General features: G+C 64.0%; 105 protein-coding genes, 1 tRNA gene and 10 pseudogenes (2 of these 116 only partly in view). 54 read left to right on the top strand and 62 right to left on the bottom strand.

Annotated features, from left to right (window positions below):
* The 11 genes and pseudogenes from HAP54_RS20290 to aceE form a co-directional block, all read right to left on the bottom strand.
* Positions 1–738: the 5' portion of a sigma-54-dependent transcriptional regulator gene (locus HAP54_RS20290; RefSeq protein WP_166303163.1), read on the bottom strand. Its footprint begins 636 nt before the window's first position; 738 of the gene's 1,374 nt are visible here — the first part of the coding sequence; its start codon is at positions 736–738; the stop codon falls past the left edge of the window.
* Positions 728–2,626, bottom strand: coding sequence for a sensor histidine kinase (locus tag HAP54_RS20285; RefSeq protein ID WP_224741857.1), 1,899 nt, complete (start codon positions 2,624–2,626; stop codon positions 728–730). Before HAP54_RS20285 ends, HAP54_RS20290 begins: the two co-directional genes overlap by 11 nt.
* On the bottom strand, positions 2,619–2,774 hold the full coding sequence (locus tag HAP54_RS20280) for a hypothetical protein (protein ID WP_175619463.1): 156 nt from the start codon (positions 2,772–2,774) through the stop codon (positions 2,619–2,621). Before HAP54_RS20280 ends, HAP54_RS20285 begins: the two co-directional genes overlap by 8 nt.
* A gap of 29 nt (positions 2,775–2,803) precedes the next feature.
* Positions 2,804–4,126: an NAD(P)/FAD-dependent oxidoreductase gene (locus HAP54_RS20275; protein ID WP_166303160.1), complete on the bottom strand. Its 1,323-nt coding sequence runs from the start codon at positions 4,124–4,126 to the stop codon at positions 2,804–2,806.
* A gap of 49 nt (positions 4,127–4,175) precedes the next feature.
* Complete coding sequence (locus HAP54_RS20270) at positions 4,176–6,452, bottom strand: NADP-dependent malic enzyme (RefSeq protein WP_166303158.1); 2,277 nt, start codon at positions 6,450–6,452, stop codon at positions 4,176–4,178.
* Positions 6,453–6,592: 140 nt separating this feature from the next.
* Positions 6,593–7,318: pseudogene (gene phbB, locus HAP54_RS20265) on the bottom strand (acetoacetyl-CoA reductase).
* Between the two features lie 64 nt (positions 7,319–7,382).
* The gene (locus tag HAP54_RS20260; RefSeq protein WP_166308103.1) at positions 7,383–8,555 is read right to left on the bottom strand and encodes an acetyl-CoA C-acetyltransferase; all 1,173 of its coding nucleotides are present in this window, start codon (positions 8,553–8,555) and stop codon (positions 7,383–7,385) included.
* Positions 8,556–8,622: 67 nt separating this feature from the next.
* Positions 8,623–9,957, bottom strand: a complete 1,335-nt coding sequence (locus tag HAP54_RS20255) for a dicarboxylate/amino acid:cation symporter (protein WP_166303155.1) — start codon at positions 9,955–9,957, stop codon at positions 8,623–8,625.
* A 48-nt stretch (positions 9,958–10,005) separates the two neighbouring features.
* Positions 10,006–11,751, bottom strand: coding sequence for a dihydrolipoyl dehydrogenase (gene lpdA / locus HAP54_RS20250; RefSeq protein ID WP_166303152.1), 1,746 nt, complete (start codon positions 11,749–11,751; stop codon positions 10,006–10,008).
* Positions 11,752–11,768: 17 nt separating this feature from the next.
* Entirely contained in the window at positions 11,769–13,334 is a 1,566-nt protein-coding gene (locus tag HAP54_RS20245; RefSeq protein WP_166303149.1) for a dihydrolipoyllysine-residue acetyltransferase, read from the bottom strand.
* A 24-nt stretch (positions 13,335–13,358) separates the two neighbouring features.
* Positions 13,359–16,039, bottom strand: a pseudogene (gene aceE / locus HAP54_RS20240) (pyruvate dehydrogenase (acetyl-transferring), homodimeric type).
* A gap of 642 nt (positions 16,040–16,681) precedes the next feature.
* Between aceE and lipA the strand changes: the two are divergent.
* The 3 pseudogenes from lipA to HAP54_RS20225 all read left to right on the top strand — a co-directional run.
* A pseudogene (lipA, locus tag HAP54_RS20235) lies at positions 16,682–17,649 on the top strand (lipoyl synthase).
* 450 nt (positions 17,650–18,099) lie between these two features.
* Positions 18,100–18,693: pseudogene (locus tag HAP54_RS20230) on the top strand (GAF domain-containing protein); the annotation flags it as partial.
* 531 nt (positions 18,694–19,224) lie between these two features.
* Positions 19,225–20,082 (top strand): annotated as a pseudogene (locus tag HAP54_RS20225) (sigma 54-interacting transcriptional regulator); the annotation flags it as partial.
* Positions 20,083–20,178: 96 nt separating this feature from the next.
* Here the strand turns inward: HAP54_RS20225 and HAP54_RS20220 are convergent.
* The 10 genes from HAP54_RS20220 to HAP54_RS20175 form a co-directional block, all read right to left on the bottom strand.
* Complete coding sequence (locus HAP54_RS20220) at positions 20,179–21,807, bottom strand: molecular chaperone GroEL (RefSeq protein ID WP_166303143.1); 1,629 nt, start codon at positions 21,805–21,807, stop codon at positions 20,179–20,181.
* Between the two features lie 77 nt (positions 21,808–21,884).
* Positions 21,885–22,673 carry an iron-sulfur cluster assembly protein gene (locus HAP54_RS20215; protein WP_224742056.1) on the bottom strand — a complete coding sequence of 263 codons (789 nt, stop codon included), beginning with the start codon at positions 22,671–22,673 and terminating at the stop codon, positions 21,885–21,887.
* 5 nt (positions 22,674–22,678) lie between these two features.
* Positions 22,679–23,722, bottom strand: a complete 1,044-nt coding sequence (locus HAP54_RS20210; protein ID WP_166303137.1) for an amidohydrolase family protein — start codon at positions 23,720–23,722, stop codon at positions 22,679–22,681.
* 112 nt (positions 23,723–23,834) lie between these two features.
* On the bottom strand, positions 23,835–24,191 hold the full coding sequence (locus HAP54_RS20205) for an MmoB/DmpM family protein (protein ID WP_166303134.1): 357 nt from the start codon (positions 24,189–24,191) through the stop codon (positions 23,835–23,837).
* A gap of 44 nt (positions 24,192–24,235) precedes the next feature.
* Positions 24,236–25,339 (bottom strand): aromatic/alkene monooxygenase hydroxylase subunit beta, encoded by a 1,104-nt coding sequence (locus HAP54_RS20200; RefSeq protein WP_166303131.1) that lies wholly within the window; start codon positions 25,337–25,339, stop codon positions 24,236–24,238.
* A 49-nt stretch (positions 25,340–25,388) separates the two neighbouring features.
* Positions 25,389–26,432 carry an NADH:ubiquinone reductase (Na(+)-transporting) subunit F gene (locus HAP54_RS20195; RefSeq protein WP_414646225.1) on the bottom strand — a complete coding sequence of 348 codons (1,044 nt, stop codon included), beginning with the start codon at positions 26,430–26,432 and terminating at the stop codon, positions 25,389–25,391.
* A 96-nt stretch (positions 26,433–26,528) separates the two neighbouring features.
* Positions 26,529–28,199: an aromatic/alkene/methane monooxygenase hydroxylase/oxygenase subunit alpha gene (locus HAP54_RS20190; RefSeq protein ID WP_166303128.1), complete on the bottom strand. Its 1,671-nt coding sequence runs from the start codon at positions 28,197–28,199 to the stop codon at positions 26,529–26,531.
* 183 nt (positions 28,200–28,382) lie between these two features.
* Complete coding sequence (locus HAP54_RS20185) at positions 28,383–28,550, bottom strand: hypothetical protein (protein ID WP_166214175.1); 168 nt, start codon at positions 28,548–28,550, stop codon at positions 28,383–28,385.
* Between the two features lie 68 nt (positions 28,551–28,618).
* A complete protein-coding gene (locus tag HAP54_RS20180) occupies positions 28,619–28,990 on the bottom strand; it encodes a hypothetical protein (protein ID WP_166303125.1) in 372 nt (123 codons plus the stop codon).
* Between the two features lie 57 nt (positions 28,991–29,047).
* Positions 29,048–30,091: an NAD(P)-dependent alcohol dehydrogenase gene (locus HAP54_RS20175; RefSeq protein ID WP_166303122.1), complete on the bottom strand. Its 1,044-nt coding sequence runs from the start codon at positions 30,089–30,091 to the stop codon at positions 29,048–29,050.
* A gap of 338 nt (positions 30,092–30,429) precedes the next feature.
* Here HAP54_RS20175 and HAP54_RS20165 point away from each other — a divergent pair, with 338 nt between their 5' ends.
* Positions 30,430–32,307, top strand: a complete 1,878-nt coding sequence (locus HAP54_RS20165) for a sigma-54-dependent Fis family transcriptional regulator (protein ID WP_166303119.1) — start codon at positions 30,430–30,432, stop codon at positions 32,305–32,307.
* Between the two features lie 95 nt (positions 32,308–32,402).
* On the top strand, positions 32,403–32,825 hold the full coding sequence (locus HAP54_RS20160; RefSeq protein WP_166303116.1) for an SseB family protein: 423 nt from the start codon (positions 32,403–32,405) through the stop codon (positions 32,823–32,825).
* A gap of 65 nt (positions 32,826–32,890) precedes the next feature.
* On the opposite strand, the gene HAP54_RS20155 is transcribed toward HAP54_RS20160, so the two are convergent.
* Genes HAP54_RS20155 through madL form a run of 3 tightly spaced genes read right to left on the bottom strand, consistent with a single transcriptional unit; the run spans position 32,891 to position 34,812 of the window.
* Positions 32,891–33,607, bottom strand: coding sequence for a GntR family transcriptional regulator (locus HAP54_RS20155; RefSeq protein ID WP_166303114.1), 717 nt, complete (start codon positions 33,605–33,607; stop codon positions 32,891–32,893).
* A 6-nt stretch (positions 33,608–33,613) separates the two neighbouring features.
* Positions 33,614–34,375, bottom strand: a complete 762-nt coding sequence (madM, locus tag HAP54_RS20150) for a malonate transporter subunit MadM (RefSeq protein WP_166303111.1) — start codon at positions 34,373–34,375, stop codon at positions 33,614–33,616.
* The gene (gene madL / locus HAP54_RS20145; protein WP_166303109.1) at positions 34,372–34,812 is read right to left on the bottom strand and encodes a malonate transporter subunit MadL; all 441 of its coding nucleotides are present in this window, start codon (positions 34,810–34,812) and stop codon (positions 34,372–34,374) included. The genes madM and madL overlap by 4 nt, the downstream gene beginning before the upstream one ends.
* 193 nt (positions 34,813–35,005) lie before the next feature.
* Here madL and mdcA point away from each other — a divergent pair, with 193 nt between their 5' ends.
* Genes mdcA through HAP54_RS20110 form a run of 7 tightly spaced genes read left to right on the top strand, consistent with a single transcriptional unit; the run spans position 35,006 to position 41,020 of the window.
* Positions 35,006–36,652: a malonate decarboxylase subunit alpha gene (gene mdcA / locus HAP54_RS20140; RefSeq protein WP_166303107.1), complete on the top strand. Its 1,647-nt coding sequence runs from the start codon at positions 35,006–35,008 to the stop codon at positions 36,650–36,652.
* A 10-nt stretch (positions 36,653–36,662) separates the two neighbouring features.
* Positions 36,663–36,980 carry a malonate decarboxylase acyl carrier protein gene (gene mdcC, locus HAP54_RS20135; RefSeq protein WP_166303104.1) on the top strand — a complete coding sequence of 106 codons (318 nt, stop codon included), beginning with the start codon at positions 36,663–36,665 and terminating at the stop codon, positions 36,978–36,980.
* Positions 36,977–37,891, top strand: coding sequence for a biotin-independent malonate decarboxylase subunit beta (locus HAP54_RS20130; protein ID WP_166303102.1), 915 nt, complete (start codon positions 36,977–36,979; stop codon positions 37,889–37,891). The genes mdcC and HAP54_RS20130 overlap by 4 nt, the downstream gene beginning before the upstream one ends.
* Entirely contained in the window at positions 37,878–38,615 is a 738-nt protein-coding gene (mdcE, locus tag HAP54_RS20125) for a biotin-independent malonate decarboxylase subunit gamma (RefSeq protein WP_166303099.1), read from the top strand. The genes HAP54_RS20130 and mdcE overlap by 14 nt, the downstream gene beginning before the upstream one ends.
* Positions 38,608–39,255: a malonate decarboxylase holo-[acyl-carrier-protein] synthase gene (mdcG, locus tag HAP54_RS20120; protein WP_166303096.1), complete on the top strand. Its 648-nt coding sequence runs from the start codon at positions 38,608–38,610 to the stop codon at positions 39,253–39,255. Before mdcE ends, mdcG begins: the two co-directional genes overlap by 8 nt.
* Positions 39,252–40,100, top strand: a complete 849-nt coding sequence (gene mdcB / locus HAP54_RS20115; RefSeq protein ID WP_166303093.1) for a triphosphoribosyl-dephospho-CoA synthase MdcB — start codon at positions 39,252–39,254, stop codon at positions 40,098–40,100. The genes mdcG and mdcB overlap by 4 nt, the downstream gene beginning before the upstream one ends.
* Positions 40,100–41,020: an acyltransferase domain-containing protein gene (locus HAP54_RS20110; RefSeq protein WP_166303090.1), complete on the top strand. Its 921-nt coding sequence runs from the start codon at positions 40,100–40,102 to the stop codon at positions 41,018–41,020. Before mdcB ends, HAP54_RS20110 begins: the two co-directional genes overlap by 1 nt.
* Before the next feature lie 128 nt (positions 41,021–41,148).
* Here HAP54_RS20110 and HAP54_RS20105 read toward each other — a convergent pair.
* The 4 genes from HAP54_RS20105 to mnmA form a co-directional block, all read right to left on the bottom strand.
* Positions 41,149–41,225, bottom strand: a tRNA-Met gene (locus HAP54_RS20105).
* A 115-nt stretch (positions 41,226–41,340) separates the two neighbouring features.
* Entirely contained in the window at positions 41,341–41,658 is a 318-nt protein-coding gene (locus HAP54_RS20100) for a hypothetical protein (RefSeq protein ID WP_414646207.1), read from the bottom strand.
* An 89-nt stretch (positions 41,659–41,747) separates the two neighbouring features.
* Positions 41,748–42,386, bottom strand: a complete 639-nt coding sequence (locus tag HAP54_RS20095; RefSeq protein WP_166303084.1) for a class I SAM-dependent methyltransferase — start codon at positions 42,384–42,386, stop codon at positions 41,748–41,750.
* 24 nt (positions 42,387–42,410) lie between these two features.
* A complete protein-coding gene (gene mnmA, locus HAP54_RS20090) occupies positions 42,411–43,607 on the bottom strand; it encodes a tRNA 2-thiouridine(34) synthase MnmA (protein WP_166308097.1) in 1,197 nt (398 codons plus the stop codon).
* A 359-nt stretch (positions 43,608–43,966) separates the two neighbouring features.
* On the opposite strand from mnmA, the gene HAP54_RS20085 reads away from it, so the two are divergent.
* The 3 genes from HAP54_RS20085 to HAP54_RS20075 all read left to right on the top strand — a co-directional run bounded on the left by HAP54_RS20085 (position 43,967) and on the right by HAP54_RS20075 (position 46,281).
* On the top strand, positions 43,967–44,299 hold the full coding sequence (locus HAP54_RS20085; protein ID WP_166303081.1) for a hypothetical protein: 333 nt from the start codon (positions 43,967–43,969) through the stop codon (positions 44,297–44,299).
* Between the two features lie 136 nt (positions 44,300–44,435).
* Positions 44,436–45,548, top strand: a complete 1,113-nt coding sequence (locus HAP54_RS20080; RefSeq protein WP_339156847.1) for a flagellar hook-length control protein FliK — start codon at positions 44,436–44,438, stop codon at positions 45,546–45,548.
* A gap of 10 nt (positions 45,549–45,558) precedes the next feature.
* A complete protein-coding gene (locus tag HAP54_RS20075; protein WP_166303078.1) occupies positions 45,559–46,281 on the top strand; it encodes a flagellar hook assembly protein FlgD in 723 nt (240 codons plus the stop codon).
* A gap of 482 nt (positions 46,282–46,763) precedes the next feature.
* Here HAP54_RS20075 and HAP54_RS20070 read toward each other — a convergent pair.
* A pseudogene (locus HAP54_RS20070) lies at positions 46,764–47,530 on the bottom strand (IS5 family transposase).
* 880 nt (positions 47,531–48,410) lie between these two features.
* Here HAP54_RS20070 and HAP54_RS20065 point away from each other — a divergent pair.
* Positions 48,411–48,692 carry a hypothetical protein gene (locus HAP54_RS20065; protein WP_166303075.1) on the top strand — a complete coding sequence of 94 codons (282 nt, stop codon included), beginning with the start codon at positions 48,411–48,413 and terminating at the stop codon, positions 48,690–48,692.
* The gene (locus HAP54_RS20060) at positions 48,673–49,176 is read left to right on the top strand and encodes a T6SS effector amidase Tae4 family protein (protein WP_166303072.1); all 504 of its coding nucleotides are present in this window, start codon (positions 48,673–48,675) and stop codon (positions 49,174–49,176) included. The genes HAP54_RS20065 and HAP54_RS20060 overlap by 20 nt, the downstream gene beginning before the upstream one ends.
* 34 nt (positions 49,177–49,210) lie before the next feature.
* Here the strand turns inward: HAP54_RS20060 and HAP54_RS20055 are convergent, their stop codons facing one another.
* Positions 49,211–50,188, bottom strand: a complete 978-nt coding sequence (locus HAP54_RS20055) for a helix-turn-helix transcriptional regulator (protein WP_166303070.1) — start codon at positions 50,186–50,188, stop codon at positions 49,211–49,213.
* Between the two features lie 544 nt (positions 50,189–50,732).
* On the opposite strand from HAP54_RS20055, the gene HAP54_RS20050 reads away from it, so the two are divergent.
* Complete coding sequence (locus HAP54_RS20050) at positions 50,733–50,912, top strand: hypothetical protein (protein WP_166202918.1); 180 nt, start codon at positions 50,733–50,735, stop codon at positions 50,910–50,912.
* 124 nt (positions 50,913–51,036) lie between these two features.
* Positions 51,037–52,251: an OpgC family protein gene (locus tag HAP54_RS20045; protein WP_166303067.1), complete on the top strand. Its 1,215-nt coding sequence runs from the start codon at positions 51,037–51,039 to the stop codon at positions 52,249–52,251.
* Between the two features lie 111 nt (positions 52,252–52,362).
* Here HAP54_RS20045 and HAP54_RS20040 read toward each other — a convergent pair whose 3' ends face one another.
* Entirely contained in the window at positions 52,363–53,142 is a 780-nt protein-coding gene (locus HAP54_RS20040; RefSeq protein ID WP_166303064.1) for an alpha/beta fold hydrolase, read from the bottom strand.
* A gap of 561 nt (positions 53,143–53,703) precedes the next feature.
* On the opposite strand from HAP54_RS20040, the gene HAP54_RS20035 reads away from it, so the two are divergent.
* The 6 genes and pseudogenes from HAP54_RS20035 to HAP54_RS20010 all read left to right on the top strand — a co-directional run bounded on the left by HAP54_RS20035 (position 53,704) and on the right by HAP54_RS20010 (position 59,266).
* Complete coding sequence (locus tag HAP54_RS20035) at positions 53,704–53,979, top strand: DUF1153 domain-containing protein (RefSeq protein WP_002714638.1); 276 nt, start codon at positions 53,704–53,706, stop codon at positions 53,977–53,979.
* 173 nt (positions 53,980–54,152) lie between these two features.
* Positions 54,153–55,781, top strand: a complete 1,629-nt coding sequence (fliF, locus tag HAP54_RS20030; RefSeq protein WP_166303061.1) for a flagellar basal-body MS-ring/collar protein FliF — start codon at positions 54,153–54,155, stop codon at positions 55,779–55,781.
* Between the two features lies 1 nt (position 55,782).
* Positions 55,783–56,868 (top strand): flagellar motor switch protein FliG, encoded by a 1,086-nt coding sequence (gene fliG / locus HAP54_RS20025; RefSeq protein ID WP_166303058.1) that lies wholly within the window; start codon positions 55,783–55,785, stop codon positions 56,866–56,868.
* Positions 56,868–57,491 carry a FliH/SctL family protein gene (locus HAP54_RS20020; RefSeq protein ID WP_166303055.1) on the top strand — a complete coding sequence of 208 codons (624 nt, stop codon included), beginning with the start codon at positions 56,868–56,870 and terminating at the stop codon, positions 57,489–57,491. The genes fliG and HAP54_RS20020 overlap by 1 nt, the downstream gene beginning before the upstream one ends.
* Before the next feature lie 20 nt (positions 57,492–57,511).
* Positions 57,512–57,862 carry a flagellar motor switch protein FliN gene (gene fliN, locus HAP54_RS20015; RefSeq protein ID WP_166303052.1) on the top strand — a complete coding sequence of 117 codons (351 nt, stop codon included), beginning with the start codon at positions 57,512–57,514 and terminating at the stop codon, positions 57,860–57,862.
* Positions 57,863–57,917: 55 nt separating this feature from the next.
* A pseudogene (locus tag HAP54_RS20010) lies at positions 57,918–59,266 on the top strand (sigma-54 interaction domain-containing protein).
* A gap of 42 nt (positions 59,267–59,308) precedes the next feature.
* On the opposite strand, the gene HAP54_RS20005 reads toward HAP54_RS20010, so the two are convergent.
* Positions 59,309–59,464, bottom strand: coding sequence for a hypothetical protein (locus HAP54_RS20005; protein ID WP_029079140.1), 156 nt, complete (start codon positions 59,462–59,464; stop codon positions 59,309–59,311).
* Between the two features lie 171 nt (positions 59,465–59,635).
* Between HAP54_RS20005 and HAP54_RS20000 the strand changes: the two genes are divergently transcribed.
* Positions 59,636–60,016: a hypothetical protein gene (locus HAP54_RS20000; RefSeq protein WP_166303049.1), complete on the top strand. Its 381-nt coding sequence runs from the start codon at positions 59,636–59,638 to the stop codon at positions 60,014–60,016.
* Positions 60,017–60,033: 17 nt separating this feature from the next.
* On the opposite strand, the gene HAP54_RS19995 is transcribed toward HAP54_RS20000, so the two are convergent.
* The 7 genes and pseudogenes from HAP54_RS19995 to HAP54_RS19965 form a co-directional block, all read right to left on the bottom strand.
* Complete coding sequence (locus tag HAP54_RS19995; RefSeq protein WP_166303046.1) at positions 60,034–60,624, bottom strand: flavin reductase family protein; 591 nt, start codon at positions 60,622–60,624, stop codon at positions 60,034–60,036.
* 7 nt (positions 60,625–60,631) lie between these two features.
* Complete coding sequence (locus HAP54_RS19990) at positions 60,632–61,471, bottom strand: ATP-binding cassette domain-containing protein (protein WP_166308091.1); 840 nt, start codon at positions 61,469–61,471, stop codon at positions 60,632–60,634.
* A gap of 8 nt (positions 61,472–61,479) precedes the next feature.
* Positions 61,480–62,286, bottom strand: a complete 807-nt coding sequence (gene ssuC, locus HAP54_RS19985; RefSeq protein WP_166303043.1) for an aliphatic sulfonate ABC transporter permease SsuC — start codon at positions 62,284–62,286, stop codon at positions 61,480–61,482.
* Positions 62,283–63,464, bottom strand: coding sequence for an FMNH2-dependent alkanesulfonate monooxygenase (ssuD, locus tag HAP54_RS19980; RefSeq protein WP_166303040.1), 1,182 nt, complete (start codon positions 63,462–63,464; stop codon positions 62,283–62,285). The genes ssuC and ssuD overlap by 4 nt, the downstream gene beginning before the upstream one ends.
* Positions 63,446–64,399, bottom strand: a complete 954-nt coding sequence (locus HAP54_RS19975) for a sulfonate ABC transporter substrate-binding protein (RefSeq protein WP_166303037.1) — start codon at positions 64,397–64,399, stop codon at positions 63,446–63,448. Before HAP54_RS19975 ends, ssuD begins: the two co-directional genes overlap by 19 nt.
* A gap of 48 nt (positions 64,400–64,447) precedes the next feature.
* Positions 64,448–65,397: pseudogene (locus tag HAP54_RS19970) on the bottom strand (sulfonate ABC transporter substrate-binding protein).
* 216 nt (positions 65,398–65,613) lie between these two features.
* On the bottom strand, positions 65,614–66,819 hold the full coding sequence (locus tag HAP54_RS19965) for an LLM class flavin-dependent oxidoreductase (protein ID WP_166303034.1): 1,206 nt from the start codon (positions 66,817–66,819) through the stop codon (positions 65,614–65,616).
* 219 nt (positions 66,820–67,038) lie between these two features.
* Between HAP54_RS19965 and HAP54_RS19960 the strand changes: the two genes are divergently transcribed.
* From HAP54_RS19960 to HAP54_RS19930, 7 genes are all read left to right on the top strand, one after another.
* Complete coding sequence (locus tag HAP54_RS19960) at positions 67,039–68,148, top strand: ATP-dependent DNA helicase (RefSeq protein ID WP_166303031.1); 1,110 nt, start codon at positions 67,039–67,041, stop codon at positions 68,146–68,148.
* Between the two features lie 246 nt (positions 68,149–68,394).
* A complete protein-coding gene (gene msrA / locus HAP54_RS19955; protein WP_166303028.1) occupies positions 68,395–69,111 on the top strand; it encodes a peptide-methionine (S)-S-oxide reductase MsrA in 717 nt (238 codons plus the stop codon).
* A 57-nt stretch (positions 69,112–69,168) separates the two neighbouring features.
* Positions 69,169–70,503: an IS1182 family transposase gene (locus tag HAP54_RS19950; protein ID WP_166202952.1), complete on the top strand. Its 1,335-nt coding sequence runs from the start codon at positions 69,169–69,171 to the stop codon at positions 70,501–70,503.
* A 77-nt stretch (positions 70,504–70,580) separates the two neighbouring features.
* The gene (msrB, locus tag HAP54_RS19945; RefSeq protein WP_166214137.1) at positions 70,581–70,994 is read left to right on the top strand and encodes a peptide-methionine (R)-S-oxide reductase MsrB; all 414 of its coding nucleotides are present in this window, start codon (positions 70,581–70,583) and stop codon (positions 70,992–70,994) included.
* Between the two features lie 283 nt (positions 70,995–71,277).
* Positions 71,278–71,583 (top strand): hypothetical protein, encoded by a 306-nt coding sequence (locus tag HAP54_RS19940; RefSeq protein ID WP_166303025.1) that lies wholly within the window; start codon positions 71,278–71,280, stop codon positions 71,581–71,583.
* 236 nt (positions 71,584–71,819) lie between these two features.
* The gene (locus tag HAP54_RS19935) at positions 71,820–71,984 is read left to right on the top strand and encodes a DUF3309 family protein (RefSeq protein ID WP_016844323.1); all 165 of its coding nucleotides are present in this window, start codon (positions 71,820–71,822) and stop codon (positions 71,982–71,984) included.
* 221 nt (positions 71,985–72,205) lie between these two features.
* Positions 72,206–72,496 (top strand): hypothetical protein, encoded by a 291-nt coding sequence (locus HAP54_RS19930; protein WP_029079152.1) that lies wholly within the window; start codon positions 72,206–72,208, stop codon positions 72,494–72,496.
* Between the two features lie 67 nt (positions 72,497–72,563).
* On the opposite strand, the gene HAP54_RS19925 is transcribed toward HAP54_RS19930, so the two are convergent.
* The 6 genes from HAP54_RS19925 to HAP54_RS19900 form a co-directional block, all read right to left on the bottom strand.
* Positions 72,564–73,100, bottom strand: a complete 537-nt coding sequence (locus HAP54_RS19925; protein ID WP_166303022.1) for a DUF4112 domain-containing protein — start codon at positions 73,098–73,100, stop codon at positions 72,564–72,566.
* Between the two features lie 138 nt (positions 73,101–73,238).
* Entirely contained in the window at positions 73,239–73,499 is a 261-nt protein-coding gene (locus HAP54_RS19920; protein ID WP_224741859.1) for a Crp/Fnr family transcriptional regulator, read from the bottom strand.
* A 558-nt stretch (positions 73,500–74,057) separates the two neighbouring features.
* Positions 74,058–74,492 (bottom strand): DUF5413 family protein, encoded by a 435-nt coding sequence (locus HAP54_RS19915; protein ID WP_166303019.1) that lies wholly within the window; start codon positions 74,490–74,492, stop codon positions 74,058–74,060.
* 203 nt (positions 74,493–74,695) lie between these two features.
* The gene (locus HAP54_RS19910; RefSeq protein ID WP_166303018.1) at positions 74,696–76,279 is read right to left on the bottom strand and encodes a hypothetical protein; all 1,584 of its coding nucleotides are present in this window, start codon (positions 76,277–76,279) and stop codon (positions 74,696–74,698) included.
* 35 nt (positions 76,280–76,314) lie between these two features.
* Complete coding sequence (locus HAP54_RS19905) at positions 76,315–77,607, bottom strand: adenylosuccinate synthase (protein WP_166303015.1); 1,293 nt, start codon at positions 77,605–77,607, stop codon at positions 76,315–76,317.
* 181 nt (positions 77,608–77,788) lie between these two features.
* Positions 77,789–77,929, bottom strand: coding sequence for a hypothetical protein (locus tag HAP54_RS19900; RefSeq protein ID WP_166303012.1), 141 nt, complete (start codon positions 77,927–77,929; stop codon positions 77,789–77,791).
* A gap of 25 nt (positions 77,930–77,954) precedes the next feature.
* Here HAP54_RS19900 and ybaK point away from each other — a divergent pair, with 25 nt between their 5' ends.
* Positions 77,955–78,437 (top strand): Cys-tRNA(Pro) deacylase, encoded by a 483-nt coding sequence (gene ybaK / locus HAP54_RS19895; protein WP_166303009.1) that lies wholly within the window; start codon positions 77,955–77,957, stop codon positions 78,435–78,437.
* A gap of 12 nt (positions 78,438–78,449) precedes the next feature.
* On the opposite strand, the pseudogene HAP54_RS19890 reads toward ybaK, so the two are convergent.
* The 4 genes and pseudogenes from HAP54_RS19890 to HAP54_RS19875 all read right to left on the bottom strand — a co-directional run bounded on the left by HAP54_RS19890 (position 78,450) and on the right by HAP54_RS19875 (position 81,620).
* Positions 78,450–79,216: pseudogene (locus HAP54_RS19890) on the bottom strand (IS5 family transposase).
* 169 nt (positions 79,217–79,385) lie between these two features.
* Complete coding sequence (locus HAP54_RS19885) at positions 79,386–79,604, bottom strand: hypothetical protein (RefSeq protein WP_166214129.1); 219 nt, start codon at positions 79,602–79,604, stop codon at positions 79,386–79,388.
* A gap of 41 nt (positions 79,605–79,645) precedes the next feature.
* On the bottom strand, positions 79,646–81,004 hold the full coding sequence (locus tag HAP54_RS19880) for a cytochrome P450 (protein WP_224741860.1): 1,359 nt from the start codon (positions 81,002–81,004) through the stop codon (positions 79,646–79,648).
* A complete protein-coding gene (locus HAP54_RS19875) occupies positions 80,964–81,620 on the bottom strand; it encodes an acyl-homoserine-lactone synthase (RefSeq protein WP_166303006.1) in 657 nt (218 codons plus the stop codon). Before HAP54_RS19875 ends, HAP54_RS19880 begins: the two co-directional genes overlap by 41 nt.
* A 79-nt stretch (positions 81,621–81,699) precedes the next feature.
* On the opposite strand from HAP54_RS19875, the gene HAP54_RS19870 reads away from it, so the two are divergent.
* The 5 genes from HAP54_RS19870 (at position 81,700) to HAP54_RS19850 (ending at position 86,546) form a co-directional block, all read left to right on the top strand.
* Entirely contained in the window at positions 81,700–82,473 is a 774-nt protein-coding gene (locus tag HAP54_RS19870; protein WP_166303003.1) for a LuxR family transcriptional regulator, read from the top strand.
* Between the two features lie 398 nt (positions 82,474–82,871).
* Positions 82,872–83,261 carry a hypothetical protein gene (locus HAP54_RS19865; protein WP_166303000.1) on the top strand — a complete coding sequence of 130 codons (390 nt, stop codon included), beginning with the start codon at positions 82,872–82,874 and terminating at the stop codon, positions 83,259–83,261.
* Positions 83,262–83,461: 200 nt separating this feature from the next.
* Positions 83,462–84,388 carry a DMT family transporter gene (locus HAP54_RS19860; RefSeq protein ID WP_166302997.1) on the top strand — a complete coding sequence of 309 codons (927 nt, stop codon included), beginning with the start codon at positions 83,462–83,464 and terminating at the stop codon, positions 84,386–84,388.
* Positions 84,389–84,473: 85 nt separating this feature from the next.
* A complete protein-coding gene (locus HAP54_RS19855) occupies positions 84,474–85,283 on the top strand; it encodes an MlaD family protein (RefSeq protein WP_166302995.1) in 810 nt (269 codons plus the stop codon).
* Between the two features lie 108 nt (positions 85,284–85,391).
* Positions 85,392–86,546: an alpha-hydroxy acid oxidase gene (locus HAP54_RS19850; RefSeq protein ID WP_166302992.1), complete on the top strand. Its 1,155-nt coding sequence runs from the start codon at positions 85,392–85,394 to the stop codon at positions 86,544–86,546.
* Between the two features lie 2 nt (positions 86,547–86,548).
* Here HAP54_RS19850 and HAP54_RS19845 read toward each other — a convergent pair whose 3' ends face one another.
* Positions 86,549–86,953: a hypothetical protein gene (locus HAP54_RS19845; RefSeq protein WP_166302989.1), complete on the bottom strand. Its 405-nt coding sequence runs from the start codon at positions 86,951–86,953 to the stop codon at positions 86,549–86,551.
* A 74-nt stretch (positions 86,954–87,027) separates the two neighbouring features.
* Between HAP54_RS19845 and HAP54_RS19840 the strand changes: the two genes are divergently transcribed.
* Positions 87,028–87,645, top strand: coding sequence for a TetR/AcrR family transcriptional regulator (locus HAP54_RS19840; RefSeq protein WP_166302986.1), 618 nt, complete (start codon positions 87,028–87,030; stop codon positions 87,643–87,645).
* A 125-nt stretch (positions 87,646–87,770) separates the two neighbouring features.
* Here HAP54_RS19840 and HAP54_RS19835 read toward each other — a convergent pair whose 3' ends face one another.
* Positions 87,771–88,172 carry a DUF1330 domain-containing protein gene (locus tag HAP54_RS19835; RefSeq protein WP_166308085.1) on the bottom strand — a complete coding sequence of 134 codons (402 nt, stop codon included), beginning with the start codon at positions 88,170–88,172 and terminating at the stop codon, positions 87,771–87,773.
* 129 nt (positions 88,173–88,301) lie between these two features.
* Between HAP54_RS19835 and HAP54_RS19830 the strand changes: the two genes are divergently transcribed.
* A complete protein-coding gene (locus HAP54_RS19830; protein WP_166308082.1) occupies positions 88,302–89,147 on the top strand; it encodes a metal-dependent phosphohydrolase in 846 nt (281 codons plus the stop codon).
* 248 nt (positions 89,148–89,395) lie between these two features.
* A complete protein-coding gene (locus HAP54_RS19825) occupies positions 89,396–90,337 on the top strand; it encodes a DMT family transporter (RefSeq protein WP_166302983.1) in 942 nt (313 codons plus the stop codon).
* 120 nt (positions 90,338–90,457) lie between these two features.
* On the opposite strand, the gene HAP54_RS19820 is transcribed toward HAP54_RS19825, so the two are convergent.
* Positions 90,458–91,414, bottom strand: coding sequence for a LysR family transcriptional regulator (locus HAP54_RS19820; RefSeq protein WP_166302980.1), 957 nt, complete (start codon positions 91,412–91,414; stop codon positions 90,458–90,460).
* Positions 91,415–91,551: 137 nt separating this feature from the next.
* Between HAP54_RS19820 and HAP54_RS19815 the strand changes: the two genes are divergently transcribed.
* The gene (locus HAP54_RS19815) at positions 91,552–91,935 is read left to right on the top strand and encodes a nuclear transport factor 2 family protein (protein ID WP_166302977.1); all 384 of its coding nucleotides are present in this window, start codon (positions 91,552–91,554) and stop codon (positions 91,933–91,935) included.
* A gap of 130 nt (positions 91,936–92,065) precedes the next feature.
* Complete coding sequence (locus HAP54_RS19810) at positions 92,066–93,043, top strand: Bug family tripartite tricarboxylate transporter substrate binding protein (protein ID WP_414646206.1); 978 nt, start codon at positions 92,066–92,068, stop codon at positions 93,041–93,043.
* Between the two features lie 317 nt (positions 93,044–93,360).
* Here HAP54_RS19810 and HAP54_RS19805 read toward each other — a convergent pair whose 3' ends face one another.
* Entirely contained in the window at positions 93,361–95,046 is a 1,686-nt protein-coding gene (locus HAP54_RS19805; protein ID WP_166302971.1) for a methyl-accepting chemotaxis protein, read from the bottom strand.
* Between the two features lie 282 nt (positions 95,047–95,328).
* On the opposite strand from HAP54_RS19805, the gene HAP54_RS19800 reads away from it, so the two are divergent.
* The 4 genes from HAP54_RS19800 to HAP54_RS19785 all read left to right on the top strand — a co-directional run bounded on the left by HAP54_RS19800 (position 95,329) and on the right by HAP54_RS19785 (position 99,869).
* On the top strand, positions 95,329–96,372 hold the full coding sequence (locus HAP54_RS19800) for a C-terminal binding protein (protein ID WP_166302968.1): 1,044 nt from the start codon (positions 95,329–95,331) through the stop codon (positions 96,370–96,372).
* Positions 96,373–96,509: 137 nt separating this feature from the next.
* The gene (locus HAP54_RS19795) at positions 96,510–97,856 is read left to right on the top strand and encodes an ABC transporter substrate-binding protein (RefSeq protein WP_029079177.1); all 1,347 of its coding nucleotides are present in this window, start codon (positions 96,510–96,512) and stop codon (positions 97,854–97,856) included.
* 167 nt (positions 97,857–98,023) lie between these two features.
* A complete protein-coding gene (locus HAP54_RS19790) occupies positions 98,024–98,980 on the top strand; it encodes a carbohydrate ABC transporter permease (RefSeq protein WP_166302965.1) in 957 nt (318 codons plus the stop codon).
* Positions 98,973–99,869 (top strand): carbohydrate ABC transporter permease, encoded by an 897-nt coding sequence (locus HAP54_RS19785; RefSeq protein ID WP_166302962.1) that lies wholly within the window; start codon positions 98,973–98,975, stop codon positions 99,867–99,869. The genes HAP54_RS19790 and HAP54_RS19785 overlap by 8 nt, the downstream gene beginning before the upstream one ends.
* Positions 99,870–100,027: 158 nt before the next feature.
* On the opposite strand, the gene HAP54_RS19780 is transcribed toward HAP54_RS19785, so the two are convergent.
* Positions 100,028–100,849 carry a TonB family protein gene (locus HAP54_RS19780; protein WP_166302959.1) on the bottom strand — a complete coding sequence of 274 codons (822 nt, stop codon included), beginning with the start codon at positions 100,847–100,849 and terminating at the stop codon, positions 100,028–100,030.
* Between the two features lie 144 nt (positions 100,850–100,993).
* Between HAP54_RS19780 and HAP54_RS19775 the strand changes: the two genes are divergently transcribed.
* Positions 100,994–102,157, top strand: a complete 1,164-nt coding sequence (locus HAP54_RS19775) for an IS4 family transposase (protein WP_166298459.1) — start codon at positions 100,994–100,996, stop codon at positions 102,155–102,157.
* 183 nt (positions 102,158–102,340) lie between these two features.
* Here HAP54_RS19775 and exbD read toward each other — a convergent pair whose 3' ends face one another.
* The 6 genes and pseudogenes from exbD to HAP54_RS19745 form a co-directional block, all read right to left on the bottom strand.
* Entirely contained in the window at positions 102,341–102,787 is a 447-nt protein-coding gene (exbD, locus tag HAP54_RS19770) for a TonB system transport protein ExbD (protein WP_166302956.1), read from the bottom strand.
* A 3-nt stretch (positions 102,788–102,790) separates the two neighbouring features.
* Positions 102,791–103,518: pseudogene (gene exbB / locus HAP54_RS19765) on the bottom strand (tonB-system energizer ExbB).
* Between the two features lie 82 nt (positions 103,519–103,600).
* On the bottom strand, positions 103,601–104,074 hold the full coding sequence (hutX, locus tag HAP54_RS19760; RefSeq protein ID WP_175619817.1) for a heme utilization cystosolic carrier protein HutX: 474 nt from the start codon (positions 104,072–104,074) through the stop codon (positions 103,601–103,603).
* Between the two features lie 47 nt (positions 104,075–104,121).
* Positions 104,122–104,454, bottom strand: coding sequence for an antibiotic biosynthesis monooxygenase family protein (locus tag HAP54_RS19755; RefSeq protein ID WP_166302953.1), 333 nt, complete (start codon positions 104,452–104,454; stop codon positions 104,122–104,124).
* Between the two features lie 148 nt (positions 104,455–104,602).
* Positions 104,603–106,951: a TonB-dependent hemoglobin/transferrin/lactoferrin family receptor gene (locus HAP54_RS19750; protein WP_175619460.1), complete on the bottom strand. Its 2,349-nt coding sequence runs from the start codon at positions 106,949–106,951 to the stop codon at positions 104,603–104,605.
* 112 nt (positions 106,952–107,063) lie between these two features.
* Positions 107,064–107,285: a hypothetical protein gene (locus HAP54_RS19745; protein ID WP_166293487.1), complete on the bottom strand. Its 222-nt coding sequence runs from the start codon at positions 107,283–107,285 to the stop codon at positions 107,064–107,066.
* Here HAP54_RS19745 and hemP point away from each other — a divergent pair.
* From hemP to HAP54_RS19720, 5 genes are all read left to right on the top strand, one after another.
* Positions 107,203–107,409 carry a hemin uptake protein HemP gene (gene hemP, locus HAP54_RS19740; RefSeq protein WP_166302950.1) on the top strand — a complete coding sequence of 69 codons (207 nt, stop codon included), beginning with the start codon at positions 107,203–107,205 and terminating at the stop codon, positions 107,407–107,409. The two genes, HAP54_RS19745 and hemP, sit on opposite strands and share 83 nt — an antisense overlap.
* A gap of 8 nt (positions 107,410–107,417) precedes the next feature.
* Positions 107,418–108,368 (top strand): heme/hemin ABC transporter substrate-binding protein, encoded by a 951-nt coding sequence (locus tag HAP54_RS19735; RefSeq protein ID WP_166302947.1) that lies wholly within the window; start codon positions 107,418–107,420, stop codon positions 108,366–108,368.
* Positions 108,369–108,413: 45 nt separating this feature from the next.
* Positions 108,414–109,463: a FecCD family ABC transporter permease gene (locus HAP54_RS19730; RefSeq protein ID WP_166302944.1), complete on the top strand. Its 1,050-nt coding sequence runs from the start codon at positions 108,414–108,416 to the stop codon at positions 109,461–109,463.
* Entirely contained in the window at positions 109,460–110,260 is an 801-nt protein-coding gene (locus HAP54_RS19725; RefSeq protein WP_166302941.1) for a heme ABC transporter ATP-binding protein, read from the top strand. The genes HAP54_RS19730 and HAP54_RS19725 overlap by 4 nt, the downstream gene beginning before the upstream one ends.
* Before the next feature lie 121 nt (positions 110,261–110,381).
* The gene (locus tag HAP54_RS19720; protein WP_166302938.1) at positions 110,382–111,734 is read left to right on the top strand and encodes an esterase-like activity of phytase family protein; all 1,353 of its coding nucleotides are present in this window, start codon (positions 110,382–110,384) and stop codon (positions 111,732–111,734) included.
* Positions 111,735–112,199: 465 nt separating this feature from the next.
* Here HAP54_RS19720 and HAP54_RS19715 read toward each other — a convergent pair whose 3' ends face one another.
* Positions 112,200–113,036 (bottom strand): enoyl-CoA hydratase-related protein, encoded by an 837-nt coding sequence (locus HAP54_RS19715; protein WP_166302935.1) that lies wholly within the window; start codon positions 113,034–113,036, stop codon positions 112,200–112,202.
* Positions 113,037–113,119: 83 nt separating this feature from the next.
* A protein-coding gene (locus tag HAP54_RS19710) for a mucoidy inhibitor MuiA family protein (protein ID WP_166302932.1) crosses the window boundary here: on the bottom strand, positions 113,120–113,746 show its 3' portion. It continues 1,053 nt past the right edge of the window; only the last 627 of its 1,680 coding nucleotides appear in the window; its start codon lies off the right edge, out of view; its stop codon occupies positions 113,120–113,122.

Here is a 113,746-nt window from a genome sequence, read left to right as displayed (position 1 = left end):
GAGAAACAACGTCCCGCCATTGGCATATTCGATCTTTCCGATCCGTTGCCGGGTGGCACCGGTGAACGCGCCCACCTCGTGGCCGAACAGCTCGCTCTCGACCAGCGATTCCGGAAGGCCGCCGCAGTTCACCGCGACATAGTTGCCGCCGCGGCGACCGCTGTGATTGTGCAGACAGCGCGCGACCACGTCTTTGCCGGTTCCGGTTTCACCATAGATCGTGACGTCGACATTGGTCGTGGCCAGGGTAGAGACGAGCCGGCGCACTTCCTGGATCTGCGGCGATCGGCCTTGCAGGCTCGCCTCGATTCCCTGGCGATCCGCCAGGGCCGATCGCAGCGAACGAACCTCCAGGGTCAGCCGCCGCTTTTCCGCCGCCCGGCGCACCACCGAGATCAGCTGCTCCGAGGAGCACGGGTTCTCGATGAAGTCATAGGCGCCGCTCCGCATCGCCTGCACGGCCATTGAAATATCGCCGTGACCGGTGATCAGGATCACCGGGAGATCCTGGTCCAGCCGACGCAGATCGGACAGCCAGTCAAGGCCGCTCCGCCCGCGCAGGCGCACGTCGCAGACCACGACGAAGGGCATGTCGGCACGAACGGATCCGTTGGCGGTCTCGACCGAGGCAAATCCGGAGACGGAAAATCCTGCGAGCTCGAGCGCCTGGACGCCGCCGATCCGTACGTCGTCGTCGTCCTCGACATAGATCACGCCGATCGATTGGTCATCGCCCATGCGAAGCCGCCTCTGCTATCTCAGCCAATGGAAGGATCACGACAAACTCGGCACCATCAGGCATCAGGTTTCGCGCACGCAGTTCGCCGCCGAAGGAGCGCGCGATGTGATTAGAGAGCATCAGGCCGAGGCCTAACCCCTTGCCGGCGGGCTTGGTCGTCACGAATGGTTCGAACATGCGCTGCAGAACACCGGACGCGATCGCGGGCCCGCTGTTGCTGATCGCGATGCGGCAGCGCGCGGTCTGCGCCTCTTCCCTGCTCGCCCGGATCAGGATCGACTTCTGTTCGACGCTCTCCACCGCATCCAGAGCATTCGCCACGATGTTGCACAACAGCTGCTCCAACCGTGTCTGATCGGCAACGACGGCCAGCTTCGCGTCGATATCGGTCGCGACGGCGACCCCGCCGTCCTTGACGCGCCCGGCGAGTATCTTGAGCGCCTCGGCGACGGCCTGTTCGACGGAGACCGCATCAAGCGGGCTGCTCGACTTGTATGCGAAAACCCGCAATTGGCTGGTCAGGCGTCCGAGCCGGCGTACCAACTCGCCAATTCGGGTAAGGTTTCCACGGGCATCGCCGATCGACCCGCGGTCGACCAGCAGGACCGCATTGTCGGCAGCAGTCTGCAGCGCAGCCAGCGGCTGGTTCAGTTCGTGCACGATGCCGGCCGACATCTGGCCGAGCGCGGCCAGCTTGCCGGCGTGAACGAGTTCGTCTTGCGCTGCCCGCAATTCGGCAGTGCGCTCCTGCACCCTCGTTTCGAGCATGTCGTTGGCCGTCTGCAACGCGGCCTGGCTGGCCAGCCGGTGCTTGATCTCTCTCCGGCGTTGCTCGACAAGGCCGAGCGCCAGCAGCGCAACGACGGCGACGAGCCCGGATATGCCCCCGATGATGAGTGCGATCTGCCGTGTGGGCGCCTCGTCATCGAGAAGGACTAGGTTCCACAAGCCGCGGTTGATCGGAAGCTCGCTGACCGTGTAGGCGGTTCCGTTCTGCGTGGTGATCCGGGCGGCGTCGCTCTCGGACTGGGCGGCGAAGGTCCATCCGAGTGGCGCCAGGTCGTGGTTTCCGTAGGGTTTGGACCGTGCAATGTCATCGCGCGTCTGGACCGACAGCGGCGCCAGCGGGCGATAGCGCCACTCGTCGCGCGACGCAAGGATCGTCACCTTGCGCTCGTCGACCAGAAGGATGTCGTTTTCGGTGTTGCGCCACGCACGCTCGAACGAATCCAGATTGACCTTGACCGTGGCGACCCCTTTCGTCGTGCCGCCCACCTTCAGCGCATAAGACAGATAGTAGCCGGCGCGCGCCGTCGTGATGCCGATGCCGAAGAACGCTCCGCGGCCGCTCGCGAGTGCTTCGCTCACATAGGGGCGATACGACAGGTTTTCGCCGAAGGGTGTCCCGGGCTGGTCGAAATCGGCCGCGGCCAGCGTCGCGCCGGAGACGCCCAGGACATAGAGGTTGTCGGCGCCCGCAAGCAGGTTGATCGACTTCAGATAAAGGCTGACGGTTTGCTGCAGTGCAGGATCGCTGGGGGCCTCGAGCAGCCGGAACACACTGGGCGACGTCTCCAGCAGGGACGGCAGATATTCGAATCTCGAAAGATAACCGTCGAGCCTGGCGGCCTCGACCGCCAGCCGCTGCTGCGCCGCGGCGTGCAAATGGTCGAGCCCGCGGCGAAACGTGATCGCATATCCAAGCCACGATGCCGCGGCGACCAGCGCAAGGGCAAGCGCGCCGCGAACCAGCCACCGCGTGGAAATGGGCATCACCAAACCGACTTTGGGAGGCCCCTTGATGTTCACCAGGGATGGAAGCTCCGTCATCTTGTGAACCAGCACAAAGCGGGGCGCGCCGGCCACTGCGGACGACCACTCACGCATGGGCCAACTCTATGGTCTTGCCTGGGAATACGCGACAGGAAAATCCGGTGTGGGCGATGATGCCCGGCAGCGTCATGCACACCCCGATCAGGATGACCTTGAGCGTGGCAGGACTCTTGGCGGCCTGCCAGACGGTGAGCTGGTCCATCACGACATCGATCTCCTCCGCGACCGCAATCAATGCAGCTTGACGTGCGGCTCGGTCCGCCGGGTGATCAGGCGGGCCAGCGTGTCGAGCGCGACCTTCGCCGGACCGTGCAGGGCGTATTCGTGCATCTTGTACAGCGACAGGTACATCATCCGGGCGAACAGCCCCTCGAAGACAAGGCTGCCACCCACCAGCGCGCCCATCATCGAGCCGACCGTGCTGAATTCGCCGAGCGACACCAGCGATCCGAAGTCCCGGTAACGATAATCCTTGAGCGCCTCGCCCTGCAGAAGCCGCGGGATCTGGGAATAGAGGTGGGAGGCCTGCTGATGCGCCGCCTGGGCGCGGGGCGGCACATTGCCCCGTTCGCCCCATGAGCAGGCCGAACAGTCGCCGATCGCGAAGATGTTGTCGTCGCGCGTGGTCTGCAGGGTCGGCCGCACCACCAGCTGATTGATGCGGTTGGTTTCGAGGCCGGCAATATCCTTCAGGAAATCCGGTGCCTTGACTCCGGCGGCCCAGACGATCAGCTCGGCAGGAATCGTCCGGCCGTCGGTCAGGCTGACATGGTCGCAACCGACCTCGGAAACCTTGGCGCCGACCAAGAGATCGACGCCAAGCCTGACGAGGAGTTTCTCCGTCTCTTGCGAAACCCGTTCCGGCAGCGCGGGAAGCACCCGGTCCGCGGCTTCAATCAGCGTGATCCTGATGTCCTTGTGCGGATCGACCTGATCGAGGCCATAGGCCACCACCTCCCGCGTCGTCCGGTGCAGCTCCGCCGCAAGCTCGACTCCGGTCGCGCCGGCGCCGATGATTGCGACCTTCAACTGGTGCTCCCCAAGAGGTGACGAATGGGCGTGGGCGCGGATGCACGCATTGACCATGCGTTCGTGGAAGCGCTTCGCATCGACCTGCGATTCGAGCTTGATCGCGTGATCCACGACACCAGGCGTGCCAAAGTCGTTGTTCTGGCTGCCGACGGCGATGACAAGGACGTCATAGTCGAAGCTGCGCTTCGGCGTCACCTCGCGACCTTCGGCATCGAGATACGGCGCCACCTGCACCTGGCGCTGCTCCCGGTCGATCCCGATCATCTCGCCGATCCGGTAGCGAAAGCCGTGCCAATAGGATTGCGCGAGATAGTCGACCTCATGGGCGGCGATATCCATGCTGCCGGCCGCGATCTCGTGCAGCTTCGGCTTCCAGACATGGGTGCGGTTGCGCTCGATCAGCGTAACGTCGAGCTTTCCCTTGCGGCCGTATTTGTCGCCGAGCCGGGTCGCGAGCTCCAGTCCGCCCGCGCCGCCGCCGACGATCACGACCCGCCGCTTTCCCGATTGCACCTCACTCATGATGGCCTCGACCGATCGCGTTCACGTCCGCCCAATCATGTCCTTCCGGTCAGGCGCGCTCGGAAACCGCATCCGCGACGGCGACTGCAGCCATGTTCACGATGCGGCGGACAGTGGATGATGGCGTGAGAATATGCGCCGGCTTTGCCGCGCCGAGCAAAATCCCGCCGACCGTCAGCCCCTGCCCCGCGGCCATCCGCAACAGATTGTAGGAGATGTTGGCGGCATCCAAATTGGGCATCACCAGCACGTTGGCCGGACCGACGAAGCCGGAATCGGGGAATTCATGATCGAGCACGGACTGCGAGAGCGCCGCGTCGCCGCGCATCTCGCCCTCCACGGCCAGATCGGGCGATCGCCCGCGAATGATCGCACGCGCCTCCCGCATCTTGTGCGCTTCCGGCACCGCCGAGCTCCCAAAACTCGAATGCGACAGCAGCGCCACCCTCGGCGTGATACCGAAGCGCTTGACCTCCTCGGCTGCCAGCAAGGCGATGTCGGCAACCTGCTCGGCAGACGGGTTGAGATTGCAGTGGGTATCGCAAATGAAAAGCTGATGCTGCGGGAGAATGAGCATCTGCATCACGGCTAGTGTCCGCACGTTCTCCCGCGTTCCGATCACGTTGCGGATCGCAGCCAGGTGATCCGCGGTCCGTCCGATCACGCCGCACAGCATAGCGTCGCCGATGCCCCGTTCGAGCAGGATCGACGCAAGCACGGTCGCGTTGCTCCGCGTCTCCGAAAGCGCCAGCGCGGCCGACACGCCATCGCGCTTCCTCCGCGCGTGGTAGACTTCGGCGCATTTGGAATAGACCTCGGCATCGTGCGGATCGATGATCTCGCAGTCGGTGCCAGGCTTGAGCCGGAGCCCGAACGCCGCGATCCGATCGTCGATCGTCGCCGGCCGGCCAAGCAGCAGCGGCCTGGCGATCCCCTCGTCGACGATGACCTGCGCCGCGCGCAGCACGCGCTCATCCTCGCCCTCGGCCAGAACGAGGGATTTCCCGCTTCCCTTGGCCACGGAAAAGACCGGCTGCATCGCGTTGCCGGATTGATAGACGAACCGACCCAGCTGCTGGCGATAGGCATCCATATCGGCAATCGGACGTCGGGCGACGCCGCTGTCAACCGCGGCCCTGGCTACCGCCGGCGCGATCATGTCGATCAGGCGCGGGTCGAACGGTTTTGGAATGAGGTAGTCGCGGCCAAAGCGAAGTCCTTCGTCCTTGTAGGCGGCGGCGACGACTTCCGGAACCTCCGCCATGGCGAGGTCCGCGAGCGCGCGGACCGTCGCAAGCTTCATCTCCTCATTGATGGTGGTCGCGCCGCAGTCGAGCGCGCCGCGGAAGATGAACGGGAAGCAAAGCACATTGTTGATCTGGTTGGGGTAGTCCGAACGCCCGGTGCCGATGATCGCATCGGGACGCACCGCCAGCGCATCCTCCGGCATGATCTCAGGAATCGGATTGGCCATCGCGAAAATCAACGGATCGCGGCCCATCTTCTTGACCATATCAGGCGTCAGCACCTTGCCGGCCGACAGGCCGAGGAAGATGTCCGCGTCCGCAATGATGTCGTCCAGGCTTCGCGCATCCGTCTTCACGGCATAGCGCGCCTTGCTGTCGTCCATGCTTTCCAAGCGGCCGGCATAAACGACACCCTTGGCGTCGGTCACGATGATCCGCTCGCGCCGCAGTCCAAGGCTCACGATCAGATCAAGACAAGCGAGCGCAGCGGCGCCGGCGCCGGAGCAAACCAGCTTGACGTCCGCGATGTCCTTCTTGACCAGCTTCAGTCCATTGAGGATCGCCGCGGCCGCAATGATCGCGGTGCCGTGCTGATCGTCGTGGAACACCGGTATCTTCATCCGCTCGCGGAGCTTCTTCTCGATGTAGAAGCATTCCGGCGCCTTGATGTCCTCCAGGTTGATGCCGCCGAAGGTCGGCTCCATCCTGGCGATCGTCTCGATCAGCGCGTCGGGGTCTTCCTCGGCGAGTTCGATGTCGAAAACGTCGATTCCGGCGAACTTCTTGAACAGGCACGCCTTGCCTTCCATGACCGGCTTTCCGGCCAACGCGCCGATATTGCCGAGGCCGAGCACAGCGGTGCCGTTGGTGATGACGGCGACGAGATTGCTGCGTGCCGTCAGCACATCGGCCTGTAGCGGGTCCTTGGCGATGACCAGGCAAGGCTCCGCCACACCCGGTGAATACGCCAGCGCCAGATCGCGCTGGGTGGCCATCGCCTTGGTCGGCACCACGGAAATCTTTCCCGGCGTCGGCAAGCGATGATATTCGAGTGCGGCTTCCTTCAGATCCTGGTCCATCATGTTCCCCGGCTTGATGTCTTCGTCCGAGGGGCCGCAATGGGCTTGTCCCTCGCTTTCATTTTCGCCCTCGGCTGACGCCAGGCGGGCCCGCGTCGAGCGCACGCGCCGTCACCCTTGCGGCGCGTTGCCGGAACAGCTCAGACCACGTGCTGACCGCCATTCGCCGAGATCGTCGAGCCCGTGACGAAGCCGGCATCGTCGGACGCCAGGAACAGCACCGCGCGCGCGATCTCGTGCGGTTCACCCAAGCGGCCGACCGGAATCTGAGGCAGGATGTTCTTGGCCACGATCTCCGGGTTGATCGCCTTGACCATCTCGGTGGCGATATAGCCGGGACAGATCGCGTTCACCGTGATCCCGGCGCGCGCGCCTTCCTGGGCCAGCGCCTTCACGAAGCCGATGTCGCCTGCCTTGGCGGCGGAGTAGTTGACCTGGCCCATCTGGCCCTTCTGGCCGTTGATCGAGGAGATGCAAATCACCCGGCCGAACTTCCGCTCGCGCATGCCGTCCCACACCGGCCGCGTCATGTTGAACAGCGAGTTCAGGTTGGTGTTGATGACCGCGTACCATTGCTCCGCCGTCATCTTGTGGAACATGCCGTCCTTGGTGATGCCGGCATTGTTGACCAGCACCTCCACCGGCCCGAGATCGGCCTCGACCTGCTTCAGGCCGGCGACGCACGCCTCTTAGTTCGAGACATCCCATTTGTAGACATTGATGCCGGTCTCGGTCTTGAACTTCGCGGCCGCTTCATCATTGCCGGCATAGCTTGCCGCCACCTTGTATCCGGCTGCCTTGAGGGCGATCGAGATCGCCTCGCCGATACCGCGCGTTCCACCGGTCACCACTGCAACTCTGGACATGATTGCCTCCCGATCTTGATTGATTTGCACCCGCCGGCCCTTGTTGAGGTGAGCCCGGCCTCGCTCAGCGCTCGACCGTCAGGGCGACGCCCATGCCGCCGCCGATACACAGCGTGGCGAGACCCTTCTTCGCGCCACGCTTCTGCATTTCGAACAAGAGCGTCGTCAGAACCCGCGCGCCGGACGCGCCGATCGGATGGCCGATGGCAATGGCGCCACCGTTCACGTTCACGATCGACGGATCCCAGCCCATGTCCTTGTTGACGGCGATCGCCTGCGCCGCAAAGGCCTCATTGGCTTCGACAAGATCGAGGTCTTTGACTTTCCAGCCGGCCTTTTCCAGCGCCTTGCGCGATGCCGGAATTGGCCCCGAGCCCATCACCGCCGGATCGACGCCGGCGGTGGCCCACGAGACGATCTTCGCAAGCGGCGCCAGGCCGCGCTTGCTGGCTTCGTCGGCGCTCATCAACACCAGCGCGGCCGCACCGTCGTTGAGACCCGAAGCGTTTCCGGCGGTCACCGTGCCCTCCTTGTTGAAGGCAGGCTTCAGCTTGGCAAGCGCGTCCAGCGTCGTGCCCGGGCGGATGTATTCGTCCTGATCGACGACGATTTCTCCCTTTCGGGTCTTGACCGTGACTGGAACGATCTCGTCCTTGAACCGGCCGCCCTTCTGCGCATCCTCGGCCTTGTTCTGCGAGCCGGTCGCGAACGCATCCTGCTCCTCGCGGGTGATCTGCCATCTGGCGGCGATGTTCTCCGCCGTGACTCCCATGTGGTAGCCGTGGAAGGCATCGAGCAGGCCGTCCTTCAACATGGAGTCGATGAATTTGACGTCGCCCATCTTGGTGCCGCCGCGCATATGTGACAGATGCGGCGCCATCGACATCGACTCCATGCCGCCGGCGACGATGATCCTGGCGTCGCCATTGGCGATCTGCTGCAGGCCGAGCGCCACCGACCGCAGGCCCGAGCCGCACAGCTGGTTCATGCCCCACGCCGTCTTCTCCTGCGGAATGCCGGCTGCCATCGCGGCCTGCCACGCCGGGTTCTGGCCCTCGCCGCCGGACAAGACTTGGCCCAGGATGACCTCGTCGACGTCTTCAGGCGACACTTTGGCGCGTTCGAGGGCGCCCTTGATCGCGATCGCCCCGAGTTCGTGAGCGGGTATCGCCCCGAACGCTCCGTTGAAGGAGCCCACCGGTGTCCGCGCCGCGGAAACCACAACCACGTCCGTCATGACCAACTCCCTTGATACATTTCTGATGAACTGGCGGTGATCGTCGGCGACCACCTTCCGTATTCGCCTAGCCCGTCGTTACAGCGACTTCGATGTCGCTCGGATCGATGTCGCGATCGAGTCCGGCGCGCAGCTTCTCGCGGTCGAGTTCGCCTTCCCACCACGCCACGACGACGCAAGCGACGCCGTTGCCGCACAGATTGGTCAACGCCCGGCATTCGCTCATGAACTTGTCGATGCCGAGTACGATCGCCATGCCGGGAAGCAGCTCCGGCCTGACTGCCGCAAGCGTGCCAGCGAGCGTGATGAAGCCGGCGCCCGTGATTCCCGAGGCGCCCTTCGACGTCAGCATGGCGACGATGAGGATCGTCATCTGCTCGCCGAAGCTGAGCTCAACATTCATCGCCTGGGCGATGAACAGCGTCGCCAAGGTCATGTAGATGTTGGTGCCGTCGAGGTTGAAGGAGTAGCCGGTGGGCACGACAAGGCCAACGACCGACTTGGAGCAGCCGAGACGCTCCAGCTTTTCCATCAGCTGCGGCAGCGCGCTTTCCGAGGATGACGTGCCGAGCACGATCAGCAGCTCGTCCTTGATGTATTTGAGGAACTTGAAGATGGAGAAGCCGGCGATGCGGGCGATGATGCCGAGCCCGACGACCACGAACAGCAGCGCGGTGAGATAGAAGGTCGCGATCAGACCGGCGAGATTGCCGAGCGCCTGGGGACCGTAGCGGCCGATCGTGTAGGCCATGGCGCCAAAAGCGCCGATCGGCGCGACCTTGACGACGATCGAGATGACGCCGAACATCGCATGCGCGACGTCGTCGATCATCGAACGGACCGTGTGAGCCCGTTCGCCGAGCCCCATCAGCGCGAAGCCGAACAGGATGGCGAACAGCAGCACCTGCAGGATTTCGCCTTGGGCGAACGCTCCGACCACGGTGTCCGGAATGATGTGCAGGACGAAGTCCACCGACTTCATCTCGCTCGCCTGCTTGGCATAGCCGGCGACCGCGGCGGCGTTCGACTGGCCCTGGAAGCCCGCGCCCGGCCGCAGCACGTTGGCGACGATCAGGCCCAGCGCAAGCGCAAAGGTCGAGACGACCTCGAAATAGACCAGCGACTTGATCGCGACGCGACCCACTTTCTTCACTTCGGAAATGTGGGCGATCCCCGAAACCACCGTGCAGAAGATGATCGGCGCAATCGCCATCTTGATGAGCTTGACGAAGCCGTCGCCCATCGCCTTGATCCAGTCGTTCTTGGCGAGATCAGGCCAGAGCCAGCCGACAATCACGCCGAGCACGATCGCCGCGAGCACCTGAACGTACAGAATCCGGTAAAACGGCTTCTTCTGCGTGACAGGCAACGTTCCGGACGTCGCAGTGGTCGCTGCAGACATTGTGTCTTCTCCCTGATCTCTCTGTGCCTGCGTATCGGCAGGCAAACGTCATTTCTTCTTCTGTGGCGGCAGATCGGTGCAATGGCCCTCAAAGACCTCCGCCGCCATGCCGATGGACTCGCCGAGCGTCGGGTGCGGATGAATGGTCTTGCCGATATCCGCAGGCTCGCATCCCATCTCGATCGCAAGGCAGACCTCGCTGATCAGATCGCCCGCGTGCGTGCCGACGATCCCGCCGCCGATCACCCGATGGGTCGCCGAGTCGAACAGCAGCTTGGTGAAGCCCTCGTCGCGTCCGTTGGCAATGGCCCGGCCGGAGGCCGCCCAGGGAAAGACCGCCTTGCCGAACTTGATGCCCTCGGCCTTGCACTGCTCCTCGGTCTTGCCGGCCCAGGCCACTTCGGGATCGGTGTAGGCAACGGACGGAATCTGCCGCGCATCGAAATACGACTTCTCGCCATGGGCCACTTCGGCCGCCACATGACCTTCATGCACAGCCTTGTGCGCCAACATCGGCTGCCCCACGACGTCGCCAATGGCGAAGATGTGCGCCACGTTGGTGCGCATCTGCCTGTCGACGTCGATGAAGCCGCGATCCGTGACCGCGACACCGGCCTTGTCGGCGCCGATCTTCTTGCCGTTCGGGCTGCGGCCGACCGACACCAGAACGAGGTCATAGAGCTGCGGTCCGGCGGGGGCTTGCTCGCCTTCGAAGCTGACCTCGATCCCGGCTTCGGTGGCCTTCCCGCCGACCGTCTTGGTCTTCAGCATCACCTTGTCGAAGCGACCGGCGTTCATCTTGTCCCAGACCTTGACCAGGTCACGGTCGGCGCCCTGCATCAGGCCGTCGAGCATCTCGACGACGTCGATGCGCGCGCCAAGGGTAGAATACACCGTCGCCATTTCGAGCCCGATGATGCCGCCGCCGATCACCAGCATGCGCTTCGGGATCGACTTCAGCTGGAGCGCGCCGGTCGAATCGACGATGCGCGAATCCTCGGGTAGGAACGGCAGCTTCACGGACTGGCTGCCGGCGGCGATGATCGCCCTGGCGAATTTGATCGTCTTCTTGCCGCCTGCCACGGCAACCTCGAGATGATGCGGATCGTGGAACGCGCCGACGCCGGTCACCACCTCGACCTTGCGGGCCTTCGCCATCCCGGCGAGCCCGCCCGTCAGCTTCTTGATCACGCCTTCCTTGAAGGAGCGCAGCTTGCCGAGGTCGATCTGCGGCGCGCCAAACGAAATCCCGTGGTCCGGGAGATGCTTCACCTCGTCGACGACGGATGCCGTATGCAGCAGCGCCTTGCTCGGGATACAGCCGACGTTAAGACACACGCCGCCGAGCGTGTCGTAACGCTCGACCAGCACGGTCTTCATGCCGAGATCGGCGGCGCGGAAGGCGGCCGAATAGCCGCCGGGACCGGCGCCCAGCACCAGCATGTCGCATTCGATCTCCGCCTTGCCGGAATAGGACGCCGCGGCGGGCGCAACCGGCGGCGGCGCGGCGGCCGGCTGCGATGTGGGCGCGGGTGCCGGCGCAGCCACGGCGCCCGAGGTCTCCAGCACGAGGATCGTCGACCCTTCGCTCACCTTGTCGTCGACCTTGACCCTGACTTCCTTGACGACGCCGGCGTGCGAGGACGGGATCTCCATGGATGCCTTGTCGGACTCGACCATGATCAGGCTGGTATCGACCGCGACGGTCTCGCCGGGCTTCACCATGACCTCGATGACGGCGACGTCCTTGAATTCGCCGATATCGGGCACCTTCACTTCGATCTGCTGAGCCATGCTGCTCTCCCCCGATCTCAGAACAACACGCGCCGCAGATCGGCGAGCACATTGGCGAAGTAGACGTTGAAGCGTGCGGCGGCCGCACCGTCGATGACGCGGTGATCCCAGGACAGCGACAGCGGCAGAGTGAGGCGCGAGGTCCAGGTCTTGCCGTCAGGCGAATGCTGCTTCCAGTATCCCTTGCAGACGCCCATGATCGCGACTTCCGGCGCGTTGATGATCGGCGTGAAGTAGATGCCGCCGATGCCGCCCAGCGACGAGATCGAGAAGGTGCCGCCCTGCATCTGGTCCGGCTTGATCTTGCCCTCGCGCGCCAGCTTGGCGAGCGCGTTCATCTCGTTGGCGATCTCCGGCACCGATTTCTTGTCGGCATCGCGGATCACCGGCACCATCAGGCCGTTGGGCGTGTCCGCGGCAAATCCGATGTGCCAGTAGTTCTTGTAGACCAGCGTGTCGCCATCGAGACTGGCATTGAACTCCGGAAATTTCTGCAGCGTCGCGACCGCCGCCTTCACCATGAAGGGCAGCAGCGAGAGCTTGACGCCGCTCTTCTCCAGCTCCTTGTTCATCTTCACCCGGAATTGCTCGAGATCGGTGATATCGGCCTCGTCATGGGTCGTGACGTGCGGAATGACGACCCAGTTGCGGTGCAAATTAGCGGCCGAAATCTTCTTGATGCGGCCGAGCTCCTTGCGCTCGACCGGCCCGAATTTCGCGAAATCGACCTTGGGCCAGGGCAGCAGGTCGATGCCACCGACGCCGCCTCCGCTTGCCGCCGCAGCCTGCGGCTTGGCGGCTGATGCTCCGCCCTTGGCAAAGGTCTCGACATCCTCGCGCAGGATGCGGCCATGATTGCCCGAGCCCTTTACCTTGCCGAGATCGACACCCATCTCGCGCGCCAGCTTACGGACCGCGGGGCCGGCATAGGCAAGCGCAAAGGCCTTCTCGTCGACCCCGCCGGCCTGCGCCACGGCAGCGGCGGGTGCCGATGCTGCCGGTGCCGGCGCAGCCGCGGCAGGGCTGGCCGCGGCGGATGCATCGCTGGTCGCAAGCACGAGAATGATCGCGCCTTCGCTGACCTTGTCACCGGTCTTCACCTTGATCTCGCGCACGGTGCCCGAGAGCGGCGCCGGCACTTCCATTGTCGCCTTGTCCGACTCGAGCGCGATCAGCGGATCCTCAGCTTTGACGCTGTCGCCGGGCTTGACGAAGATCTCGATGACCGGAACGTCCTTGAAGTCGCCGATGTCGGGAACACGGACCTCGGCGATACCCGCCGGCGCGCTGACGGGCGAAGGCGGCGCGCTGACGACGGGGCGCGTTTCGGCCTGCTCGGCGCCCGCACCTTCGAACTGAACGATCACCACGCCTTCGCTCACCTTGTCGCCAACCTTGACGACCACTGCCTTCACCACGCCATCGCGCGGCGACGGCACCTCCATGGTCGCCTTGTCGGACTCCAGCGCGACCAGCGGATCCTCGGCCTTCACCTTGTCGCCCGGCTTGACGAAGACCTCGATGACCGGGACGCCTTTGAAGTCACCAATATCGGGAACCTTGATGTCGATCAGACCACTCATCGCTCTGCCCTCGGCTCCCCTGCCTCACACGGTCCACGGCGCGGCGCGCCCGGCATCGATCGGGTATTTGGCGATGGCCTCGGCGACGATTGCGGGCTTGATCGTTCCCTCATCGGCGAGCGCCTTGAGTGCCGCGACGGCGACATAGTGGCGGTCGACCTCGAAGAATTTCCGGAGCTTGACGCGATAGTCGCTGCGGCCGAACCCGTCGGTGCCGAGCACGACGTAGCGGCGGCCGGCCGCCTGCACGTATTCCCGGATCTGGTCGGGGTAGTTGCGCATGTAGTCGGTCGAAGCCACGACCGGCCCCGGATGCCCTTCGAGCTGCGCTTCCACCCAGCTCTTGCGGCGCGGCTCGGTCGGATGCAGCAGGTTCCAGCGTTCCGCCGCCATACCGTCACGACGCAGTTCGTTGAAGCTGGTTGCACTCCAGACGTCCGCGGTCACGCCGAAGTCCGCCTTGAGCAGATCGGCCGCCGCGATCACCTCGCGCAGGATCGTGCCCGAGCCGACGAGCTGGACGCGCAGTCCCTTTAACGCGGTCTCGCCGCCGTTCTTCAGGAGGTAGAGGCCTTTGAGAATTCCCTCCTCGGCGCCCGTGCCTGCGTCAGCCAGCGCCGGGTGCTGATAATTCTCGTTCATCAGGGTGATGTGGTAGAAGACGTCCTCCTGCGCCTCATACATGCGGCGCATGCCTTCGCGGACGATGGTCACGACCTCATAGGCGAAGGTCGGATCGTAGGAGATGCAGTTCGGGATGGTGGCGGCGAGCACGTGGCTGTGGCCGTCCTCATGCTGCAAGCCTTCGCCGTTCAGCGTGGTGCGGCCGGCCGTGCCGCCGAGCAGGAAGCCCCGGGCGCGCATGTCGCCTGCGAGCCAGGCGAGGTCGCCGACCCGCTGCAAGCCAAACATCGAGTAGTAGATGTAGAACGGGATCATCGGCACGTTGTGGTCGAGTAGGACGTCGCGGCGACAATCCAGCTCGACATCGCGCCGCCTTCGTTGATGCCTTCCTGGAAGACCTGCCCGCTCTTGTCCTCGCGATAGTACATCAGCTGATCGGCATCCTGCGGCCTGTAGAGCTGACCGACAGACGAATAGATGCCGAGTTGGCGGAACATGCCTTCCATGCCGAAGGTGCGGGATTCGTCCGGCACGATCGGCACGATGTGCTTGCCGATCACCTTGTCGCGCACAAGCGTACCAAGCAACTGCACGAACGCCATCGTGGTCGAGATTTCGCGCTCGCCGGTGTTTTCGAGCAGCCGCTGGAACGTCGAGAGCGGCGGAATTTGCAAGGACGCTGATTTGCGCCGGCGTTGCGGCAGGTAGCCGCCGAGCTTTTCGCGCTGTGCCCGGAAATACTTCATTTCCGGGCTATCTTCCGGCAGCCGGAGGAAAGGCACCTTGGCCAAATCGGCGTCGGAGACCGGCACCTGGAAGCGGTCACGGAAACCGCGCAGCGCGTCCTGCGTCATCTTCTTGGCCTGATGGGCGATCATCTGGCCTTCGCCGGATTCGCCCATGCCGTAGCCCTTGACGGTCTTCGGCAGAATGACCGTCGGCTGGCCCTTGTGGTTCACGGCCGCGGTGTAAGCGGCAAAGACCTTCTCGGGATCATGGCCGCCGCGCGCGAGCTGCCAGATATCGTCGTCGCTCATATCAGCGACGAGCTGTTTCGTTTCCTCATACTTGCCGAAGAAGTGTTCGCGAATGTAAGCGCCGCTCTTGCTCTTGAAGTCCTGGTATTCGCCGTCGACGCATTCCTCCATGAGCCTGAGCAGCAGCCCGCTCTTGTCCTTTTCCAGCAAGCGGTCCCAGCCCGAGCCCCACAGCACCTTGATGACGTTCCAGCCCGCACCGCGGAAAACGCTTTCGAGCTCCTGAACGATCTTGCCGTTGCCGCGGACGGGTCCATCGAGCCGCTGGAGGTTGCAGTTGATGACGAAGATCAGATTATCGAGGTTCTCGCGGCCGGCGAGCGAGATCGCGCCGAGCGATTCCGGCTCGTCGGTTTCGCCGTCGCCCATGAACGCCCAGACCTTGCGGTTGGACGTATCGGCCAGCTTGCGGTTCTCGAGATATTTCAGGAAGCGCGCCTGATAGATCGCCATCAAGGGCCCGAGCCCCATCGACACCGTCGGGAACTGCCAGAAGTCCGGCATCAACCAGGGATGCGGATAGCTCGACAATCCCTTGCCGCTGGTCTCCTGCCTGAAGCTGAGCAGCTGCTCCTCGCTCAATCGTCCTTCGAGGAAGGCGCGCGCGTAGATGCCGGGCGAGCAGTGCCCCTGGACAAAAATCAGGTCGCCGCCATGAGCATCGGTCGGCGCGTGCCAGAAATGGCCAAAGCCGATGTCATAGAGTGTGGCAGCCGACTGGAAGCTCGCGATATGGCCGCCGAGCTCCGAGCTTTCCTTGTTGGCGCGCAGAATGATCGCAAGGGCGTTCCAGCGGATGATGGAGCGAAGCTTGTGCTCGATCGCGCGGTCGCCGGGCAGCGCCGGCTGCTGGTCCAGCGGGATTGTGTTGCAATAGGGCGTCGTCAGCGACTGCTCGATCTGAAGGCCGCCGCGGCGCGCCGCCTCCAGCATCGCATTGACGACGAACTCGGCGCGTTCATTGCCGCGATGCCCCTGGACCGCCGACAAGGCATCAAGCCAGTCCCGGGTTTCCTGCGGATCCTGATCGTGAGCGTCCGCCATCGTCATTGCCTTCTCCATTGCATGCCAAGCCGAAGTCGCACGCCCGCGTTCATTGCGGCCCGCATTCATGCGGAAGCGCGCAATGCAAAACTGGCGATGTCCCGGTCGCGTTAGGTGGTGAGCTGAGTGTTGGTTGGCATCTGAACGTCCCCTCGCACTGTATATTCTGGAGCTGTTGCTCCTTTTGGCAGGTACCCAAGCAGCATTCGTGCCAAACCGCGAAATGCGCGAGCGATCGCGGGGATGTCGTTCAGTTTGCTTGGTTTTGCTCTGTAGGCCAACGCACCCGCCGCTGCATCGGCGTCGGATCCGTCTGACGCTCCGGAAAACCGGGCGGAGCGGTCATCCGAAATCTCGGATTGCGCTGGTCGAGGCGTCCGAAGATCGGGGACGATGCCGTCAAACCGCCCTGCGCACGCGGAGCGAGAGCTTCTCCGCACAGGCCGCACGCGGTCACCAACCGACAGCAGCGCGGAACGACAAATTCAAGTTGACGAGCTTCGCCTCGATGACTGAATGTCTGCGATCAAGCGCGCATCGGCGTTCTCATCGCGCGATGGCATGCGCAATTCGGAACGTGTCGCACGGTTTGAGCGGGGTCGCTGGCATGGTCGGCTCTCGCACACCACGAGGTTGGGGCGCATGACAGTGATACTCGATCTCCTCAACAACGATCCGCGCACGAAGCTGCGGGCCGATAGGCCGCGCCATCCCGAAAAAGCCAACCGCCCCGACACACCGCTGCAGAGCAAGCCGGCATGGATCCGCGTGAAGGCGCCCGGCTCGGCCCAATGGGCCGAGACGCGGCGCATCGTGCGCGAGAACAAGCTCGTGACCGTCTGCGAGGAAGCCGGTTGTCCCAACATCGGCGAATGCTGGACGAAGAAGCACGCGACCTTCATGATCATGGGCGACACCTGCACGCGCGCCTGCGCCTTCTGCAATGTGCGAACCGGCCTGCCCGGTCCGCTCGACGCCGATGAGCCCAGCAAGGTCGCCGAAGCAGTGGCCAAGTTGGGACTGGAGCACGTGGTCGTCACCTCGGTCGATCGCGACGATCTGGCCGACGGCGGCGCCGCCCATTTCGCTGCGACCATTGCCGCCATTCGCGCAACCAGTCCCGGCACGTCGATCGAAATCCTCACCCCGGATTTTCTGCGCAAGAGTGGCGCGCTCGAAAGCGTTGTTGCGGCGAGCCCTGACGTGTTCAACCACAATCTGGAGACGGTGCCGTCGAAGTATCTGACGGTGCGCCCGGGCGCGCGCTATTTCCATTCGGTCCGGCTGCTACAGCGCGTGAAGGAGCTCGACGCACGGATCTTCACCAAGTGGGGGACATGGTCGGCCTCGGCGAAGACCGCAGCGAGGTGCTGCAACTGATGGACGATCTGCGCTCCGCCGACGTCGATTTCCTGACCATCGGCCAGTATCTCCAACCGACGCGCAAGCACCATCCCGTCGTCAGCTTCGTGCCGCCTGACGAATTCGAAGCCTATGAGAAGACCGCGTATGCCAAGGGCTTCCTGATGGTCTCGGCCACCCCGCTGACGCGCTCCTCGCACCACGCAGGCGACGACTTCCGCAAATTGCGTGAGCGCAGACATCGCTAGCCACTGGCTGCGATCGAACGGCGCATCTCATTTGATGGGAGGATTCCCGCCAACTGGTCGGCGGCGAGGTCCCAGCGCGCCTTTGCGCACATATTTGGTAGGGGAGCGTTACCGCCTTTTCCCGGATGCTGCGCCGCACTACAGCGGGCCCTAGCCCGGACTTTCGAACACATCGAGCCGCGGCCCAGCGGAACCTCGATCGCCACCTTTGCTAGAACCATTCAAAACGTATAGGCTGATCTGGTCAACGGGCTTGGGAGAAAAGCCTGGGACGTTGGGGACGTGGGACGCTGAAGGGTTGTTTGATCGGAAGGCGCGATCGTCTTCACTGCGGGTGCGACGGGTAGGGAATCCGATTCAGGCGCCGTTACGGTGGCCTGGAAGGGTCTTACCGTCGGACTTTGCGTGAGCGAACCGGCAGTTGCGGCAGGCCCCCCCGCATTCAGGTGAATGATCGCAGGGCCCGTCATGAGCGGGTCCGGCATCTTTCACGTCGGAGGAGCCGGGATGGATCAACGAGAAGTGCTGGCGGCGTGGGAGAAGTTTGTCGAGCGCGGAGCGTTGTCATCCGACCTGAGATCATCGGTAGCAGCGTCGTGGCAGCGATCCAGGAACCATCACGTCACCGTCGACCGTGCGCGAGCGCCACTCGTCGCGGACGCCGAGTTGTTTCGCCATCGCTCCAAGTACGCGTCGCTCCGTCATGCCGCCCGCTGCGCGCTCGAGAATTCAAGAACATTCCTGCGCGATGCAAACTCAATCATGATCCTCACCGATCCGAGTGGGCTGATCATCGATACGCAGGGTGACGACAGGGTCATTGACGCCGGCCGCGCAGTCCATCTCGAACACGGAGGTCGCTGGAGCGAGGCCGACATCGGCACCAACGCGATTGGCGCCGCGATAGCGGAATCGAAACCTGTCCAAATTCACGGTACCGAGCATTTCTGCTCGGAGGTGCAACGGTGGACCTGCGCTGCCGTCCCGGTTCATGACCCGACCGATGGCGAACTGCTTGGCGTGGTCGATATCTCGGGTCCTGCAAGCACCTTCAATCCGCAGAGCCTGGCCTTGGCCGTCGCGGTCGGCCATCACGTGGAAAGCGTCCTCGCCCAATCGGTCCGACAGGAACATGAGGAGTTGCTTTGCCGCTTTCTCGCCAAGAGATCGCAATGGGCGAACGATGAATGCATCGTGCTTGATCGCCGTGGCATGATCCTCCACGCCACCGAGCGTGCCCTGAACGCGCTCCAGCATGATCGCCACGGCATTCGCAACGACGCGCCAACCCGCTTCTTGAAGACGGTTCCCTTCGACGAGTGGCCGATCAGGTTGAAGGAGCTGCTTCCCAATGCGAGCGTCAACTTCGTCGAGAACGAGCGCTCCGGCATCGGCGCCATCGTGGTGCTGCATGCGCGACGACGCCAGTTGATCACGCATCGCGACGTCCAGAAATCGAGATCCGAATCTGAAGGCCGCGAGACCGCGAGCTCATCATCTGCCCGAAAGGATTCAAAGCCGGAACCGCGGTCTCTTCAGAGCCCGGCCGCCGGCTTCGTTGCGCGCGACCCCGCGGTCCGGGCCATCGTCCGTCAAGTCGAGACCGCGGCAGCACGCAAGATGCCCATCCTGATCCGCGGCGAGACCGGAACCGGCAAGGAGCAGCTTGCCCGCCACGCCCATATGGCAAGTGGGCGAACCGGCGCGTTCATCCCCGTGAATTGCGCCGCCCTGCCGGAAAGCCTGATCGAGAGCGAGCTGTTTGGCTATGCCGAGGGAGCATTCACCGGGGCGCGGCGCGGCGGCGCGATTGGACTGGTCAGGGAGGCCGACGGCGGCACGCTGTTCCTTGACGAAATCGGCGACATGCCCGTCGCGCTGCAGGCGGTGCTTCTGCGCCTGCTCGACGACTGGACCGTGCGCCCCGTCGGCGGCGTCAGATCGAAGGTCGATGTCTTTCTGATCTCCGCCACCAACGCCAGGTTGGACAAGGCCATCGCCGAAGGCCGGTTCCGATCCGACCTGCTCTATCGTCTCAATACGCTCGAGGTCACTCTGCCGCGACTCCGGGACCGCAACGACTTTGATGCCATCGTTCGCCATCTGCTCAATACGATCGACCCGACTTGCGAGATCACGCCGACCGACATTGCGCATCTCGCCGCACGTCCCTGGCCTGGCAACGTCCGCGAGCTCCGCAACGTTCTGGCGCGATTCAGCCTTGCCGCTGCGGACGGATTCATCAACGAAGCAAGCGCGGAGAACATCGTTCACCCCGCCGGAACTGAGTCCGGATCACTTCACGACATCCATCGCGCGCGAATCCTTGTGGTTTATGCCGAGACCGCCGGAAACGTCAGCGAAACCGCGCGCCGTCTCGGCGTCTCAAGAAACACCATCTATCGCGCTCTCGGGCAGAAGAAGCCCGAGTGATGCCATAGCGCCTCGAACCGCTGGATGCCGCGAGTATCGCAGCATGCTCGGCTATCGACGGAGCGCCGGTCGCTTCGAACCGATGATCCGTTCCGTTCAAAGCAGCTCAGCACCACCACCTCGCGCCGGGCCAGCGGTCGGATCATAATCATCCGGCTTCTTGGCGATCAAGGTCTGCGTCGTCAGGATCAGTCCGGCCACCGATGCCGCATTGCGAACCGCGCTGTAGCAAACCTTGACCGGGTCGATGATGCCAGCTTCGACAAGATCGACCGCCGAGCCATTGCGCACATCGAGCCCTTGGCCATTCCTGGCCTTGGCAACTTTCGCTACCTCCGCCTCCCCGTTCAGGCCGGCATTGGCGGCAATGTAGAAAAGCGGCCGACTGAGCGCGCGTTGCAGCAGCTCGGCGCCCTGCCTGGCGCCTCCGTCCAGACGATTGATCAATTCGTCGAGCCTTGCAGCGATCCTGAGCAAGGCCACTCCGCCACCCGGCACAATGCCTTCTTCGAGCGCGGCGCGGGTCGCGTTGATGGCATCCTCGATCAATTGGGTCCGGCGTTTTTGCTCGACCGGCGTCGCGCCGCCGGCGAGAATCATCGCTGTGCCGCCGGACAGTTTTGCGATGCGCTCCTGGAACTTGTCCCGCTCGATATTTTCGGGACCGGCATCGTATTGGCGCAACACCTGTTCGCGTCGCGCCGCGATGGTCTTCTGATCGCCACCTCCCGCCGTGATCAGGGTCTTCGAGGCGGAAATGCGCACCTGGCGCGCGGACCCAAGGTCGTGCAGTTCCGCCTTCTCGAGCCTTCCGCCCAGATCAGCCGAGATGACGCGCCCTCCGGTCGTGATCGCAATATCCTCGAGCATTGCCTTGCGCCAATGGCCGAACTCCGGCGGGTGAATCGCGGCGACCTTGAAATTGGATTTCTCCCGACGCGCCAGCAATTGCATGATGACCGATGGCGCCACTTCCTCGGCGATGATCAGCAAAGGTCGACCGCTCTTCTCGATCAGGGAGATCACACCAGCGAGTTGCTCCCCGGCCTGGATCTTGAGATCGGTCATGACGATGAACGGATTGTCGAGAACCACCTGCATTTTCTCGACATCGGTGACCATGTGATGTGAAAGATAGCCGCGATCGAAGGCCATGCCTTCAACGATTTCCAGCGTCGTCTCGACTGTATTGCCGAATTCCACCGCGACGATTCCGTGATTGCCGGCGCGCTCGAAGGCTTCGCCCACCATGTCGCCAAGCGTTGTGTCGTTGGCCGCAATGCTCGCGACAGCCCGCAGGCCGGCAGGCCCCTGCAGCGGTCTCGCCGACCGTCGCAACGCCGTGATGGTCTCGGTAACCGCCAGCTCCAGCCCTTCAACCAGCTCGACCGGATTGGCGCCGGCCGCCAGACATTTCAGGCCTTCCTGCACAAGAACATCGGCGAGCACGGTGGCCGTGGTGGTGCCGTCCCCCGCCACCTCATTGGTTCGCGCTGAAACCTCGCGTAACACTTGCGCGCCCATATTCTCAAACGGGCATTCAAGTTCGATTTCGCTGGCAATGCTGACGCCATCGCGCGACACGATCGGCGTGCCGATCGGTCGGTCCATGATCGCGTTCATGCCCTTCGGACCCAGCGTACCGCGTACCGCCTTGGCGAGCTTGGCGACGCCCCGGCCCAGCGCGGCCCGCGCAGCTTCATCGTGCAACATGATCTTCGGCATTCTAAATCCCCGACTTTGCCTTGAGGTCGTCTGGTCTGAACGAGTTTTCGATGCTGCGCGCCCGCATCACGGCCCTGTTACGTACCCGGCGACGCCGGCATCGTCCTCGATTTCGGTACGAACGGTGTCTCGAGGTCGAACCGCGCGGCAAGGAGGCCACGGCACAGCGCGCCGTTGAATTCGGCATTGATGCCGACGCGCCGTAGATTCGATACGTATCCGGCAAGGCTGTCGGCGCTGAGCCGTGCTCCGTTCGCATCGACAAAGGCAGGCTCATCGCCGCTTGCCGGGCCTACGACGGCACGCCGCTCAAGATAGCGCTGAATCAGCTTCTCACCTGCATCGTCGAGCGGCAGGCAACCCAGCTCCCTCAACGTCAGGCTCACGATCTCTGCTGGCGACTGCCCCAGCGCAACGAGGTGGCTGAGCAGTGCAACCTGGCGGCGCTGGAACGCCTTGACGAGGAATGTCTGACGCAGGTCATCGAGGCTGCCATCGGCCTCGGCGCCAAACGTTTCCTGGAACGAGCGCCCCTGGGCGAGGCCCGCATTGATCTTGTCGGCATACATGTGCTCACCCAAGACCACGCTGACGCCCTTGACCCAGTCCAACGCGCTGACGGCCCGGCGCATGTCGTCTGCCATCAGGAATGAGAAATTGGCAGCGCACCAATAGGTCGGCAAGCGAAACTCGATGTGGACATGGTCCTTCGAGTCGACATTGGCCCTGGTCACGAAATTCAACTCGGTGACGGACTCGTCGAGTTCCGGATCCATCACGCCCTGCAAGCAGGCCCATATCTGGGACTGCCTGTCATCCGACGAGCGGCTTCTCGGCCGCTCCCTCCCCTCAGCGCCACGCTTCATGACCATCACCTCGGCGCGTGAACGGCTTCGGGCAAGTGGGCATAACCGCCGCCGGCCCGGATCATCTTCTTCTGCGCCTCGACATCGATGCCGTAGATGCGGGCGGCGTTGAGGCCGAGAATCTTGGTCTTGGCCTCCATCGACAACACCGAACCGGTCTCCTTGGTGACGTCGGCCGGAATCTCGAATGCCATGAACTTGTCGATCAGCCATTTCGGCGTCCAGATGCCGTAATCGCTGCCGTAAAGGATCTTGTCCGGTCCAACCCAGAACAACAGTTCGGAAATCACATGGGCGAAATAACCCGGCCGCGAATGGATGAAGGGCAGCGCCACCGCGAGACCCGCATAAACGTTGGTCTCCTGGGTCGCGATCCAGCAGAAATCGTCAAGCCGCGGCAAGCCGCAATGCTCGACGATGAAATTCAGGTCCTGGAACGAGGTCGCGACATCATCGATGTCGGCCACATCGAACGCATCGCGGTTGAGCGGGATGATCGTCGGCCCCTTGTGGACGTGGATATTCTTGATGCCAAGCTTTTGCGCGGCCTCGAGATACTGGTAGGACGCCTTGTCGGTCAGCTTGTAGCCCTTCGATTCGCCGCGCCATTCCGCGGTGTAGAGCTTGACGCCCTTGAGTTTGTGCTTCTCGGACAGCGCATGAAGGGCTTCCAGGCCCTTGGTGCCGTCACGCGGATCGAACGCGCCATTCAGGATGAAGCGATCCGGATGGCTCTTCTTCATCGCCGAATTTCGTTCGGTGGTGTTGAAACCACTCTTGTAGAAATCGGTGAGGTAGGTCGGTTGCAGGATCGCCATGTCGTCATAGCCGGTGACGAACAGGTCGTCGAACATTGTCTTGGCATCGTATTTCTCGAACTTCTCCTTCTCCCATTTCTCCGAGGGCGGGCTCAGGTTCGAGTGGTAGGCGTAGAAGCAGTCGATGAACTGCTTGCCGTGGATGTTCTTCTGGTTTGCCGGACTTCCATCCCAGAAATGCGTATGCCCATCGATGACAAATATCTCTTCACCCTTGGCTGTCCTGTACATGGCGTTTCTCCCGATCCCGCTGGATGGCGTATTGTTATGAGGCGGCGCGATTGATGTCGTCGAATGAGCCCGGCCGGCGTCGCGCCGGCCAGGGTTTGTTCGCAGGCGGCCGTCAGACGATGTATTTCATCATCTCGTTCATGTCGCCGAACAGCATGACGGTGTTGTCATCCGTCATCACCATGCGGCCGTAATGCGTCGAGGTCGAGATCTCGAAGAGATGCCGGGTCATGACCCGGCCGAGCTCTTCCGAAATCTCGTCCATCTTGAATTCCATCTTGCCGTCGCCATCGATGCGGATCATCGCCGGCATGTACGTCACCTTGATGTGGTCGTGACGGCTCATGACCTCGGCAATGGCGCGCGCCTCGACACTGTCGTTCATGGTGACCCCGCATTGATGCGACACCGTGTCCTCGAACGTGATGTCCTTCATCGATTTGAAGATGTTGTCATTCTCGTGCAGCATGTCGATCTCCTGAAGAATTGAGTGAAGATGTGAAGCAGTATTGGTTACGACGCGAGATTTGCGGGAACCGTCAGGCCAAGCTCGGCAGCGATGCCCCTGATGCGATTCTTCGCGTGCGCCAGCGCGTCGGCGAAAGCCGCGACCTTGACACGCGGCTGCGACCAGATCGGCTGCAGATGATTGGCCGCATCAAGCGCGAGATCGGCATGCTTGCCCAACCATTTGTTGAACAACGCAAGGTTCTGCGCCGCGTAGGTCGGATCGGTGCCGAGGATGTGGAACAGCTCGACGGTGTTGGCGAGATTGCGCTCATAGTCGGCTTCCGCGGCGGAGACGACGGCCGGAGTGATGAAATCGTTCTGCGCAGATGCCGCCTGCATCAGGAAGCCTGAGCGGAAGAGTTCTCCGAGAAGCGGCTCGAACACCACATTGGTCGCAAAATATTGCTCCAGATAGTCGTTTGAACCCATCACCGACTCAACCGACTTGCGCACGCCCTGCCAGATCGGATCTTCCAGCCAGTGCTTCTTGCCGGCGGCAATGTCGTAGCCTGGAAGGTCGAGGCCGATTTCGCTCAGATAGAGAGTGATGTCCTGCGCGAAGCGAAGCTTGTAGGACGAGTTGGTCAGGATCGCATTGTTGACCATCTGCGTGTAGCCGTAACGCTGCGCCTGCATCGTGGACGTGCCGAGACCGAACTCGGCATGCTTGTAGGCGCCCAGATGGTTCTGCAAAATCTTCACCCAGGCGGGATCGAAGCGGGTTGGCGCTCCCGATTTCCGGCCATTCTCGATGGTGTTCTGCACCATGCCGCAGATCGTCGACTGGCGCTGATAGTGCGTGCGCTCCCATTCCTGGTCGACGGCGCGGAACTTGTGCCAGTTCGAACTTTTCGCAGCCGTCCAATCCTTGGAATAGGTCGGCGTTCCGTCCGGGAAGGAGATGATCCAGTCCTGCAGCAGATAGCGCTCCGGATCCGGCTGAACGTCGACCGTCATGTCCTCGTAGTGGGTCGCCTTGCGGCCCTTGGGTTCGAAGTAGTTGTACTTGCGGCTGTCGGACCCCGGGAACACCGCGGCCCCCGCCGCCCCGGATTTGACGATTGCTGCCGGCTTGGTCGCTGCTGCTCTGCTTGCTTGCGCGCTCATTGCTCACTCCCTTTTGCCATTCTGTTCTGCGACGAACTTTTGAACGCCGTCATCGCACCGCCGGCGTAAACTTGTCGAAGTAGATGTGGTCAGGCTCGACCCCGTTCATTTGCAGGACGGGCAATACGGCGTCGATCATCGGAGTCGGCCCGCACGCGTACGCGTCGATGGCGCCGCTGAATTTCTCCTCGCGCAGATGGCGCAGCACGACCTCGTGGATCAGCCCGGTCTCGCCGTCCCAGCCGTCATCCGCCTCCGCGTGCGACAGCGCCGGCACGAACTTGAAGTCGTCGAGCCGCCCCGCGATAGCTGCCAGCTCCTCGAGGTAGAACAGATCGGCGCGCGTGCGGGCTCCGTAGAAAAACCGCACCGGCCTCTGCTCCCCGCTCCCGATGTGATCGGCCAGGATCGACCACAGCGGCGACATCCCCGAGCCGCCGCCGATCAGCAGCATCGGACCCGGGCGCTCTTCACGCCGGAAGCAGGTGCCATACGGCCCCTTGGCGGTCACGGCGTCATCGACGCCCAATTTCCCGTCAAGCTGGGACGAAAACGCCCCGTTCGGATATTTCTTGATGATGAAGCGGAGATGGGTGCTCTCGCTGGGCGGGTTCGCCATCGAAAAGGCGCGGGTAATGGTGCCATCCTGAAGCGTCAGATCTACATACTGGCCGGCCCAGAACTTCATCGGCCGCTCGATCTCGATCTCCAGCAATCTGATGTCCGACGTCAGCGCGTGGATCGCAGCCACGCGGCCGGCAAATGCCTTCACCGCGATCGAACGGCTGAGCAGGTCTTCGTCATAATTGAGCAGTTCGACACTGATATCGCTGTAGACGTGCGTACGGCACAACAGCACATGTCCGGTCTCGCTCTCGTAGTCCGGCAAGGCGAAGGTCGAGTACTTCAGCAGTTCGATGTCTCCGTCGACGAGTTTCGATTTGCAGCTGCCGCACTGGCCTTCCTTGCAGCCGTGCATCAGCGAGATGCCCTGACGAAACGCGGCGTCAAGGACGGTCTCGCCCTCCTCCACTTCCATCTCGATACCCACTGGCTCGAAACGAACCTTGTGAATCCGCACGTCCGTCATCATCTGGGCCTTGTCATGGCAGTTGAACAGAACGATCGGCAAAGCGCTTGCCGATCCCGGCAAGAGGGGCCGCAAGGAGCGGCCCCTCCCGTCGTCATTTTAGTTGCAGGGATTGATCTTGAAGCCCTTGCGATATTCGGCCGTCGCGACCTCGCGTTCGGCGGGCGAAAGTGCCCTGAAGCCACGCAGCGGACTGCCGAGCGTGTGTCCGCGCACGTGATCGAGCGTCCACATGTCCTTGGCGTCGAAGCGCAGATGCGGTTGCGCGATCATGGTCTTGCCGTCGGGCCGGACAAAGCCGAGATCCTTGATCGCATCAGCGACATCCCAGCCGTGATAGCAATCTTCCCATTCACGGCGACCGCTGAAGCGGCCCATGGCCGGCGTCGCCCGCCCCTCGTATTCGGCGGCGAACGCCACCTTGTGGGTCCAACGGCAGCCTTCCGAACAATAGGTGTAGATCTTGCCGTCGACCTCGTCGCAGACGAAGTCTTCACGGATCAGGCACGGAACCATGCAGCTCCAGCACCGATGCGGGTACGTGTAGCCCACTTCGCTGTTGAAGAGGATGTTGGTTTCGCCGGGTACGCTGAGCTTTGCGTGCCACTTCCAGAAGTCGCCGAATTCAGCGTACCAGCCCGGATATTTGTGCTCGAACCACTCGAAGTCCCGCTCGGTCTGAGCCTCGATGCGCCAGAAGTTCACCGACCAGCCGACCGTGAAGAACTGCGCGGTCTTGTGGACATAGTTCTTCTTGACGATCCGATCCCAGGCGGCGGCGACGTCATCGTGATGGATCTTGATGCCGTACTTCTCGAGCGGCAGCATGTAGGTCCGGTAATAGTCTTCGTAGATCCAGCGATGCCAGAGCTCGGCGTAGGATTCCTTGTTCTTGTCGCGGTTGGTCGTGCCGTACTCGATGAACGTCCCGATCGCGGCATCGACAATCGCGTGATTCTGCCAGAAGGCGTATTTCAGGTCGCGCTCCAGCAACTGGTGGTTCGACGGATCGTTGATCATCGCCATCAGCATCGAGTGACCGTTACCGATATGGCGGGATTCGTCCGACTGAACCGACAGGAACACCGTCGGCAGCGCGTAGTCGCCGTTGCGGGCGGCTTCTGACGGCATCGCCACGAACAGCGTATTGGTGAAGGCGGTTTCCGCGACGACCGTCAGATAGACGTTGGCCGCGGTGATTGCATCACCGGTCAGGAAACCCTCGGCGAACTGGCGGCCGATCGTGGTCGCATAGCACTTGCCGAACGCGGCTTCCGTGATATCGAACCCCGCCGGGTCGATGTAGTTCTCCATGTACCACTTCTTGAGGTTCATCTGGATCGTCGAGTGACGGAACTCATCGACCATCTGCATGGTAAAGCCGGTGCGCAATTCCTCACCGGGGGCCAGCCGCCCGACCATCGCCATCGAACGCGCCGCCGAGATCTCCGGGAACGGGATGATCGCCAGGAACAGCTTCATCCACTCGACCCATCGCGGCTCGACATTGCGGAACATGTCGCCCCGCAACGCCGCATCCAGCGCACCATAGACGCGGTTGTCCTTTTCTTCCTGCATCGGGAAATACGACCGCAGGACCTGCTTCATCGGGTCGCGCGGCGTCTTCGATATCTTGTAGTCGGTCGGGAAGGTCATCGCCTCCTGCACGTAGCTTGGCGTCCAGCCAAGGTCCGCGACACGGTTGGCCGCTTCAGCGATGCTGATGCCTTTCTGCGCGGTTATCTTGTTCAGTGTCAGACTTGCAGTCATTTCCAGCTCCTTTGAACGTTGCGTTGCTTCCGGCATTCTCGCTTTTGATCCCAGGTCAAAACCCCTGGTTCGCACTGTTGAAATTCTCGGCCGCAAAACTCACTTTGAGTCCGTTAAATGGATTGATCGATCTGCTGACTCGTCGTTCCACGTCAGCCCGATTTCTCGGCGCTGACGGTCTCGTCACCCTCCGCTGGCTCGTTTGATGAGAGGTTTTCCTTCGGCGACGAACTTCGCCGAGAGAACCAGTGCGCCGGTGGCGAAATCCTTGCCGTGCGCGGCGATCATGGCCTCCGTGATCTCGGCCAGCTGAATGAAGAAAGCGTCTTTCGACCTGGCTTCCTCGCTCATGTCCGGTTGCGGAGACGGCATGTGTGGCTGTTCCTTTGATGCAATCATGGTTGCGTTGTTCCTGCTCATCATGCGTGCCCCGAACGTTGGTGGTCGCCGGACGAAGGACCGTTGTCGATCTCACGCAGGGACGTGTTGAGCCATTCACGCTCGGCCACCAGGCGTCGTTGCTCCTCCCGGAGCATCTCCAGGCGCGCGATCGCGCGTTCCAGTTCGGCAAGCGCGTCGCTTCCGGGCTCGGCGCGCGCCGCGCCACGCACGGCGCAGGCAAGTTCGATTTCGGCTCCGCCGCGCGCATGCTCATTCTTGATTTGCATCTCGTTGTTGTCGACCATCTCGTCGATCAGCCTGTCCCGAGCGATCATCCGATCGCGGGCGCGCTGCAATTCAGCAGCTTCCTCGACGGTGATCGGCGGCTGGCGTCGGCTGTCCTTTGTCACTCGCGCCACTCTCGTTCGATGATCTGGTCCGATGCTTCGCATCTCGCGGTACATGCCCTACGGGATCAGGACCGCACGGCCATGAATGCGTCCATGATGCAGATCATGAAGCGCGTCATTGGCCTCGCTCAGCCTGTATTCCCTGGTGTGGAGTTCGACGAGGCCGCGATCCGCGAGCGCCATCAGCTCGACCAGCTCGGCATATGTGCCGACTAGGTTGCCGACGATGGTCTTTTCCGACGTGATCATGTCGATGGTCGGGATATCGATCTTCCCGCCATACCCGACGATGTAGTAGTAGCCGGCGTTCGCTGTCATCGACAGGCCTTTGGCGATAGCGTCACCCTCGCCAACGAAATCGATCACAGCCTCCGCGCCCCGCCCGCCGGTCAGCGCCAGCACGGCTTCGACTTCATTGCCGTCTGCCTTCACGACATGATGCGCACCGCACTTCTTGGCGAGTTCGAGCGACTGTTCGGCGCGATCGACCACGATGATTTCTGCCGCGCAGAGCGCTGCGAGAACCTGGATGCCGATATGACCCAGCCCACCGGCGCCGATCACCGCGACATACTCGCCGGGCAGCCGATGGCGGGATGCCTTCTTCGCGGCGCGATAAGCCGTCAGCCCGGCATCGGTGTAGGGAGCAACATCCTTCGGTGCGAGCGACTTCGGCAGCTTGATCAGCGAGCGCTGTCCCGTCAGCAGATACTGCGCATAGCCGCCATTGGCATTGATGCCGGGAAACGAGCTGTCCAGCGCATGCATGTCGTCGCCGCGCCGGCATGCGAGACAATGCCCGCTGGTCACCAGCGGATGGCAAATCACGCTGTCGCCAACCTTGCCCCCTTCGACACCCGGGCCGATCGCTTCGACCCAGCCGGCGTTCTCGTGGCCCATGATGTATGGAAGCTTGACGTCGACCTTGCTGCGCCAGATGCCTTCAACGATGTGCAGATCGGTGCGACAGACACCGGCACCGCCGATGCGCACGATCACGTCCATCGGGCGCGAGATCTTCGGGTCAGTCACGTCCTGGAATTTGACGAACTCCTTCGCCGTCAGCTTCTCATCGAACTCATGAAGCACCGCCGCTTTCATTGAACAGCCTCCCCGGCAAAATTTTTTATTCTGTCGATCTGACGCGATCGCCATCCCGCTAAACAGTTGAGCAAGGGCTGTGCCAAGCGCACAACGGCCTGATCTTTCTATTGTTCTTGCCATCGCTGAAGTGCTCGCGCCGATCCGCCTCGGAGCAGACTTTGCGCGCGACTGTTCCGAGACGGAACAGTTTGGCGACTGCAACAGCGCGGGAGCAGAAATTTGGATTTTCAGTTGTTTGATCTATGATCGCGAGAACCGCGCCACGCGCGAGAACGACCCGAACCGGGCTACGACCAAGAGGAATTCGCCAAGCAGCGACTCCGGGAGGAGCTAGGATGCTGACCGCCAGCCGACGCATGGACAATGCTTGGATGACGCTCGATCACCGCGGTGCGCCGCCGGCAGAGCTTTTGTCAGCCGACATCTACGACAGCTGGATGCGCTGCATTTCGCTTGGTCTCGACACATTGCGCCCTCCATCGCCCGAGTTCGTGAGCTCCGCGGTTCTGCGTCAGGAGCAGCAGCGCTGTTCACTGATTCGCGGCCTCGCGCTCGCGGAGATGCACACGCTGCATCAGCAGATTGCCGGCTCCAATTTCATGATCGCCTTTGCCAATGCCGACGGCCTGCTGCTCGACATCATCTCGGACTCGAGCTTCAGTGATGCCTCGAACGCCGCGAGCATTCGGCCCGGCACCATCTGGACCGAAGCCATTTGCGGCACCAACGGCCTCGGCACCGCCGCGTATCTCAAGCGGGCCATCGTCGTTCACGGGGGCGAGCACTTCTTCTCGCGCTACAACAATCTTACATGCATCGCGGCGCCGATCTTCGCGCCCGATGGCGAACTGGCCGGAATACTGGACGCGTCATCGGATTGCATGTCGAGGCAGGCGCATACCCAGGCGCTCGTCGCGATGGCCGCAACCCAGATCGAGAATGGTCTATTCCGTGAACATCACCGCGGAAACATCCTGATCGCTTTCCATAACCGCGGCGAGTATCTGCATACGTTGAGCGCGGGCCTGCTGGCCGTCGACAACGAGGGCAGGATCCTTGCAGCCAACAGGGCCGCAAGCGTCCTGCTGCATGGCCTGCCAGCCTCGCCGGGTCGTCGCTTCGCCGACGTCTTTCGTACGAAATTCAGCGCCTTTGTCGATGAAGGCCGGCGCAAGGAACGCCAGCGCCTCGAGGACGAGGTCGGTAGCCAGTTCGTCGCAACAATCGAGAACGCACGCCAGTTCTCGATGATGCAGGCCATCTCGCGGCCCCGGCCGCCGACGCCGAAGGACGTCCCCACCCAGTTCGTCTCCGCCGATCCGGCGATGGCTTCCGTTGTCCAACGGGTGGGGGTCGCTGCGGTCCGCAAGATGCCGATCCTGATCCGTGGCGAAACCGGCACCGGCAAGGAGCAACTCGCCCGCCATGCTCATGCCGCCAGTGGACGGACCGGCGCTTTCGTCCCGGTGAATTGCGCAGCGCTCCCCGACAGCCTGATCGAGGCGGAGTTGTTCGGCTACGCCGAAGGCGCTTTCACCGGAGCCAAGAAAGGCGGGGCTGCGGGACTGTTCAAGGAAGCGGACGGCGGAACGCTCTTCCTCGACGAGATCGGCGACATGCCGGTGACGCTGCAGGCCGTGCTGCTGCGCTTTCTGGACGATTGGACTGTCCGGCCGGTCGGCGGCACCAAGCGTCAGGTCGACGTCCTCCTGGTGTCTGCCACCAATGCCAATCTCGACGACTCGATAGCGAAGGGCCTATTCCGATCGGATTTGCTGTTTCGCCTCAACACGCTGGAGGTGACGTTGCCGCCTTTGCGCGAGCGTTCCGATTTCGCCGAGATCGCGCGGCATTTGATCCACAAGATCGATCCCTTGATGGATTTGACCGGAGGGGCGATCGATCGTTTGGCCGAACTCGATTGGGATGGAAACATCCGCGAACTGCGCAACGTGCTTTCCCGATTGTCGCTGGCCGAGCCGGGAGATCTGATCGACGAGACATCGGTCGAGTCCGTACTTGCGCATTCCGGCGGCGAGCGCCTGACCGGCAAGGCGGTGGGTGGTGGGCTCAAGGCCAATCTGCATGAGATTCAGCGCTCGCATGTGCTGACCGCGTACGCCGAAACCGGCAACAACATCAGCAAGACCGCGCGCCGCCTTGGCGTGTCGCGCAATACGATCTATCGCGCCCTGCGCGGCAACAAGGACTAGCACGATCGCGGCGAAGGCGCCGCGACGACTCGATCCGGCTGTAACTGGAGGCGCTGAAGTCCAGCCCCTCGTCGGGTTCAATTGGGAGTGTCGCCATGTTCGAACCGGAAAACAGTCTCGAAGCCCTGATGCAGGCCGCCGCAAGGGACGCCAGCATCGTTCCCGCATTCTATCGCGCCTTGCTCGAGACGGAGATTTACATTCTGACGCCGGAAGCGCCGATGAAACCCGGACGCCGTCGCTCGCTCAAATTTCAGGAAGAGATCAAGGTCGCAACGGTCGAATTCCAGAACATGACATGGCACCCCACCTTCACCTCAAAGAAGCGCATCTACGACTATATAAAGGAGCCTGAGGTGTGCCTTGGCGCCGCTGCGCGCAATCTGTTCGAAATGTTGCCTGACTCTAATTTCTGGCTCAATCCGTTGTCCGAATGTCAGAAGCCGCTGCCCGCCACCGAAATCGCTCTCCTCATGAGTGGCAAGATCTTTGGCATGGCGATGAAGTCCGCGCGATAGGCGCGGTGCTCCTGCAACATTGCGCCCATCCGGTTTGCATCAACAGAAGTTCATCGCCGCTCTTGTCAGACGTTGTCGGGCTCAGGCCGATCAACGGGCCTGAGGCGATCATCGATGTAGCGCCTGAGCGCCGCGGCCGCGTTCAGCATATGCGCACGCATCCTGCGCGATGCTGAATCGCCATCGCCTTCCGCGATCGCCTGCATGATGGCCTCATGCTCCTCGCGAGACCGCCGAATACGATCGCCCTGGCGCAATTGAGTTCGACGGAAGGCGCTGAGACGGGCGCGGACATCTTGCGCTTGCTCCGCAAGGAACGAGTTGTGCGTCGCCCGGTAGATGCATTCGTGGAATTGCCGGTTGAAGGCATCATAGGCATCAACGTCGTTCGCCTCGACCATCGCACGCGATCCGTCGTGGAGCTCGATCAGGTGACTGCGCTCGAGCGGCGTCATGCGATAGGTCGCAAGCCTGACGCACATCGCCTCCACCTCGGCGCTGGTCTCGAACATGTCCATGATGCGCTCGGGCGTCATGCGTGCAACGACGACCCCACGACGCCCACGGACCTCCACCAACCCGCTGACGGCGAGCTGCCGGAGAGCCTCCCGCACCGGAGTCCGGGAAGCCCCAAAGCGATCGGCAAGCTGCTGTTCTTCCAAGGCCGCCCCGGCGACGAGCGCGCCGGATGCTATCTCGTCTGTGAGCGCGTTTCGGATGCGGTCGGAAAGCAGACCACCATCGTCTTCCGCTTCGGCTACGACTTTCAAGAAACTCACCATTTTCAGTTAACCCGTGATCGCGCGCACTGCGAAATACAGGACAGAGGGGGCAACCAGACACCCCAAGCCGGTATGAAATGTCGCAGTCAACGCGCCATACGGGACCAGACGCCGATCGGTTGCCGCAAGCCCTCCCGAAACGCCGCTGACCGTTCCCATCAAGCCGCCGAACACCATTGCGCTGCGCGGATTGTCGAGGCCGATCATCTTCGCCACGAAGGGCGTACCGATCATCACGATCACTGCCTTGAATACACCGGTCGCGATCGAGAGCGCAATGACCGGTGAGGATGCGCCGATCGCCGCCCCCGTGACCGGCCCCACGATATAGGTGACCGCGCCGGCACCGATCGTCGTCAATGATTCGGCGTCGGTGTAGCCAAACGCCGCGGCGACGACAACGCCCAGAATGAACGGAACGACGGTTCCCAGTCCGAGTGCAATCGCGCCGATCACGCCGGCCTTGCGCGCATGAACGACATCGACCTCGAAGGCGGTGGCGACGATGGCAAAGTCCCGGAGCATCGCGCCTCCCATCAGGCCGATCCCGGCGAGCGCCGGCAGGTCGGCCACACCCTTCTCACCGCCGGTGGAGATGCCTCCGAAAAAGGCCAGCACGAGACCCAGCATGATCGCGATCGCCGAGCCGTGAATGCGCCCGAAGGTGAGATATTTCGAGATTGCTCCGGATACCCACATCAGGATTCCGACAGCGGCGAACGCGGTCACCAGCGAATTCGCGGTGAGAACGTGAGACGTCATGTTCATCCGATCCTCCCGGACTTGAACTGAGGCACTGGCGCGGCGAGCACTTCAGCCTCTCGCGCCTCGATCTCGTCCATCGTCTCGACACGACCGCTGAACCGACCGATCAGGGCCACCATCGCGAAACACACCGCGACCGCCCCGATCCCCGCAATGACGACGATCGGACCGCCTTTTGCAGCAGCGACCACGTTTTGCTGCGCCGCCATCGCGACCACGATCGGAATGTAGAAGCTGCCCCAGAACTCGACGCCGGTCTTAAGCCCATGGCTGAGCAGGCCGCGCCGCACCAGCCAGAGCCGGGCCGCGATCAGGAACATCATCGCAATGCCGACGCCGCCGACATTGGCCTTAACGCCGAGGGCAACGCCGAGCAGGTCTCCCAACAGGCCTCCGAGCAGGGTGCAAATCGCGAGCAGTGCAACGCCGGAAATGGTCACGGGCGCCTCCCCTCAGAGAATGAGGCGCGATGCCCCTGGCTTGGACGCCTTGTATCCATTCGCATCTTAAATTCCCTCCTATGTATGCGAATATCCATCGCTTATGAATATGCGTATACAATAATTGACAATCCAATGCAATACGCATACATTAGCGTCCATTGAAGCCAATCCCGCATGCCAAGGAGGCGAGATGAGCGATTGGGGTATGCAAAAGGCCGCCCTCGGAGAGCGCCTGGCGGCCGGTCAACGGCACGCAAAGGGCAAGATTGTCCCGATCCCGAGCCTGCCTGCGTTTCTGAAGGCGGTGATCCGGTCAGGCGACCGGGTGTGCCTGGAGGGCGACAATCAGAAGCAGGCCGACATCCTCGCCTCGGCGCTCGCGAACCTCGATCCCCAGGATGTCCGCGACCTGCACATGGTGCAATCGGGCGTGGTCCTGCCCGCGCACCTCGACATCTTCGAAAAGGGCATCGCGCGGCGGCTCGACTTTTCCTATTCAGGCCCGCAGTCGGCCCGCATCGCGCGGATGCTTTTCGGGGGCAAGATCGAACTCGGCGCCGTGCATACCTATCTCGAGCTGTTCGCCCGCTACTTCATCGATCTGACGCCGAACGTCGCTTTGATCGCGGCGGTAAGCGCCGACAAGGACGGCAATCTCTATACGGGGCCGAACACCGAAGACACACCGACGGTGGTCGAGGCGACCAGCTATAAGAACGGTCTCGTCGTGGCGCAGGTCACCGAGATCGTCGACAAGGTCCCGCGCGTCGACATCCCCGGCGACCTCGTGCATTTCGTGGTCGAAGCTGGCCGACCGTTCTACGTCGAGCCGCTCTTCACCCGCGACCCGGCAGCCATCACTGAAACCCAGATCCTGACGGCGATGCTGGCCATCAAGGGAATCTACGCGCCCTACGGCGTGCGCCGGCTCAATCACGGAATCGGCTTCAATACCGCCGCGATCGAGTTGTTGCTGCCGACCTATGGCGAGAAGCTCGGCCTCAAGGGCAAGGTTTGCACCCACTTCGCGCTCAATCCGCATCCCACGATGATTCCGGCGATCGAAGCCGGATGGGTCGAGCAGATCCATTGCTTCGGATCGGAAGTCGGCATGGAGGATTACGTCGCCGCGCGCTCCGATATCTTCTTCACCGGGCCCGACGGATCGCTGCGCTCCAACCGTGCCTTCTGCCAGACGGCGGGCCTCTATGCCTGCGACATGTTCATCGGATCGACGCTTCAAATCGACCTCGAAGGCCACAGCTCGACGGTGACGACCAGCCGCATCGCAGGCTTCGGCGGCGCGCCCAACATGGGCTCCGACCCTCGCGGCCGCCGCCACCCGAGCGAACCCTGGCTCAAGGCGGGCGCCGAGGCTGCGCCCGACTCCTCCCCCGCGCTGCGCCGCGGCCGCAAGCTCGTGGTGCAGATTGGAGAGACCTTTGGTGACCGCAATGTCCCGCTCTTCGTCGAGCAACTGGATGCGCTTGAACTGGCGCGCAAACTCGATCTCGATCTGGCGCCGGTGATGGTCTACTCCGACGACGTGACGCACATCGTTACCGAGGAAGGCATCGCCAACCTCCTGATGTGCCGCAACAAGGACGAGCGCGAGCAGGCCATCCGCGGCGTTGCCGGCTACACCGACGTCGGCCGGGCGCGTGATGCGAAGCTCGTAGAGCAGCTCAGGCAGCGCGGCGTGATCAGGCGCCCTGAAGATCTCGGCATCGATCCGCTCGACGCCGACCGGCGCCTGCTGGCGGCCCGCTCGATCAAGGATCTCATGCTGGCTTCCGGCGGCCTCTACCGTCCGCCCAGCCGCTTCCGGAACTGGTGAGGAGTTTTGAATGGAAACGCTCAGCTTCAGACTATCTGCCCCGACACGCGCCGGCGGCACCCGCATCCAGGCGATCGTCGGCGTCGTCGCTTCCGGCAACCTCGAGGTTCTGCTGGAACGCGCTTCGCCGGCCGACACCTGCGTGATCGACATCGCGACCGCGGCCCACGGCTTCGGTGCGGTGTGGGACGCCGTCGTGCGCGACTTCGTCGCCCGCCGCCCTGCCGGTGGCTTGCGTATCTCGATCAATGACGGCGGAGCCCGGCCCGACACGGTCGCGCTGCGCCTCGCGCAAGGCATCCGCAAGATCGAGGAGCCGGAACGATGACCGCGGCCACAGCCAATACGGTTTCGCTGAGCTGGTACGAGGCGAGCGCCCGGCAGCGCATAGAAGCGCTGGTCGATGCCGGCAGCTTTGCCGAATTCATCGGTCCCGAGCAGCGCGAGATGAGCCCGCATCTGGCGATCTTCGACCTGCCGGAGCAGTTCGACGACGGCATCGTCGTCGGACGCGGCCGCCTGGAAGGATCGCCCGTGCTCGTCGCAGCGCAGGAAGGTCGCTTCATGGGCGGCGCCTTCGGTGAGGTCCACGGCGCCAAGCTCACCGGCCTGCTGCGCGCGGCACGCACACTGAACCAGGATGTGCTGATCCTGTTCGACACCGGCGGTGTTCGTCTTCAGGAGGCCAACGCCGGTGAGCTCGCGATCTCGGAAATCATCCGCGCGGTGGTCGAGGCGCGGCGCGCCGGCGTCAACGTGATCGGACTGATCGGCGGACGCGCCGGATGCTATGGCGGCGGCAGCCTGATCGCCGGCAGCTGCTCGCGCCTCGTCGTCTCCGAGCAGGGGCGGATCAGCGTCAGCGGCCCCGAGGTGATCGAGACCAACAAGGGCGTCGAGGAATTCGACTCACGCGATCGGGCCCTCGTCTGGCGCACGATGGGAGGCAAGCACCGCTACCTCATTGGCGGCGCCGACACGTTCGTTGACGACGAGGCGCTGGCGTTTCGACAGGCGGCGATCGATGCACTCACGATCAGGCGCGATTGCGGCGTAGCGGTTCTCGAAGCCGAGCAGAAGCGCCTGGAGCGACGCCTGCAGCGTTTCGGCGCGTCCAAGGATGCCGTCGAGATCTGGCAGGCGCTGGGCGTCGGTCAACCGGCCGATATCCCATCGCTTTCGACCGACGCGTTCCTTCGCGCGGCAAACAACAGGGAGAACGCCGATGGTGCTCGATGACATTCTGACGAGCCTGTTCCCCAGCGGCAGCGATATCGACGTCATCGCCGCGACGATCGCGGGAAAGGCGGTCCTTCCCGGTGCAGGGCCGGTCCACGTGCTCGGCATCACGCAGGGACAGCCGCTCGGCGTGGACGAGGCGATTATGCTCGCTGGACGCGTGATCGAGATCGTCAGATCAGGCGATCGGGCTCCGATCCTGTTCCTGGTGGATTCCTCAAGCCAGCGCATGAGCCGACGCGACGAATTGCTCGGCCTCAGCGAATACCTGTCGCATCTCGCCAAAGCCTTGCTGCTGGCGGAAGCGGAAGGCCACCGCACCGTCGCCCTGCTCTACGGCGGCAGCGCGGCCGGAGCGTTCATCGCGACGGCGCTTGCCGCCGGCACGCTGGTCGCGCTGCCCGGCGCGCATCCCGCGGTGATGGATCTGCCGTCGATGGCGCGGGTCACCAAACTTCCGATCGATATGCTCAAGGCCAAGGCAGAAGCGACACCGGTGTTCGCTCCGGGCCTCGAGAACATGGTGCAGACCGGCGGCATTCACGTCGTCTGGGACGAAAATGCGCCTTTGGCGCCGCAGCTTGCGGCCGTGCTGCAACGGCCGCAAGGACAGGATGATCGCGGCCGGCGCGGCGCCGAACGCGGCGGACGGCGGAAAGCGGCCGAACTGGCTGAACGCGTTGCCGTCGCGGCAGCCTTACATCGGGGATCGCAAGATGGTTGAAGCTCTCGCGCGCCACAGTATGGTGAAGGCCTCGGCGTCCGGATGGACCGCCGTGATGAGCCGTTATCCCGAACTCGCCAGCGAGCCGATCGTCGCAGGCTGGGTGCACGCCGGCCGTCCCCTCATCGTTCGCCGGCCGGCTTGCAGCGATACTGCCGGCATGATTCCGCTCGGTCTGCCACTGCCGCCGAGCCACGGCAAACGGCGCATTGCGATCTCACTCGCCGCGGCCGATATCGTCGCATCCGCCCCGCCCCCATTGCTGGCCGACGCCGCCGCGACGGCGCCCGCAGCTTGGGGCGAGACGATCGACGAGCTTATCCAGCTTTTGCCGGAGACCCGCACCTTTGGCAGCCTGGCCTGGCAGCATCTCACCGGCCTTCGCTATCTTTCGAACAGTTCGGACCTTGATCTGCTCTGGCCGCTGTCGGCAGCCAGGCGAGGAGATACTCTGCCGTCCGACATCGCCCGGATTGCACAGCGGGCGCCGATGCGGCTGGACGGTGAGATCGTCGGTCCGGCAGGAGGGGTTCAATGGCGCGAACTGACCGGCGCTGACGAGGACGAAGTGCTTGTGAAAGGCCCGACCGGGGTCACCAGCACGACGCGGGCAGCCTTTCTCGCGGGTCACGTGTCATGAACGTTGCACTCAAATGGCAATCGCGGCCGGAATCCGCGCTTGATGCGGAGCAGCTCGGCCATCTGGCATCGTCTTGCCTGAAGCTCGAAGTCGAGACCTATCCCAAGCCGGGGTTGGTCAGCCATGTCGACAATGGCGCGCATGGCGACATGGACGCCGAGCTCCTGTGCCGCAGCGCCGAAACCCTGAAGCCGTTCTTCAGCGATCTGGCAGCCGCAGGCGCCGAGGGCGCCGGCATGAACCGGTTGCGCGCGATCGGAGTTGCGGCGGAGCGCGCCATGCTCGCTGCAACCCGCGGCGTCAACACGCATCGCGGCGCGATCTTCGGATTAGGCCTGCTCTGCGCCGCGGCCGGATATCGTGGCGCGCTCGGCATCCGCAAATCGCTCGGCGACCTGGTGTCGCGGCGCTGGGACAAAGACATCCTTTCAGGTCCCATATCCCTGCGCAGCCATGGCGCCGTCGCCTCGCGGCGCTACGGCGCCGGCGGCGCCAGGGCGGAAGCCGCCCATGGCTTTCCGTCGGTGTATGACATCGCCCTTCCCGCGCTGCATGCGGCGCGGAGGCTCGTTCCTCATGATGAGGAAGCGGTGCGCATTCAGACATGCATGACGCTCATCGCCGACGTCACCGACACTAACCTGTTGCATCGGGGCGGACCGGAAGGATTGCGCTTCGTGCAGGCCAGCGCATCCGCATTTCTGGCGGCAGGAGGCATCGGATCTGCCGGCTGGCGGAGACGAGCGGTCGACATTCATCACGCGTTCGTGGCGCGCAATCTGAGCCCGGGCGGCTCGGCGGACCTGCTGGCCATGGCCCTCTTCGTCGATCGACTGGAACGCTGATGCTTGCACTGCTCTGCGGCGGACAAGGCACCCTCTCGGACAAGATCTTCGATCTGGTCGCGGAGCAGCCCGCCGCGAAGCCGGTTTTCGACGCAGCAACCACCTGTCTCGGCGAGGATCCGCGACAGCTCGTCAGGACACAAAGCGTGGACGTATTGTCCACCAACCGTGTCAGCCAGATCCTGACCGTCACGTCGGTGCTCGCGATCCACGCCTGCATTGCCGACCTGCTGCCTGAACAGACTGCCGTCACAGGTTACAGCGTTGGTGAGATGGCGGCCTGGAGCATCGCCGGAATATGGACAGCCGACGAAGCCCTCCGACTGACAGATGTTCGCGCGCGCCAGATGGACCGCGCGGCCGGACCAGATGGCCGCCTCGGCTACGTCCGCGGGCTCGACCGGGCCGCGCTCGAACGTCTGCTGGAACACCACCGCTGCGAGATCGCGATCAAGAACCCCGACCTCCTGTTCGTGATCGGAGGCGCAGAGCGGGACGTCATCGAGCTCTGCCGGGAAGCGACAAGACAGGGCGCCGCACGCACCGGCCTTCTCGCCGTGAAAATCGCATCGCACACGTCACACCTCGCGCAGGCCTGCGCGCCGCTGCAACAGGCGCTCGACGGCAGCAGACGCGCCCCCGTCGCAAGCGAGCTGATCCTGCTTTCCGGGGGCGACGGCGAGCGCATCTTCTCTGCAGGGAGTGCAACAGCGAAGCTCGCAGGCCAGGTCGCGTGCCCCATCGACTGGGAAGCGACCTTGGAAGCCCTCGCAGAGCTGGGAGTCACCAGGGTGTTGGACCTCGGCCCAGGACATCCGCTTGCAGAGATGGCGCAGGCCTTCCTGCCATCCATTCGGTGCTACGCCACGGACGGATTTCACACGGTCGACGGCTTGCGAGGCTGGGTTGCTTCCAGGTAGCCGGTACGCATGACTTTAGACGCGGAGTCTCACAGCAGGCGACGCAGAGGCCGCAGAAGCGGCCGCCCAAAATGCCCTGCTCGGCAAAGCCGCTTACCCCAACCGGGCAACGGGTGTGTGGAGAAAGGTGGTAGCGGGAGAGGGACTTGAACCCCCGACCCCAGGATTATGATTCCCGTGCTCTAACCAGCTGAGCTACCCCGCCATGGGCTCGCGAACGTCGGCGTGCAGCCGCGGGTGCGAACGGGCGGCATATAAAGAGTGGCATGCTCGCCTGTCAAGCAAAGGCGGACAGAGTCGCAACTTATTGCAGACAGAGGCTATTTCGGCCGCACCGATGGGTCGCCGCCAGGGCTGCCGGGCGGTGGAATCACCGGCGTGTTGCCGCCTTGCGGGGTCGGCGCACGCATCTCGGGATCGACGCCGGCCGGCGGGCACAGCACGCCGTCGGATTTGGCGAGCTTGTCGCCCAGCGCCTGGCCGGTGGTGGTTCCCTCCGGAACCACCACGCCGGTATGCGAAGGCTGTTGCGGCGCGCAATTCACGGCAGCGCGCGACGGTGCCGGCGGCGCGGTCCGCGCCGGCGGCGTGGTAGGCGTCGGCGGCGCCTGCGCGGCGGCCACAACGGGTGCCGTCATCAGCACACAGTAAAAAGCCAGCGTTCGAATCCTCATGACGGGAGAACCGTGACGACGCGCCGATGTTCCCTATGAAAATCGCCGCAGCCTCACGATTTGCGGAATCGGATCAGCGAGAAGTGCCCCATCGGCGGCATCGGCCGACGCTCCGCGAGACTGACGCCGCCATGCTTGGCAGCCCAATCGGTCAGCCGCTCCCACGGGAATTCCGGACGCCAGCCGAGCCGCCGCGCCAGCGGCGCAAAGGCGAGCTCGAAGATGCGGCGCGGACCGCTCTCGGCGCCGATGTGATTGACCAAGATCAGTTCGCCGCCGGGCTTCAGCACGCGAACAAAATCATCCAGCGTCGCCTCGGGATCCGGCACCGCGGTAATGACGTATTGCGCGACAACCGCATCGAAGAACGCATCCGGAAATGCGAGGTTCTTGGCGTCCATCACCGCCAGCGTCTCGACATTGGAGAGGCCCAGCGCGCGCACGCGCTTCAGCGCCCGCCGCAGCATCGGCTCGGAAATATCGACGCCGCACAGTTTTGTGGTGGGCGCATATTCCGACAGCGACAGCCCGGTGCCGACGCCGACATCGAGCACGCGCCCGCCGATCCGGTCGGCTTCCGCAATCGTCGACTGACGGCCCTGATCGAACACCTTGCCGAACACCAGATCGTAGATCGGTGCCCAGCGGCCATACGCCTTTTCGACCCCCTCGCGGTCGATGTCCCCAGCCATTCCCTGCCCCGACGTTTCTTCTGTCTATCCGCGAACCGCATCGGCGAGCGCCGCCGCCGCATCCCGCACAGCCGCCCGCGCCACGCGGCTCGCGCTCGCACTCCTGATGAAGCCACCGCCGAGCACGCGCGCCTGCCCAGAGGCTGCGTCGTAGAACACGCAGGCCTGGCCGGGCGACACGCCCTCCTCGCCGGCGACGAGCTCGACCTCATAGCCGCCATCGGCGGCGCGCAACCACGCCGGCTGCGGCGCGCGCGTCGAACGCACGCGGACATACAGCTCGATGCCCTCGCCGATCACGCGATCCAGCGCGCCGTCGCCGATCCAGTTGACGTCGCGCAGCGCGATGCGATCCATCCGCAGCGCCTCGCGCGGCCCGACCACGACACGGCGCGTCGCCGCATCGAGTTTGACCACATAGAGCGGGCTGCCCGAGGCAATGCCAAGGCCCTTGCGCTGGCCGACGGTGAAATGAACGATGCCCTGGTGCTGGCCGACGACATTGCCGGCGAGATCGACGATGTCGCCCGGCGCGATCGCATTCGGCTTCAGCCGTCCGATGATGTCGGTGTAGCGGCCGGTCGGCACGAAGCAGATGTCCTGGCTGTCCTGCTTGTCGGCGACCTCGAGATCGAAGCGCCGCGCAAGCTCGCGGGTCTGCGGCTTGGTCATGTCGCCGAGCGGGAAGCGCAGGAAGTCGAGCTGCTCGCGCGTGGTGGCGAACAGGAAATAGCTCTGGTCGCGGTCGGCATCCGCCGCGCAAGTCAGCGAGCGCGATCCGTCGGCCAGCCGGCGCGAGGCGACATAGTGTCCGGTGGCGAGCGCCTGCGCACCGAGCTCGCGCGCGGTTGCGAGCAGATCGCGGAACTTGACCGAACGGTTGCACTCGATGCACGGCACCGGCGTCTCGCCGAGCGCGTAGCTGTCGGCGAAATTGTCGATCACGGATTCCTTGAACCGGCTTTCATAGTCGAGCACGTAATGCGGGATGCCGATCCGCTCGGCGACATTGCGCGCGTCGTGGATGTCGCGGCCGGCGCAGCAGGCGTCCTTGCGATGGGTCGCGGCGCCGTGGTCGTAGAGCTGCAGCGTGATCCCGACCACGTCATAGCCTTGCGACTTCAACAGCGCAGCCGTCACCGACGAGTCGACGCCGCCGGACATGGCGACGACGATCCGTGTGTCTTCAGGGCGGCTTTCGAGATCCAGACTGTTGAGCATCTTCAAGGGGTCATTGAGCAGTGTCGCGGCGAGCTTACGCACTCCGCGACGAAATTGGAAAAGCCTTTTATCCAGAATGCCTTAGAACGCATCCACGGCGGCTTCGGTCGGTTCAGGACGCGTCGGAGGCCACCTTTAATATAGGCCGTATTCCGGTGAGGCAATCCGGCGGAAACGACGCGTTGCCGCGCGCGGACGGCAAATCTTGCCGCCGGGCAAAAAGGAGACCCGTCGGGAACCTGTTCCAGTCCATGAAGGCGACACGTAACCATCTGAAATAGCTGAGTATTTATTGCACGCCATGATTGGCCCGCTCCTTGCTGACAAAAGCCCGGAAGTCTCATTTGCGAGGGTTGGCAGTGGTCAGCGTCACGTCGGAAGCATTGGCAAGCCGGTCTTTTCAGGGCACGACGCCGCGGTCGTCGCGGCCCGACCCCGCCGCGCAGGCGGGGAACGACGGCTTTGCCGCGCTGGTCGACAGCAGCACTTCGTCCAGCAACGACTCGAGCCGCTACGACTCGCAACCGGCGCCGTCGCGCCGCTCCGACGATTCGTCCTCGACGACGGATACGCGCTCCCGCGACACCACGACGGCCCCCGACCGGACGCGGGATTCCAGCAGTTCGCCTGACGACAAGAAGGTCGATAGCGACAGCGACGCGCAAGACCAAGTCGAAATCCAAGTCGGATGACGCGAGCACCGATACGCCATCCACCGATGACACGCCGGCCACGACGCAAGCCGTTGCGCAGCCAAATCCATCCAGTGCTGCCACGGCCGCCGCGGTGATTGCTGCCGCTACCGCTGCTCCGGCGGCTGACCCGGCAGTGACGGCCACCACGCCGTCCGACCAGCCGGCCGCACCGCTTGCGATCGCGGCCGGGGCGATTGCGGCAAGCGTGGCCATCGCCGGCACGGGAGCGCCGGGCAGCAGCGGCGCGCCTGCCGGCGCCGACACCGCAACGGCGGCGGCCACGACGGCGAATGCCGGCAAGGTCGCCAAGGCGGCCGGCGTCAAGACCGAGACTCCAGTCATCACCACGGCCGATGCAACAACGGCCGAGGGCGCAGCGACAGCGACCGGCGACGCGACGCTCGCTGCAACAATTGCCGCCGGAACACCGACGAAGACGACGCAGGCCAAGGTCCAGGTGGCCGCAAAGGACGCGACCGCCACGGCACCTGCGGACCAGGACAGCGCAGCCACGGGCAGCGGCGGCGCCGCACCGGCTGCGCCGACGACCATCGTTCCTGCAGCCGCGCCGGCCGCCGCTGTCGCCGGCAAGGCGAAGGCGGCTGTGGACGGTGCCGCCGATGCGATCAAGGCCGATGCGAGCGGCGACGGCAGCGCCGCGCCAACGCCGCCGGTAGGCGGACACACGGCTGCGTCGACCCAGCTCACCACGCCCGATCCCTCCGCGCAGGCGGCGAATGCAATCCAGCCGCAACTGACGACCACGCAGACGCCGCCGTCCGCGACCGCGCAATTGACGGTGACCAACGCTGCGCAAAGCGCCGCCGTGCCGCTCAGCGGGCTTGCGATGCAGATCGCAGCCTCCGCCAAGAGCGGCAAGAGCCGCTTCGAGATCCGGCTCGACCCCGCCGAGCTCGGCCGCATCGACGTCCGCATCGATGTCGATCGCAACGGCCAGGTGACATCGCATCTCACGGTCGAACGCCCGGAGACGCTGTCGATGCTGCGCCAGGACGCCAACCAGCTGCAGCGCGCGCTCGACAATGCCGGCCTCTCGACCGGCGATGGCGGATTGCAGTTCAGCCTGCGCGACCAGTCGCAGTCGGGCCAGAACAACAACGGCCAGCCCAACCCGAACGCCCACCGTTTGATCGTCGCCGAGGAGGACAGCGTTCCTGCCGCGGTGGCGGGCCGCTCCTACGGACGCACAACCGGCGCCCTCGGCGGCGTCGATATCAGAGTGTAAGGAGTTCACGATGTCAGTCGATGCAACCATGCCGACGCCCGTCGTCTCAGCACCGGGCACCAGCAACGGAACGAGCTCCGGAAGCAGCAGCAGCTCCGGCAGCGGCTTGACGACGTCGTCGCAGGGCATTGCCGACAATTTCCAGACCTTCCTGACGTTGCTCACGACCCAGTTGCAGAACCAGAACCCGCTCGATCCGCTCGACACCAACCAGTTCACCCAGCAGCTCGTGCAGTTCGCCGGCGTCGAGCAGCAGCTGAAATCCAACGACCAGCTGAAGTCGCTGATCGAGATCGAGAAGAGCGCGCAGTCGACCCAGGCGCTGGTCTATGTCGGCAACACCGTCGCGGTCGACGGCAGCAAGACGCAGTTCGACAAATCGGCGACCTGGAATCTGGTGTCCCCGCAAGCCACCAGCGCCACCATCACGATCACGAGCTCGACCGGCCAGACCGCCTATTCCGGCAATTTCAGCCTGAAGCAGGGCAACGCCAGCTTCGTCTGGGACGGCAAGGGCAATGACGGCACGCAGTGGCCGGCCGGCACCTACACGCTGACCGCCACCGGCAAGGATTCCAGTGGCAAGGACCTCGCGATTTCCACCGAAGTGCAGGGCGTCGTCGACTCCGTCGACCTGACCGCCTCGCCACCGCTGCTCTCGATCGGCGGGCAGACCTACACCACCGACAAGATCAAGCGCGTGGTGCGCGGCACGTCGAGCGGCAGCAGTTAAGCTACGTCGTCCCGACTTGCGCCGCGCCGACGGACGCGATTGTTCTCGATTCACGATCAAGCATCGCGGTGTCATCACCCGCGAAAGCGGGTGATCCAGTATTCCAGAGACGCCGCTGCTTGAGCCGAGAGGCCGCGGCGTACTGGATCGCCCGGTCGAGCCGGGCGATGACAGTGTGGGTGGGGACACAACTTCGCATTCTCGCGACATGATCCGCCCGAGCTTTGCTTCTCGTTCCGCCCTCTCTCTTCACAGAGGGCGCAGGGAAAGCCGGGTGCCGATCGCACCCATGGGCCCCGAGCAAAGGGTAGAAAGCTCGGGGGTAGGACCACAGGTGTAACCGGAAACAACCCGGCTTTCCCTGCGCGATGGGTTACGGCTTATACGTGCTCTCCCCGGCGAGACTGGGCTTGCTTGTCACCGCCTTCGCAAAACGCGTTCGCGTGTTGCGACGAGACACCGGCCACTAGGTGGTGTGGACACTAGCGCATCCATAGAACGATGGCTGCGAGAGTGACGACGGCCCGGTAGTTCCGGGCCGTTTTTTCGAAGCGGGTTGCGACGCGGCGGAACTGCTTGAGCTTTGAGAAGCAGCATTCGACGAGATGACGCTGGGCATAGAAATGCTTGTCGAGTGGATATTTGAGCGCGCGTGACGGGTTGTTGGGGATCACGGCGAGCGCGCCTTTGGCGGCGATGGCTTGGCGCAAGTGATCGGCGTCATAGGCCGTATCGGCCATGACGACCTCGGCGGATAAGCCTTCGATCAATGCGGCGGCTTGCGGTGCATCGCCCTTCTGACCTGCGGTGAGCGTGAACCGCACCGGACATCCCAAGCCTCGAACGGCCATATGTATCTTGGTGCTCAGGCCGCCGCGCGAGCGGCCGATCGCTTGATCTTCCGCTTGATCTTCAGACCCCCCTTTTTGGCGCCGGCGGCGTGCTGATGCGCCCGAACGATGGTGGAATCGACGATCAGATATTCGAAGTCCGGATCATCGGACATCGCCTCGAAGATCCGCCACCAAACACCCTTGATGCTCCATCGACTGAAGCGCCGGAACACGCTGTTCCAGTCCCCAAACACCTCCGGAAGATCGCGCCAGGGAGACCCCGTACGCACGATCCACAGCACACCTTCCACGAACATCCGGTTGTCGCGCCCGGTGGAGCCCTTCTGATCGGGGCGCCCTATGATCAGCGGCGCTATCCGCTCCCACGCCGCGTCGCTCAATACCAAACGGTCCATCACACCCAAGGCGGCCTCCCCAAAAGCAGCCTTGAATCTGATTTGCCTAAAAGGGAATCCTTAGAGTCCACACCACCTAGGGCGTCAGGACCACACGACTTCACCGTCCGTTCGCGCGCTCTCGTCAGCACCACGCTCGGCGTCCACCGCATCCCACACCGCGTTCGTGACGACCGCGAAGCGCCCCTCGATCGGGTGAGACGGGCGAACCATACACCGAGTTGTCATTCCGTAAAACCGAAATATTTTTATTACAGAGGATTGACAGGTTTTGCTGAGTTGCCCGTCGTGTCGAATTGGCAACACCGGTTACCATCACGATGTCCATCGTAGGATGAGTAGAGCGCAGCGAAACCCCATCATCTCACCGCGCGGATAAAAATGCTGGGTATCGCTGCGCTCCACTCATCCTACCGGCGAAGCCCGGAATCCATCTCCGGTTGACGCCGCCCGGGGAGCAGGAGCCGCCTGGCGTCCGTTTTGGCATGTTGCAGCAAATGGAAGCCGCGCTGGCGGCGTGCCTGTGATGAAGGTCTTGCGGAGGACGTCCTGCCTGAGCGACACTCTCAATTCCGGGTGATTGCCACCTCACTGCTCCCGCGCGAGATGAGTTGATCGAATGAAGCCAGCTCCGGGCCATCGACGGCCGATCCACCATTCGCCAATCTTCTGGATCGGCATCGCACTGTGCCTCGCAGCGATCGCGATCTACCTGTGGTCCGACGATCTTTCCTGGCGACCGACACCGCGTCCGCAATGAAGAACGATCTAGCGATAGCGGCGCCAGTTCTTCCGTCGGCCTCTACAGCGCTATGAGATCGTCATCGCGCTGTAGCTCGTTGTTTAAGCATGATCTTTTCGGAATGCCGCTTCGCACTTTTTGCGGATCGTGCTCTGGCAGGCATTGCCCACCATCTGCTTTTCACCTGAAGCCGACTTCGGCAACTATCTGCTGAGCGTCCGAACGACTGTCGGCATGCGGCGCGGCGTCCCGATGTCGCGCCCCTCATCGGTGGACACTGTAACGGTCACGGCTTTAGGATGCATCATTTCGACGACGCCTCCAGATGTCGTCCCAGAAGCCAAATTTTTCCCGTCGGAGCTGCAAGGCTCGGGCGCAACGGCGCTGCGGAGAAAAGAGTATGGGTTTCGTCAACATTAGCTTCAACACTTTGCTGGCTAACCACCCAAGCATGACCGACGAATTCAAGACCATGATCAATGGTCCCATAAAGAAGTTTCACGACGAACCCGGGCACAAGAATACGTGCGTCTCGAAAATGTGTTGGGCGTTCAACCACGTTGATGGTCACTACATCAATTGCGACGGCGACTACGGCAAGGGCGGCGTACTCGTCAAAAAGGTGCGGTTTCTCATCGATAAGGATGGCTGGGAGTATATTTTTTCCACCCTCGATTTCCGGCAGTACCTCAATAACCGGTACGGCTCAGGGGAAATGTTTTCGAATACATCAAAGATCGGTGCCCGAAACGGGGTGATCATATTTGAACCAACTGACACCAGTAACATCGGTCATACCGACATCTGGGTGAATGGCCAGATACACGATGCTGACATGTACTTTGGCAGTTGGTATTCGGCAGTGACAAGCGACAGGGTATTTTTCTGGGACCTGAACAAGTAGCGTGGCACGCCGCACGCCGATCGCCTGGATCGGCTCAGTGAGAATCCTTTCGGGCGAGGCGGACGCCGCGCGGCGAATCGCCGAAACGCGTTCGGAACAGGCGATTGAAATAAGATACATCCGAGAAACCGACCTCCAGCGCGATATCGGAAATTCGCTGACGGCTGGCGTGAGACTCGGTTAGCAATTTGAGCGCCCGTTGCAGACGCAATTCATTCAAGCGCTCGGTGAACGATGACCCCGATGACGCCATCAGGCGCTGCAGATAGCGAGGTGAAATGCCCTGGCAACGGGCGACCGTTTGAACGTTGAGCCCGGGCTCCTGAAAGTGTATGGCCAGGTAGTCGAGCACTGCGTTGTGCCGAGCGGCCACGACGGCGCTCGCGCTGCTCTCGCCCAAGGCAGGCCCCTCGCCGATTGCGAGCGCGATGAGATCATGGATGTGGGTCACGACCGTATCATGAAGCCTGGGGGCGGACAGCGCCCTCGTCCTAATGACCGACTTCAGATACGCCGTGAACAGCCGGAATGCTTCGGTTCGGTGCCAAATCGGCCGCATAGCCAGGCTTTCGACGTCAGTCAAGCGCTGCGCAAGCACCTCGCGCGGCACGGCCAGACCAAATTGCAATCCCTCGACATAAGTAACGCTGACGGGCTCGGAATGCAGAATTGCGATTGCATCGCTGCCGCGAACTTCAACTTCCCCGCCGCGCTGCGACAGCTGGCTTCCGCCGGAAGAGCAGAAGATCACGCCGATTGAGTCATCACCATCGGCAAGGTTCGCTTGCAAGCGCTTGAAACGCATGGAAGTGCCTTTCAGCGCGAGCGTACGCAAACCCCGAACCGCATACAGGGACGCATCGGCCTCGAACGGAACGTTCGATAGAGGCTCGATATCTGCATGCACGACGCATCGCCCAAAGTGCTCGCGCCATGCGGGGATGCGAATCCGCTCCGGAAGATCGCGCGTTGAAAATCGATACGATATGAAATTGGCTGCGTCCGTAGGCATGGGGACCTCCAGCCTTCACAGAACATCAGAATGAAGTACTGCGGCACACCAACGTCGAATCTGCATTTTGCAATTCACGCACCGGCCTGCTCTTGATCCGTGCGCATGAGTCCAAGAAGCCACGCTATCGGTCTGCTAGTCTGATTTGCCTGTGATTGATAGTAGTGTGAACTGGTTCACTCAGTGGCCAGAATATTACGTGTATAATATCCGCGAAAGTCGCAGCCGATTTTTCTCCTTTAAGAGGATATGGTCGTGACGGCTCAATTTATGATTGCTGCCATCGGATCCAGTTCAAACATTCCTGGCAGAGTGCAAGCGCAAATCAGCCCTACGACCCTGTTTGCGATTGATCCAGCTTAAGGAGCCGCACTAAGGCTCCCTTGTAGAACTACTGGTCTCGATTTTGTTTGGTCGCTCCGGCCAAATCGCTATCAGTATTCGTTGGACTGCCGGCGGCACCGTTGGTTTTTTGGCCCCGGTTGAAATGGTCGAAATCTGTCACATGGGAAGTCAGCCTTAGTGATCAGGAAAGGGTTCGATCATGTCCACCATATTCGACATGCTTTATCACGAATACTGCCGTGCCCGCCTCGCCGAAATGCGGAAACAGCTTTTGATACCGGTCATCGGCGGAACCTTGCTGGCGCCGTCGGAGGACGATGATCCTTCTGGCCCCGACGAACGTGGCTGGCCGGCGAAAGCGCCGCCAACCATCGGATAGCTGCAGCGCGCAATCCCATAGGTTGACCGGAGGCTAGTCCGGCACGCGCACGCCTCGGAGCATCCGATCGTCTCACGGACCTGTGCCCGATCAGGCCGTGCGCGCACGCCAGACAGATCAACAAATGCTTGATCGAACCCACACTTCGAAGCGATTGATCGGCGAAACTCCGCCGGAGTTCAGATCGACCGGCCGCGACCCGCGCATCGACGTCTGCCGCGGGATCGCGTTATGGTGGATCTTTCTCGATCACATTCCAAATAACGTCGGAAGTTGGCTGACACTGCGCAACTACGGCTTCTGCGATGCCGCCGAGATATTCATGTTCATCTCGGGCGTGACCTGCGCACTGGCCTACGGCAGGGCGCGTCAGCGTGACGGCTGGAGCGGCATGATCGGCCGTTCGCTGCGGCGGGGATGGGACATCTATGCCGCCTTTCTGCTGCTTACGCTCGCTTGCGCCATCCTCGTCTACCTCACGGGCAGCGATCGTCTTGCCGACGAGAGCAATACGCGGGTTCTGTTCGAGCGTCCGGGCGCCACGCTTGCGCACGCGGCGGTCCTGCAGTACCGCCCCGTCAATACCGATGTCTTGCCGGTCTTTGTGATCTGTCACGTATTGTTCGCGCCGCTGTTGTGGCTGCTGCTGCGAGCTCCAAACGTGACGCTTGGCATCTCGTTGTTGCTTTATGTGCTGGTGCACGTCTTCGGCTGGAGCGTTCCTGCCTGGCCCGATGGCGTCTGGTTCTTCAATCCGCTGGCGTGGCAGCTGCCGGTCGTGCTGGGCGCGTGGTACATCATCGAGAGGAAGAGGATCCGAGGATGGGTGACGTCGCGCCCTGCGCTCGTTCTTTCTGCTCTCTATCTGGCGTTCAGCCTGGTCCTTGCGCTGGGCCAGGACATCAAGCTGGTCCCGCCGACCCTGACGGATCTATTGTTTCCATTGGACAAATCGAATTTGAGTCCGTTGCGGCTGCTGCATTTTCTGGCGCTTGCGATCGTGGCGTTATGGCTGGTTCCCGAGGGCTGGCGGGGGCTATCGACACCGATTCTACGCAGCGCGCGGTGTTGTGGCGAGAATTCGCTGCCGATTTATTGTCTCGGCGTCCTGCTGGCGCTCGTCAGCCGGTTTGATCTGTTCGACATCTCGAACCGGCTTTCGATGCAGATCGTGCTCAGTCTTGCCGGCGTCCTGGTGATGATCCTCGTCGCCACGCTACTGAACGCGCTCAGCACCAAGCGCAAGCGACAGGTCGACGTCGATGCCGTCGTGCATGATTTGATTCCACGCGCGAGCCATCACGGCATCCTCGACAGCCATGGCGCGCACATCCTCTAGGCGGCACCGAGTCGCAAAGCGGCCCTGGGAGCGTCGCCACACCCCAGGGCTGCTTTCGTTATCGCGCGTGGGGGAAGCGGGCGCGCTCCGAAGGACGGTTAGCGCCCACGCTCACTTCGATTGTCCCGCTGCGTCGAGGATCAGCCGCGCGATCGCGTCGGGCTGCGAGATCAGTGCGAGATGGCTCGCCTTCACCTCGATCGTGGTGGCGCCCATCCGCTTCGCCATGAAGCGTTCGAGATCCGGATTGATGGTGCGGTCTTCGGTCGAGACGGCGTAGTAGCTCGGCTTGCTGCGCCAGGCCGCGTGGCTGACCTTGCCGGCCAGCAGTTGCTTGTGGAACGGCTGCTGCACGGCATAGAGCACCTTTGCTTTCGCTTCCGGCAGGTCGCCGGCGAAATCGCGCAGGAAGGCCTCTTCCGACAGCCGGCCTTCGTCGCCATCGAACACGATGCCGGCGCTGGCCGGCGGCGTCGGATAGGTTTTTGCCAACGCGGTATAGTCCTCGTCCGCATCGGGGGCGCGCGCGGCGACATAGACCAGCGCCGAGACGTTCGGATGCACGCCGGCCTCGGTGACGATCATGCCGGAGAAGGAATGACCGACCAGCACCGTCGGGCCGTCCTGGCGATCGAGCACGCGCTGCGCCGAGGCGACTGCTTCCGGCAGCGTGGTCAACGGATCTTGCACCGACGTCACATTGAGCCCGGCGGCCTGCAAGCGCGCAATGACCTCGGTCCAGCAGGAGCCGTCGGCGAACAGGCCATGCACCAGCACGACGTTGCGCGCCTTCACCGGCGGCGTGGTTGCGGCCATACCGCGCGAGGACACCAGCGAAGCCGCGGCGCCGGCAAGCAAGGCGGTCGAGAAAGTGCGTCTGTTCATCATCATGACAAGTGCTCGGATCGAGTGAGTGGAGGGGCGCGTCCACCTGCGGTGAACGGACAATCTCTCCTACGCAGGCGGTCGCGCGTCGTTACGGCGCGGGGCTGTCGTGTTGGTCAAGGAAAATTGACCAAGGTGCCGTCCGGCAATCTTTCGACACATGTTGTCACACGCGAGATGATTGCGGAAGCGAGTCGCACGTCGATTATCTCGCCCGGGACCCCCTCTCCCCAACCCTCCCCCGCAAAGGGGACAGGGAGCCTGAGCAGTGTGCTTACCTCACATTGCACAGCGTGTGAGATGCGAGGGAATTGCGGGTAAGCGACGTAAGGGACGCACCGGCAGGAGGGTTCCCTCCTCCTTGTGGGGGAGGGTTAGGGAGAGGGGTGCCGCTCGCTCCGGAGCCTGATGACAGGCCAACAATCGGCCCCCGGGCACCCGATCCGCCCCCAGTTCCCGGCCGGTCCAACGAGATTCGTATTGAACGCTTGGGCTTAGGCAAATTTTAAACCGGTGGGCGTAGGTTACCTCTTGCGAGTTCAGTGGTTGAGAGTTTGTGAGTACGCCATGACAGAACCCCATCGCCCGAGGGTGAAATACGTCATCGGGCCTGACGGCAGCCCGTTAACGATTGCGGATTTGCCGGCCCCCGGTACCAAACGGTGGGTCATCCGCCGCAAGGCCGAAGTCGTCGCTGCGGTCCGCGGCGGCCTGCTCTCCCTTGAGGAGGCCTGCAGCCGCTACACATTGACCGTCGATGAATTCCTTTCCTGGCAGTTCTCGATCGACCAGCATGGTCTGGCCGGGCTGCGCACCACCCGGATCCAGCAGTACCGGCAGTAAATCCGCCCGTACCCGTGGCATTTGACGAAAACCGGCTTCGCTTTTCGAAGCCGGTTTTTTTCATGTCCGCGATTTTGCCGCGGTTCTTAACCTTCGTTAACCATATGGAAACCATACCCTAGGCAATATTTGCCCAGTCGGACCCGCTTGGGCCGAATCCCTGGGGGCCGTTGGTGCAAAGTCTGGTTGCTTTCCTGAGAGGTCTTGGTGCGGCCCGTCTCGGGGCCATGGTTGCGGTCACCGCAGCCCTGATCGGTTTCTTCGCTTTCGTCATCATGCGTGTCACCACGCCGCAGATGACCACCCTGTTCACCGACCTGTCGACCGAGGATTCCTCCGGAATCATCAAGGAGCTGGAGCGCCAGGCGATCCCGTTCGAGCTGCGCAATGACGGCGCCGCGATCATGGTGCCGAAGGACAAGGTGACGCGGCTCCGGATGAAGCTTGCCGAGGGCGGCATGCCCAAGGGCGGCGGCGTCGGCTACGAGATCTTCGACAAGTCGGACGCCCTGGGCACCACGAGCTTCGTGCAGACCATCAATCATCTGCGCGCGCTGGAGGGCGAGCTCGCCCGCACCATCCGCGCCATCGATCGTGTCCAGGCCGCGCGCGTCCACCTGGTGCTGCCGGAAAAGCCGCTGTTCTCGCGCGAAACGCCGGAACCCTCGGCCTCGATCGTGCTCAGGGTGCGCGGCGCGCTGGAGCCGCAGCAGATCCGGGCGATCCGCCACGTCGTCGCCTCCGCGGTCAACGGGTTGAAGCCGCAGCGGGTCTCGATCGTCGACGAGGCCGGCTCGCTGCTGGCCGATGGCGCCCAATCCGATGCCGACGCCACGGTCGGCGACGAGCGCCGCGCCGCGTTCGAGAAGCGGATGCGCAAGCAGGTCGAGGACATCGTCTCCTCGGTGGTCGGCTCGGGCCGCGCCCGCGTCCAGCTCTCCGCCGACTTCGACTACAACAAGATCACCCAGACCTCGGACAAGTTCGAACCCGAGGGGCGCGTGCTGCGCTCGACCCAGACCCGCGAGGAAAGCAGCGCCACCGCCGACAATTCCGGCCAGGTCACCGTCAACAACGAGCTGCCGGGCAACCAGAACCAGGACAACGCCGTCCGCGCCCGCGACCAGAGCAAGAAGAGCGAGGAAACCAACAATTACGAGATTTCCCGCACCACCAAGACCGAGGTGACCGAGGCCGGACGCGTCAACCGCATCTCGGTCGCGGTGCTGGTCGACGGCGCCTATTCCAAGAACGAAAAAGGCGAGATGGTCTATCAGGACCGCACCAAGGAGCAGCTCGACCGCATCGCCACCCTGGTCCGCTCCGCGATCGGCTTCGACCAGAAGCGCGGCGACCAGGTCGAGGTCGTCAACCTGCGCTTCGCCGAACCGCCCGCCACACAGCCGATCGCCGAGCCGACCGGCCTGCTCGGCATGTTGCAATTCACCAAGGATGACGTGATGTACGTCATCGAGCTCGGCGTGATGATGATGCTGGGCCTCGTCGTGCTGTTCATGGTGGTCCGCCCCCTGGTCAAGCGCATCGTCGCCGCCGACGCCATTCCGGCGCTGATCGGCGCGGGTGTGCCGGCGATGGCCGAAGCCCATGCCGAGAGCGCCGGTACGACCGGCCAGGCGCTGATCCCGAGCGGCAGCGGCGCAGCGCAACTGATCGACGTCGCCCAGATCCAGGGCCAGGTCCACGCCCAGGCCGTGCACCGGGTCGGCGAGCTCGCCGAACGTAATCCGAACGAAACCGTCTCCATTGTCCGTCAATGGCTGAGCGAGCCGGTAGAGAGCTGAGATGGCCGCAGTACCCCAGACCATCAACGCCAACGACATCGCCACCGTCCTGTCGACGCTGGCGAACCGGCAGAGTGCCCGGCCCAAGGGCAAGCCGCTGCCCGGCCCGAAGCGCGCGGCGATCCTGATGCTGGCGCTCGGCGAGCAGTATGGCGGCAAGATCTGGTCGATGCTCGACGACGAGGAGGTCCGCGAGCTGTCGGTCCACATGTCGACGCTCGGCACCGTCGAGGCCGACGTGGTCGAGGATTTGATGCTGGAGTTCGTCTCGCGGATGTCGGCCTCCGGCGCGCTGATGGGCAATTTCGACGCCACCGAACGGCTGCTGCAGCAGTACCTGCCGGCCGAGCGCGTCACCGGCATCATGGACGAGATCCGCGGCCCCGCCGGCCGCAACATGTGGGAGAAGCTCTCCAACGTGCAGGAAGAGGTGCTCGCCAACTACCTCAAGAACGAATACCCGCAGACCATCGCCGTGGTGCTATCGAAGCTGAAGCCGGAGCACGCCGCCCGCGTGCTGGCGATCCTGCCCGAGGACATCGCGCTCGACGTGGTCGGCCGCATGCTGCGGATGGAGGCGGTGCAGAAGGAAGTCATCGAGCGCGTCGAGCAGACGCTGCGCACCGAGTTCATGTCGAACCTGTCGCAGACCCGCCGCCGCGACGCCCATGAGGTGATGGCCGAAATCTTCAACAATTTCGACCGCCAGACCGAGACCCGCTTCATCACCTCGCTGGAAGAGGAAAACCGCGAATCCGCCGAGCGCATCAAGGCGCTGATGTTCACCTTCGACGACCTGATCAAGCTCGATGCCGCCTCGGCGCAGACGCTGATGCGCAACATCGGCAAGGACAAGCTCGGCGTCGCGCTGAAGAGCGCCAACGAGGAGGTGCGCAGCTTCTTCCTCGGCAACATGTCCTCCCGCGCCGGCAAGATGCTGATGGACGACATGGCCGCGATGGGTCCGGTGCGCCTGCGCGACGTCGACGAGGCGCAGGCGCTCTTGGTCAACCTCGCCAAGGATCTCGCCGCCCGCGGCGAGATCACGCTGACCAAGAACCGCGCCGACGACGAACTGGTGTACTGATGGCCGCGCCCGCAAAATTCCTGTTCGACACGGATTTCTCGGCGCCGGACCGCGCCCGCGAGCGCGCGCCGACCCCGGCCGAGGTCGCGCAGAAGGTCGCCGACGCCGAGGCGCGGGCCTATCGTGCCGGCTATGAAGCTGCGCTACGCGAGGCCAAGGTCGAGAGCGACCGCCGCGCGGCGCAGGCGCTGGAAGAGATCGGCACCGCGATCAAGGGCATCGCGGCGCGCTTTGCCGGCATCGAGACGCGGATGGAGACCGAGGCCGTGGACGTCGCGGTCGCAGTCGCCCGCAAGCTCTGCACCGAACTGGTTGCGCGCGAGCCGCTCGGCGAGATCACCGCGCTGGTCTCTGACTGCTTCTCGCATCTGGTGGCGACGCCGCATCTCGTGGTCCGCATCAATGACGCGCTCTACGAGGCGGCGCACGACAATATCGAGCGGATGGCGGCGCAGAGCGGCTTCCAGGGACGGCTGGTGATCCTGGCCGAGCCGACGATTGCGACCGGCGACTGCCGGATCGAATGGGCTGACGGCGGCGTGGTGCTGGAACGCGCCGCGATCGAAGGCAAGATCAACGAACTCGTCGGGCGCTATCTGGCGTCCCGCGGCCAGGCCGGCTGACGGCGATTGAGGGCTGAACCATGAGCGACACCGACACCCACGTCCCGCTTCCCGATCTCAATTCCGCCGACGCGCCCGGGATCGACGACATCGGCTACAACGAGGACGAAAATGCCGCGCGCATCGCGGCCGATCTCGAGGCCGTGTTCGACGTGCCGGTGCAGGTCTCGGCGGTGCTCGGCCGCTCCAAGATGGACGTCGGCGACCTCCTGAAGCTCGGACCGGGCACCGTGCTCGAACTCGACCGCCGCGTCGGCGAGGCGATCGACATCTACGTCAACAACCGCTTGGTGGCGCGTGGCGAAGTGGTGCTGGTGGAAGACAAGCTCGGCGTGACCATGACCGAAATCATCAAGACTGAACGTTCTTAAACGGACCCAACGGTAGCGCGCGGAACCTGCGCGACCAGACGAACAGGAGATCATCATGCGGCTTCTCATCGTTGGCACCCTGAAGGGCCAGCTCACGACCGCGACCAAGATCGCGATGGACAACGGCGCCTCCGTGACCCACGCCGAAACCATCGAACAGGCGATGAACGTGCTGCGCGGCGGCAAGGGTGCCGACCTCCTGCTGGTCGACGTCGGCCTCGACATCCGCGACCTCGTGATGCGGCTCGAGGCCGAGCACATCCACGTGCCGATCGTCGCCTGCGGCATCTCCAACGACGCCCGCGCCGCGGTCGCCGCGATCCATGCCGGCGCCTCGCAGCGGTGCTCGCCGCGGTCGCCAACGACGCCCGCGACCTGATCTGGCGCGACGAGGCGATGGGCCGGGTGATCAAGCTCGCGCAGCAGATCGCGGGCTCGGACGCTTCGGTCATGATCACCGGCGAATCCGGTACCGGCAAGGAGGTGCTGGCGCGCTATGTCCACTCCCGCTCGGCCCGCGCCAAGCGGCCGTTCATCTCGATCAACTGCGCGGCGATCCCGGAGCACCTCCTGGAATCCGAGCTGTTCGGCCATGAGAAGGGCGCCTTCACCGGCGCGGTGGCGCGCCGCATCGGCAAGTTCGAGGAAGCGACCGGCGGCACCCTGCTGCTCGACGAAATCTCCGAGATGGACGTCCGCCTGCAGTCGAAGCTGCTGCGCGCGATCCAGGAGCGCGTGATCGACCGCGTCGGCGGCACCAAGCCGGTCCCGGTCGACATCCGCATCATCGCAACCTCGAACCGCAATCTGTCGGAGGCGGTGCGCGAAGGCTCTTTCCGCGAGGACCTGCTGTTCCGCCTCAACGTCGTCAATTTGAAGATCCCGCCGCTGCGCGACCGCCCGGCCGACATCCTCGAACTGGCGCAGCACTTCGCCAAGAAATATGCCGAGGCCAACGGCCTGCCGGTCCGCCCGGTCTCGACCGAGGCCCGCCGCGTCCTGACCGCGAACCGCTGGCAGGGCAACGTCCGCGAGCTCGAGAACACCATCCATCGCTCCGTCCTGATGGCGCAGGGCGACGAGATCGGTGCTGAGGCGATCCTCACCCCCGACGGCGACCGGCTCGACCTCGCCAAGACCGCGCCCGCGGTCGCGCACGCCACGCTTGCCGCCGAGCAGGTCACCCGCGCGCTAGTCGGCCGCACCGTCGCGGACGTCGAGCGCGATTTGATCCTGGAAACGCTGAAGCACTGCCTCGGCAACCGCACCCATGCCGCCAACATCCTCGGCATCTCGATCCGCACGCTGCGCAACAAGCTCAACGAATATGCCGACGGCGGCATCCCGATCACCCCGGCCGGCAATGGCGCTCCCGACTATCAGCGGATGGCCAGCGCTGGTTGAGGACCGCACGCGGCAGGGCCCTCCTGCCGCGATTGCCTCACGTCACGAGTAGCTTGGAGCGTCGGGCTTACGGAAGATTCGGATCGGATCGCCGGGCGTGATGTCGCGGCCGGTAAAGGTCGCATACGCATATAGCGCAAGATAGCCGACGGCTATTGCACCGACGAGATAGAACAGCCAGGTTCCTGCGCGCTTCATCGAACCGTCACGTCTCTGAAATCCGACCGGCATTTAATGCGCTGATCAAGAAAGCGCCACGGCCAACATGCCGCGCCGGCCCCGCCGCCTGTCATCTCTTGTATCTAGCAGCCATTTGCCTTACTCAATCTCCTATTGTTTTAGCGTACTTTGACAACTGGAGAGAGAGATATGGCCCTTTACGCGCAGACCGCCGGCACCCTGTCCACCAATTCCTCGACCTTCACGCCGATCCAAGGCCTCACCCTGACGATTCCCGAGGGCGTCGGCACCACCGCCATCATCATCCTGAATGTTCCGATGCCCTACGCGACCGGCACTGATATTCCCGGCGGCACGTTCGGCATCGCCCTCAATGGCGCGGTCTCCACGGTTACCGCGAGCTTTACCTATAACGAAGGGACTCCGTCGAGCTTTGGCCGCATTCCGACCACGCTGGTCGTCGGCATCCCGCTCGGCAATGCGGCTCAGACCGTCCAGGCGGTCTGGTACGGCGTCCGCGGCAGCACCGTGATCATCGACAGCCCGGCGACGCTGACCGCAATCCTCTAAAGCCTGATCTGGGGGCCCTAGCGCACGCCCCTCGCATGGACGTGACGTGACGGCAGGCTGACTTCGGCCAGCCTGGCGGCGTCTTCTTCCTTGTCGATCGCGACATACTCGCCGTGCCAGTACGCCAGCGCGGCGGTGCGCTCAGAGGCAATCACGTCGAGCACGCGACCGATGACGATCGCGTGCGAATGCCGTTCGATGATCTCCTCGACCTCGCAATCAACAGCGGCAAGCGCGCCGACCAGCAGCGGAACGCCGGAGGCGCGCGTCGTCCATTCGGCGCCAGTGAAGCGGTCCGCGCCCTTCAGGCCGCCCTTGCCGGTGAAGCGCTCGGCGATCTCGAGCTGATCGGCGGTGAGGATGTTGACGCCAAACACGCCATGGCGCGCGATCAGCGGCCACGACGAGGCAGCGCGGTTGATGCTGACGATCAGCGACGGCGGCTCGACCGACAGCGACGACACCGAGGTCACCGTCATCCCCGAGATTTCTTTGCCGCGACCGGCCGTGATGACGCTGATGCCGACGGTGAGATGGCGCATCGCGCCGCGGAATTCAGCGGCCGCCACCGCGGGCTCGATCGAAACATTGCGGACGACGGAATTCATGGCGACCTCACAGGATGTCTTCGCTGCCTTCGAGCAGATGCTTCAGGATCTCGCCCTCCAGCGCGGCGAGTTCGGCCGAGCCGCGCCGGCGCGGCCGCGGCAGGTCGATCGTGACGTCCTGCGCTATCCGGCCGTCCTCGATCACCAGCACGCGGTCGGCGAGCGCGACCGCCTCGGCGACGTCATGCGTCACCAGGATCGCGGTAAAGCCCTGGTCGCGCCAGACGCGCTCCAGCAATTGCTGCATCGAGATCCGGGTCAGCGCGTCGAGCGCGCCGAGCGGCTCGTCGAACGCCAGCACGCGCGGCTGGCTGACCAGCGCCCGAGCCAGCGCTACGCGCTGCTTCTGGCCGCCCGAAAGCACCGACGGCCACTGCCCGCGCTTCTCGCCGAGGCCGACCTCGACCAGCGCCTGCTCGGCGCGCACCTGCGCGTCCGCAGAGGAGCGCTCGCGCCCCAAACCCACCTCGACATTGGAGAGCACCCGCGCCCAGGGCAGCAGACGCGGCTCCTGGAACATGACGCGGACGTCCTGCGCCCGCGGCTCCTCGCCGAAGGCGATGCTGCCCGCGGTCGGCGCCTCGAGGCCGGCGATCAGGCGCAGCAGCGTACTCTTGCCGCAGCCGCTGCGGCCGACGATCGCGACGGACTGGCCCGTCGGGATATGCAGGTCGATGCCGCGCAACACCTCATTGTCGCCGAACGCCTTGCGCAGGCCGCGAATGGTCAGCGACAGGCCACGGGTCGCACTTTCCGATCCGCGCCGCAGCTGCCGTGCCTGCACGACAATATCGGCGCGGTCGACCGGCTCGGCGTCGACGGGCTGGAAACGAAGCGCTTCTTGCATTCTCATTCTCACTTCTTCTGGAAGGCGGGGTGCCACGACAGCGTCAGCCGCTCCAGCGCCCGCGAGGCACTGTCGGCGAGCTTGCCGAGCAAGGCGTAGATCAGGATCGAGAGCACGACGACGTCGATCAGCATGAACTCGCGCGCCTGCATCGCCATGTAGCCGAGGCCCGACGAAGCCGCGATGGTCTCGGCGACGATCAGGGTCAGCCACATGATGCCGAGCGCGAAGCGCAGGCCGACGAAGATCGAGGGCAGCGCGCCGGGGAAGATCACCCGGCGGAACAGCTCGCCGTCGCTCATGCCGTAGATGCGGCCCATCTCAATCAGCTGCGGGTCGACGGTGCGGATGCCGTGCAGCGTGTTGAGATAGATCGGGAAGAACACGCCGAGCGCGACCAGGAACAGCTTTGCCGACTCGTCGATGCCGAACCACAGGATGACCAGCGGGATCAACGCCAGATGCGGAATGTTGCGCACCATCTGCAGCGTGGTGTCGGTGAGCTTCGCCGACAGCTGCGACAGCCCATTGGCGAGCCCGAAGGCGAAGCCGATGCTGCCGCCGATCACAAATCCGATCGAGGCGCGCCAGAAGCTGACCCAGATGTTGCGGATCAGCTCACCTGACAGCAGCAGCTTCCATCCCGCCAGTGCGACGTCGGACGGCGCCGGCAGCACGCGCGAGGGAACAAAACCGGTGACGCAGGCCAGCTGCCAGATCAGGATGATGGCGAGCGGCACGATCCAGGGGATCAGGCCGTCGACCTTGGGGAGTTTGGGTGCGCCGACGCGCGGGAGACTATCGATGAGACTCATGATTGCGATGCCTGCTTCTGCGGACGGTAGTCATTGCCGATGGTCTCGCCGAACGGCCCGGTATTGACGCGGATCGGCGTCACATTGCCGGGTTGCGCCAGCGACAGCAGCGGGAACACCAGCTCGGCGAAGCGATAGGCTTCCTCGAGATGCGGGTAACCCGACATGATGAAGGTATCGACGCCGATGTCCTGATACTCCTTGATGCGCGCGGCGACCGTCTGGGGATCGCCGACCAGCGCGGTGCCGGCCCCGCCGCGCACCAGGCCGACGCCGGCCCAGAGGTTGGGGCTGATCTCGAGCTGGTCGCGGCGGCCGCCATGCAGCTGCGCCATGCGCTGCTGGCCGACCGAGTCCATCCGGGCAAAGATCTTCTGGGCGGCCGCCACCGTGTCGTCGGTGACGTACTGGATCAGCTCGTCGGCGGCGCGCCACGCCTCCGCATTGGTCTCGCGCACGATCACATGCAGGCGGATACCGAACGAAAGCTTGCGGCCGCGCTGCGCGGCCACCGCCTTCACCTTGGCGATCTTCTCGGCGACCTGCGCCGGCGGCTCGCCCCAGGTCAGATATTTGTCGACGGTGTCGACCGCGACGTCGATGCCGGCGTCCGACGAGCCGCCGAAATAGAGCGGCGGCCGCGGCGATTGCACCGGATTGAACAGCAGGCGGCCGTCCTCGATCCGGATGTGCTTGCCCTCGACATTGACCGTCTTGCCCCCCAAGAGATCGCTGTAGACGTTGAGGAACTCGCGCGTCACCGCGTAGCGTTCGTCGTGGTCGAGGAAGATGCCGTCGCCCTTGTTCTCGATCGGATCGCCGCCGGTGACGACATTGATCAGGAGACGGCCGTTCGACAGCCGGTCCAGCGTCGCGGTCATGCGGGCGGCGACGCTCGGCGATTGCAGGCCAGGCCGGACCGCCACCAGATAACGCAACCGCTCGGTCCAGGGCGCGACGGCTGACGCCACCACCCAGGAGTCTTCGCAGCTCCGCCCCGTCGGCAGCAGCACGCCGTAATAGCCGAGCTGGTCCGCAGCCTGCGCGATCTGGCGCAGATAGTTGAAGTTCACCTCGCGCCCGCCGATCGCCGTGCCGAGGTAGCGGCTGTCGCCGTGGGTCGGCAGGAACCAGAGGATATTGGCGTTGGTTGCGGTGCTCACGTGCCCGGTCTCCATGCGACGTCGGAAATCTTGATTTGCTTCGGGATCAGGCCGAGCGCGAAGAACGCGTCGGCGACCTGTTGCTGATCCGCGATCACGCTGTCGGTGACCGGCTTGATGCCGTAGGACTGGCGCTTCAGCGCGACCTCCACCACCGGCACCGAGAGGCCGATGCTCGGCGCCAGCTGTTCGGCAACGGCGTGGATATCGCCCTTAGCCCAGTCATCGACCTCGCTGAGCTGCGCCAGCACCAGCTCGACGATCTTCGGGTCGCTGTGCAGGAACTGCTTCGAGGCAAAGTAGAACTGATAGTTCGCGACGACGCCGGTGCCGTCGGCCAACGTGCGGGCGCCGGTCGCAGCCTCTGCCGCAGCCTGGAACGGATCCCAGATCACCCAGGCATCGACCGCGCCGCGCTCGAACGCCGCGCGCGCATCGGCGGGCGCGAGATAGGCGACCTCGACGTCGGAATATTTTACGCCGGCTTTCTCCAGCGCCTTCACCAGCAGATAGTGGACGTTGGAGCCCTTGTTCAGCGCGACCTTCTTGCCCTTCAGCTCCGCGACCGATTTGATCGGGCTGTCCTTCGGCACCAGAATCGCCTCGCCCTTCGGCGCCGGTGGCTCATAGGCGACATACTGGATCGGTGCGCCTGCGGCCTGCGCGAAGATCGGCGGCGCCTCGCCGGTGTTGCCGAAATCGATCGCACCGACATTGAGCGCTTCCAGCAGCGGCGGACCCGACGGAAACTCGGTCCAGACGACCTTGTAGCCGACCGATTTCAGCTTCTCCTCGAGCGAGCCCTTGCTCTTCAACAGCACCAGCTTGCCGTATTTCTGGAAGCCGATGCGAACGACCTTGTCCTGGCCGTAGGAAACGCCGACGCTGGCTGCGACGATGCCGACCGACAGCACTGCGCGAGCAATCCAGCGTCGAAATAAACGCGTCATGGGAATGTCCTCTGCATTGAATTGACCAAGGAATTGACCAAGGAGCGATCAGGTCTGGGGATTGCGCCAGACGATGTCGCGGATCGCGATCTGCTTCGGGATCAGGCCGAGCTTGAAGAAGCGGTCGGCGACGCCCTGCTGGGTCACGATGATGTCGTCAGTCACAGGCCCGACCGAGAAGCCGGCTCGCCGCGCCGCGATGGTCTGGATATCGAGCGGCACGCCGGTGACGGCGGCCAGGGATTTCGCGACCTCATCGGGATGCGCCTGCGCCCACGCCGCCGACGACGTCGTGACATCGACGATCTGCTGCAGGACGGCGCCGTGATTTCGGGCGAAGTCGCGGTTGGCGATGTAGAACGAGTTGGTCTTGGTGATGTCGCGAGTCTTGACCAGAATGCGACCGTTCTGCTTGGTCTCGGCGATCGCGAAATACGGATCCCAGATCGCCCAGGCATCGATGCCGCCATTGGCAAAAGCCGGGCCGGCGTCGGGGGGCGTCAGATAGACCGGCGTGATATCGCCATAGGTCAGCCCGGCTTTCTCCAGCGTCTGAATCACGACGTTATGCGCGCTGGATCCCTTGGTGAAGCCGACGCGCTTGCCCTTGAGATCGGCGATGCCGGTGATTGCCGAATTCTGCGGCACCAGGATGCCCGAACCATTGATGATCGGCTGGGCCGCGGCATAAACGATGGCCGCGCCCGCGGCCTGGGCGAAGATCGGCGGGGAATCGCCGACGGCGCCGTAATCGACGCTGCCGACATTCATCGCTTCCATCATCGGCGGGCCCGAGGAGACTCGACCCATTTCACGCTGATGCCCTGCGGCTTGAAATGATTTTCCAGGGCTTCATGCTGGCGCGTGATAACCAGCACGCCGTTCTTCTGGTAGCCGATACGAATTTCCTTCGCGTTCGCCTGGGCCTGCGCACCCCGTGACAGCGCGGCAGCGGCGGCTGTGACGAGCGACAGCTGGAGGAACTCACGACGCTTCATTCCAAAACTCTCCTGACGATCAAGCGCGTTTCTCAACACGCGATCATGCGTTGTCAGGATGATGGGGCGCGCGAATGGAGCTGTCGAGCACCGCACAAAAATAGCGATGCCAGCACTTCGGTGCAGGCATCGCGCGGGTCGTTTCTTTTAAGGCGCGGATCGCGCGTAGCGAATTATTTTCCTCACGAGATCGCGAGGTCGCTGCACAACAATCGATCAGCCCGCGGCGGCGGTTTTCGGCGCGACATTGACCGCGAGTTTACCGTAGCGATCCGAGAACGCCTGGGTGTCGATCTCCTCGAGCTGGATCGCACCACTCAACACGCCCTTCTTCCAGGCATCGTGCTCCAGATCGTGCTGGAACTCCGGCATCACTTCCTTGCCGAACAGCTCGAGCGACTCGCAAATGTGCTCATGGGTGTTCTTGCCGGCCTGGTTGAGCAGGATCACCTGGTCGATATGCGACGCGCGGAAGCGCCGCAGCTTCTTCGCGATCGTCTCCGGCGAGCCGATCAGGCCGCCGCGCAGTGCCGCCTCCTGCGCCTCCGGATTCTCGCGCTTCCACTTGTTGTACTCGTCCCACATGTTGACGGTGCCCGGCGCCGGCCGCTGCCGGTTCTGCGCCTGGCCGTAATAGCGCAGCGCGAACTGGAAGAAGGTCGCGCCATCGGCACGCTTGCGCGCCTCCTCGTCGGTCTCGGCGCACATGAAGAACGAGACCAGCGCCATGTTCGGATTGATCTCGTAGTCGGCGAGCTTCTTCAGCCGCTTGGTGATCGCGTTGTAATAGGCATGCACCCAGGCATGCGCCGCCTCGGCGCTGACGAACTGGAAGCCGAGCGCGCCAAATCCGTTCTGCCCGGCGCGCTCGATGGTCGGCAATTGCGAGCAGGCCATCCAGAGCGGCGGATGCGGCTTCTGCACCGGCTTCGGCACGACGTTGCGCAAGGGGATGTCGAAATACTTGCCGTGATGCTCGGTGCCGATCTTGGTGAACATCGGGAAGATCGCCTGCACGGCTTCCTCGAACACCTCGCGCTTGGTCTCCATGTCGCGGCCGAACGGCGTCAGCTCGGTGATCGAGGCGCTCTCGCCCATGCCGAACTCGCAGCGGCCGTTAGAGAGCAGATCGAGCACCGCGACCCGTTCGGCGACGCGGGCGGGATGATTGGTGGTGAGCTGGAAGATGCCGTGGCCGAGCCGGATGTTTTTGGTGCGCTGGCTCGCGGCGGCGAGGAAGGATTCCGGCGCCGGCGAATGCGAATATTCCTCGAGGAAATGATGCTCCACGACCCAGGCATAGTCGTAGCCGAGCCGGTCGGCGGTCTCGAGCTGCGTCAGCGCGTTCTGGTAGAGGCGGAGTTCGTCGCCGTCGTTCCACGGGCGCGGCAGTTGCAGCTCGTAAAAGATGCCGAATTTCATGGCGTCACTCCCAAGGTCGCGCTCCCGACCACTTGTTGTGGTCCCGACCGCTTGTTGTTTTCGGTCAGTCTAGTGGCGGCGCGACCCAAGTCCAGCCTCGGGGGCGAAACTCCAATTCCGTGCAGCGGGAGATAGCTTGATCGGACCGCATGAATGTTTAGCTTGTGCTGGCACGAGTCGCGGCGCTATCGGTCGCGCGCTCATTCCTCCGAAAGCCACATGACGACCTTCACGCCGCATCAGGACTCCGCGCTGAAAGCAGTTGCCGACTGGCTCAAAGCCAAGCCCGGCAAGGGCGCCACGCCGCCGGTGTTCCGGCTGTTCGGCTATGCCGGAACCGGCAAGACCACGCTTGCCCGCCACATCGCCGAAGGCGTCGACGGCGAGGTGAAGTTCGCGGCTTTCACCGGCAAGGCGGCGCTGGTGATGCGCAACAAGGGCTGCGACAGCGCCTCCACGATCCATTCGCTGATCTATCGCGCCCGTGAATCCGGCGTCGAGCAGCCGAGTTTTGAGCTCTGGGACGACGCTCCCGCGTCAAAAGCGAAGCTGATCGTGATCGACGAATGCTCGATGGTCGATGCCGAGCTCGGCCGCGATCTGATGTCGTTCGACTGCCCACTGCTGGTGCTCGGCGATCCCGCGCAATTGCCGCCGATCCAGGGCGGCGGCTTCTTCACCGATGCCGAGCCGGACGCGATGCTGACCGAGGTGCACCGCCAGGCCCAGGACGATCCGATCGTGCGGATGTCGATGGATATCCGCGAGGGCCGCGAGCTCGAGATCGGCCGCCACGGCGAGAGCGAGGTGGTGTCGCGCAAGGAGCTCGATCCAGACCGCGTGATGCGCGCCGACCAGGTGCTGGTCGGCCGCAACAACACCCGCCGCGCCTACAACATGCGGGTGCGGCAGCGGCAGAACATCGAGGACCCGCTCCCCGTCGCCGGCGACAAGCTGGTCTGCCTGCGCAACAACCGCAAGAAGGGCCTGTTCAACGGCGGGCTGTGGCGGGTCAAGGCACGCGCGCAGTCGAAATCGAAGATCATCACCATGCGCGTGATGCCGGATGAGGATTTCGGCTACAAGGTCACCAAAGTCTCGGTGCGCGGCGAATGCTTCGACGGCGGCGTCGAGGGCGTGCCGTGGGAGCAACGCAAGCCTTATGACGAGTTCGACTATGGCTATGTGCTGACCGTGCACAAGTCGCAGGGCTCGCAATGGGACGACGTCGTGCTGTTCGACGAGAGCTTTGCGTTCCAGGATTCGCGCGCGCGGTGGCTGTATACGGGCATCACGCGGGCGGCGAAGCGGCTGAGTATCGTGGTGTGACGGAGTCATTCCGGGGCGATGCGGAGCATCGAATTGCGGTGCGCAATTGCGCATCTGAGGTTCGGCCCTGCGGACCGCCCCGGAATGACACTCTTCGACCAGCTTTCCCTCACGAAACCGTGTGGCCGGCGGCGTAACAAAACGCGCGCTGACCCGTATTTTGAAGCGTCGGAGCAGCCCGGCCCGATTTGCGAATGCCGGCTGCCGCTCTAGACTGGCCCCCAATTGCGATCCCACGAGGAACCCATGCCCAAAAGCTCCCTCAGCCGCCTCTCGCTGTGCGCCGCCGCGATCGGCGCGCTGGCCGTCGCCGCTTTTGCCGTTGCGCCCTCGCTTGCCGCCGAGGACGCCGTGATCATCCCGCCGCCCGCGGCAAGCGCGCCGGAGGCCGGCATCAAGACCGCGGTGCTCGCCGGCGGCTGCTTCTGGGGCGTGCAGGGCGTGTTCCAGCACACCGCCGGAATCGTCAGTGCGGTGTCCGGCTACTCCGGCGGCAGCAAGTCGAATGCCGACTACGAGAAGGTGTCGACCGGCACCACCGGCCACGCGGAATCGGTCGAGATCAAATACGACCCGCAGAAGATCTCCTACGGCAAGATCCTGCAGATCTTCTTCTCGGTCGTGCACGACCCGACCCAGCTGAACCGCCAGGGCCCCGACTCCGGCACCCAGTATCGCTCGGCGATCTTCACCACCAGCGACGAGCAGAAGCAGGTCGCGGACGCCTATATCGCCCAGCTCAACGCGGCCAAGGTCTACAAGAAGCCGATCGTCACCAAGGTCGGCGCGCTCGAGGCGTTCTATCCGGCGGAGGGCTACCACCAGGACTATCTGACGCTGCACCCGACCCAACCCTATATTGCCTATAACGACATCCCGAAGGTCGAGAACCTGAAGAAGATCTTCGCGGAGAACTACATCGAGAAGCCGACGCTGGTGAGCAGCACCAAGGCCACCAACTAGGAGCTTGTCTGGATAGTCGCTGTTCAAATCTGGTCGGGTCTGATTCAACATTGGGCGATGAGCAAGTATTTTCGGCCTTGGAACATCGATCAGACGCTGCTTCTGCCGCCGAATGTGCAGGACTTCGTGCCGAAAGGCCATGTCTCGCGGTTTATGGTTGATCTGGTGCGGGAGAGCCTCGATCTCAGGGAGATCATGGGCAGCTATGTGAGCGGGCTTGGGCAGCCGCCGTTTGATCCGCGGATGATGGTGGCGCTGCTGCTGCATAGCTATGCGAGTGGGCTGTATTCGTCGCGTCGGATTGCCAAGGCCTGCCGGGAGCGGAACGATTTTGTGATGATCGTGGCGCTGGATGCGCCGGATTTTCGGACGATCAGCGACTTTCGCAAGCGACATTTGAAGGCGCTCGGCGCGCTATTCGTGCAGGTTCTGAAGTTGTGCGAGACGGCCGGGCTGGTCAAGCTCGGTCATGTCGCGCTGGATGGTACGAAGATCAAGGCGAACGCGTCGAAACACAAGGCGATGAGTTATGAGCGCATGAAGAAGCGCGAGGCGGAATTGAAGGCCGAGGTCGCTCGCATGCTGGCGGCCGCCGAGGCGGCGGATGCCTCGGAGGATGAGACTTTCGGCAACAGCGACGAACTGCCGGACTGGACCGTCGACAAGCAGAAACGGCTGGCGAAGATCCAGCAAGCGATGGCGGCGCTGGAAGCGGACGCCAAACTGGCGGCGGAGGAAGAGCGCCGCATCGAGGCCGAAAAGGAACAGCAGCGCCAGGCCGAAGGCCGCAAGAAGCCGGGCAAACCGGCGGCGCTGCCATCGGAGGAACCCAATCCCAAGGCGCAACGCAACTTCACCGATCCGGAAAGCCGCATCATGAAGTCGAAGGATGGCTTCGTTCAGGCCTATAATGCCCAGGCGGCCGTCGATGCACATGCCCAGATCATTGTCGCGCAAGAACTGACCCAGCACGGCAGCGATCAGGGCCAGTTGGTGCCCCTGATCGAGGCCATCGAGAGCAATCTTGGCCGCAAGCCGCGGCAGGCCTCAGCGGATTCCGGCTACTGCAGCGAAGCCAATCTCGAAGCGCTCGACACACGCAGCATCGATGGCTATGTCGCGCCCGGTCGCGCCAAGCACCCGACAGTAGCGAACGGAAAAGTCGGCGGCCCGCTGACACAGGCCATGCGAAAGAAGATCGACGATGGCGGCTTCGAAACACCCTACCGATTGCGAAAGCAAGTGGTGGAGCCGGTGTTCGGGCAGATCAAACAGGCAAGAGGCTTCCGCCAGTTCCTGTTGCGGGGCATCGAGAAAGTGCGCGCCGAGTGGACAATGATCTGCACCGTCCATAACCTCCTCAAGCTGTTCAACCTCGCAAACGCAGCCTGAGCCTGCTACTCTACAACAAATGCCCGTCACGAAAACATATCTGGACGGGCTCCTAGACATCTCGCAAAGGAGGTTGAATGTCCGACACCAAAACCGACGGCAAGGTTCACAAGAGCGAGGCCGAGTGGCGCAAGGAATTGACGCCGATGCAGTATGCGGTGCTGCGGGAAAAGGCGACCGAGCGCCCCTTCACCGGCGAATACGAGCATGATCCCCGCAAGGGCACCTATGTCTGCGCCGGCTGCGGGCAGACGCTGTTCGAATCCGACCAGAAGTTCGACTCCGGCTGCGGCTGGCCGAGCTTCTCCAAGCCCGCGATCGAGAGCCATGTCGACGAGGAGCGCGACGTCAGCCACGGCATGATCCGCACCGAGGTGCTGTGCTCGAAATGCGACGGCCATCTCGGCCATGTCTTCAACGATGGCCCCGGCCCGACCGGCCTGCGCTACTGCATCAACTCGGCGGCGCTGAAGCTCGACGAGAAGAAGTAACAACTCGTCATGCGCGGGCTCGACCCGCGCATCCATCAAGGAATGAGTCTTTCATCACGATGGATTGCCGGGTCAAGCCCGGCAATGACGATAGCGGGTTCGGCAAATATCCCGCCCTCACGTCGAACAATTTCTCCGCCCCGCGCGACCAAGAACCGGTCGCGCGGGGTTTGTTTTGGCCGCGGCGGCCCTCGCGCGCCTGAACATGAGGAAATTTTGATGTCACGGATTCCAGGAAAGCTTTTGCGGTCTTGCCGGCCTGATCATGGGGAGCACTTTGAGCATGCCAGCGTTCGCCGCCGACAAGATCTCGCTGTTCAAGGTCATCACCTCGAAGGACGAAATCGTCATCGGCCTTACCGATGCCGATCTCGCGCAGGTCGAGGGCCAGAATGCCGGCGGCATCGCCAAGATGCTGGTCGCCAAGGGCTCGATGAGCGTCTGGCAATACGCCGTGCACAAGTCGGCCTCCGGCGATCTCGAACAGGCGCCGCTGCACAAGATCGGCCTGATCGCCAGCGACTCTCTGCGGGTCGAGCCCTATCCGACCCCGCTGAAGGTGCTGCCGATCGACGAAAGCAAGAAGTGACGGCGAAGCCGTCATCCCGGGGCAGTCCGCAGGACTGAACCTCAGATGCGCAATCGCGCATCGGGGGATATCGAGATTCCCCGGTGCGCAATTGCGCACCTGAGGTTCGATGCTGCGCATCGCCCCGGAATGAGGACTGAAGTTAACGACTCGCGGGCCGGAATGTGCTTTGCTCCGAATTCGCGGGGCCATCGGCGTCTCGCCGTGCGGCTGCCGCCTATTCTGAGGAGGGCGCCATGTCGCTCGGACTGATCCTCATCATCCTCCTGCTGATTATCCTCCTAGGCGGCTATAGCGGCCGGATCCGCGGCTATGGCTATGGCCTCGGCCACTCCGGAATGGGCCTTTTCGGGGTGATTTTGATCGTGGTCGCGATCCTGGCCTGGCTCGACAAGATATGAGAGCCTTAAGGCTTTGAAATAAAATGGATTATTCGGATCGATCGCGTGCTATGCGCGGATTCAGCATGTGCCTTGCCGGGGCCGCTTCTGGGGTCGCATTTTTGTCAAAGAGGCCTATATTAGGGGTCGAAATGACACGTACGGCGCGCCGCCGATGGTAGGCCGCCGTCCCCAAAATCCCTTTCGCCGCATCGCGCCAAGAACACAAGAGGTCGTCGACCATGCGTCCCCTGCGTCCGTTCAACTACAACACGTCTGCCGAGCTGTTTCCTGCCGCCATCCGCAAGAAGAAGCGGGCTGGTTTCGCCTATCGCCGTTTCGGCACTGCCGCCGAAGCCGTGCGCTTTGCGATGGAAGAGCTGCCGGCGGATTCGCTGAACGGCGCCTATCTGCAGGTCGAGGAAGCCCGTTTCGACCAGAACGGCATCCGCTCGCTGTATGAGAGCGAAGGCTTCCCGCTGCCGCGTCGTCCGCGCCCCGCCGCCAGCCAGACCGACGCCGACGCCGCGTAACCTTTCCGCTCCTCCTAAAACGAAAAGCCCTCGGACCGATCCGGGGGCTTTTGTTTTGGGGAGTTCGTTAGATCCGCGGCTGCTTGTCCAGCCAGCGCCGCAGCATCCGCACATTGCGGATATTGGCGCGGAACATGACGTCGAACGCATCGCCCGCCACCGGCACCATGCCGATCACGCCGTCGACCGCGACATTGGCGAGCATCCGCGCCGTGATGTCCCAGGGCGCGCCCAGCAAGCGGGCCTCGCGCACCAGCCACAGCGAGATCGCGGTGGTGATGATGTCGCCGACCACGGGGATCAGGCCGATCAGCCCGTCGATGCCGTAACGGACATTGGTGCCCGGCACGATGAAGGCGACGTCGAGCAGCTTTGCGATCATCTCGAGCCGCGCCAGCCGCTCTTCGCGCGTCAGATTGCCGAACGGATTGGCGCTGGCGTTGCGGAAGTCGAACTGGAAACCCTCGAACTGCGGATGCAGCGTGGCGTCGGAGAATTCGCGCCCGTCCTGGTCGATGACCTTGCCGCGCGCCTGCGCCCCGCCGAAAGGCGGCCGCGATCGCGCAGCGTGGGGCATGAAAATGTCGTCCTCGGGCATGGCCATCACATGGTAACGCAGGCAAGCGGTTCAAGTTGCGTCACATTACCACTGTGTCACGTTTGAGGCTCCGTCACGTCCACGGCCGCATCAAGCACCGCGCACCGAAGCGGCGGCGGAAGCAGCGGTTTTCGATCGCCTTGCTTAGTCGACGACCTTGTTCATGGTTCTGAGCCGGTGGGCCAGCGTCCTCATCACCTTCAGGGCAAAATGCGGCGTCTGGCTGACGAGGAAGAGAAACTGCTTTTCCGAGACCGGGACGAGCTCGACATCGGTGAGAGCTGTGGCGGTCGCGCTCCTTGGCTCGTTGTCGATCAATGCCATTTCGCCAAAGATCGTATCAGCCGCCAGGTCTGCCACGGTCTTGTTGCCGACCTGAATGCGCACGTAGCCGCTCTTGATCACGAAGAGCTCGTTGGCTTGCTCGCCTCGCGAAAAATGATGCCTCCGGCTCGGACCAGGCGCGTTTCGATACTGTTGCCCGTCAGAAGGCTAAAGCTTGCATCTACCACTATGAACCCTTTCCCCGAAGCTGGACGCAGGTCTCATACGTCCCGGTCGTCTGCCGCTCCGGCTAAAACAAATGCGATAAAAACAAAGTACAGCAGGCCCGAGATCAGCATCGCCATCGGCAAGGTCAGGACCGAGGCCATGGACGCGCTCATCGATCGCCCCTCACAGCCGCGGCTCATGAAGACGACGCGGGCGTGTGACATTGGGACTACACTTGGATGACGTCGGTATGACAGTTATGTGAAGGGCAACGCGCCCGGCTCGCGACCGGCGCCTGGTGCACCGATAAGATTACCGTAGTGGTGCGATCTGTTGCTCGCCGCGCGCTCAACCCGGCTGCCTTGTCCGATTGCGGCGCGCTCATTTCGCCGCTCGGTCCCGAGCCGTCGATCACGCCGAAGCCGGCGACTTCCGCCTTCCCGTTGCACACTGTCGCTTGTGAGTGCGTGCCTAGTGCTGGGCTGCCGTCGTAGCCGGCTGGTAGAGCTCTTCGGCATATTTGTGCGCCAGCCAGGACGTGATCACGCCCGGGATGAAGCCGACCAGCCCGTAGAGGATGAACTGCACCGCACCGCTTTCGGAGCCGTGCGAGGCGTACATCAGCGCCGCGCCGACGAACGCCACCGCGCCTACAATCAGCATCCGCACCGTTGGCGCGATCCGCCTGACATGCATCAGGATGTCGTCGATCGCTCCGAACATCAGCGATGGCACGATGCCGAACAGATAATTATATTGCAGCGACTTCACGAACACGACGAGCAGCTTCGCCACCTCGCCGCCATTGGTCTCGGTCCAGTAGCCGGACTGATAGGTGGTCATGAGCAGCAGCAGGAAGCCGCCGATGAACGGCCCGATGGCTGCGAAGATCAGATAGCGTTTCATGGCGTGCCCTTGCCCGACGTCAGACGAGTGTAACGCAGTCGCGCGACGGTGCTAGAGAAAATCGAAAACGCCCGGCAATGTTCCGGCGCTCTGCGCGTCGAATGCGCTGCAACAGACGGCCGCCGCGATGTCGCTGCGATATGGAATCGCCCGGACGGAGCCGGGCGATGACATCGTGAGCACCGAGGTGAGCGCGAAGGCCGCTACTCACCCCACGCAGCGAAGGCGTCGTTGAAGGCCCGTTCGCCGGGGGCGCCCTTTTCGATCGCGATGATGGCGCGGCGCTGGTTGGTGTAGACCAGCGGCACGTCGAACCAGGAGCGCTCCTTGAGCAGCTGCAGATTGCGCGAGCGGTCGGCGTCGACGTTGGAGAGGCCGACCAGGAAGAAGCCGTCGGTGACCTTGACCGCGAGCCCGGCCAGCGGCGTGCCGCGCGCCTGCTCGTTGGACTTCATCAGGATGCCCGGCACGTTGCCGACGCCGCCATTGGCGAAGTCCTGCGGCAGAATGAAGGTCAATTCCGCGGTATGGCTCGCCGGCAGCGATGAATCGGTGTTGCGGCGGAACGACATCGTCATCTTGAACTTGCGGTCGGGGATGTCGATGTCGGCGCGCACGGCGATGTCGGGCTTCTGGTTGCCGGAGCCCTTGATCTGCTCGGTGCGCCAGACCACCGAGCCGACATATTGCTTGCCCTTCGGATCCGACGGGTCCTCGTCATAGAGCACCACGCGCTGCGCCACCGGAGCGACCGGCTCGCCCGACGACGAGGGCTGGCCGACGCGGTCGATGATCTTCTTGCTCGCAGGCGTCGCGGCGGCATCCTTCGGCGCCTCGACGGGCGCGGACGACTTGAACAGGCTGCTGACGAAGGTGGTGACCTGCTGCCGCAACAGGATGCCGGTGCCGACCAGGATCAACAGAATGCCGATCGCGATCGCGGTCTTGAACGGGAACATCGACCGGACGCGCGGCGGCTTGCTCGGCTCGCGCTCGCCATTGCCAATGCCAATGCGCGACCGTTGCGGCGGCGGCGCCTGCGGCGGCTGCGGGGTGTAACGCTCCGGCTCCTCGACCGACTCCTCATAGGAATACGGCGCGTCGGGATCGGCGCCGCGGTTCTCCAGGCTCGGCTCGAGCCGGTCGAATTCCGGCGAGGGCGACGGCACGTTGGCGTAGGTCTTGCGCGCGTTGCGGCTGGCCTGCGCCGCGGCGCGGCCGAGATCGTCGGCGTCGGCGGTGATGTCGCGGAAACCGCGCACGCCCGGGGCGGCCGGCGGCACCGGCGGCTGCGCGCCTTCCGGACCGCGGCGCGGCGGACCCGGCCGGGCCTGTGGCGGCTGGGTATCGAGGCCGGGCGGGACGTTAGGAGGAATCTGCGGGTTCTGCGGCCGCGGCGAGGCCGGCGGCGCATCGGGGCGCAAATTGCGCGGCGGACGGGGGTCGGCCGGGGGCCGCGGGCGCGCGGCAGCGTCGGCGGAATTGGCCTCGGGCGGCCTGGGATTGGCGCGGCGCAGCGTATCGCTGCTGCGGGCGGAGGCGCCGCCACCGGGGCGGGAGGCCTCGCGGGCGCGCTGCGCGGCCTCGGACTCGACCTTGCGAACCGCCTCTTCCAGCGACAGCCGTTCGCGGGTGATCTCGGACTCCGAGAGCGGCGGCTGCACGCCACGGAGTTGCTGGATCAACGCCGTCCGCGCCCGCGCGTACAGCGCGCGGCGGGCTTCGCCGGGAGCGTTGGGGTCCAGTCCGGCGATGGCACGGGCGATCAGCGGGTAGTAGTCAGCCATTTCCACACAATTGGTGGGATATAGGTAATATCCCGTTAAGCCTCGAACGGATTCTGTACCAGAATAGTATCTTCACGCTCCGGGCTGGTGGACAGCAGGGTGACCGGGCACCCCACCAGTTCCTCGACCCGGCGAACGTATTTGATGGCCTGGGCCGGCAGGTCCGCCCAGGACCGCGCGTTGGCGGTCGGCTGCTTCCAGCCCTCGATGATCTCGTAGATCGGCTCGACCCGGGCCTGCGCGCCCTCGCCGGCCGGCAGATGGTCGATCTCCCTGCCATCGAGCTTGTAGCCGATGCAGACCTTGATGCTGTCGAACCCGTCCAGAATATCGAGTTTGGTCAGCGCCAGCCCGGCAATTCCGCAGGTACGGACAGTCTGTCGCACCAGCATGGCGTCGAACCAGCCGACCCGGCGCTTGCGCCCGGTATTGACGCCGAATTCCTTGCCGCGGCGGCCGATTTCCTCGCCGATCTCGTCGTTCAGCTCGGTCGGGAACGGACCCTGGCCGACGCGGGTGGTGTAGGCCTTGCAGATGCCCAGCACATAGCCGACCGCGCCCGGGCCCATGCCGGTGCCGGTCGCGGCCTGCGCCGCCACCGTGTTGGACGACGTCACATAGGGATAGGTGCCGTGGTCGACGTCGAGCAGCGCGCCCTGCGCGCCCTCGAACAGGATTCGCTTGCCCTCGCGGCGCTTGAGGTCGAGCAGCCGCCACACCGTCTCGGCATAGGGCAAAAGCTTCGGCGCCATCGCCGTCAGCTCGGTCAGGATGCCCTTGCCGTCGATCTCCTCCAGATTGTGGCCGCGGCGCAGCGCATTGTGATGCGCCAGCAGGCGTTCGATCTTGTGCGGCAGGGTGTCGAGGTCGGCGAGGTCCATCAGGCGGATGGCGCGGCGGCCGACCTTGTCCTCATAGGCCGGGCCGATGCCGCGGCGGGTGGTGCCGATCGAGGTGATGGCGTTGCCGGATTCGCGCAGGGAGTCGAGTTCGCGATGCAGCGGCAGGATCAGCGTGACGTTCTCGGCGATGCGCAGATTGTCCGGCCCGACCGCAACGCCCTGCCCCCTCAGCTTGGCGACCTCGTCGAGGAAGGCCTGCGGGTCGAACACCACGCCATTGCCGATCACCGCCAGCTTGTTCGGGCGCAGCACGCCGGACGGCAGCAGCGCCAGCTTGTAGGTCTCGCCATTGATCACGAGCGTATGGCCGGCATTGTGGCCGCCCTGGAAGCGCACGACGATGTCGGCCTGTTCCGACAGCCAGTCGACGATCTTGCCCTTCCCTTCGTCACCCCACTGGGCGCCGACGACGACAACATTGGCCATTTCGAAGATGTTCCCTTCAGGTGTTTCAGACCATGATCGCGGCGAAAACGCGTCCGCCCACAGCGATCCTGCATGATATGCCCAGCCCAAATCACGGCGCCCGGCCGTGCGCACGCAAGGCGCCTACCGGATAACGGAAGCGGCCCGGCTTCGCAAGCAAGAACGGGGTCGTTTATGCCTTTTAGACGAACGACAACCCTTTGATATCCCCTAAAAATTCCACCCCGTGCGCGGCGGCGCCGCCCTGGCCGGAATTTAATGTTGGCGCGGCCCGGTGCGACACGATCGGCCGATTGATCGCAGCCGCCATTGCGGCGATCATTCAGCTGGATTAACCGGCAGGGTCCATGCCCAATTCGACACCAGCAACCATGGCGCTGCGGAAGCTAGGCCTTGCCTTCAAGCTCCACACCGATGTCTACGATTCCAGCGCTGAGAGCATCGGGCTGCAGGCGGCGGAGGCGCTCGGTGTCGAGCCGAGCCGGATGCTGAAGACGCTGATGGCCGAGGTCGACGGCAAGCCGGTGTGCGCCGTGGTGCCGTCCGACTGCGAGGTCAGCATGAAGAAGCTCGCCGCCGCGCTCGGCGGCAAGTCGGCCAAAATGATGCGCCCGGCCGATGCCGAGCGGCTGACCGGCTACCATGTCGGCGGTATCAGCCCGTTCGGCCAGAAGAAGCGGGTGCCGACCGCGATCGACGAGACCGCCCTCACCCACATCACCGTGTTCGTCAATGGCGGCCAGCGCGGCCTGCAGATCGAGATCGATCCGAACGACGCCGCGCTCGCCGCCGGCGCCACGATGAAGGCGCTGGTGGCGACGCAAGACTAGGTGGTGTGGACACTAGCGCATCCATAGAACGATGGCTGCGAGAGTGACGACGGCCCGGTAGTTCCGGGCCGTTTTTTCGAAGCGGGTTGCGACGCGGCGGAACTGCTTGAGCTTTGAGAAGCAGCATTCGACGAGATGACGCTGGGCATAGAAATGCTTGTCGAGTGGATATTTGAGCGCGCGTGACGGGTTGTTGGGGATCACGGCGAGCGCGCCTTTGGCGGCGATGGCTTGGCGCAAGTGATCGGCGTCATAGGCCGTATCGGCCATGACGACCTCGGCGGATAAGCCTTCGATCAATGCGGCGGCTTGCGGTGCATCGCCCTTCTGACCTGCGGTGAGCGTGAACCGCACCGGACATCCCAAGCCTCGAACGGCCATATGTATCTTGGTGCTCAGGCCGCCGCGCGAGCGGCCGATCGCTTGATCTTCCGCTTGATCTTCAGACCCCCCTTTTTGGCGCCGGCGGCGTGCTGATGCGCCCGAACGATGGTGGAATCGACGATCAGATATTCGAAGTCCGGATCATCGGACATCGCCTCGAAGATCCGCCACCAAACACCCTTGATGCTCCATCGACTGAAGCGCCGGAACACGCTGTTCCAGTCCCCAAACACCTCCGGAAGATCGCGCCAGGGAGACCCCGTACGCACGATCCACAGCACACCTTCCACGAACATCCGGTTGTCGCGCCCGGTGGAGCCCTTCTGATCGGGGCGCCCTATGATCAGCGGCGCTATCCGCTCCCACGCCGCGTCGCTCAATACCAAACGGTCCATCACACCCAAGGCGGCCTCCCCAAAAGCAGCCTTGAATCTGATTTGCTCCTAAAAGGGAATCCTTAGAGTCCACACCACCTAGACCGGGATGACTTTTCTTCGAAACGTCGTCCCGCTCTATCTCTTTGTTCTGAGCATGATCGTTTTCGCTTGAAAACGCTCTGCGCGATCAATGCGGGGATTTGTCCCTGCCGAACTCGGCGCCAACGAGGTCGGACAGGCCGGACAATTCCTCCGCCGAAATATCGTTGACGTTGAGCCGGAGCTGCATGATCGCGAGGTCGAGCAAATGTGCGGCAAAGGTTGCGCCGGCCGCCCTCACGATGCTGCGCTGCTCGATCAACACCGTGATGACGTCGCGCAAACTGCGCACTTGCACTTGATCCATGGCCCTCTGCCCGATGCTGGCCGTTGTGATGTGTGTTGTCATTAGGATACCGATTGTAATGTGCTGATGGATGCCGTGGCGGCGGACGGAATGTAGGGCAGGTGCTGCGCTTCCTCGCCCGGATGCAGGATGCGCGAGGGCACCTCCCGGACTTCGATGTCGATCGTCATGGGCGGCGGAATCAGCGTCACCGACGCTTTCGGCCACGGCGCCGGATTTGGCGTGACGGCGGTGAAGCGATAGGCGGCGGCGATCTCGAGCGCGAGCAATTGCAGCTCCAGCATCGCAACCCCCATCCCGGCGCAGGCGCGCGGACCGGCACCGAACGGGATGTAGGCATCGGTGTTGTAGCGCCGCGTCATCAGGAAGCGGTCGGGATCCTCGAAATGCCTGCCATCGCGCTGCAATTGCCAGGGGCAGATCAACAGCGAGGTGCCGACCTTGAGGTCGTGCCCGCCGATCGTCACCGGCTGCATCACCTCACGCGAGAACCACCATGCGCTGGGATAGAGCCGGCAGACCTCCTTGACCAGCGTCGCGCTCAGATTGGCGCGCTTCACTGCGTCTAGTCGCAGCTCGCCGTCGTCGCCCAGGCACTCCGCGGCCTCGTCGGCGATGTCGTCCATCAGCGCGGGATCGGCGGCCATGTGGTAGAACATCCATGCCGCGGTCGAGCCTGTGGTGTGATGGCCGGCCAGCAGCAATGTCAGGATCTCGTCCTCGAGATCGCGATCACTCAGACCGAGCGCCTCGAGATCGCGCAGCGCGCTGCTCGAGCCCGCCTTGCGGCGCAGCCGCTGCACCACCGTCGACATCGCAAGCTTGGCACAGACCCGGTTCTTGCGGCGGCGGTACCACGCCACCGGACCGAACGGCAACGCGCGGAACATCTCCTCCGCCAGATCGTCCTCGATCGCGCCGACGGCCTGAACCAGGGCTTCCTCGTCACCAGACGACATCACCTGGGAGCCGAAGATCGCGACGCAGATCGTCCGCAGCGCCAGCATCGCGGTGACGTGGTGCGGATCGAACGATCCGAGCGCCAGGCTGGCGCCGACCGCGCGGATCTCGGCGCACATATGCGGCAGGAATTTCTCGACGCTGCCTTTGGCCATGTGCTTCTGCAGCACCGCCCGCCGCCGTTTGTGCTCCTCGCCGCTCAGCATCAGCGAGCTGCGGCCGAGCACCGGCGTCAGCTTCTTGATCAGCTTGCCCTTTCCGATGTCGGTCTCCGGCGCCTTGAGGATCGGGCGCAGCAGATCGGGATCGTTCACCAGGAAGACCGGCGCAGGACCGAGCCGCAACGGCACCAGCCCCCGCTCCGCCTCGTTGCCGCGCGTCAGCAACAGACGCAGCGGATCATGCTGGAATGCTCGAACGTCCGAGAACATGTGAAGCATCGTGGATCTCCAATTGCCGTCCAAGGTCGAGGAATTTGGTCAGGCCGGGATTGTCGGCAAGACCAAGCGGGATTTCTCCGGCGAGCGCCGTCAGCGGGCGGCCCATGCGATCATTGCCTATCACCTGCGGCGGGCCGTAGCGGCGGGTGCGGATGTCCATGCGGGTGAGAAAACGCTCATAGGAGAGGTCGGCCAGCGCCACGAGCGCCTTCGCTGCGCGCAGCTCGGCGAAGCGGAACATCAGCGCGTAGTTCACGCGTGCAGTCTGCGACCTCGCGACACCAGGCAGCACGCCGAAACGGCTGATCTCCCAAGCGTCGCGGCGGCTCGGAAAGCGGCGCACCGCAAGCTGCGGGAACACCGACTTGGTGAGATAGGGATAGTCGGTGCGGATCGCCCGGAAGCCGCCGACGAGCTCGACGCCGGAGAACAACAGGCAGTGCTCGGTATACCAGCAGTCGAACTGATCGCGTTCGACATCCCCGACCGTGGTCAGAAGCCAGCCGCAATGGTCGACGAACAGCAGCTTGCGCAGCCGCAACATCGCTCCGACATGCGCCGGATCAAGCTCTTCCCTGGTGATGAGTGCGTGAAGGCCGTCCAATGAATGCGGCATTATCCCTTCCTCCAAATGCGGAACATCTGGAACAAAAGGGGCCAACTGTGGTACCCCCGGAAACCGGGGGTTTTAGTCAATGGTCCTGGTAGACGCGATTTCGACCATCGAGGCGTCAGATACCATCGACGAGCTCAGCTCGTCATTGCATCGTATTGTCCAGAACTACGGCTTCTCGGGCTTCGCCTTTGTCGATGCCGGCCGGCCCGATCTTGATCTGCCCTACCATATCGGCACATTTCCCGACGCCTGGAAGCGGGCGTATGTGCAGAACGAGTTCGTCCATGCCGATCCGGCGCTGGCGCGGTCGCGACGCACCAACACGCCATTCAGCTGGAGCAGCCTGAAGCTGCCGGAGCGAAGCGGACACAAGCGGGCGCCCGAGGTCAAAACGATGGATGCCGCCCGGGAGTTCGGATTCAAGGACGGTTTCGTCGTGCCGTTCCACTATCGCGACCGGCTCGGAGCCGTGCATTCGAGCTCGACGGTGTTTTTCTGGCAAGACCAGCCGCGCGATTTCGACAAGCTGTTCGTCTGCCATCGGCATGAACTGCATCTGTTGATGATCTACTGGGTGCAGCGGGCGATGGACATCGTCAACCGCGACCAGCGCAACGCGCCGACCATCCTGCGGCCCGCCAACGCCGCCGAGACGATCAAGCTCACGGGCCGCGAAAAGGAAGTGATGGCCTGGGCGGCGCGCGGCAAGACCGTGGTCGACACCGCGCAGATCCTCGGCATCTCGCCGGAGACCGTGGAAGGCTTCATCAAGCAGGCGCTGCGCAAGCTCGAAGCGTCCAACAAGACGCATGGCGTGGCGAAGAGCATCGCGCTCGGGATCATCGACCTGTGAGCGGCGCCGCGCGGCCATCGCAGCGTGCTCAGGGCTGCTGCCGCGCCCAACGCATGGCCCCGCGAACAGGAAACGCGGCATTATGTGGCAAGGTCATATATCCGGGTTGGGTTCACCACACGCGTCGCCCCCTGATTGCATTCGCGGACAGTCTTGATAAAAAAGCGAAGGCCGGATGACGCGGATGCGAGCATCTCAGGCCACGAGGTGCGCGGGCCGCGCGATTGGGCGGCTGAAGTCCAGGTACGGATCGTCCTGCGCGTCGCCCGGTTCGGTGGGACCATTTGTCCATCCGAATGATCCGCCGGAGTCCCATTGCGGCGCGCTGGCCATTTGCCGGCAGCCTTCGTCGACGAATTGCTGTCCACAGTCATTGCCGGAGATGGTCTGAACGCACCATGAGCACATCGCAGGACGACCAGATCGACCAACTGGTGCAGGCGCGCTGGCGCGAGATCGGTCTGTCGCAGGCTGATCTCGCCGAGATCCTGTGCGCGGGCGCCTCGCTGCAAAAGAACGGCGTAAGCGGTACGGTGAAAATCGATACCGGCCGTCTGGCGACCGTCGCCGAGATGCTCGGGATCGCCGCCGACATCCTCAACCGGCGGAGCGCAACCACCGCGCCGGCACAAGGCGGCGGCCAGACCGCGGAATCGCTGCAGTCGCTGCTCGAACTGCGCATGCTGCGGGTGTTCCGCGAGGTGCAGGATCCCGACACCAAGCGGATCCTGATCGAGCTCGCCGAGCAGATCGTCAAGCGCCAGACCGCGCCGCCGCAGACCGGTTAGAGGTTCATCCCGGCCCGCAGAGCGCCGTAGCGAAACCGCCGTCGTCCGCCGCGAAAGGGGCCTTCGCGCATGGTCGCGATGCGTCCATCCCCATTGATGGATCGGCGGAATCCGTGTCTGTGACAGGGGCCGGGGAGATCCATACCGGCCCGGTGATGCCAGCCGGGCAGGCCGCGGCGTCGTGAACCGGGGCCTGTCGCATGTCTGCCTCCGATTCCACCACCACGCCTGCGTCCGGCTCCTGGATCGCCAACCAGCCGTATCTTTTGCTCTGCATCACGGCGATGTGCTGGGCCGGCAATGCGATCGTCGGCCGGCTCGCCGCCGGCCACATTCCGCCGGTGACGCTGTCGTTCCTGCGCTGGTCGGCGGCATTCCTGATCATCCTGCCGTTCGCCTGGAAGCACCTCGCCCGGGACTGGCCCGCGATCCGCAGGAATCTCGGCATCATGATGCTGCTGTCGATCACCGGCATCAGTGCCTTCAACACGCTGCAATACTGGGCGCTCGAGCACACCCAGGCGCTCAACACACTGCTGCTGCAATCGGCGGCGCCGCTCGTGGTCGCACTGTGGTCGCTGATCCTGCTCGGCACGCGGCTGACGCTGGCGCAGTTGCTTGGCGTCTTGCTGTCGCTGTGCGGCGTGCTGGTGATCCTGCTGCATGGCGACCTCACCACGCTGTCGAAGATCGACTTTAACAAGGGCGACCTGATCTTCACCGTCGCGCTGGTGATCTTCGCGCTGTATTCGGTGCTGACCTTGAAGCGGCCCAACATCCACGGCCTGTCGGTCGCGGCCTTCACCTTCGGCTGCGGCGCGCTGTTCCTGGTCCCGTTCTTCATCTGGGAACTCGGCGCGCGTCCGGTGATGCAGCTCACCACCAACAACCTGCTGTCGCTGTTCTATGTCGCGGTGTTCCCCTCGACGCTGGCCTATCTGTGCTTCAACCGCGGGGTGCAGCTGATCGGCGCCAACCGCGCCGCGCCGTTCTTCCACATGGTTCCGGTGTTCGGCACCATCATGTCGATCGTGTTCATCGGCGAGCATCCGCAGGCCTTCCATTTCATCGGCTTCGCGCTGGTCTTGGCCGGCGTCTTCGCGGCGTCGCGGAAGCAGTCGGCCTGACCGGTCCCTGCGCCCCCGAGGTGCGGTGACTATCGGCGGCAAATCCGCTATCTCCTAGGGTCTGCTTTGCGACAGGTCCCAACACATGGCGCGCGCCAGCAATCTCTTGATCGGCACCCTGACGCTGGCCCTGATCGCCGGCTCGCTCGGCGGCTGGCTGGGCTATCAGCGCTATGCCGGCATCAAGCGCATGGTGCCGTTCCGTGTCGTGTTCGAGGGCTCGGCGTCGGGCCTGCGCCGCGGCGCCAGCGTCAATTTCGCCGGCGTGCGGATCGGCGAGGTGGTCTCGATCAGGCTCGACCGCCGCCGTGTGGTGGCGATGACGCGGATCGAGGGCAACGCCCCGATCAAGAAGGATACCCAGGTCGGCCTCGAATTCCAGGGCCTGACCGGGATCGCCTCGATCTCCTTCACCGGCGGCACCGACGACGCCGCGGCGCCGCCCGTCGGCGCCGACGGCATTCCTGAGCTGACCGCCGACGCCGAAGGCACGATGGGCATACAGGAGAAGCTGCGCGTCGCGCTGCGCAATGTCGACCGCGTCATCACCGAGAACGAGGCCGACATCAAGGACTCGCTGCTCGGGCTCGAGAACTTCACCAATTCGCTGTCGGGCAATGGCGAGCTGATCGCCGCCTTCATCGACGCCGCCGACGCCGGCGTCAGCGCGGTCGACGACAAGATGACCTCGGCCGACAAGTTCCTGAAGAGTTTTGGCAGCGACAAATATGGCGGCGAGCTGCTGCCGACCGTGATCTCGCTGCGCGAGCTGATCCAGAGTTTTGACAAGAAATCCGGCGCCGTGATCGCCGAGACCCGCAAGACACTCATCGACGTCAGCCAGTCCATCAACAAATTCAACGAGAAGATTGTCGGTCCAGGGGGCAGGCGCTAACCTGGAAGCTCCAACCAAGAACCAAGAACAACGGAAACGCCAGACGTGCACGACCGGACCGCAGCCTCTTCCCCGCCTCCAGCAACCGTCAACCGCGCCGCTCCCGCCGTGCCGCGGCGCTTGCGGCACTATCTCACACTCGACGATTTCGAGCCGCAGGCCCGCCGGCTGCTGCCGAAATTCCTCTACGGCTACATCTCGGGCGGCGCCGAGACCGACGCGGCCCGCACCGACAATCGCCGGGCGTTCGACGAATACGGTTTCGTGCCGCGGGTGCTGAAGGACGTCTCCGGCCGCGACCAGACCACGACGCTGTTCGGCAAGACCTACGCCTCGCCGTTCGGGATTCCGCCGATGGGCTCGTCGGCGCTCTGCGCCTATCGCGGCGACATCGTGCTGGCGCGGGCCGCGGCCGCCGCCAACGTCCCGATGATCCTCTCGGCCTCCTCGCTGATCACGCTGGAGGACGTCCGCGCGGCCAATCCTTTGGCTTGGTACCAGGCCTATCTCGCCGGCCTCGACGAACGCATCGAGCCGCTGGTCGATCGCGTCGCGGCGGCCGGCTACGACACCTTCGTCGTCACCGCCGACGTCCCGGTGCCGCCCAACCGCGAGAACAACATCCGCAACGGCTTCCAGGTGCCGCTTGCGATCACACCGCGGGTGTTCTGGGACACCATCACCCATCCCGACTGGCTGCTGAACACCTGGGCGCGCACCGTGTTCAATCACGGCATGCCGCATTTCGAGAACATGGACGCCAAGCAGGGCCCGCCGGTGCTGTCCAAGAACCTGATGCGCAACATCGGCAGCCGCGACCAGCTGGCCTGGAAGCATGTCGAGCTGATCCGCAAGCGCTGGAGCGGCAAGCTGGTGGTCAAGGGGCTGATCTCGCCGGAAGACGCGCGGCTGGCGCGCGAGCACGGCTGCGACGGCGTGATGGTCTCCAACCATGGCGGCCGCCAACTCGACTACACCGTCTCCGGCTTGCGCACGCTGCCTGAGATCGCGGCGCAGAAGGGCAACATGACCGTGATGGTGGACGGTGGCATCCGTCGCGGCACCGACGTCATCAAGGCCTTGGCACTGGGAGCGGACTTCGTCTGGGTCGGCCGTCCGTTCCTCTATGCCGCCGTGGTCGCGGGCGAAGCCGGCGTCGCGCGCGCGATCTCACTGCTGCATCACGAGATCGATCGCGACCTCGCCTTGCTCGGCATCCGGAGCCTGAAGGAGATCACCCCGGACCTGGTGCGGAAGTATTAAGTTCACGCATAGCGCGCTGCGCCCATGCACAGCGCGGTGATCGCGAGCAGCCCGGCCGCGATGCGCTGGGCGAGCGCGAGCCGCGCGCGCGCCGCCGACGGATCGCCGGCGCTGTTGCGCAGCTGCCTGATCGCGCCGCCGCCGACGAAGATCTGCACCGCGATCGCGGCCAGCGCTGCGATTGCGCCGCCGGCCAGGATCTTTTCCGACAGCGCGAACGACCCTTCATGGACCAGACGCCAGAGCGTCACGCCGGTGACGATCGCGACCGTCGCGGCGCCGATCTGCGGGCCCAGCAGCTTTTCGCTGCCGAGGCCGCCGGTGCGCGCCAAGGTGAAGCTGGAGCCGGCCCAAAACACCGATGACAGGACGTGAAGGGACAGGGCTATGATGAGGGCGATCTGCATGATGTTGCTCCAAAGGGCCTTGGAAATTAGATATACATAATGTATAGTCAATCTGACGAAAGCAAGGCCAGCCGATGCCGCCGCGCAGCTATGTGAGCCCGGCACGTAGCGCAGCCGCCGCCGAGACGCGCGAGCGCGTGATCGAGGCCGCCTCGCGCACCCTGCGTGAGGGCGAGAGCATCGCGCGCTTCTCGCTGGATACGGTGGCGAAGGCGGCCGGCGTGACCCGGCTCACCGTCTACAACCAGTTCGGCTCGCGGCGCGGGCTGCTCGAGGCCGTGTTCGACGAGATCGCCCGTCACGGCGGGCTGCATCAGCTCGCCGACGCCATGACGATGGCCGATCCGCGTGCCGCGCTCGACCGCATGGTCGAGATCTTCTGCGGCTTCTGGAGCCGCGATTCCGCGGTCGCCCGGCTGCACGACGCAATGGCGACCGATCCCGAATTCGCCGAAGCGGTGCGCGAGCGCAACGAACGCCGCCGCCGCGGCGTCACCGCATTGATCGACCGTATCGCGGCCAAAAGCGCGGCGCCGCGGGCCCGCAGGGACGCCGTCGACCTGATCTTCGCGCTGACGAGCTATCCAACCTTCGCCTCGCTGAGCGCGGGGCGGTCGAGGGATGAGGTTTGCCGGGTACTGCAGGCCGCCTGCCGAGCGGCCATTGCCAATCTGTCAGACCCGTCATCCTGAGGTGCGAGCTCTTGCGAGCCTCGAAGGATGAATCGGCCACAGTCGGGCCGTCGACCCTTCGAGACGCGCTACGCGCTCCTCAGGGTGACGGTGGTGGAGTTGCAAAAGGCGCGCTCTAAGCCGCCTCACCCGACCTTGAACTTGCTGTACGCCTCGCGCGTCGCGATGATGACGTGCTGTTCGCAGCCGTTGCGGCGATGCGGGTCGCAGCGGTTTTCGTAGTCGGCCGAGGTCATCATGTCGATGAAGGCCGCGACGCTTGGATAGTAGACCAGCGCGAGATAATCCCAGCGCTGGCCAGCAGGCTCTCCCAGCGCGACCGTCTCTGCGTTTCCGGTCCACAGCAGCGTGCCGCCGCGCGCCTTGATCATCGGCACGGTGAGCGCGCTGTAACGCAGGTACGCATCCCAGCCTGAGCCGTCGCCGTCGAGCGATCGCTCCCGAAACCGCATCAGATTGACCATAACGACCGGAGCCTGGCGATCCAGCTCGTTCAGGCCTTTGACGTTCAAGAGATCGACACCCATCACCCGCTCCCGCCCAAAGCCTCTTCGGTCCAGCCGTATCGATACGGCCGCAAACATTATGTCACATCGCGGGACTAGCCTGAAATGCCGCCGAGCCCTAAGCTACCCCTGCTCTCGGAGGTCAAGGCCGTGATGACCCTTCCCGAACTTGCAGCCGACGCGCTCGGCAAATTCCTCGGCGAATACATGCAGCGCCGGTTTGGCTCTTCGCAAACCCAGCTGGTGGAGATGGTGCCCTCGATCGCGCGGATCGCGATCGAATGCATCGGCAACAGCGACGCGCTCTATCACAATGTCGAGCACACCATGCTGGTGACGCTGGCCGGCCACGACATCCTGCGCGGCCGCGCGCTGCATTCGCACATGAGCGCCGAGGATTATGCGCATGTCATCATCGCCTGCCTCACCCACGACATCGGCTATGTGCGCGGGCTGTTCCAGGCCGACGACCAAGACGGCTATCTGATCAATGCCGATGGCCGCAAGGTGATCCTGCCGCGCGGCTCGTCGGATGCGGCGCTGATGTCCTATCACGTCGACCGCTCCAAGATCTTCGTGATGGAGCGGATCAAGGGCGTCGCCCAGCTCGACAACGAGCGCATCGCCCGCGCCATCGAGGGCACCCGCTTTCCGCTCAGCTCCCACGACGACGATGAGGATTTCGGCGAGGAGGCCGCCTTGCTGCGCGCCGCCGATCTGATCGGCCAGCTCGGCGACCCCCACTACATCCGCAAGGCCAACGCGCTGTACATCGAGTTCGAGGAGGCCGGGCTCAACCGCCAGCTCGGCTACGATTCGCCGGCCGATCTCGTCGACCTCTATCCGCGCTTCTACTGGGACAGCGCCGCGCCGCATGTGCAGCCGGCGATCCGTCACCTCAACGTCACCTCCAGCGGGCGGCAATGGATCGCCAATCTCTACAGCAACGTGTTTCGCGCCGAGCGCGACATCTCGCTGTCAGGGCCGCAGAAATAGGCGTGGCGACGGAGACACGCGCAATATCTATCTCCGTCATCCTGAGGTGCGAGCGGAGCGAGCCTCGAAGGATGCACGGCCCCGCTGGTGGCCGTCGACCCTTCGAGACGCGCGTGCCGCGCTCCTCAGGGTGACGGAATCAAGTGTTCATGACGCTGCGAGCGACGACGAGCCTTGGCCGCGCATGGCACCAATCCGCTCTTTCGTCTTGTCGCGGCAGCGGATTCGGGCACAACATCCACCAGATAATGACCGCTTTGCCCGCACCTGCCGCAACCCCACGCCATCAGCCGCTGCACTGGCTCAACAACCAGCCCTATCTGCTGCTCAGCCTGACGTCGCTGTTCTGGGCCGCCAACATCGTGCTGGCGCGCCATGTCGGCAGCCATGTGCCGCCGGTCACGCTGACCACGATCCGCTGGTTCGGCGTGTTCGTGATCCTGCTGCCGTTCGCCTGGCCGCATCTGAAGAAGGACTGGCCGAAGCTGCGCAGCGCGCTGCCGCTGATGCTGCTGTTGTCCGCAGTCGGCTTCGCCTTCAACAACGCGATCTCCTACTGGGCGATGCAGTATACCGAGGCGCTGAACGCGCTGTTGATCCAGTCGGCGGGGCCGCTGTTCGTGGCGATGTGGTCGCTGATCCTGTTCGGCGTGCGGCTGACGCCGGCGCAGCTCGCCGGCATCGCCATCTCGCTGGCCGGCGTGCTGACCATCATCCTGCGCGGCGACTTCTCGGCGCTCGCCAGCATCAGCTTCAACCGGGGCGACATCATGTTCGGCGCCTCGCTGGTGTCGTTCGGGCTGTATTCGGCGCTGATCCCGCGCCGGCCGAAAATCCATCAGCTCTCGCTGATCTCGTTCACCACCTGCTGTGGTGCGATGATGCTGTTGCCGGTGGCGGCCTGGGAATTCGCCAATGGCGTGACGCTGAAGCTCGACGTTCTGACGTTTGCCACGCTGGGCTACACGCTGATCTTCCCGTCGACGCTCGCCTATCTGTTCTTCAACCGCGGCATCGCGCTGATCGGCCCGAACCGCGCGGCGCCGTTCTTCCATCTGGTGCCGGTGTTCGGCTCGGCGATGGCGATCCTGCTGCTCGGCGAGACGCTCGCGCCGTTTCATCTGATCGGCTACGCGCTGGTGCTCGCCGGCGTCATCATCGCCTCGCGGCAGGGCTCGGCGAAGCGCTAGCTGACGCCGAGGATATGGCTAGAGATTTTCGGTTCTGATTGAATCAGAACCGAAGCTCTAGCTTTTTGTTTTGACGCGTTTTCTTCACGCGAACCGGGGTCCACTTCGCTCGAAAACGCTCTAGCCTACCTTGCGCAAGCCGGCGGATTTGCGTGGCAAATGTGGCTTTGCCGCCAGCGTTTCCGTGATGAAGTCGATAAACCGCCTCACCTTGGCCGGCACGTGGTTACGCGAGGCGTAATAGACGTAGAGCGGAAAACGCTCGTCGGGCCAGTCCGGAAACAGTTCGATCAGCGCGCCGCTCCTCAGGCGATCGTCGAGCCCGAGATCGATCACCTGCGCGATGCCGAAGCCGGCCAGGCAAGCGCCGAGCTTGGTTCCTGAATCGGTCACGGTGAGCCGCCCGTTGACCGCGACCGGCACGACCTCGCCGCCGCGCCAAAACTCCCAATCGAACGGACGCCCGGTCGCCGCGTCGATTGCCAGGATGCACTGATGGTCGCGGCTCGCCAGCTCCCGCGGATCAAGCGGCCGGCCGTGTCGTTCGAGATAGATCGGCGAGGCCACGGTGAGCACGCGCGCATCGAGTACGCGGCGCGCAATCAGCGCCGACGGCGCCGGCTCGCCGAAGCGCACCGCCAGATCAAAACCGTCGCTGACCAGATCGGCGATCCGGTCGCGGGTCTCGATACGCAGATCCATGCCTGGATTCTGCAGCAGGAACTCGCTCAGCTTCGGCGACAGCACCATGCGGGAGAACAGCGGGTCGACATTGACCCGCAGCCTGCCGCGGACCGCATCGCGCGATTTCGAGGTCTCCGCCGCCGCCTCGCCGATCCCGGCCAGATGCGCCGCAACCCGCTCGTACAGCGCGCGTCCTTCCTCGGTGAGCTCGACGGCGCGGCTCGTGCGGTGAACCAGCCTGGCATCGAGGCGCGCCTCGAGCTTGGCAATCGCCTTGCTGACGCCGGACTGCGTCATGCCGAGCCGTTCAGCCGCCTTGCCGAAGCTGCGCGCGTCCGCAACGGCCGCGAGGATCACAAGCCCGCCGACGAGCCGACCGTCAACTTCGTCCATGTCGATGCCTCTCAGTCATCCATGAGATGACAGCCCAGTCGTAGCACTCCGCCACCGTATCGGCCACTGTCGGCGCAGACCGATCCGGTTCGATCCGGTGAGGCCACCGCCACATCATCCGCTACGGAGATTTTGCCATGAGCGACATCCAGGCCATCGCATCCGCGATCGAAGGATATTTCAACCTGATGTATGACGTCGACGATAGCCGGTTCCGCGACGTCTTCTCCGATGCCTGCATCGTGCACGGCATCCGGGACGGCAAGCACACGGTGCGGTCGGCCGCGGAATTCCGCGACTTCATCGGCAGCCGTCCCTCGCCGGCATCGATGAAATCGCCGCGCGAGGAGGCCATCATCAGCATCGACCAGACCGCGTCCGATCTGGCCATCGCCAAGGTGCGCGTCAGGGCCGGCCAAACCGGCTTCATCGACCATCTCGTGTTTCATCTGATCGACGGCAGGTGGCTCGTCACCACCAAGGCTTTTCACGTCGCGCAGGTGTTCCCGGCGGGATCCTAGCGTCCCCACCCGCGTCCGGGAGTGGCCATGCGGCGAAAGGCTGCTCCCGGCACGGCTTCCGCAGCCATGGCGGCCGGGCTAGCTTCGGCCGCAATGGGCCTGTTCAGGGCCTGCGCGGGGGGACGACGACATGATCATGGGATTGCGACGATACTGGTGCCTGGCGGCCGCAGCCGCCGCCGTGCTCGTGGCGATGTCCGAGACGGCACTTGCCCAGACCTATCCCACCCGCAACATCACGCTGGTGCTGCCGTTCGCCGCCGGTAGCGGCACCGACACCACGACACGGCTGATTTCCAAGGAGCTCGGGGTTGCGCTCGGCGTCGGCATGGTGATCGACAACCGGGCCGGCGCCAACGGCTCGATCGCGGCGAACTATGTCGCCCGCTCCGCCCCCGACGGTTACACCTTGTTCGTCACCACCAACACGACGCACTCGGCCAATCCGTATCTGCTGAAAACCATGAATTACGATCCGATCAAGGATTTCACGCCGATCGCGCGCACCGGCGACCTGCCCTTCATGCTGGTGATCCATCCTGACATCCCGGCGAACTCCGTCGCCGAGCTGATCGCGCTCGCCAAGAAGGAGCCGGGCAAATACACCTATGCCAGCGGCTCGTCGTCGGCGAGCGTCTCCGGCGCGACCTTCGCCCGCCTCGCCGGCATCGATCTGCTGCACGTGCCCTACAAGAGCTCGCCGCCGGCGCTGACCGACGTGATCGCCGGCCGGATCTCGATGATGTTCATCGATGTCCCGACCGGGCTGCCGCACGTCAACGCCAAGGCACTGAAGCCGCTCGCCGTCACCACCAAGCGGAAATCCGCGCTGCTGCCGGACCTGCCCACCATGGACGAGACCGTGAAGGGTTTCGACATCACCTCCTGGCAGGGCTATCTCGGCCCCGCCAACCTGCCGAAGGATGTCGTCGTCAGGCTGAATGCGGAGATCCGCAAGATCGTCGAGCGGCCTGATATCAAGAACCAGCTCGCCGAGCGCGGCATGGAGGCGTTCTCCGGCACGCCCGAGGAGTTCGAGGCGTTCCTCAAGGAGCAGCTGGTGCTGTGGGAGAAACTGATCGCCGACGCCGGGATCGAGAAGCAGTGAGAAAATGTAGCGTTGCAGAGCGGGGCACACCCTCCGCTTTACTCTCCCGCGAGGCCTGCCATTTCCGTCATCCTGAGGAGCGCGCTCTTGCGCGCGTCTCGAAGGATCGACGGCCACCGGCCGGGCCGTACATCCTTCGAGGCTCGCCCAGCGGTGCAAGTGCACCGCAAGGCTCGCACCTCAGGATGACGGGGATATGGAATTGGGTGGGTTAGAAATTGTAGGGTGGGTTAGCGTAGCGTAACCCACCAACCTTCTTCGCGGACCTGCGGTGGGTTACGCCTTCGGCTAACCCACCCTACGCAACTGCGCATCCATTAAGCCGCGCGGACCTTCTGCAGGAACTCGTCGACCGCGTTGCGCAGCATGCCGGACTGGGTGTCGAGCTCGCGCGCATTCGACAGCACGTCGCCCGCCGCGGTGCCGGTTGCGGCGGCTGCGGTGGTGACGCCGCCGATATGGGCGGAGATCTCGCTCGAGCCGGCCGCGACCTGCTGGATGTTGCGGGCGATTTCGCGCGTCGCATCGCCCTGCTGGTCGATCGCGGTCGAGATCGAGGCCGTGATCTCGCTCATCTGCGCGATGGTCGCGGTGATGCCGCCGATCGAGGTCACCGCCTCGCCGGTGGAGGCCTGCATCGCGGCGACCTGCGCCGAGATCTCCTCGGTCGCCTTCGCGGTCTGGTTGGCCAGCGCCTTCACCTCGGAGGCGACCACCGCGAAACCGCGGCCGGATTCGCCGGCGCGCGCCGCCTCGATGGTGGCGTTAAGCGCGAGCAGATTGGTCTGGGCGGCGATCGAGTGGATCAGCTTGACCACCTCGCCGATCTTCTCGGCGCCGGTGGAGAGCGCCTGCACGGTGGCATTGGTACGCTCGGCATCGGCCACCGCCTGACTTGCGACCTCGCTTGAGCGCGCCACCTGGCGGGAGATCTCGGCAACCGAGCTGGAGAGCTCCTCGGCCGCGGCAGCGACGGTGCCGACATTGTTGGAGGCAGAGTCGGATGCGGCGCCGACGGTCGCGGCACGCGCGCTGGCGTCGCTGGCGGTCGCGGTCATCGACTGCGCCGTGGTCTGCATGCCGGCGGCGGCGGAAGCTACCGTCCGGACGATGCCGTTGACGCTGCGCTCGAAATCGCTGGCAATGTTCTGCATCGCCGAGCGTCGCTCGGTGGCGGCGCGCGCCTGGGTCTCGGCCTCGGCCTGTTCGAGACCGCGGATACGCACCGCATTGTCCTTGAAGATCTGCACGGTCGCGGCCATACCGCCGACCTCGTCACCGCGGTCGACGCCGGGGATGTCGCCGTCGAGCTTGCCGTCGGCGATATCGCGCATGCGGCTGCCGAGCAGATTGAGCGGCCGGGAGATGCTGCGGCCGATCAGCCAGGCGACCGAGCCGGAAATGATGCCGATGCCGAGGATCGCAAGGCCGAGCAGCCACGCGATCGGCCGCATCTTGGCATCGATATCCTCGAGATAGGCGCCGGTGCCGAGATACATGTCGAAACCGGGAACCGCCACCGCATAGCCGACCTTGCGGATCGGGGTCTCCTGGCCGGGCTTCACATACTCATAGAACAACAGGATCTCGCCCTTGGACTTCACGCCGTCCATCAATTCCTGCGAGAGCTTGCGGCCGTTGGTCACGACGTCCATGCGGTTGGTTCCGACCTGCTTCGGATCGGGCGCCAGCACCGTGATGCCGTTGTAGTCGGTGCCGAACAGATAGCCGGCGCCGTTGTCATAGGTCATGGTGTTGGCGCGCTTGCCGAACTCTGCGAGCGCCGCCTCCTTGGTCATCTTGCCGGCATCGACATCCTTCTTCAGGCCCGCCGCCATGTTCTTCGCCATCTCGACCATGGCCTTGGCCTGGTCGATGCGCGCATTCGTCATCTCACGCTGCATCAGGTTGATCGCGAGGATGCCGGCAGTGCACAGGCCGATCAGGGCCCCCCCCACCAGAATGCCGAGCTTGGGGGTGATCTTCATATTTGACAGCTTCACGGGGGTCTCCAGGAGGCGGGGAACGCGACGCGATTGGCGGATTGATTCGGTTCACCGTAATGTGAGACCCTTTACCCGATGGTTACGGAGGTTCCCCGTAGAAGCCCGGAGAATCGGGCCGCGGACCAACCGGCAATTGTAGAGGGAATGGCGCAGCTCGCGTACAAGTATGGGAAAGCGGTGACGCAAGCCGCGCTCCAAGAAGCAACAAGACCAAGAAGCAAGATCAAGAACCGAACCAGCAAGAAGCAAGAACAGAAGACCTCACATCGGGAGCAGACAATGTCGAAATTCAGGGTGGTGACGCCGAAGGGCGCGAGCTTCACGGTCGCCGGCGGCGGCTACGATTATGAGCGCGAGGCGCTCGATCCGATCGGCGCCGAGATCGTCGAGGCGCCGGCCAACGAGGCCGAATTCATCGCCGCGGCACGGACCGCGGACGCGATCTACGCCAAGGGCATGCCGATCACGAAAACGGTCATCGACGCGCTGGAGAACTGCAAGGTGATCACGCTCGGCAGCGTCGGCGTCGACTCGGTCGACGTCAAGGCCGCGACCGCGCGCGGCATCCCCGTCACCAACATCCCCGACACCTTCATCGAGGAGGTCGCCGACCACGCCATGATGCTGCTGCTCGCAGGCTTCCGCCGCCTGATCGAGCAGGACAAGATGGTGCGCAGCGGCCGCTGGGCCGAGGGCCGCCCGGCGCTGTTGAAGATTCCGCGGCTGATGGGCCAGACCCTCGGCTTCATCTCGTTCGGCCGGGTCGCCCGCGCGGTGGCCAAGCGCGCCGCGCCGTTCGGCCTCAGGATGATGGCCTACGATCCCTTCATCCAGGAAACGCTGATGTACGACCACGGCGTGATCCCCTCGACGCTGTCGGAGGTGCTGTCGCAGTCGGATTTTGTCTCGATGCACGCCCCGGCGCGGCCCGAAGTGCACCACATGCTGACCGAGAAGCATTTTCGCCAGATGAAAAAATCGGCCGTCTTCATCAACACCGGCCGCGGCGCCACCGTCGACGAGGAATCGCTGATCAAGGCGCTGCAGGAGGGTTGGATCGCCCACGCCGCGCTCGACGTGCTGGAAAAGGAGCCGCCGTCGCACAACAATCCGATGCTCGGGATGGACAATGTTACCTTGACCGCCCATGTCGCCTCGGCGTCGGCACGTTTTGACGAAGCGCGCAAGCGCCGGGTGGGCTACGAATTGTCACTAGTGCTCCAAGGCATGTGGCCGGTAAGCTGCGTCAACCCGTCGGTGCTGCAAAACACCGCGTTGCGCCGCTGGCAGCCCGTCAGCATGGATCGCGGTCCGAACAGCTAGGCGGGAATGCGTTCTTCGCACGAGGGCCCGTCTCGCTGACGATACGGGCCCTTCGTGTGGCGGGCGCCGAGACAACAAGATCCTTCACCGGCGGCCAAACGCCGGGAAGACACAACAAGAATGGGAGTGCGAACGACATGAAGTACGAGATCACGCGCCGCGACGCGCTGGCGCTGGGGGCGTCCGCAGCGGCACTGGCAGTCACCGGCGCATCGGCGCAGGAGGCGTCGAAGGTCAAGGCTGCCGACGTGGCGGCGCCGTCGCTGCCGATCGAAAAGGGTGCGACCTTGCGCATGCTGCGGCCGGTGCGCTTCGTGCAGGCCGACGAGGACGTGTTCCGCGCCAATGCCAAGCGCTTCACCGACAAGACCGGCGTCGAGGTCAAGGTCGACTTCGTCGGCTGGGAGGACATCAACCAGCAGACCGCGGTGACTTCGAACTCCGGCGCCGGCCCGGACATCATCATCGGCTTCGGCGATGCACCGCACATCTATATCGACAAGCTGATCGAACTGACCGACGTCGCCGATTATCTCGACAAGCGCTATGGCGGATGGCTGACGCTGGCGCGCCGCTACGGCATGCGCTCGAAGTCGAAGAGCTGGGTCGGCCTGCCGTTCGGCGCCTCGGGCGGCCCGCTGGTCTACCGCAAGTCGCTGGTCAATGCGGCCGGCTTCGACAAGGTGCCGGAAGACCATGCCGGCATCCTCGAGCTCTGCAAGAAACTGAAAGCGGCCGGCAAGCCGGCCGGCTTTGCGCTCGGCAACGCGGTCGGCGACGGCAACGGCTTCGCCAACTGGCTGTTGTGGTCGCACAACGCCGCGCTGCTCGATGAGGAAGGCAATATCATCATCAACAGCAAGGAGACGATCGCGGCGCTGAAATATCTGAAGGAGCTCTATCCGAACTTCATCGCCGGCACGCCGTCCTGGAACGACGTCTCCAACAACCGCGCCTACTCGTCGCAGGAGATCGGCCTGACCGCCAACGGCGTCTCGCTGTACTTCTCGCTGAAGAACGATCCCGCGACCAAGGCGGTCGCCGACGACACCCAGCATCAGTTCCTGCCCAAGGGGCTCGCGCCGGTCTCCCCGATGTCGGGCCTGACGCTGAACGCGATGGCGTTCAAGCACAGCCCGTATCCCAACGCGGCGAAGGCCTTCCTGCAGTTCATGCTGGAGCACGAGCAGTACGAGCCGTGGCTCAACGCCAACTCCGGCTACTGGTCGCAGCCGCTCGCGGCCTACGCCGATGCGGCGGTGTGGTCGGGCGATCCCAAGGTCGCGATCTTCAAGGACACCATGAAGAGCCCCTATTACAACGGCTACAAGGGGCCGATCTCGACCGCGACCGGCGCCGTCAACGCCGACTATGTTCTGGTGCAGATGTGCGCCTCGGTGGCGACCGACGCCGCAACGCCGGAAGCCGCCGCCGCGGAAGCCGAGCAGCGCGCCAAGCGGTACTTCCGGCGGCAGGGCCGGTAAAGCCGAACAGGGCAGCCGTCATTGCTATGACAGCTGTCATTCCGGGATGGTGCGCTAGCACCAGACCACAGATGCGCAAGTGCGCATCGGGGAATCTCGAGATTCCGGGTTCGATGCTGCGCATCGCCCCGGAATGACCTTGAAAGTCAGACCGGGAAAAGGATCTGATGTCTGTAACAACACTACCTTCACGCGGACATACGCTGCGCCAACCGGGCTGGCTGGCGCGCCTGTTCGACTACAAGCCGTTCCTGATCGTGATGTGCCTTGCGCCTGCGATCGGCCTGCTGTTGGTGTTCCTCACCTATCCGCTCGGCCTCGGCATCTGGCTCGCCTTCACCGACACCACGATCGGCCAGCGCGGCGTCTATATCGGGCTGGAGAACTTCCAGTACCTGCTCAAGGACCCGCTGTGGTGGAACGCGGTGTTCTACTCGGTCTTCTACACCGCGATCGCAACCTTCGGGAAATTTGCGCTCGGCTTCTGGCTGGCGCTGCTGCTCAACAACCATTTCCCGTTCAAGAGCCTGATCCGCGCCATCGTGCTGCTGCCGTGGATCGTGCCGACGGTGCTCTCGGCACTGGCGTTCTGGTGGATCTACGATCCGCAGTTCTCGATCATCTCCTATCTCCTGGTCGACGTGCTGCATCTGCGTGACAGCAATGTCGACTTCCTCGGCTCGCCCTGGCCGGCGCGGTTCTCGCTGATCGCGGCCAATATCTGGCGCGGCATCCCGTTCGTCGCGATCTCGCTGCTGGCAGGGCTGCAGACTATCTCGCCCTCGCTCTATGAGGCGGCGATGCTCGACGGCGCCACCGCCTGGCAGCGCTTCCGCTACATCACCTTCCCGATGATGATGCCGATTCTCGCGATCGTGATGACGTTCTCGATCATCTTCACTTTCACCGATTTCCAGCTGGTCTACGCCATCACCCGCGGCGGCCCGGTCAACTCGACCCATTTGCTCGCGACCTTGGCGTTCCAGCGCGGCATCGCCGGCGGCGAGCTCGGCGAGGGTGCCGCGATCGCGGTGTCGATGATCCCGTTCCTCGTGTTCGCGACGTTGTTCAGCTACTTCGGCCTCGCGCGCCGCAAATGGCAGCAGGGAGAAGCCAATGACTGACGTCGCAGCCCAATCCTCCAACGTCGCCAGCGCGACGCCCGATACGATGGCGTGGGACTCCCGCGCCCGGCGCGTGGTGATGATCTATCTGCCGCTCGCCTGCTTCATCCTGATCCTGCTGTTCCCGTTCTACTGGATGGCGATCACCTCGTTCAAACCGAACGCGGAGCTTCTGAACTACAAGGAGCACAACCCGTTCTGGATCACCTCGCCGACGCTCGCGCATCTCAAGCATCTGTTGTTCGACAACTCGTATCCGCGCTGGCTGAAGACCACCATGCTGGTCGCGATCGGCTCGACCTTCCTGTCGCTGTTCGCGTCAACGCTCGCCGCCTACGCGATCGAGCGGCTGCGCTTCCGCGGCAGCCCCTATGTCGGCCTCGGCATCTACCTTGCCTATCTGGTGCCGCCGTCGATCCTGTTCATTCCGCTCGCCACCGTGATCGTGCAGTTCGGCCTGTTCGACTCGCCCTTGGCGCTGATCCTGGTCTATCCGACCTTCCTGGTGCCGTTCTGCACCTGGCTTCTGATCGGCTATTTCAAGTCGATCCCCTATGAGCTCGAGGAATGCGCGCTGGTCGACGGCGCGACGCGGCTGCAGATCCTGTGGCGGATCACGCTGCCGCTCGCAGTGCCCGGCCTGATCTCGGCCGGCATCTTCTCCTTCACGCTGTCGTGGAACGAGTTCATCTACGCGCTCGCCTTTATCCAGAGCGCCGCCAACAAGACGGTTCCGGTCGCGATCCTGACCGAGCTCGTCACCGGCGACGTCTACCAATGGGGCGCGCTGATGGCGGGCTCGCTGCTCGGCTCGCTGCCGGTCGCGCTGTTCTACTCGCTGTTCGTCGACTACTACGTGTCGTCGCTGACGGGCGCGGTGAAGGAGTAACTGGGCGCGCAACACTATCCCCGTCATCCTGAGGTGCGAGCGGAGCGAGCCTCGAAGGATGCACGGCCCCGCTGGTGGCCGTCGATCCTTCGAGACGCGCGTTCCGCGCACCTCAGGATGACGGGGATAGGCTGGTGCGTGGATTGGCGTTGCCTGCACTACCGCGGCACGAACGCCACCGGCACGCTGAAACCCATCGAGCCCTGCGTGATCTCTGACGGAAATGCCGGGAACGGCTGGGCCTGCCGAACCATCGCCAGCGCCCGCGCGTCGAAGGTCGGATTGCCGGAGGAGCCGCCGAGATGGCTCGACAGCACCTGCCCGCCCCGGCCGAGCGTGAAGGCCAGCCGGACCACGCCGCGCTGGCCGTTGCCGCCGGCCGGATAAGAGTGGAAGCGCAACAGATGCGCGCGGACCCGTGCGTTGTACGCCGCGATCGCCGATGCCGCCGCGCCTGCGCTGATCGCGGACGCCGTCGGCGCCTGGCGCTCGGCCCGGCTCGGCGCGCTGGTGCGCGGCGCCGGCGTCGCCTCGGACGGCTTCTTGGCCTCGCGGCGCACGACCTTCGGCTTGATCGGCTCGGGCTTGTGTTCGGGAACGACTTTGGCGGGCTCGGGCTTGGGCGGCGTGACCTGCTGCTTCTGCTCCGGCGGCGCGGCGACGTCAGGCTTCTCCTGCAGCGGCGTCGGTACGATCTCCTGCTGCACAGCCTGCGCGGCGGCAGGCTCCGGCGGCGAAGCATCGGCCTCCTGCATCGCCGGCCCCGGCGGCAGCTCAGTGTCGGAAATCTGGGGCGAAGAGGTGATCGGCGTCAAGTCGACCAGCACCGTGGGCACGGCAACGCCCGGCGGCGGCGCCGAGACCCAGTTCATGCCGAGCGCGAGCAGGGCGGCATGTGCCGCCAGGATCGCGGCCGCCGACAGGCCCCAGCGCCGCAGCCGGACTTCGCCACCCGTATCATGAAGGGCATAGGCGTTCATGACGCTCGCCCCGTTCCGCAGAGGCGTGCCCTCTCCCGCTTGCGGCAGGGCTGTCCGGGGAATGATTCACTGTGTCGCGGTGCATGCTCGGCAAAACCGAGGCAAATCGGTCTTTTCTGGTTGTCGAGACACAGAAGGCCGAGCATGCGATTTCGCGATAGCATTTTTAGTAGGCTGCTTGAACCGATCAATCGGCGGCAGTTTCAGACGGCTGTGGATCGTCTGGACGGGGATGCCTACGACAAGTCGTTCAAGAGCTGGGATCACCTGGTAGCGCTGATCTATGCGCAGTTGAGCGGGAACAACAGCCTGCGCGCCGTGGTGACCGGCTTCAACGCCAATCCTCAGCATCACTATCATCTGGGCACCGGCAGGTTGTCCCGCTCGACGCTGTCGGATGCCAATACCCGCCGCCCGTCCAGCATTTTTGCGCAAACCTTTGCACGATTGTCGGCGATGGCAAGCCGGCAGTTGCGGGGCGAAGGCAAGGAGATGGTGCGCCTGATCGACGCCAGTCCGATCCCGCTTGGCAAAGTTTGCACCTGGGCGGTGTGGAACGGCCGCATCCGCGGCATGAAGCTGCACGTGGTCTACGATCCCAAGGGCGATATCCCGAAGTGCGTCGAGGTGACGGCTGCCAACGTCAACGATATCGAGATCGGTCGCCAGACTCCGATCCAGGCCGGCACAACCTACGTGTTCGACAAGGGATATTGCCGTTTCGACTGGTGGCAGAAGATCAATGATAGCAAGGCTTTCTTCGTGACCCGGCCGAAGACGAGCATCCGGCTACGCGCGGTCAGGCATCGCACCATCCGCAACAGCAAGGGGGACGGCTTCAGGATCATCGTCGACGACGAGGTGAAGCTCACCAGTAAGGGCGACTCGCGTTTGCCGATACCGCTGCGGCGCATCAAGGTCAGGCGGGAGAACGGCGGCGTGATCACGCTTCTCACCAACGATACGACCCGAACGGCCGTCGAGATCGCCGCCCTCTACAAGAGCCGGTGGCAGATCGAACTGCTGTTCCGCTGGATCAAGCAGCACCTCGACATCCGCAAGTTCCTCGGCACCAACGACAATGCAATCCGCCTGCAAGTGCTTGCTGCGATGATTGCCTACCTACTGTTGCGCATTGCCGCGCGGACCAACTGCATCAAAATGCTGCCGCTCAGGCTCGCCGAACTCGTCAGCCAGTTCCTGTTCACCCGGCGAGCCTTCGCCAGCATCGACAAGCCTCCGCCAATCAACCCTAGCCGCCGCAAATGCAGAACGCCCCTCAACCAGATGGAACTCTGCTATGGTTGAATTTCCCCGGACAGCCCTGCGCTTGCGGGGGAGGGTTAGGGTGGGGGTCTCACCGCGAGTCGGACCGATGATGTGGAGAGAGCCCCCACCCGCATCGCATCTTCGATGCGCTGCGACCTCCCCCGCAAGCGGGAGAGGTGAACCGAGTCCCTGGCGCACCGCTTCAATCAAGGCCAATCCGCCCTAGCTACGCCCGTCGAGGCCGACCAGCGCGATCTTGAGATAGCCGGCGTTGCGCAGCAGGTTCATCACCTCCATCAGATCGCCATAGCTGACCGCCTTGTCGGCGCGCAGGAAGATGCGCTCGTCCTTCTTGCCCCGCGTGGCGCCATCGAGCGTCGCAGTCAGCACATCGCGCCCGATCACATCCTCGCCGACGGCGACCGACAGATCGGGCTTCACCGTGACAAACACCGGCTTGTCCGGCCGCGGCTGCGGCTCGGCGGTCGAGGCCGGCAGATCGACACCGAGATCGACGGTCGCGAGCGGCGCCGCCACCATGAAGATGATCAGCAGCACCAGCATCACGTCGATGAACGGCGTGACATTGATCTCATGTGCCTCGACCAGATCGTCGTCGCCGCGACGCCGGCCGCCGAACGCGCCACTGGTACCGAGCTTCGCGCCCATGTTCTACTCCGCCGCGCGCGCCAGACGGAACAGGCTGCGATCGCCCTCGCGACTGACGAGCAGCATCACCATGACGGAGGCGTCGCCGAGCAGCGCGCGGTAGGCCGCGATCGAACGGGTCAGATGATTGTAGATCACGACCGCCGGGATCGCCGCGACCAGCCCGAGCGCGGTTGCGAGCAGCGCCTCGGCGATACCGGGCGCGACCACCGCGAGATTGGTGGTGTGCGCCTCGGAGATGCCGATGAAGGCATTCATGATGCCCCACACCGTGCCGAACAGGCCGACGAACGGTGCGGTGGCGCCGATGGTGGCAAGCACGCCGGTGCCGCGCGCGATCTGCCGCGACATCGCCGCCTCGACCCGCTCCAGCCGCAGCGCGATCCGCTCCTTGAAACCGTCGTCGAACATGCCGCTGGAGAGCGCGGCCTCGCGCGAGGCCGACTGCACGATCTGCGCACGGCGTCGTCGCCGTCGCGGCTCGCCTGCTCGACCTCGGCAAGCTGGGTGTCGCGCTCAAGCAGGCCGATCCGCTGCCTGGCGAGCGCAGTCTTGCGGCGGATCTCGACGGTCTTGGCGAGCCAGACCGTCCAGGTCACGAGTGAGGCGAAGGCAAGCCCGATCATCACTGCCTTCACGACGATGTCGGCGCTCGCAAACATGCCCCAGGGCGAGAGGTTGCGCGGCAGCAGCGCGGCGTCGGACGCGGCAAGGCCCGCCCCCGGCAGCATGCCGAGCGCGCCGGAAGCCGCCATCCAGATGCTCCGCCCAAGCCAGCGATGCGACATGGTCGCCTCCCGTCCTTCGTTGGTCTCAGCCCGCTTTCGGCGCGAGGCGGTCCGCCAGCGCGTGGAAGCGCACCAGCTGATCGCCGCGCAGCGCGCGCGTCTCGTCGCGGCCGACGAACACCTTGAACATGATGCCGCCGTCGAGATTGATGAAGGCGATGAAGGCCGACACCTTGCCCATGAAGGGCCGCTCGACGAACGCGATCGCAGAACAGCGCTCATGCCTGAGGTGGCCGTGCAGGCCCTTCGGCTGCATCAGGTTGAAATAGCCGCGGCCGACCTCGCCTTTCGGAATGGCGCCCGTGAATTCGAAGATCGCATCATCAGTGTGCACGATCAGCGTCACCTCGCCCCATTCCGCGATATCCTGCATCGCGGCGGCGAATTCGCCGGCGCCGATCCGCACCATGCTTTCGGGCAGCGCCTCGAGCACGGCGCGCGGCGTCACCTTGCGCTCGCGCGCGACGTCCTCGATGACAGCGCCGGGATTGTCGGCCATAAAGGCCTTCAATCCGGCTAACTCCGCGTTCTGCACGATCGCCTCCGTCACGCCAGGCTCTTTGCGCGCTCGGTGATCAGCACCTCAAAGCCCTCGAAGCTGGGATGGCCGAGATAGAGGCTGCCGCCGGTCTCGTTGCCGGCGCGGGAATGGGCGCGGCGGAACGCATCCGATTTGGTCCAGTCCTCGAACGCCGCCTTGCTGGCCCACACCGTATGGGTCGCGTACAGCGTGTGGTCCTCGGCCTCGGGTCCCTTCACCAGATGAAACTCGATGAATCCAGGCAGATCGCCGAGAAAGGATTCGCGGGTCTTCCAGACCGTCTCGAACGCCTGCTCCTTGCCCTTGATCACCTGAAACCGGTTCATTGCGATGAACATGAAAACCCTCTCCTGTTTGGCGGCGGATGCATGGGATCCTGCCGGCTGATCTCGTTGATATCATGAATGCGCCAAGAAATGCGCCAAGGCCGCGCTGGGGGCACCAGCGCGGCCGGAGCAACCTGGATGGAATGATCGCCGTCTCGCGTTACGCTCCACCTAGGTGAATCCTGAGCCCGGCCTTGTAGACGGTGCCCGGACCGGGGCTCGAGAACAGCACGTCGTTCTGGGCCGTGCCGTCGGTCGAGGAGCCCGGGATCGCATAGGGCCGGTAGTACTGGTTCAAGAGGTTGTCGACCGACGCCGTGAAGGTGATGTCCTTGGTGGCGTTCCAGGTCACATAGAGATTGACCAGCTCATAGCCGGTCGAGGGCAGATAGCCCGCCGGCAAATCGTTGTTGGCGCCGAACGACGACCATTGCGCGGCAATGATCAGCGATCGGTCGAGCAGGCGCACGCCGCCCGTCGTCGTCACCTTGCGTGGCGTGATGGTGGCGAGCCCGACATTGGTCTGGGTGTTCCGGCCGCGCATCAGATGGCCGGCGACGCCGAGGAACCAGTCGCCTGCGTCATACATCGTCTCGAGCTCGAAGCCCTCGATGCGGGCATGGGCGATGTTCTGGTACTGGTAGAACTGGCTGAACGGACCGAACGGCGTCAGCGTGGGTGCCGAGGCGACGAGATCGATATAGCCGTCGACATCGTTGCGGAACAAATTGATTTTGCCGCGGAACGAGTCCTTGGCCGAGAAGATGCCGTCATACTTCAGGTTGATGCCGACTTCCTTGTTCTTGCCGACCTCGGGCCGCAGTGCCGCGTTGGGCAGGAAGCAGAACAGGCCGCTGGTGCCATCAAGGCAGTTGAACAACGCCGGGCCGCCGCCGGTGGCGTGGCCGCCCGCGATCAGGGTTTCGGTGATCGACGGCGCCCGATAGCCCTCGGCGTAGCTCGCATAGGGCGTGAAGCCGGCGACCGGCGTGACGCCGACCGTGATCTTCGGCGACAGCCGATCGCCGCTGGTCGTGGTGTTGATCGAGTTGAGCTCGTAGTGGTCGTATCTGACGGCGCTGACCAGCTCGAGCCAGGTCGAGTAATTCTGCTTCAGCTGCACGAAGCCGCCGGACACCGTGCGCTGACCGCCCGGCGTTGTGATGTTGGAGTTGCCGCGCGAATCGAAGGTCTCGACATCGTCACGGAAGGCGTCGAAACCGTAGGTCACGGCATTGCGCCAGTCGCCGAAATTGAACCGCGAGGTGTTATTGACGTCGATACCGACGGTGTCGAGCAAATAGCCGCGCTTGTCGCCGACGCAGCCGGAGATGTTGTTGCCGGGATTGGCGAGCGTGCAGACACCGCCGCCGGTGGTGATGCGGTTGTTGTAGGTCTTGACCTGGTCGTTGTCGGTGCGGTTGCCGTAGACCGAGATGTTCCAGTCGAACAGCATGTCGTCGGGCTTGGCATATCGCCAGCTCAGCGTGCCCGTGTAGTTCTTGGCGTCGGAAGCGTAGACCGAGGAGCCCGCGATCGCCGCCAGCGGCGCTGCCGTCGTGGTCGAGCCGCGGTTCGGCTGACCGATATTGTACTGGTAGTCCTGGAAGATGCCGCCGATCTTGAACTCGTGGCCTTCGGCCAGGCGGAATGTCACCTTCATCAGACCGGCCGCGACGTCATTGCCGGTGTTGCCGATCTCGGTGCCCGCGCCGTCCTTGTAATTGCTCTGGGTGCGATAGACCGCGCCGCCGAACACGTCGACATTGGGATCGACGCGCACGCCGCCGAACACCGAGCCCATGCCACGGTCCTTGTTGGTGCCGTAGGAGCCCGACATATCGACGCCCCAGCGCTCGCCGGGCCGCACCACATCGTCGATGTCCTTGGTGCGGAACGACACCACGCCGCCGATCGCGCCGGAGCCGTAGATGTTCGCGGTCGGTCCGCGTACCACGTCGACGCCGCCGATCAGTTCAGGATCGAGGAAGAACGAGCCGTTGGCGTTGTGGCCGGTGCGCTGATAGTTCTGCCGCGCGCCGTCGACCACGACTGCGACACGGCCGAAATCCTGCAAGCCGCGGATGTTGATGACGGTCGCCGGATCGTCGCCGCGTTCCTGGACCGAGACGCCAGGCACGGCGTAGAAAATGTCCGACAGTCGGTTCGGCTGCAGGCCCTGGATCTTCTCCAGCGTGACGGAGCTGACCGGCGCCCGCGCATCGATCGCGCGCTCTTCGGTCTTTGATGCCACCGCCGTGATGGTGTCGAGCGACTGCACCGGCACTGCGCCGATCTGCGCGCGCGCATTCATTGCCGGCGACGTTGCGGGCTGCTGCGCAACCTGGGGCTTCGGCTTGCGCTTGGCCTGCTTCGGCCGCTCGGTTGCGGGACGCGCAGCCGAAGCATCGGCGGTTTGCGCGAGACCGTTCTCCGGCAATGCAGCCGCAAATGAAAACACCGACGCTCCCAAAATCAGGGCGCGCGAAATCTTAGCCCCGTCAGCCATTCTAGCCCCAGCCCGATCATCGCTTTTCTGGTTTGGCTGGCGTGCGCTCTGGTGAGCGGCTTGCTGGCTACGTTGCGATGCGAGCCATCCGCTCGCATCGCGTGATGATTGGTTACGAGCCGGCAACAAAACGGTCAAGAATGCGGCGGCGCTGTTTACATCGATTGTAAAGTGCAGCCGTTGGAATGCGCGTTCGCCCGCTTATACAAGCAAACAGCATTTGAAAATTTCGCAGGCGCAGCACCAAGAGAATGTCGGCATCATCCGGAGACAGTATCGGCGCGGCCGGAAAGCAGGCCGCATCAGCGTCTGACGCGGCGAAATCGCTCATCATGCGCGGAAATCGTCTCGACAGCCGCGACCTGTTCTCGACGGAGCGCGAGATCATCATCGTGCATGGCGAAGAGCATTACCGGCTGCGGCTGACCTCGCAGAACAAACTGATCCTCACCAAGTGACGGCCCCGATGACAATTTGTCGCACGCTCGCTCTGCTCGCATTCTCCTGTTGGCTGCCATCAGGCGCGGCTATTGCCGAGGGCATCACCGTGCACGACGCGCGCGACCGCGACGTCGTGATCGACGATCCCACACGGATCGTCTCGATCGGCGGTGCGATCACCGAGATCCTCTATGCGCTCGGCTTCGCGGACCGCATCGCCGGCGTCGATGCCACCAGCCTCTATCCACCGGCGGCGCTGCGCGAGAAACCCGACGTCGGCTACATGCGCCAGCTGTCGCCCGAAGGCGTGCTCGGCCTGCACCCGTCGCTGGTGCTCGCAGTGCAGGGCTCCGGGCCGAAGGAGACTATGGACGTGCTGGAGGCGGCCAAGGTGCCGCTGGTGCTGGTGCCCGAGACCTTCTCGGAGGCCGGGCTGATCGAGAAGATCAGGCTGGTGGGCCACGCCATGGGCGCCGATCCGCGCGCCGCCTGCCTGACCGCGGCGGTAGAAAGCGATCTCGCTCAACTGCGCGTGCTGCGCGCCAAGGTGACGAAGCCGGTGCGCGTGATGTTCGTGATGTCGCTCTTGAACGGCCGCGCGATGGCCGCGGGTCACAAGACCGCCGCGGACGAGATCATCCAGCTCGCCGGCGGCGTCAACGCAATCGATGGCTACGACGGCTACAAGCCGGTCAATGACGAGGCCATCGTGGCGGCGAAACCGGATGTCGTGCTGTCGATCGATCGCGGCAAGGACTCGCTGACTGCTGACGCGGTGTTTGCGCATCCGGGCTTCGAGCTGACGCCGGTCGCCGCCAACAAGGCCTTCATCTCGATGGAAGGGCTTTATCTGCTCGGCTTCGGACCGCGCACCGCGGCCGCGGCACGCGACCTCTCGGTCAAGCTTTATCCGGCGCTGGCGCCGGAGGCCGACAACTTCAAGCCGGCAGCGCTGACCGCGAATTGCCGGCAATGAGCGTGCTGGCCGAGCGCCGCGCGCGCCAAGCAACAGCGCGCCGGCATGTCGCTGCGGCCAGCGGCCACACTCACTCTCTTCTGCCTGCTTGCGGCGCTCACAGCGACCGCGCTGGTTGCGCTGACGGTCGGCGCTGCCGGCATTCCGCTGGCGCGGCTTCCGGCCGCGCTCGGCCTGTGGGCCGACGGCACCGCCAATCCGCTGCTCGCGCGCGACCAGCTCGTGGTGTGGTCGATCCGCGTCCCGCGGATCGCGGCCGCCGCGATGGTCGGCGCCCTGCTCGCGGTCTCCGGCGCGATCATGCAGGGCCTGTTCCGCAATCCCCTCGCCGATCCCGCGCTGGTTGGCGTCTCCTCCGGCGGCGCGTTTGCCGCAGCGGCGGCGATCGTGTTCACCGACAGCCATCTCGGCGAGAGCCTGCGCTTCCTGCAGCATCAGTTGCTGCCGATCGCGGCCTTTGCCGGCTCGCTGCTCACGACCATCGTGCTCTATGGCATCGCCAGCCGCGGCGGCCGGACGTCGATTGCGATCTTCCTGCTGGCCGGGCTCGCGATTGCCGCGATCGCCAATGCCGGCATCGGCCTGTTGGTGTTCGTCGCCGACGACCGCCAGCTCCGCGACATCACCTTCTGGCTGCTCGGCTCGCTGAGCGGTGCGACCTGGACCAAGCTCACGGCGCTGGCGCCGGTGCTGGCTATTGCGCTGATCGCCTGCATCGCGATCGCGCGCGGGCTCGACGGGCTGGTGCTCGGCGAGGCCGAGGCATTCCACAGCGGCGTCGATGTCGAACGTCTCAAGCGGATCTCGATCGTGCTGGTGTCGGCGATGACCGGCGTTGCGGTCTCGGTCTGCGGCGTGGTCGGCTTTGTCGGCATTGTGGTGCCACATCTGCTGCGGCTGGTGATCGGGCCCGCGCACCGGCTGCTGCTGCCGGCCTCCGCATTGCTCGGTGCCATCCTCCTGGTCGGTGCCGATACGGTGGCGCGCACCATCGTGGCACCTGCGGAAATGCCGATCGGCATCCTGACCGCGGCGATCGGCGCGCCGTTCTTCCTCGCCATGCTGCTGCGCCAGCGTGGGCTGGTGTCGCTATGAGCGCGCTGCTCGAAGCACAATCGGTGTCGATGACGGGCGGCACGACTTTGGTCGATGCGGTCTCCCTGCAGATCGGCGCCGGCGAGATGGTCGCGATCGTCGGTCCCAACGGCGCCGGCAAATCGACGCTGTTGCGGATGCTGTCCGGCGACCTCCGTCCATCCCGCGGTTCGATCAAGCTCAAGCAGCGCGACCTCAACGCCTATGGGCCGCGCGAGCTGGCGCAACACCGCGCGATGCTGTCGCAGCATGTCAACGTCACCTTCCCGTTCACCGTCGAGGAAATCGTCAGCATGGGCGCCGGCGAAAGCCCTCGCGCAGCGGCGCGCAACCTCGTCGAAGCGGCGCTGGACGAGGTCGGGCTCGCGCATTTCCGTTGCAGGCAATTGCCGACGCTGTCCGGCGGCGAGCAGCAGCGCGCGCATTTCGCCCGTGTGCTGGTGCAACTCGCCTGCGGCGAGGCGCTGCATGGGCCGGGATTTTTGCTGCTGGACGAGCCGACATCGAGCCTCGATCTGCGGCACCAGATCGACCTCGTCGAGACCGCGCGGCGGCGCGCCGGGCGCGGCACCGCCGTAATCGCGATCCTGCACGACCTCAACCTCGCGATGCGGTTCGCCGACCGCATCCTGCTGCTGCATCGCGGCCGCCTTGCCGTCGACGGCGATCGCACCGCCGCGATGCAGGCCGAGACGCTGCGCAAGATCTTCGAGATCGACGTTGTGATCGACTACACCGCAAACGGCGTGCCGTTCCTGCTGCCGCAGACGATGCGGCCTGCGGGCAAGGCGACGTAACGCCGCAAGGCTTATCCCGCGGCAACACCGGCGATTCACAAAACTGTCAGCCGCCTGTAACAGGCGCCTCCGAGAACACCGCATCGTTTGTTCCTTCGTATCTTTCCTTAGGAGACCAACCATGCGCCTGTCATTGCTTTGCTCCGTCGCCTCTATCCTGCTCGCGACATCGGCGTTCGCGCAGAGCGAAGGCGAATTTCCGGCAAACCTGGCGGGACACGCCGTGATGCCGGCGGAGAGTTTCATCGACGCGCCCGCGGATGCGCCTAATGATCTCAAGACCTCGGGCAAATACACCACCGGCAAGCGCGTCGACGCCATCGGCACCGTGATGGGCAAATCCTATGAGCGGCCGACCGGCGCGTCGCTGCCGTTCAAGGGCCAGCCGCTGCAGGGCCATTCCGGCATCAAGGTGATGGCGGACGGCTCGTTCTGGGTGATCACCGACAACGGCATGGGCTCGCGCTACAACTCGGCGGATTCGATGCTGTACCTGAACCGGCACAAGATCGACTGGGCCAGCGGCAAGATCGAGCGCCAGGAGACCGTGTTCCTGCACGACCCCGACAAGAAGGTGCCGTTCCGCATCGTGCACGAGGACACCGCCAAGCGTTACCTCACCGGCGCAGACTTCGACACCGAAGGCTTCCAGATCATCAACGACACGTTCTGGATCGGCGACGAGTTCGGGCCCTACATCCTCAAGGCCGACAAGACCGGCAAGATCCTTGCCGTGTTCGAGACCGTCGCGGACGGCAAGCCGGTGCGTTCGCCGGATCACTGGGCGGTGCAGTCGCCGGGTGCGCCGGGTGCCTCCTACACCAACGTCAATCTGCGCCGCTCCAAGGGCTATGAGGGCTTCGCCTCGTCCAAGGACGGCAAGTTCCTCTACGGGCTGCTCGAGGGGCCGCTGTGGGATGCCGACAAGAAGGATTGGGGGAAGGTCGACGGCAAGGAAGCCTCGCGCATCCTCGAATTCGACGTCGCGGCGGAGAAGTTCACCGGCCGCCATTGGCAATATGTGTTCGAGCAGAACGGCAATGCGATCGGCGACTTCAACATGATCGATCCGACCCAGGGCCTCGTGATCGAGCGCGACAATGGCGAAGGCACCGCCGACAAGGCTTGCCCGCAAGGCCAGCGCGGCGAGAACTGTTTCCCGGATCTTGCCAAGTTCAAGCGCGTCTACAAGATCGAGCTCTCCGACGCCAATGTCGGCAAGCCGGTGCGCAAGATCGCCTATATCGACCTCCTGAAGATCCGTGATCCGAACAAGAAGGCGAAGAAGCCGCTCAACGATGGCGTCTACACCTTCCCGTTCTTCACCATCGAGAATGTCGACCGGGTCGACGAGACCCACATCATCGTCGGCAACGACAACAATCTGCCGTTCTCCTCGAGCCGCGACCCGAACAAGGCCGATGACGACGAGTTCGTGCTGCTCGAAGTCGGCTATTTCCTGAAGGCGAAGTGAGGAAATTGCTTCTCACCAAATACGGTGTCATCGCCCGGCTTGACCGGGCGATCCAGTATTCCAGAGGCGTCCGAGTCCAACGGATAAGCCGCGGCGTACTGGATGCCCCGCTCAAGGCGGGGCATGACAGCGAATATGCGGATACGATGTCCCGTCATCCTGAGGTGGCGCAATTGCGCTGCTGGGCGAGCCTCGAAGGATGCACGGCCCCGATCCGGCCGCGCAGATGCAGTCGGGCCGTCGCCCTTCGAGACGACCGCTGCGCGGCCTCCTCAGGGTGACGGTGAGAGAGTTGCGCAGCCCCATCCGCGTCATTGCGAGCGAAGCGAAGCAATCCATCGCGTCGCAAGCGGAGAAATGGATTGCTTCGTCGCTATCGCTCCTCGCAATGACGGCGTCCAATGCGTCGCAGCCTCCTCTCAGGGTGACAGTGATAAAGCTCAATGCGCGGCGTGCATGCCGCCGTCACTCCTTCTTTGTCCGATAATCCCCGAACGTCGTGTCGCGCTGGTCGAGCTGGGCTTTCACGCTGCCGCCATCGCGGCGGAAGCCTGCCATGTAGGCCTTGCTCGCCTCGGTGGTGAAGGCCAGCGCCTGGATCTCGGTGCCGGCGCGCATCGCGGCGCGGGCACCCATGATCTCCATCGCGCGATGCACGCTGCGCTTGTTGAGCTGCTGCAGCTCGATCGGCACCTTTGCCGCGCGCTCGGCGAAATCCAGCGTCTTCGCCTCGAGTTCGGCGAGCGGAAATGACCGGGTCGCATAGCCCCACTCGGCGGCCTCGCACCCTGACATCGCGTCGCCCGTCAGCATCAATTCCATGGCGCGGCGCATGCCGACCAGCCACGGATGATACTGCATATCGGGCGGGCTCATCAGCCGCACCGGCGGATACCCGATCTGGGCGTCGTCGGCGACATAGACCACGTCGCAGGCGGTCGCGAGCTCGGTGCCGCCGGCGAGGCAATAACCATGTACCTGCGCGATCACGGGCTTGGCGAGGTCCCAGATCGAGAACCAGCCCTCCACGACGTGGCGCGACCATTGGCCGGGGCCGGATGCCGAATGATAGGGCTGATCGACGCGGTTGTCGGCGGAGAGATCATAGCCTGCCGAGAAGCAGGGTCCCGCGCCGCGCAGGATCGAGATCGAAATCCCGGGATCGCGGTCGGCCTGCTCCAGCACCTCGAAGATCTCGCCGCGCAGGCGGTTATTCAGCGCGTTGCGCTTCTCGGGCCGATTCAGCGTGATGCGGCAGACGCGCGGACGCGGATCATCGACGATGATGTGCTGGTAGCTCATGGTTCCTCCCGATCTCAGGCTTTGCTGCCTTTGGCAAAGTGATGCCCGAGATCGGGAGGGATGTCATCGCCGCGAGATGCAGATCAGCCCGCCGGCACCATCACGACGCCCTTGTCCTTGGGCCAGCGCATCCGCCAGGCGAAATTGATGTCTTTGACGTCACCCCGCTTGGCCTCGAACGCCCATTCCAGCACCCCGCGCCTGTCACGCAGATTGGTGGTGGTGGCAGGCGTCGACGACGGAAGCATCTCGACCACGATGTCGTCGTTCTCGCTGACCGGGAGCTGATCCTGGATCGCGACCTTGATCGGGAAGTCGTGGCCGTTGCGCACCGTGGTCTTGAACGCGCGCTCGTCGGTCTTCGACGTCGTCACGATCAGGCCGGCGGAGCCTTCATTGCGCTTCACCACCGTGCGCTCGATCTTGACCTTGTCGTCGGCACCGAAGCCGAGCCGCACGGTCTCGTCCTTGGCGGCCGTGGCCATCCGGCTGCGGCCGACAAAGATGCCGTCGCGATAGATCGCGACCTGTCCGGGCAGTAGCGGCGCATCGTCGGCCTGCACGAAGCTCGCTTCCAGGAACGCGGTCGGATCGATCACCGGGACGGCGCGGACCGCGAGATCCGGGGTGATCGTCGCCGTCGAGATGCGCAGGCTCTTGGCGCCCTCATTGGCGACGACACTGACGCGGCCGGGAATCTTGAAGGTGGC

The organism is Bradyrhizobium sp. 2S1, from assembly GCF_011516625.5.
Lineage (GTDB): Bacteria > Pseudomonadota > Alphaproteobacteria > Rhizobiales > Xanthobacteraceae > Bradyrhizobium > Bradyrhizobium septentrionale.
Note: the sequence above shows the minus strand (reverse complement) of the source record. Positions and strands in the feature narration are given on the sequence as shown.

Coding starts and splice junctions, on each gene's coding strand:
- HAP54_RS19960 (WP_166303031.1), top strand. CDS start 67,039: ATGACGACCTTCACGCCGCATCAGGACTCCGCGCTGAAAGCAGTTGCC.
- HAP54_RS20210 (WP_166303137.1), bottom strand. CDS start 23,722: ATGTACAGGACAGCCAAGGGTGAAGAGATATTTGTCATCGATGGGCAT.
- HAP54_RS20000 (WP_166303049.1), top strand. CDS start 59,636: ATGGCCCTTTACGCGCAGACCGCCGGCACCCTGTCCACCAATTCCTCG.
- exbD (WP_166302956.1), bottom strand. CDS start 102,787: ATGGGCGCGAAGCTCGGTACCAGTGGCGCGTTCGGCGGCCGGCGTCGC.
- HAP54_RS19725 (WP_166302941.1), top strand. CDS start 109,460: ATGAGCGCGCTGCTCGAAGCACAATCGGTGTCGATGACGGGCGGCACG.
- HAP54_RS19755 (WP_166302953.1), bottom strand. CDS start 104,454: ATGTTCATCGCAATGAACCGGTTTCAGGTGATCAAGGGCAAGGAGCAG.
- HAP54_RS20035 (WP_002714638.1), top strand. CDS start 53,704: ATGACAGAACCCCATCGCCCGAGGGTGAAATACGTCATCGGGCCTGAC.
- HAP54_RS20060 (WP_166303072.1), top strand. CDS start 48,673: ATGGGTTTCGTCAACATTAGCTTCAACACTTTGCTGGCTAACCACCCA.
- HAP54_RS20215 (WP_224742056.1), bottom strand. CDS start 22,673: ATGAAGCGTGGCGCTGAGGGGAGGGAGCGGCCGAGAAGCCGCTCGTCG.
- hutX (WP_175619817.1), bottom strand. CDS start 104,074: ATGGCCGACAATCCCGGCGCTGTCATCGAGGACGTCGCGCGCGAGCGC.
- mdcA (WP_166303107.1), top strand. CDS start 35,006: ATGAGCGATTGGGGTATGCAAAAGGCCGCCCTCGGAGAGCGCCTGGCG.
- HAP54_RS20110 (WP_166303090.1), top strand. CDS start 40,100: ATGCTTGCACTGCTCTGCGGCGGACAAGGCACCCTCTCGGACAAGATC.
- HAP54_RS20040 (WP_166303064.1), bottom strand. CDS start 53,142: ATGATGATGAACAGACGCACTTTCTCGACCGCCTTGCTTGCCGGCGCC.
- mdcE (WP_166303099.1), top strand. CDS start 37,878: ATGGTGCTCGATGACATTCTGACGAGCCTGTTCCCCAGCGGCAGCGAT.
- HAP54_RS20205 (WP_166303134.1), bottom strand. CDS start 24,191: ATGCTGCACGAGAATGACAACATCTTCAAATCGATGAAGGACATCACG.
- ssuC (WP_166303043.1), bottom strand. CDS start 62,286: ATGAGTCTCATCGATAGTCTCCCGCGCGTCGGCGCACCCAAACTCCCC.
- ybaK (WP_166303009.1), top strand. CDS start 77,955: ATGCCCAATTCGACACCAGCAACCATGGCGCTGCGGAAGCTAGGCCTT.
- madM (WP_166303111.1), bottom strand. CDS start 34,375: ATGAACATGACGTCTCACGTTCTCACCGCGAATTCGCTGGTGACCGCG.
- HAP54_RS20130 (WP_166303102.1), top strand. CDS start 36,977: ATGACCGCGGCCACAGCCAATACGGTTTCGCTGAGCTGGTACGAGGCG.
- HAP54_RS19720 (WP_166302938.1), top strand. CDS start 110,382: ATGCGCCTGTCATTGCTTTGCTCCGTCGCCTCTATCCTGCTCGCGACA.
- HAP54_RS20245 (WP_166303149.1), bottom strand. CDS start 13,334: ATGAGTGGTCTGATCGACATCAAGGTTCCCGATATTGGTGACTTCAAA.
- HAP54_RS19840 (WP_166302986.1), top strand. CDS start 87,028: ATGCCGCCGCGCAGCTATGTGAGCCCGGCACGTAGCGCAGCCGCCGCC.
- HAP54_RS20075 (WP_166303078.1), top strand. CDS start 45,559: ATGTCAGTCGATGCAACCATGCCGACGCCCGTCGTCTCAGCACCGGGC.
- HAP54_RS20190 (WP_166303128.1), bottom strand. CDS start 28,199: ATGACTGCAAGTCTGACACTGAACAAGATAACCGCGCAGAAAGGCATC.
- HAP54_RS19865 (WP_166303000.1), top strand. CDS start 82,872: ATGAGCACATCGCAGGACGACCAGATCGACCAACTGGTGCAGGCGCGC.
- HAP54_RS19825 (WP_166302983.1), top strand. CDS start 89,396: ATGACCGCTTTGCCCGCACCTGCCGCAACCCCACGCCATCAGCCGCTG.
- ssuD (WP_166303040.1), bottom strand. CDS start 63,464: ATGGAGACCGGGCACGTGAGCACCGCAACCAACGCCAATATCCTCTGG.
- HAP54_RS20175 (WP_166303122.1), bottom strand. CDS start 30,091: ATGAAAGCGGCGGTGCTTCATGAGTTCGATGAGAAGCTGACGGCGAAG.
- HAP54_RS20050 (WP_166202918.1), top strand. CDS start 50,733: ATGTCCACCATATTCGACATGCTTTATCACGAATACTGCCGTGCCCGC.
- HAP54_RS20155 (WP_166303114.1), bottom strand. CDS start 33,607: ATGGTGAGTTTCTTGAAAGTCGTAGCCGAAGCGGAAGACGATGGTGGT.
- HAP54_RS19880 (WP_224741860.1), bottom strand. CDS start 81,004: ATGCTTCACATGTTCTCGGACGTTCGAGCATTCCAGCATGATCCGCTG.
- HAP54_RS19915 (WP_166303019.1), bottom strand. CDS start 74,492: ATGAAACGCTATCTGATCTTCGCAGCCATCGGGCCGTTCATCGGCGGC.
- HAP54_RS19785 (WP_166302962.1), top strand. CDS start 98,973: ATGACTGACGTCGCAGCCCAATCCTCCAACGTCGCCAGCGCGACGCCC.
- HAP54_RS20195 (WP_414646225.1), bottom strand. CDS start 26,432: ATGATGACGGACGTGCGGATTCACAAGGTTCGTTTCGAGCCAGTGGGT.
- HAP54_RS19900 (WP_166303012.1), bottom strand. CDS start 77,929: ATGATCGCCGCAATGGCGGCTGCGATCAATCGGCCGATCGTGTCGCAC.
- mnmA (WP_166308097.1), bottom strand. CDS start 43,607: ATGCTCAACAGTCTGGATCTCGAAAGCCGCCCTGAAGACACACGGATC.
- mdcB (WP_166303093.1), top strand. CDS start 39,252: ATGAACGTTGCACTCAAATGGCAATCGCGGCCGGAATCCGCGCTTGAT.
- HAP54_RS19965 (WP_166303034.1), bottom strand. CDS start 66,819: ATGAAATTCGGCATCTTTTACGAGCTGCAACTGCCGCGCCCGTGGAAC.
- mdcC (WP_166303104.1), top strand. CDS start 36,663: ATGGAAACGCTCAGCTTCAGACTATCTGCCCCGACACGCGCCGGCGGC.
- HAP54_RS20095 (WP_166303084.1), bottom strand. CDS start 42,386: ATGGCTGGGGACATCGACCGCGAGGGGGTCGAAAAGGCGTATGGCCGC.
- HAP54_RS20260 (WP_166308103.1), bottom strand. CDS start 8,555: ATGACGGACGTGGTTGTGGTTTCCGCGGCGCGGACACCGGTGGGCTCC.
- HAP54_RS19940 (WP_166303025.1), top strand. CDS start 71,278: ATGCCAGCGTTCGCCGCCGACAAGATCTCGCTGTTCAAGGTCATCACC.
- HAP54_RS19715 (WP_166302935.1), bottom strand. CDS start 113,036: ATGAGCTACCAGCACATCATCGTCGATGATCCGCGTCCGCGCGTCTGC.
- HAP54_RS19925 (WP_166303022.1), bottom strand. CDS start 73,100: ATGGCCATGCCCGAGGACGACATTTTCATGCCCCACGCTGCGCGATCG.
- HAP54_RS19810 (WP_414646206.1), top strand. CDS start 92,066: ATGATCATGGGATTGCGACGATACTGGTGCCTGGCGGCCGCAGCCGCC.
- HAP54_RS19885 (WP_166214129.1), bottom strand. CDS start 79,604: ATGGATCAAGTGCAAGTGCGCAGTTTGCGCGACGTCATCACGGTGTTG.
- HAP54_RS20020 (WP_166303055.1), top strand. CDS start 56,868: ATGGCCGCGCCCGCAAAATTCCTGTTCGACACGGATTTCTCGGCGCCG.
- HAP54_RS20280 (WP_175619463.1), bottom strand. CDS start 2,774: ATGGACCAGCTCACCGTCTGGCAGGCCGCCAAGAGTCCTGCCACGCTC.
- HAP54_RS19910 (WP_166303018.1), bottom strand. CDS start 76,279: ATGGCTGACTACTACCCGCTGATCGCCCGTGCCATCGCCGGACTGGAC.
- HAP54_RS20055 (WP_166303070.1), bottom strand. CDS start 50,188: ATGCCTACGGACGCAGCCAATTTCATATCGTATCGATTTTCAACGCGC.
- mdcG (WP_166303096.1), top strand. CDS start 38,608: ATGGTTGAAGCTCTCGCGCGCCACAGTATGGTGAAGGCCTCGGCGTCC.
- HAP54_RS19990 (WP_166308091.1), bottom strand. CDS start 61,471: ATGCAAGAAGCGCTTCGTTTCCAGCCCGTCGACGCCGAGCCGGTCGAC.
- msrB (WP_166214137.1), top strand. CDS start 70,581: ATGTCCGACACCAAAACCGACGGCAAGGTTCACAAGAGCGAGGCCGAG.
- fliG (WP_166303058.1), top strand. CDS start 55,783: ATGGCCGCAGTACCCCAGACCATCAACGCCAACGACATCGCCACCGTC.
- HAP54_RS19745 (WP_166293487.1), bottom strand. CDS start 107,285: ATGATGAGCGATTTCGCCGCGTCAGACGCTGATGCGGCCTGCTTTCCG.
- lpdA (WP_166303152.1), bottom strand. CDS start 11,751: ATGGCTCAGCAGATCGAAGTGAAGGTGCCCGATATCGGCGAATTCAAG.
- HAP54_RS20160 (WP_166303116.1), top strand. CDS start 32,403: ATGTTCGAACCGGAAAACAGTCTCGAAGCCCTGATGCAGGCCGCCGCA.
- HAP54_RS19905 (WP_166303015.1), bottom strand. CDS start 77,607: ATGGCCAATGTTGTCGTCGTCGGCGCCCAGTGGGGTGACGAAGGGAAG.
- HAP54_RS19845 (WP_166302989.1), bottom strand. CDS start 86,953: ATGCAGATCGCCCTCATCATAGCCCTGTCCCTTCACGTCCTGTCATCG.
- HAP54_RS20165 (WP_166303119.1), top strand. CDS start 30,430: ATGCTGACCGCCAGCCGACGCATGGACAATGCTTGGATGACGCTCGAT.
- HAP54_RS20220 (WP_166303143.1), bottom strand. CDS start 21,807: ATGCCGAAGATCATGTTGCACGATGAAGCTGCGCGGGCCGCGCTGGGC.
- HAP54_RS19750 (WP_175619460.1), bottom strand. CDS start 106,951: ATGGCTGACGGGGCTAAGATTTCGCGCGCCCTGATTTTGGGAGCGTCG.
- HAP54_RS19935 (WP_016844323.1), top strand. CDS start 71,820: ATGTCGCTCGGACTGATCCTCATCATCCTCCTGCTGATTATCCTCCTA.
- HAP54_RS19815 (WP_166302977.1), top strand. CDS start 91,552: ATGAGCGACATCCAGGCCATCGCATCCGCGATCGAAGGATATTTCAAC.
- HAP54_RS20100 (WP_414646207.1), bottom strand. CDS start 41,658: ATGACGGCACCCGTTGTGGCCGCCGCGCAGGCGCCGCCGACGCCTACC.
- HAP54_RS20255 (WP_166303155.1), bottom strand. CDS start 9,957: ATGTCTGCAGCGACCACTGCGACGTCCGGAACGTTGCCTGTCACGCAG.
- HAP54_RS19950 (WP_166202952.1), top strand. CDS start 69,169: ATGAGCAAGTATTTTCGGCCTTGGAACATCGATCAGACGCTGCTTCTG.
- HAP54_RS19835 (WP_166308085.1), bottom strand. CDS start 88,172: ATGGGTGTCGATCTCTTGAACGTCAAAGGCCTGAACGAGCTGGATCGC.
- HAP54_RS20200 (WP_166303131.1), bottom strand. CDS start 25,339: ATGAGCGCGCAAGCAAGCAGAGCAGCAGCGACCAAGCCGGCAGCAATC.
- HAP54_RS19775 (WP_166298459.1), top strand. CDS start 100,994: ATGCGATTTCGCGATAGCATTTTTAGTAGGCTGCTTGAACCGATCAAT.
- HAP54_RS20005 (WP_029079140.1), bottom strand. CDS start 59,464: ATGAAGCGCGCAGGAACCTGGCTGTTCTATCTCGTCGGTGCAATAGCC.
- HAP54_RS19995 (WP_166303046.1), bottom strand. CDS start 60,624: ATGAATTCCGTCGTCCGCAATGTTTCGATCGAGCCCGCGGTGGCGGCC.
- HAP54_RS20270 (WP_166303158.1), bottom strand. CDS start 6,452: ATGGACCAGGATCTGAAGGAAGCCGCACTCGAATATCATCGCTTGCCG.
- HAP54_RS19795 (WP_029079177.1), top strand. CDS start 96,510: ATGAAGTACGAGATCACGCGCCGCGACGCGCTGGCGCTGGGGGCGTCC.
- HAP54_RS19780 (WP_166302959.1), bottom strand. CDS start 100,849: ATGAACGCCTATGCCCTTCATGATACGGGTGGCGAAGTCCGGCTGCGG.
- HAP54_RS19820 (WP_166302980.1), bottom strand. CDS start 91,414: ATGGACGAAGTTGACGGTCGGCTCGTCGGCGGGCTTGTGATCCTCGCG.
- HAP54_RS19855 (WP_166302995.1), top strand. CDS start 84,474: ATGGCGCGCGCCAGCAATCTCTTGATCGGCACCCTGACGCTGGCCCTG.
- HAP54_RS19735 (WP_166302947.1), top strand. CDS start 107,418: ATGACAATTTGTCGCACGCTCGCTCTGCTCGCATTCTCCTGTTGGCTG.
- fliN (WP_166303052.1), top strand. CDS start 57,512: ATGAGCGACACCGACACCCACGTCCCGCTTCCCGATCTCAATTCCGCC.
- HAP54_RS20045 (WP_166303067.1), top strand. CDS start 51,037: ATGCTTGATCGAACCCACACTTCGAAGCGATTGATCGGCGAAACTCCG.
- HAP54_RS19930 (WP_029079152.1), top strand. CDS start 72,206: ATGCGTCCCCTGCGTCCGTTCAACTACAACACGTCTGCCGAGCTGTTT.
- HAP54_RS19800 (WP_166302968.1), top strand. CDS start 95,329: ATGTCGAAATTCAGGGTGGTGACGCCGAAGGGCGCGAGCTTCACGGTC.
- HAP54_RS19870 (WP_166303003.1), top strand. CDS start 81,700: ATGGTCCTGGTAGACGCGATTTCGACCATCGAGGCGTCAGATACCATC.
- HAP54_RS19790 (WP_166302965.1), top strand. CDS start 98,024: ATGTCTGTAACAACACTACCTTCACGCGGACATACGCTGCGCCAACCG.
- HAP54_RS20275 (WP_166303160.1), bottom strand. CDS start 4,126: ATGAGTGAGGTGCAATCGGGAAAGCGGCGGGTCGTGATCGTCGGCGGC.
- HAP54_RS19860 (WP_166302997.1), top strand. CDS start 83,462: ATGTCTGCCTCCGATTCCACCACCACGCCTGCGTCCGGCTCCTGGATC.
- HAP54_RS19730 (WP_166302944.1), top strand. CDS start 108,414: ATGTCGCTGCGGCCAGCGGCCACACTCACTCTCTTCTGCCTGCTTGCG.
- HAP54_RS19875 (WP_166303006.1), bottom strand. CDS start 81,620: ATGCCGCATTCATTGGACGGCCTTCACGCACTCATCACCAGGGAAGAG.
- hemP (WP_166302950.1), top strand. CDS start 107,203: ATGTCGGCATCATCCGGAGACAGTATCGGCGCGGCCGGAAAGCAGGCC.
- HAP54_RS20185 (WP_166214175.1), bottom strand. CDS start 28,550: ATGAGCGAGGAAGCCAGGTCGAAAGACGCTTTCTTCATTCAGCTGGCC.
- HAP54_RS19975 (WP_166303037.1), bottom strand. CDS start 64,399: ATGACGCGTTTATTTCGACGCTGGATTGCTCGCGCAGTGCTGTCGGTC.
- msrA (WP_166303028.1), top strand. CDS start 68,395: ATGCCCAAAAGCTCCCTCAGCCGCCTCTCGCTGTGCGCCGCCGCGATC.
- HAP54_RS20285 (WP_224741857.1), bottom strand. CDS start 2,626: ATGCGTGAGTGGTCGTCCGCAGTGGCCGGCGCGCCCCGCTTTGTGCTG.